At 60.7% G+C, this 111,470-nt stretch carries 122 protein-coding genes, 1 other RNA gene and 1 other annotated feature (2 of these 124 cut by a window edge); of the genes, 75 read left to right on the forward strand and 48 right to left on the reverse strand.

What is annotated here, in order from left to right:
- Nucleotides 1-114: the 5' portion of a ribonuclease J gene (locus B5G40_RS00555; RefSeq protein WP_164496938.1), read on the reverse strand. The gene continues 1,545 nt to the left of window position 1, outside the view; the window shows 114 of its 1,659 coding nt (coding positions 1-114); its start codon is at nt 112-114; its stop codon lies off the left edge, out of view.
- 344 nt (nt 115-458) lie between these two features.
- Between B5G40_RS00555 and B5G40_RS00560 the strand changes: the two genes are divergently transcribed.
- Nucleotides 459-680 carry a DUF1653 domain-containing protein gene (locus B5G40_RS00560; protein WP_087398424.1) on the forward strand — a complete coding sequence of 74 codons (222 nt, stop codon included), beginning with the start codon at nt 459-461 and terminating at the stop codon, nt 678-680.
- Nucleotides 681-683: 3 nt separating this feature from the next.
- Entirely contained in the window at nt 684-1,016 is a 333-nt protein-coding gene (locus B5G40_RS00565; protein ID WP_087398425.1) for an arsenate reductase family protein, read from the forward strand.
- 1 nt (nt 1,017) lies between these two features.
- On the opposite strand, the gene B5G40_RS00570 is transcribed toward B5G40_RS00565, so the two are convergent.
- On the reverse strand, nt 1,018-2,001 hold the full coding sequence (locus tag B5G40_RS00570; protein WP_087398426.1) for a helix-turn-helix transcriptional regulator: 984 nt from the start codon (nt 1,999-2,001) through the stop codon (nt 1,018-1,020).
- A gap of 106 nt (nt 2,002-2,107) precedes the next feature.
- Between B5G40_RS00570 and B5G40_RS00575 the strand changes: the two genes are divergently transcribed.
- Together B5G40_RS00575 and B5G40_RS00580 are read left to right on the forward strand one after the other, a co-directional pair.
- The gene (locus B5G40_RS00575) at nt 2,108-2,941 is read left to right on the forward strand and encodes a C40 family peptidase (protein WP_087398427.1); all 834 of its coding nucleotides are present in this window, start codon (nt 2,108-2,110) and stop codon (nt 2,939-2,941) included.
- A 177-nt stretch (nt 2,942-3,118) separates the two neighbouring features.
- On the forward strand, nt 3,119-4,069 hold the full coding sequence (locus B5G40_RS00580) for an LCP family protein (protein WP_087329357.1): 951 nt from the start codon (nt 3,119-3,121) through the stop codon (nt 4,067-4,069).
- A gap of 37 nt (nt 4,070-4,106) precedes the next feature.
- Here the strand turns inward: B5G40_RS00580 and B5G40_RS00585 are convergent, their stop codons facing one another.
- Nucleotides 4,107-4,967 (reverse strand): prephenate dehydrogenase, encoded by an 861-nt coding sequence (locus B5G40_RS00585; RefSeq protein WP_087269328.1) that lies wholly within the window; start codon nt 4,965-4,967, stop codon nt 4,107-4,109.
- A gap of 16 nt (nt 4,968-4,983) precedes the next feature.
- Nucleotides 4,984-6,000 (reverse strand): 3-deoxy-7-phosphoheptulonate synthase, encoded by a 1,017-nt coding sequence (aroF, locus tag B5G40_RS00590; RefSeq protein WP_087398428.1) that lies wholly within the window; start codon nt 5,998-6,000, stop codon nt 4,984-4,986.
- Between the two features lie 294 nt (nt 6,001-6,294).
- Here aroF and B5G40_RS00595 point away from each other — a divergent pair, with 294 nt between their 5' ends.
- Complete coding sequence (locus tag B5G40_RS00595; protein ID WP_087189295.1) at nt 6,295-6,741, forward strand: RrF2 family transcriptional regulator; 447 nt, start codon at nt 6,295-6,297, stop codon at nt 6,739-6,741.
- Between the two features lie 72 nt (nt 6,742-6,813).
- Nucleotides 6,814-7,524: a helix-turn-helix domain-containing protein gene (locus B5G40_RS00600; RefSeq protein ID WP_087398429.1), complete on the forward strand. Its 711-nt coding sequence runs from the start codon at nt 6,814-6,816 to the stop codon at nt 7,522-7,524.
- A gap of 42 nt (nt 7,525-7,566) precedes the next feature.
- Here B5G40_RS00600 and cysK read toward each other — a convergent pair whose 3' ends face one another.
- The 7 genes from cysK to rpsF form a co-directional block, all read right to left on the reverse strand.
- Nucleotides 7,567-8,481, reverse strand: a complete 915-nt coding sequence (gene cysK / locus B5G40_RS00605; RefSeq protein ID WP_087398430.1) for a cysteine synthase A — start codon at nt 8,479-8,481, stop codon at nt 7,567-7,569.
- 130 nt (nt 8,482-8,611) lie between these two features.
- Nucleotides 8,612-9,505 (reverse strand): MetQ/NlpA family ABC transporter substrate-binding protein, encoded by an 894-nt coding sequence (locus tag B5G40_RS00610; RefSeq protein WP_087269342.1) that lies wholly within the window; start codon nt 9,503-9,505, stop codon nt 8,612-8,614.
- 71 nt (nt 9,506-9,576) lie between these two features.
- Nucleotides 9,577-9,820, reverse strand: a binding site (T-box leader).
- A 131-nt stretch (nt 9,821-9,951) separates the two neighbouring features.
- On the reverse strand, nt 9,952-10,707 hold the full coding sequence (locus B5G40_RS00615; RefSeq protein ID WP_087269345.1) for a methionine ABC transporter permease: 756 nt from the start codon (nt 10,705-10,707) through the stop codon (nt 9,952-9,954).
- Entirely contained in the window at nt 10,700-11,704 is a 1,005-nt protein-coding gene (locus B5G40_RS00620) for a methionine ABC transporter ATP-binding protein (protein WP_087189290.1), read from the reverse strand. The genes B5G40_RS00615 and B5G40_RS00620 overlap by 8 nt, the downstream gene beginning before the upstream one ends.
- Nucleotides 11,705-11,928: 224 nt before the next feature.
- Complete coding sequence (gene rpsR / locus B5G40_RS00625) at nt 11,929-12,168, reverse strand: 30S ribosomal protein S18 (RefSeq protein ID WP_007490771.1); 240 nt, start codon at nt 12,166-12,168, stop codon at nt 11,929-11,931.
- Nucleotides 12,169-12,243: 75 nt separating this feature from the next.
- Nucleotides 12,244-12,726: a single-stranded DNA-binding protein gene (ssb, locus tag B5G40_RS00630; RefSeq protein ID WP_087269348.1), complete on the reverse strand. Its 483-nt coding sequence runs from the start codon at nt 12,724-12,726 to the stop codon at nt 12,244-12,246.
- Nucleotides 12,727-12,741: 15 nt separating this feature from the next.
- Nucleotides 12,742-13,038 (reverse strand): 30S ribosomal protein S6, encoded by a 297-nt coding sequence (rpsF, locus tag B5G40_RS00635; protein ID WP_087189288.1) that lies wholly within the window; start codon nt 13,036-13,038, stop codon nt 12,742-12,744.
- Between the two features lie 247 nt (nt 13,039-13,285).
- On the opposite strand from rpsF, the gene B5G40_RS00640 reads away from it, so the two are divergent.
- The 21 genes from B5G40_RS00640 to B5G40_RS00740 all read left to right on the forward strand — a co-directional run bounded on the left by B5G40_RS00640 (nt 13,286) and on the right by B5G40_RS00740 (nt 27,011).
- Nucleotides 13,286-14,062, forward strand: a complete 777-nt coding sequence (locus B5G40_RS00640; protein WP_087398431.1) for a PepSY domain-containing protein — start codon at nt 13,286-13,288, stop codon at nt 14,060-14,062.
- Nucleotides 14,063-14,215: 153 nt separating this feature from the next.
- Complete coding sequence (locus B5G40_RS00645; protein WP_087398432.1) at nt 14,216-14,506, forward strand: XRE family transcriptional regulator; 291 nt, start codon at nt 14,216-14,218, stop codon at nt 14,504-14,506.
- Nucleotides 14,503-15,756 carry a PBSX family phage terminase large subunit gene (locus tag B5G40_RS00650; RefSeq protein ID WP_087398433.1) on the forward strand — a complete coding sequence of 418 codons (1,254 nt, stop codon included), beginning with the start codon at nt 14,503-14,505 and terminating at the stop codon, nt 15,754-15,756. Before B5G40_RS00645 ends, B5G40_RS00650 begins: the two co-directional genes overlap by 4 nt.
- 17 nt (nt 15,757-15,773) lie before the next feature.
- Nucleotides 15,774-16,949, forward strand: coding sequence for a phage portal protein (locus tag B5G40_RS00655; RefSeq protein ID WP_087398434.1), 1,176 nt, complete (start codon nt 15,774-15,776; stop codon nt 16,947-16,949).
- Nucleotides 16,946-17,833 carry a hypothetical protein gene (locus B5G40_RS00660; protein ID WP_087398435.1) on the forward strand — a complete coding sequence of 296 codons (888 nt, stop codon included), beginning with the start codon at nt 16,946-16,948 and terminating at the stop codon, nt 17,831-17,833. Before B5G40_RS00655 ends, B5G40_RS00660 begins: the two co-directional genes overlap by 4 nt.
- An 87-nt stretch (nt 17,834-17,920) precedes the next feature.
- Nucleotides 17,921-18,265 carry a hypothetical protein gene (locus B5G40_RS00665; RefSeq protein ID WP_087269363.1) on the forward strand — a complete coding sequence of 115 codons (345 nt, stop codon included), beginning with the start codon at nt 17,921-17,923 and terminating at the stop codon, nt 18,263-18,265.
- Nucleotides 18,266-18,283: 18 nt separating this feature from the next.
- Nucleotides 18,284-19,318 (forward strand): phage major capsid protein, encoded by a 1,035-nt coding sequence (locus tag B5G40_RS00670; protein ID WP_087269366.1) that lies wholly within the window; start codon nt 18,284-18,286, stop codon nt 19,316-19,318.
- Nucleotides 19,315-19,677: a hypothetical protein gene (locus tag B5G40_RS00675; RefSeq protein ID WP_087269369.1), complete on the forward strand. Its 363-nt coding sequence runs from the start codon at nt 19,315-19,317 to the stop codon at nt 19,675-19,677. Before B5G40_RS00670 ends, B5G40_RS00675 begins: the two co-directional genes overlap by 4 nt.
- A complete protein-coding gene (locus B5G40_RS00680) occupies nt 19,674-20,003 on the forward strand; it encodes a hypothetical protein (RefSeq protein WP_087398436.1) in 330 nt (109 codons plus the stop codon). Before B5G40_RS00675 ends, B5G40_RS00680 begins: the two co-directional genes overlap by 4 nt.
- Nucleotides 20,004-20,058: 55 nt before the next feature.
- Nucleotides 20,059-20,556 carry a hypothetical protein gene (locus B5G40_RS00685; RefSeq protein ID WP_087398437.1) on the forward strand — a complete coding sequence of 166 codons (498 nt, stop codon included), beginning with the start codon at nt 20,059-20,061 and terminating at the stop codon, nt 20,554-20,556.
- A gap of 2 nt (nt 20,557-20,558) precedes the next feature.
- On the forward strand, nt 20,559-21,581 hold the full coding sequence (locus B5G40_RS00690; RefSeq protein ID WP_242959116.1) for a phage tail sheath C-terminal domain-containing protein: 1,023 nt from the start codon (nt 20,559-20,561) through the stop codon (nt 21,579-21,581).
- A 12-nt stretch (nt 21,582-21,593) separates the two neighbouring features.
- Entirely contained in the window at nt 21,594-21,983 is a 390-nt protein-coding gene (locus B5G40_RS00695) for a hypothetical protein (protein WP_087329283.1), read from the forward strand.
- A gap of 17 nt (nt 21,984-22,000) precedes the next feature.
- A complete protein-coding gene (locus tag B5G40_RS00700; RefSeq protein ID WP_242959096.1) occupies nt 22,001-22,420 on the forward strand; it encodes a hypothetical protein in 420 nt (139 codons plus the stop codon).
- Complete coding sequence (locus B5G40_RS00705) at nt 22,417-22,626, forward strand: molybdopterin oxidoreductase (protein WP_087269384.1); 210 nt, start codon at nt 22,417-22,419, stop codon at nt 22,624-22,626. The genes B5G40_RS00700 and B5G40_RS00705 overlap by 4 nt, the downstream gene beginning before the upstream one ends.
- The gene (locus B5G40_RS00710; RefSeq protein WP_087398439.1) at nt 22,623-23,135 is read left to right on the forward strand and encodes a hypothetical protein; all 513 of its coding nucleotides are present in this window, start codon (nt 22,623-22,625) and stop codon (nt 23,133-23,135) included. Before B5G40_RS00705 ends, B5G40_RS00710 begins: the two co-directional genes overlap by 4 nt.
- Complete coding sequence (safA, locus tag B5G40_RS00715) at nt 23,132-23,707, forward strand: SafA/ExsA family spore coat assembly protein (protein WP_343286715.1); 576 nt, start codon at nt 23,132-23,134, stop codon at nt 23,705-23,707. Before B5G40_RS00710 ends, safA begins: the two co-directional genes overlap by 4 nt.
- Nucleotides 23,707-24,654 carry a hypothetical protein gene (locus tag B5G40_RS00720; RefSeq protein WP_087398441.1) on the forward strand — a complete coding sequence of 316 codons (948 nt, stop codon included), beginning with the start codon at nt 23,707-23,709 and terminating at the stop codon, nt 24,652-24,654. The genes safA and B5G40_RS00720 overlap by 1 nt, the downstream gene beginning before the upstream one ends.
- Before the next feature lie 12 nt (nt 24,655-24,666).
- Entirely contained in the window at nt 24,667-25,032 is a 366-nt protein-coding gene (locus B5G40_RS00725; RefSeq protein WP_087398442.1) for a hypothetical protein, read from the forward strand.
- Nucleotides 25,033-25,036: 4 nt separating this feature from the next.
- On the forward strand, nt 25,037-25,384 hold the full coding sequence (locus tag B5G40_RS00730) for a hypothetical protein (RefSeq protein ID WP_087269399.1): 348 nt from the start codon (nt 25,037-25,039) through the stop codon (nt 25,382-25,384).
- Nucleotides 25,381-26,445, forward strand: coding sequence for a baseplate J/gp47 family protein (locus B5G40_RS00735; RefSeq protein WP_242959097.1), 1,065 nt, complete (start codon nt 25,381-25,383; stop codon nt 26,443-26,445). Before B5G40_RS00730 ends, B5G40_RS00735 begins: the two co-directional genes overlap by 4 nt.
- Nucleotides 26,442-27,011, forward strand: coding sequence for a DUF2313 domain-containing protein (locus tag B5G40_RS00740; RefSeq protein ID WP_087329275.1), 570 nt, complete (start codon nt 26,442-26,444; stop codon nt 27,009-27,011). Before B5G40_RS00735 ends, B5G40_RS00740 begins: the two co-directional genes overlap by 4 nt.
- Before the next feature lie 78 nt (nt 27,012-27,089).
- Here B5G40_RS00740 and B5G40_RS00745 read toward each other — a convergent pair whose 3' ends face one another.
- The 12 genes from B5G40_RS00745 to B5G40_RS00800 all read right to left on the reverse strand — a co-directional run bounded on the left by B5G40_RS00745 (nt 27,090) and on the right by B5G40_RS00800 (nt 38,823).
- Entirely contained in the window at nt 27,090-27,953 is an 864-nt protein-coding gene (locus B5G40_RS00745; RefSeq protein WP_087398443.1) for a DMT family transporter, read from the reverse strand.
- A 117-nt stretch (nt 27,954-28,070) separates the two neighbouring features.
- Complete coding sequence (locus B5G40_RS00750; RefSeq protein WP_087398444.1) at nt 28,071-28,754, reverse strand: hypothetical protein; 684 nt, start codon at nt 28,752-28,754, stop codon at nt 28,071-28,073.
- Nucleotides 28,751-29,509, reverse strand: coding sequence for a permease prefix domain 1-containing protein (locus B5G40_RS00755; protein ID WP_087398445.1), 759 nt, complete (start codon nt 29,507-29,509; stop codon nt 28,751-28,753). Before B5G40_RS00755 ends, B5G40_RS00750 begins: the two co-directional genes overlap by 4 nt.
- A 12-nt stretch (nt 29,510-29,521) precedes the next feature.
- Nucleotides 29,522-30,253, reverse strand: coding sequence for a hypothetical protein (locus B5G40_RS00760; protein WP_087398446.1), 732 nt, complete (start codon nt 30,251-30,253; stop codon nt 29,522-29,524).
- On the reverse strand, nt 30,250-31,008 hold the full coding sequence (locus B5G40_RS00765; protein ID WP_087398447.1) for a permease prefix domain 1-containing protein: 759 nt from the start codon (nt 31,006-31,008) through the stop codon (nt 30,250-30,252). The genes B5G40_RS00760 and B5G40_RS00765 overlap by 4 nt, the downstream gene beginning before the upstream one ends.
- Nucleotides 31,009-31,012: 4 nt before the next feature.
- Nucleotides 31,013-31,639, reverse strand: a complete 627-nt coding sequence (locus B5G40_RS00770) for a DUF5044 domain-containing protein (protein ID WP_087398448.1) — start codon at nt 31,637-31,639, stop codon at nt 31,013-31,015.
- Nucleotides 31,632-32,450 (reverse strand): permease prefix domain 1-containing protein, encoded by an 819-nt coding sequence (locus tag B5G40_RS00775; RefSeq protein WP_087398449.1) that lies wholly within the window; start codon nt 32,448-32,450, stop codon nt 31,632-31,634. The genes B5G40_RS00770 and B5G40_RS00775 overlap by 8 nt, the downstream gene beginning before the upstream one ends.
- A gap of 4 nt (nt 32,451-32,454) precedes the next feature.
- Nucleotides 32,455-33,099 (reverse strand): DUF5044 domain-containing protein, encoded by a 645-nt coding sequence (locus B5G40_RS00780; RefSeq protein WP_087398450.1) that lies wholly within the window; start codon nt 33,097-33,099, stop codon nt 32,455-32,457.
- A gap of 1 nt (nt 33,100) precedes the next feature.
- Nucleotides 33,101-34,003 carry a permease prefix domain 1-containing protein gene (locus B5G40_RS00785; RefSeq protein ID WP_242959098.1) on the reverse strand — a complete coding sequence of 301 codons (903 nt, stop codon included), beginning with the start codon at nt 34,001-34,003 and terminating at the stop codon, nt 33,101-33,103.
- The gene (locus B5G40_RS00790) at nt 33,940-34,284 is read right to left on the reverse strand and encodes a PadR family transcriptional regulator (protein ID WP_087398452.1); all 345 of its coding nucleotides are present in this window, start codon (nt 34,282-34,284) and stop codon (nt 33,940-33,942) included. The genes B5G40_RS00785 and B5G40_RS00790 overlap by 64 nt, the downstream gene beginning before the upstream one ends.
- Nucleotides 34,285-34,369: 85 nt before the next feature.
- Nucleotides 34,370-35,326: a D-2-hydroxyacid dehydrogenase gene (locus tag B5G40_RS00795; protein WP_087330745.1), complete on the reverse strand. Its 957-nt coding sequence runs from the start codon at nt 35,324-35,326 to the stop codon at nt 34,370-34,372.
- 68 nt (nt 35,327-35,394) lie between these two features.
- On the reverse strand, nt 35,395-38,823 hold the full coding sequence (locus tag B5G40_RS00800) for a pyruvate carboxylase (RefSeq protein ID WP_087398453.1): 3,429 nt from the start codon (nt 38,821-38,823) through the stop codon (nt 35,395-35,397).
- A 431-nt stretch (nt 38,824-39,254) separates the two neighbouring features.
- Here B5G40_RS00800 and recG point away from each other — a divergent pair, with 431 nt between their 5' ends.
- Together recG and B5G40_RS00810 are read left to right on the forward strand one after the other, a co-directional pair.
- Nucleotides 39,255-41,342 (forward strand): ATP-dependent DNA helicase RecG, encoded by a 2,088-nt coding sequence (gene recG, locus B5G40_RS00805; RefSeq protein WP_087398454.1) that lies wholly within the window; start codon nt 39,255-39,257, stop codon nt 41,340-41,342.
- Nucleotides 41,343-41,374: 32 nt separating this feature from the next.
- The gene (locus B5G40_RS00810; protein ID WP_242959099.1) at nt 41,375-41,752 is read left to right on the forward strand and encodes a C-GCAxxG-C-C family protein; all 378 of its coding nucleotides are present in this window, start codon (nt 41,375-41,377) and stop codon (nt 41,750-41,752) included.
- Here the strand turns inward: B5G40_RS00810 and B5G40_RS00815 are convergent.
- The 3 genes from B5G40_RS00815 to B5G40_RS00825 form a co-directional block, all read right to left on the reverse strand.
- Nucleotides 41,643-43,112, reverse strand: a complete 1,470-nt coding sequence (locus tag B5G40_RS00815; RefSeq protein WP_087398456.1) for a DUF4179 domain-containing protein — start codon at nt 43,110-43,112, stop codon at nt 41,643-41,645. The two genes, B5G40_RS00810 and B5G40_RS00815, sit on opposite strands and share 110 nt — an antisense overlap.
- Nucleotides 43,113-43,115: 3 nt before the next feature.
- Complete coding sequence (locus B5G40_RS00820) at nt 43,116-43,580, reverse strand: sigma-70 family RNA polymerase sigma factor (RefSeq protein WP_087269443.1); 465 nt, start codon at nt 43,578-43,580, stop codon at nt 43,116-43,118.
- A gap of 107 nt (nt 43,581-43,687) precedes the next feature.
- Nucleotides 43,688-45,598, reverse strand: coding sequence for an FUSC family protein (locus B5G40_RS00825; RefSeq protein WP_242959100.1), 1,911 nt, complete (start codon nt 45,596-45,598; stop codon nt 43,688-43,690).
- A gap of 165 nt (nt 45,599-45,763) precedes the next feature.
- Between B5G40_RS00825 and mutY the strand changes: the two genes are divergently transcribed.
- The 32 genes from mutY to ftsZ all read left to right on the forward strand — a co-directional run bounded on the left by mutY (nt 45,764) and on the right by ftsZ (nt 77,346).
- Nucleotides 45,764-46,834 (forward strand): A/G-specific adenine glycosylase, encoded by a 1,071-nt coding sequence (gene mutY, locus B5G40_RS00830; RefSeq protein WP_087398457.1) that lies wholly within the window; start codon nt 45,764-45,766, stop codon nt 46,832-46,834.
- Nucleotides 46,804-47,379, forward strand: a complete 576-nt coding sequence (locus B5G40_RS00835) for a thymidine kinase (RefSeq protein WP_087398458.1) — start codon at nt 46,804-46,806, stop codon at nt 47,377-47,379. Before mutY ends, B5G40_RS00835 begins: the two co-directional genes overlap by 31 nt.
- Nucleotides 47,380-47,409: 30 nt before the next feature.
- Nucleotides 47,410-48,282 carry a radical SAM protein gene (locus B5G40_RS00840; protein WP_087398459.1) on the forward strand — a complete coding sequence of 291 codons (873 nt, stop codon included), beginning with the start codon at nt 47,410-47,412 and terminating at the stop codon, nt 48,280-48,282.
- A gap of 100 nt (nt 48,283-48,382) precedes the next feature.
- Nucleotides 48,383-48,664, forward strand: a complete 282-nt coding sequence (locus tag B5G40_RS00845) for a YabP/YqfC family sporulation protein (protein ID WP_087188098.1) — start codon at nt 48,383-48,385, stop codon at nt 48,662-48,664.
- Nucleotides 48,665-48,680: 16 nt separating this feature from the next.
- A complete protein-coding gene (locus B5G40_RS00850) occupies nt 48,681-49,910 on the forward strand; it encodes a sporulation protein YqfD (protein WP_087398460.1) in 1,230 nt (409 codons plus the stop codon).
- On the forward strand, nt 49,907-50,887 hold the full coding sequence (locus B5G40_RS00855; RefSeq protein WP_087389214.1) for a PhoH family protein: 981 nt from the start codon (nt 49,907-49,909) through the stop codon (nt 50,885-50,887). Before B5G40_RS00850 ends, B5G40_RS00855 begins: the two co-directional genes overlap by 4 nt.
- Complete coding sequence (gene ybeY / locus B5G40_RS00860) at nt 50,884-51,381, forward strand: rRNA maturation RNase YbeY (RefSeq protein ID WP_087398461.1); 498 nt, start codon at nt 50,884-50,886, stop codon at nt 51,379-51,381. The genes B5G40_RS00855 and ybeY overlap by 4 nt, the downstream gene beginning before the upstream one ends.
- Nucleotides 51,374-51,589: a hypothetical protein gene (locus tag B5G40_RS00865; protein ID WP_087269465.1), complete on the forward strand. Its 216-nt coding sequence runs from the start codon at nt 51,374-51,376 to the stop codon at nt 51,587-51,589. The genes ybeY and B5G40_RS00865 overlap by 8 nt, the downstream gene beginning before the upstream one ends.
- 25 nt (nt 51,590-51,614) lie before the next feature.
- Nucleotides 51,615-52,508 (forward strand): GTPase Era, encoded by an 894-nt coding sequence (era, locus tag B5G40_RS00870; RefSeq protein WP_087334516.1) that lies wholly within the window; start codon nt 51,615-51,617, stop codon nt 52,506-52,508.
- 292 nt (nt 52,509-52,800) lie between these two features.
- A complete protein-coding gene (locus tag B5G40_RS00875; protein ID WP_087398462.1) occupies nt 52,801-53,325 on the forward strand; it encodes a S41 family peptidase in 525 nt (174 codons plus the stop codon).
- Nucleotides 53,326-53,556: 231 nt separating this feature from the next.
- On the forward strand, nt 53,557-54,312 hold the full coding sequence (gene recO, locus B5G40_RS00880) for a DNA repair protein RecO (protein WP_087398463.1): 756 nt from the start codon (nt 53,557-53,559) through the stop codon (nt 54,310-54,312).
- A gap of 1 nt (nt 54,313) precedes the next feature.
- The gene (locus B5G40_RS00885) at nt 54,314-55,177 is read left to right on the forward strand and encodes a PhzF family phenazine biosynthesis protein (RefSeq protein ID WP_087398464.1); all 864 of its coding nucleotides are present in this window, start codon (nt 54,314-54,316) and stop codon (nt 55,175-55,177) included.
- 57 nt (nt 55,178-55,234) lie between these two features.
- Complete coding sequence (locus tag B5G40_RS00890) at nt 55,235-57,607, forward strand: endonuclease MutS2 (RefSeq protein ID WP_087398465.1); 2,373 nt, start codon at nt 55,235-55,237, stop codon at nt 57,605-57,607.
- 305 nt (nt 57,608-57,912) lie between these two features.
- Nucleotides 57,913-58,176 carry an HPr family phosphocarrier protein gene (locus B5G40_RS00895; protein ID WP_007495691.1) on the forward strand — a complete coding sequence of 88 codons (264 nt, stop codon included), beginning with the start codon at nt 57,913-57,915 and terminating at the stop codon, nt 58,174-58,176.
- A 65-nt stretch (nt 58,177-58,241) separates the two neighbouring features.
- Entirely contained in the window at nt 58,242-59,090 is an 849-nt protein-coding gene (locus B5G40_RS00900) for a VanW family protein (protein WP_087398466.1), read from the forward strand.
- Between the two features lie 242 nt (nt 59,091-59,332).
- Nucleotides 59,333-61,171, forward strand: a complete 1,839-nt coding sequence (gene uvrC, locus B5G40_RS00905) for an excinuclease ABC subunit UvrC (RefSeq protein WP_087398467.1) — start codon at nt 59,333-59,335, stop codon at nt 61,169-61,171.
- Entirely contained in the window at nt 61,168-61,725 is a 558-nt protein-coding gene (gene rsmD, locus B5G40_RS00910) for a 16S rRNA (guanine(966)-N(2))-methyltransferase RsmD (RefSeq protein WP_087188109.1), read from the forward strand. Before uvrC ends, rsmD begins: the two co-directional genes overlap by 4 nt.
- A gap of 7 nt (nt 61,726-61,732) precedes the next feature.
- The gene (gene coaD / locus B5G40_RS00915) at nt 61,733-62,230 is read left to right on the forward strand and encodes a pantetheine-phosphate adenylyltransferase (RefSeq protein ID WP_087272105.1); all 498 of its coding nucleotides are present in this window, start codon (nt 61,733-61,735) and stop codon (nt 62,228-62,230) included.
- Complete coding sequence (locus B5G40_RS00920) at nt 62,230-62,739, forward strand: hypothetical protein (RefSeq protein ID WP_087188111.1); 510 nt, start codon at nt 62,230-62,232, stop codon at nt 62,737-62,739. The genes coaD and B5G40_RS00920 overlap by 1 nt, the downstream gene beginning before the upstream one ends.
- A 327-nt stretch (nt 62,740-63,066) precedes the next feature.
- Entirely contained in the window at nt 63,067-63,483 is a 417-nt protein-coding gene (gene mraZ / locus B5G40_RS00925; protein WP_087188155.1) for a division/cell wall cluster transcriptional repressor MraZ, read from the forward strand.
- A gap of 1 nt (nt 63,484) precedes the next feature.
- Nucleotides 63,485-64,435 carry a 16S rRNA (cytosine(1402)-N(4))-methyltransferase RsmH gene (gene rsmH, locus B5G40_RS00930; protein ID WP_087398468.1) on the forward strand — a complete coding sequence of 317 codons (951 nt, stop codon included), beginning with the start codon at nt 63,485-63,487 and terminating at the stop codon, nt 64,433-64,435.
- A gap of 48 nt (nt 64,436-64,483) precedes the next feature.
- Nucleotides 64,484-65,023 (forward strand): hypothetical protein, encoded by a 540-nt coding sequence (locus B5G40_RS00935; protein ID WP_242959101.1) that lies wholly within the window; start codon nt 64,484-64,486, stop codon nt 65,021-65,023.
- Between the two features lie 194 nt (nt 65,024-65,217).
- Nucleotides 65,218-67,653: a penicillin-binding transpeptidase domain-containing protein gene (locus tag B5G40_RS00940; RefSeq protein ID WP_087398556.1), complete on the forward strand. Its 2,436-nt coding sequence runs from the start codon at nt 65,218-65,220 to the stop codon at nt 67,651-67,653.
- Between the two features lie 36 nt (nt 67,654-67,689).
- Complete coding sequence (locus tag B5G40_RS00945; RefSeq protein ID WP_087398557.1) at nt 67,690-69,153, forward strand: UDP-N-acetylmuramoyl-L-alanyl-D-glutamate--2,6-diaminopimelate ligase; 1,464 nt, start codon at nt 67,690-67,692, stop codon at nt 69,151-69,153.
- A 97-nt stretch (nt 69,154-69,250) separates the two neighbouring features.
- Nucleotides 69,251-70,231, forward strand: a complete 981-nt coding sequence (gene mraY / locus B5G40_RS00950; protein ID WP_087398469.1) for a phospho-N-acetylmuramoyl-pentapeptide-transferase — start codon at nt 69,251-69,253, stop codon at nt 70,229-70,231.
- 34 nt (nt 70,232-70,265) lie between these two features.
- Nucleotides 70,266-71,477 carry an FtsW/RodA/SpoVE family cell cycle protein gene (locus tag B5G40_RS00955; RefSeq protein WP_242958822.1) on the forward strand — a complete coding sequence of 404 codons (1,212 nt, stop codon included), beginning with the start codon at nt 70,266-70,268 and terminating at the stop codon, nt 71,475-71,477.
- 25 nt (nt 71,478-71,502) lie between these two features.
- A complete protein-coding gene (murG, locus tag B5G40_RS00960) occupies nt 71,503-72,636 on the forward strand; it encodes an undecaprenyldiphospho-muramoylpentapeptide beta-N-acetylglucosaminyltransferase (RefSeq protein WP_087389204.1) in 1,134 nt (377 codons plus the stop codon).
- A gap of 63 nt (nt 72,637-72,699) precedes the next feature.
- On the forward strand, nt 72,700-73,947 hold the full coding sequence (gene murA / locus B5G40_RS00965) for a UDP-N-acetylglucosamine 1-carboxyvinyltransferase (RefSeq protein ID WP_087398470.1): 1,248 nt from the start codon (nt 72,700-72,702) through the stop codon (nt 73,945-73,947).
- An 89-nt stretch (nt 73,948-74,036) separates the two neighbouring features.
- Entirely contained in the window at nt 74,037-75,011 is a 975-nt protein-coding gene (locus B5G40_RS00970; RefSeq protein ID WP_087389203.1) for a cell division protein FtsQ/DivIB, read from the forward strand.
- Between the two features lie 16 nt (nt 75,012-75,027).
- Nucleotides 75,028-75,780, forward strand: a complete 753-nt coding sequence (locus B5G40_RS00975; protein ID WP_087188119.1) for a DUF881 domain-containing protein — start codon at nt 75,028-75,030, stop codon at nt 75,778-75,780.
- Nucleotides 75,781-76,170: a small basic family protein gene (locus B5G40_RS00980; protein WP_087389201.1), complete on the forward strand. Its 390-nt coding sequence runs from the start codon at nt 75,781-75,783 to the stop codon at nt 76,168-76,170.
- A gap of 60 nt (nt 76,171-76,230) precedes the next feature.
- Nucleotides 76,231-77,346 carry a cell division protein FtsZ gene (gene ftsZ, locus B5G40_RS00985; protein WP_087328301.1) on the forward strand — a complete coding sequence of 372 codons (1,116 nt, stop codon included), beginning with the start codon at nt 76,231-76,233 and terminating at the stop codon, nt 77,344-77,346.
- A 75-nt stretch (nt 77,347-77,421) separates the two neighbouring features.
- On the opposite strand, the gene B5G40_RS00990 is transcribed toward ftsZ, so the two are convergent.
- Nucleotides 77,422-78,591, reverse strand: a complete 1,170-nt coding sequence (locus B5G40_RS00990) for an NAD(P)-dependent malic enzyme (RefSeq protein ID WP_087398471.1) — start codon at nt 78,589-78,591, stop codon at nt 77,422-77,424.
- 16 nt (nt 78,592-78,607) lie between these two features.
- The gene (fumC, locus tag B5G40_RS00995) at nt 78,608-79,972 is read right to left on the reverse strand and encodes a class II fumarate hydratase (protein ID WP_087398472.1); all 1,365 of its coding nucleotides are present in this window, start codon (nt 79,970-79,972) and stop codon (nt 78,608-78,610) included.
- Nucleotides 79,973-80,301: 329 nt separating this feature from the next.
- Between fumC and glnA the strand changes: the two genes are divergently transcribed.
- From glnA to B5G40_RS01015, 4 genes are all read left to right on the forward strand, one after another.
- On the forward strand, nt 80,302-81,633 hold the full coding sequence (gene glnA / locus B5G40_RS01000) for a type I glutamate--ammonia ligase (protein ID WP_087398473.1): 1,332 nt from the start codon (nt 80,302-80,304) through the stop codon (nt 81,631-81,633).
- Nucleotides 81,634-81,665: 32 nt separating this feature from the next.
- Nucleotides 81,666-82,184, forward strand: a complete 519-nt coding sequence (locus B5G40_RS01005) for an ANTAR domain-containing response regulator (protein ID WP_087398474.1) — start codon at nt 81,666-81,668, stop codon at nt 82,182-82,184.
- A gap of 93 nt (nt 82,185-82,277) precedes the next feature.
- Nucleotides 82,278-83,072 (forward strand): diaminopimelate epimerase, encoded by a 795-nt coding sequence (gene dapF, locus B5G40_RS01010; protein ID WP_087398475.1) that lies wholly within the window; start codon nt 82,278-82,280, stop codon nt 83,070-83,072.
- A gap of 18 nt (nt 83,073-83,090) precedes the next feature.
- Nucleotides 83,091-84,308 carry an LL-diaminopimelate aminotransferase gene (locus B5G40_RS01015; RefSeq protein ID WP_087398476.1) on the forward strand — a complete coding sequence of 406 codons (1,218 nt, stop codon included), beginning with the start codon at nt 83,091-83,093 and terminating at the stop codon, nt 84,306-84,308.
- 51 nt (nt 84,309-84,359) lie between these two features.
- On the opposite strand, the gene B5G40_RS01020 is transcribed toward B5G40_RS01015, so the two are convergent.
- The 3 genes from B5G40_RS01020 to B5G40_RS01030 form a co-directional block, all read right to left on the reverse strand.
- Entirely contained in the window at nt 84,360-84,929 is a 570-nt protein-coding gene (locus B5G40_RS01020) for an ECF transporter S component (protein ID WP_087398477.1), read from the reverse strand.
- A gap of 138 nt (nt 84,930-85,067) precedes the next feature.
- Nucleotides 85,068-85,595 (reverse strand): helix-turn-helix domain-containing protein, encoded by a 528-nt coding sequence (locus B5G40_RS01025; RefSeq protein ID WP_087398478.1) that lies wholly within the window; start codon nt 85,593-85,595, stop codon nt 85,068-85,070.
- A gap of 99 nt (nt 85,596-85,694) precedes the next feature.
- Nucleotides 85,695-87,095 (reverse strand): uracil-xanthine permease family protein, encoded by a 1,401-nt coding sequence (locus B5G40_RS01030; protein ID WP_087389195.1) that lies wholly within the window; start codon nt 87,093-87,095, stop codon nt 85,695-85,697.
- Between the two features lie 316 nt (nt 87,096-87,411).
- On the opposite strand from B5G40_RS01030, the gene B5G40_RS01035 reads away from it, so the two are divergent.
- A complete protein-coding gene (locus tag B5G40_RS01035) occupies nt 87,412-88,671 on the forward strand; it encodes a diaminopimelate decarboxylase (protein ID WP_087398479.1) in 1,260 nt (419 codons plus the stop codon).
- 89 nt (nt 88,672-88,760) lie between these two features.
- On the opposite strand, the gene rplL is transcribed toward B5G40_RS01035, so the two are convergent.
- The 7 genes from rplL to rpmG form a co-directional block, all read right to left on the reverse strand.
- A complete protein-coding gene (gene rplL / locus B5G40_RS01040) occupies nt 88,761-89,135 on the reverse strand; it encodes a 50S ribosomal protein L7/L12 (RefSeq protein ID WP_087188131.1) in 375 nt (124 codons plus the stop codon).
- Between the two features lie 51 nt (nt 89,136-89,186).
- Nucleotides 89,187-89,729, reverse strand: a complete 543-nt coding sequence (gene rplJ / locus B5G40_RS01045; RefSeq protein WP_087272719.1) for a 50S ribosomal protein L10 — start codon at nt 89,727-89,729, stop codon at nt 89,187-89,189.
- A gap of 296 nt (nt 89,730-90,025) precedes the next feature.
- Nucleotides 90,026-90,718: a 50S ribosomal protein L1 gene (rplA, locus tag B5G40_RS01050; RefSeq protein ID WP_087188133.1), complete on the reverse strand. Its 693-nt coding sequence runs from the start codon at nt 90,716-90,718 to the stop codon at nt 90,026-90,028.
- Between the two features lie 21 nt (nt 90,719-90,739).
- A complete protein-coding gene (rplK, locus tag B5G40_RS01055; protein WP_087188134.1) occupies nt 90,740-91,165 on the reverse strand; it encodes a 50S ribosomal protein L11 in 426 nt (141 codons plus the stop codon).
- 93 nt (nt 91,166-91,258) lie between these two features.
- Entirely contained in the window at nt 91,259-91,780 is a 522-nt protein-coding gene (gene nusG / locus B5G40_RS01060; RefSeq protein ID WP_087328325.1) for a transcription termination/antitermination protein NusG, read from the reverse strand.
- A 10-nt stretch (nt 91,781-91,790) separates the two neighbouring features.
- Nucleotides 91,791-92,075, reverse strand: a complete 285-nt coding sequence (secE, locus tag B5G40_RS01065) for a preprotein translocase subunit SecE (RefSeq protein ID WP_087188136.1) — start codon at nt 92,073-92,075, stop codon at nt 91,791-91,793.
- Between the two features lie 43 nt (nt 92,076-92,118).
- Nucleotides 92,119-92,283 (reverse strand): 50S ribosomal protein L33, encoded by a 165-nt coding sequence (rpmG, locus tag B5G40_RS01070; RefSeq protein ID WP_087188137.1) that lies wholly within the window; start codon nt 92,281-92,283, stop codon nt 92,119-92,121.
- A 321-nt stretch (nt 92,284-92,604) separates the two neighbouring features.
- Between rpmG and ruvX the strand changes: the two genes are divergently transcribed.
- Nucleotides 92,605-93,024: a Holliday junction resolvase RuvX gene (gene ruvX / locus B5G40_RS01075; RefSeq protein ID WP_087188158.1), complete on the forward strand. Its 420-nt coding sequence runs from the start codon at nt 92,605-92,607 to the stop codon at nt 93,022-93,024.
- 7 nt (nt 93,025-93,031) lie between these two features.
- On the opposite strand, the gene B5G40_RS17125 is transcribed toward ruvX, so the two are convergent.
- From B5G40_RS17125 to B5G40_RS01100, 6 genes are all read right to left on the reverse strand, one after another.
- Entirely contained in the window at nt 93,032-93,388 is a 357-nt protein-coding gene (locus B5G40_RS17125) for a TSUP family transporter (RefSeq protein ID WP_206407196.1), read from the reverse strand.
- On the reverse strand, nt 93,388-93,756 hold the full coding sequence (locus tag B5G40_RS17130) for a TSUP family transporter (RefSeq protein ID WP_191433693.1): 369 nt from the start codon (nt 93,754-93,756) through the stop codon (nt 93,388-93,390). Before B5G40_RS17130 ends, B5G40_RS17125 begins: the two co-directional genes overlap by 1 nt.
- A 45-nt stretch (nt 93,757-93,801) precedes the next feature.
- Nucleotides 93,802-94,521: a tRNA threonylcarbamoyladenosine dehydratase gene (locus B5G40_RS01085; protein WP_087398481.1), complete on the reverse strand. Its 720-nt coding sequence runs from the start codon at nt 94,519-94,521 to the stop codon at nt 93,802-93,804.
- A gap of 52 nt (nt 94,522-94,573) precedes the next feature.
- Nucleotides 94,574-96,172: a peptidylprolyl isomerase gene (locus B5G40_RS01090; protein ID WP_087398482.1), complete on the reverse strand. Its 1,599-nt coding sequence runs from the start codon at nt 96,170-96,172 to the stop codon at nt 94,574-94,576.
- Nucleotides 96,173-96,352: 180 nt separating this feature from the next.
- Nucleotides 96,353-96,554: non-coding RNA, 6S RNA (gene ssrS, locus B5G40_RS01095), on the reverse strand.
- A 3-nt stretch (nt 96,555-96,557) separates the two neighbouring features.
- On the reverse strand, nt 96,558-96,878 hold the full coding sequence (locus B5G40_RS01100) for a DUF1292 domain-containing protein (RefSeq protein ID WP_242958817.1): 321 nt from the start codon (nt 96,876-96,878) through the stop codon (nt 96,558-96,560).
- A 297-nt stretch (nt 96,879-97,175) separates the two neighbouring features.
- Between B5G40_RS01100 and B5G40_RS01105 the strand changes: the two genes are divergently transcribed.
- From B5G40_RS01105 to B5G40_RS01115, 3 genes are all read left to right on the forward strand, one after another.
- Nucleotides 97,176-99,767, forward strand: a complete 2,592-nt coding sequence (locus B5G40_RS01105) for a transglycosylase domain-containing protein (protein WP_087398483.1) — start codon at nt 97,176-97,178, stop codon at nt 99,765-99,767.
- A 249-nt stretch (nt 99,768-100,016) separates the two neighbouring features.
- Nucleotides 100,017-101,315: an S-layer homology domain-containing protein gene (locus tag B5G40_RS01110; RefSeq protein WP_087398484.1), complete on the forward strand. Its 1,299-nt coding sequence runs from the start codon at nt 100,017-100,019 to the stop codon at nt 101,313-101,315.
- A 45-nt stretch (nt 101,316-101,360) separates the two neighbouring features.
- A complete protein-coding gene (locus tag B5G40_RS01115; protein WP_087328341.1) occupies nt 101,361-101,843 on the forward strand; it encodes a DUF4358 domain-containing protein in 483 nt (160 codons plus the stop codon).
- A 60-nt stretch (nt 101,844-101,903) separates the two neighbouring features.
- On the opposite strand, the gene B5G40_RS01120 is transcribed toward B5G40_RS01115, so the two are convergent.
- Complete coding sequence (locus tag B5G40_RS01120; protein WP_242959104.1) at nt 101,904-103,151, reverse strand: cation:proton antiporter; 1,248 nt, start codon at nt 103,149-103,151, stop codon at nt 101,904-101,906.
- Nucleotides 103,152-103,380: 229 nt separating this feature from the next.
- On the reverse strand, nt 103,381-103,941 hold the full coding sequence (locus B5G40_RS01125) for a TetR/AcrR family transcriptional regulator (protein WP_242959106.1): 561 nt from the start codon (nt 103,939-103,941) through the stop codon (nt 103,381-103,383).
- 200 nt (nt 103,942-104,141) lie between these two features.
- On the opposite strand from B5G40_RS01125, the gene B5G40_RS01130 reads away from it, so the two are divergent.
- Nucleotides 104,142-104,390, forward strand: coding sequence for a TIGR03905 family TSCPD domain-containing protein (locus B5G40_RS01130; RefSeq protein ID WP_087188146.1), 249 nt, complete (start codon nt 104,142-104,144; stop codon nt 104,388-104,390).
- A 64-nt stretch (nt 104,391-104,454) separates the two neighbouring features.
- On the opposite strand, the gene B5G40_RS01135 is transcribed toward B5G40_RS01130, so the two are convergent.
- Nucleotides 104,455-106,689: a bifunctional metallophosphatase/5'-nucleotidase gene (locus B5G40_RS01135; RefSeq protein WP_204220753.1), complete on the reverse strand. Its 2,235-nt coding sequence runs from the start codon at nt 106,687-106,689 to the stop codon at nt 104,455-104,457.
- A gap of 257 nt (nt 106,690-106,946) precedes the next feature.
- On the reverse strand, nt 106,947-107,096 hold the full coding sequence (locus tag B5G40_RS16805) for a hypothetical protein (RefSeq protein WP_158099462.1): 150 nt from the start codon (nt 107,094-107,096) through the stop codon (nt 106,947-106,949).
- 261 nt (nt 107,097-107,357) lie between these two features.
- On the opposite strand from B5G40_RS16805, the gene spoIVB reads away from it, so the two are divergent.
- From spoIVB to B5G40_RS01155, 4 genes are all read left to right on the forward strand, one after another.
- Nucleotides 107,358-108,413, forward strand: coding sequence for a SpoIVB peptidase (spoIVB, locus tag B5G40_RS01140; RefSeq protein ID WP_087398487.1), 1,056 nt, complete (start codon nt 107,358-107,360; stop codon nt 108,411-108,413).
- A gap of 250 nt (nt 108,414-108,663) precedes the next feature.
- A complete protein-coding gene (gene spo0A, locus B5G40_RS01145; RefSeq protein WP_343212787.1) occupies nt 108,664-109,437 on the forward strand; it encodes a sporulation transcription factor Spo0A in 774 nt (257 codons plus the stop codon).
- 143 nt (nt 109,438-109,580) lie between these two features.
- A complete protein-coding gene (locus B5G40_RS01150) occupies nt 109,581-110,183 on the forward strand; it encodes a pentapeptide repeat-containing protein (protein ID WP_087398488.1) in 603 nt (200 codons plus the stop codon).
- Nucleotides 110,184-110,258: 75 nt separating this feature from the next.
- Nucleotides 110,259-111,470 carry the 5' portion of an alanine/glycine:cation symporter family protein gene (locus B5G40_RS01155; RefSeq protein WP_087398489.1) on the forward strand. It continues 168 nt past the right edge of the window, so only the first 1,212 of its 1,380 coding nucleotides appear in the window; the start codon lies at nt 110,259-110,261; its stop codon lies off the right edge, out of view.

Raw genomic sequence — 111,470 nt, forward strand, 5'->3', positions numbered from 1 at the left:
GAAGCCCATACCTACGTCCACGATGATCATATCCCCGCCGTATTCATAGACGGTCAGGTTTTTGCCGATCTCGTTCAGACCACCCAGAGAAATGATTTTCAGTTTTTCAGCCATAAAAGTCTTACTACACTCCTTTACAATCAATCCGTTTTTCGTATTTATCAGTGGGCACGGTCCGGATCTGAGCGCACAAAAAGAAAAGCGGTGGTATTCCGCTCTTTCCGGCCCTGCCTCGCCGGAAAAAGGGAACGGCCATGCACCGCCTGGCGCCTCTATCCATGCTGTGTCCTTGCCTTATTCAAAGCGCAATATTGCGCATAAAGCCATAATTAGCATCTGTATTATACCACGCAAACCGGGGAAAGTATACCATTATTTTGCGACAGGGTTTCCCTTGGTTGTTCTGGAGGTGCAGATATGATACAATACCGAAGAAAATGGAAAGGAGCGTGGAATGAATGGAAGAGGCGCAACTGCGGCCTGGCCGTTACCGCCACTTTAAGGGCAACGAATATCAGTTGCTCTATGTGGCCCGCCATTCGGAGACTCTGGAGCCCATGGTGGTCTATCAGGCCCTCTATGGGGAGCGGGGCATCTGGGTGCGGCCGGCGGCCATGTGGAATGAGATTTTGGAGCGGGACGGCTATCAGGGCCCCCGGTTCACCTATATAGGAGAGTAAGCCATGAACATTCAGATTTTTGGAAAGAACAAATGCTTTGACACGAAAAAAGCGGAGCGCTGGTTCAAGGAGCGACGCATCAAGTTCCAGGCGGTGGATCTGGGTAAGTACGGTATGAGCGCCGGGGAGCTGAAAAGCGTGGTCAATGCGGTGGGACTGAATAACCTCATTGATCAGAAGCATCCGGACGCCGCCCTGCTCAACTATCTGGCCTATGACGCCGACAAGGTGGACAAGCTGCTGGACAACCCCAAGCTGCTCAAGACCCCCATCGTGCGCAACGGCAAGCAGGCCACCGTGGGTTACTGCCCGGAGGTATGGGAGAGCTGGAGCTGAGTCAGCTCTGGTACAGTCCGGTTACCGCAGAAAGCTGCTGCTGAAGGGCCTCCACCGCCCACTGGGGCCGGAGCAGCTGCACCCCATCCCCCAGGCCGAAGAGCCAGCCTAAAAACTGGGGGCTGACCACAGCAGAGACGGTAACGGTAAAATGATCCTCTCCGTCAGGCACCAGAATGGCATCCAGGCCGAAGCGGTCCAGCACCACGCCCACCAGGCTGGAGCGGCAGCGCAGGGTGACCTGTCCCTCCCGGCCGGAGAACATACCGAAGTGTTTTCCCGCATAGGCTGCCATATCAAAGTGTTCCGGCACCCCGGTGAGGGGCAGGCAGGTGACGGCCAGATCGGCCATTTTGTCCACCCGATAGTGGCGCAGTTCCTTGGAGCGGTGGTCATAGCCGGCCAGATAGTAATTCTCGTTGTCCCAGATCAGACCGGCAGGGGAGACGGTGTATCGGCGGCCATCATGGCGGAACACCTTTTCCTTGCGGACGTTATACTCAAAGTAGAGAAAAGTCACAGTTTTCCGGTTTGCAATGGCGGTATGGAGCTTGTCGATGGTGTAATAGATGCTCTCGTTCATGGTCTTTACCCGACGGTCCACATAGACCTGGCGCTGGAGCTGACGGGCATGGTGGATGCTGGCCTGGGACTCCAGCTTGTGGATCAGCTGGCTGCTCTTCCGCTGGGTGATGAAGCGGGAGGATTGGACCGCGTCCACCAGCAGCTTCAGCTCCGCCAGCTGGAAGGGGCGCTCCCCCAAAAACCAGCCCGGCGAGCGGCCCTTCCGGCACTGCACATCCAGCCCAAACTGGCGCAGGGCTTCCATATCGGAGTAGATGCTCTTCCGTTCGGCCTTGATGTCCCACTCCTCCAGACGGGAGATGATTTCAGGGACGGTAAGGGTGTGCTCCTCGTCGGTGCTCTCCCACAACAGCTTGCACAGACAGAGCAGTTTCAACTTTTGATTGGCGCTTTTCGGCATGGAAGCGACCCCCTTTATTGCCGTGTTACCGGTTAGACTATCACATTTACTGTCCCATAAACCGTACATTCAGCATACCACAAATGGGTGGAGATTGCGAGGGCCTATGATATATGTTGCAGCAGTTCCCCTCTGCCCCCTTCATGCGGGACCGGGTGGGGAGAAAGAGCGGGTAGATGAGATCCTGATGGGTTGGCCGGTCTATGGACCGGAGGAAGCCCAGGGGGATTGGTGGCGGGTCCGTACCCACTACGGCTATTCCGGCTGGGTGCGGCGGGAGCAGCTGGCCCCGGCGGGGGAATGGCCCCTTCAGGGGAAGATGGTGGTGACCGCGCCCTTTGCCGATGTACTGGCCGGGCCGGAAGTGGAGCGGCCGGTGCTGACTACCCTGCCCCGGGGCAGTCTGACCGCTGCCATAGAGGAAGCTGTTCCCGAGGGCTGGCGGCTGATTGAACTGCCAGATGGACGCAAAGGCTATACAAAAGGTAGTTTCCTGGAGGAATATTGCGCTAAACCCTGTGATTTGCCGGAGGAACAGCTCCGGGCCAGGGTGGTGGAGCGGGCCAGGAGCTATCTGGGCACCCAGTACCGCTGGGGCGGAAAGTCCCCCATGGGAATCGACTGTTCGGGGCTTACTTTTATGTCCTGGTTTTTCAGTGGAGTGCTCCTCTACCGGGATGCTCGCATTGTGCCGGGGTACCCGGTCCGGCCCATTCCTCTGGAGGCCTGCCGGCCTGCCGATCTGCTCTATTTTCCGGGGCACATCGCCCTCTATCTGGGGGAGGGAAGGTATATCCACTCCACTGCCCGAGCGGGCAGCGACGGGGTGGTGATCAACAGCCTGGACCCGGCACAGCCTGACTACCGGGCGGATCTGCGGGAAAAGCTGCTGACGGCGGGCACTGTCTTTCCACTGGGAGGGGAGAATCTGACAACTTGATAAAAATTTGCGGCAAACACTTGCCAGATGGGCCATTCTCCTCTATACTGATACTGTTTGTTGACATAATGCGATTGGAGAAAGGGGCGCGCCTCAGTGGCCCAGACACACCGAAAGAAACGTCGCCGCCGGACTTCCCCGGCACGGCGGGCGGCGAAGATTTTTTATGGAATCCTTGTGGTCATCTCAGCTTTGATCGTGACGCTGTTCTGCGTCTACAAGCTGCTGGCCAAGGAGCCGGAAATGGCGGCGGAGCCCACGCCGGAACCTGCTCAGCCGGGGACCAGTGCTGAGCCCACCACAGGCCGGCAGAGGAAACCTTATACCTATACCTTTCTGCTGGTGGCCAAGGACCAGGTGGGCAGCAATGCCGATACTATGATCGTCTGTACCTACGATACGGTGGCGCAGACGGTGGGCATGGTATCCATCCCCAGAGATACCCTGGTGGAGAGCGGCAAGCTGAACGCGGTCTACCAGCAGGGGATCGAGGTTCTGCGGGATACCATTTCCGATATGCTGGGTATCCCCATTGACTTCTATGTGGGAGTCAACATGGATGGATTCAAGGAGCTGGTGGATGAGTTGGGGGGTATTGAGTTCAACGTGCCCGTCCACATGGCCTACGACGATCCCACCCAGGATCTGCACATCCACTATGAGCCGGGCCTCCAGCATCTGGACGGGCAGGACGTGCTTAACGTGGCCCGGTGCCGGAAAAACTCCGATGGTCCTGGCACCTATCCCAACAACATCTACTCCGCCTATCCGGACAACGACATTGGGCGTACCAGGACCCAGCAGCAGCTGATCGGCACCATTCTGAAAAAAGCGCTGTCTAACCCCCAGAAGATTAACCGCTATATCGAGATCTTCCTGGAGTATGTGAACACCAACCTGGAGTTTGGTGAGATGCTATGGTTTGCGGAGCCTGCTCTGGGCTTTGACTTTGAGAACGGCATGACCAGTGCTACCCTCACTGGAGACGGAAATACCTACTATCCCGGCTGGGGCCAATACTGCTATCAGCTCTACCCGGAGGAGACGCTGGAGACCGTCAACCAGCTCATCAATCCCTACGACCAGGATCTGACTCTGGAGGATATGAATATCTTTCAATATCAATAATCAAAAAGGACGTGCCTCAAAGGCACGTCCTTTTGATTTACTCCAGCAGATCAGGACCGGGCAGGTCCATCTGCCGCTTGCGGGCGGCGGAGAAGGCCAGCTTCTCTGCCAGGGCCTTCCGGTCGCCGGTGGCCAGCACCTCCCGGTAGGACTGAAGATTGCCGATGAGCCGGTCCAGTACCTCCAGCAGAGCGGGCTGGTTGAGGGAGAAAAGCTGGGTCCACAGTCCCACATCCAGAGCGGCCACCCGGGTACAGCCACGAAAGGAGGAGCCTTCGTAGCCCTTGCAGTCAAAGAGGGTGGGGTCATCACACACCGCCACGGCGATAATGTGCATCACCTGGCTGGTATAGGCGATGAGGGCATCGTGAGCCTGGGCGGTGGTGCGATGGACGTCCTTGCAGCCCATATAGGCGGCCAGACGTTCCAACAGGGCCAGGTGCTCCGGCTGGCTGGTTTCCCGGGGGATCAGCAGGAAGTGAGAGCCCTGAAACAGCTCGGCAAAGGCGTGTTCCACGCCGGAGAACTCAGTACCAGCCATAGGATGGCAGCCAATGAAGTCCACCGTGTCGGGCAGACAGTTTGCTCCCTCCAGAATGGCCGACTTAACGCCGCATACGTCCCACACCAGTGCGCCGGGCTTGAACTGGTCTTTGTAGGTGTGCAGAAAGTCCAGGATGCCCTGGGGATGAAGGGCCAGAGCCACCACATCGGCCTGGGGGATCACATCGGCGGCGTACTCGGTGACCCGGTCGCCCACGCCGTGTTCGCTGGCGTAGCGCAGGGTGGGCTGAGACACGTCCACGCCTACGATCTCATAGTCCTCAAAGCCCTTCAGGGCCAGAGCCATGGAGCCGCCGATTAAACCGAGACCCACGATAACAAGTGTTTTTTTCATACCGGGACTCTCCTTTTTACAGGGTACGGCCCACGCAGGGGGCCAGGGTACGCAGCTTGTCCATCAGAGCGTCAAACTGGGCGGGGGTGATGGACTGGGCCCCGTCACAGAGGGCATGGGGAGGATCGTTATGGACCTCCACAATGAGGCCGTCGGCCCCGGCAGCCAGGGCCGCCATACTCATCCGCTCCACCATCCAGGCTTTGCCGCAGGCGTGGGAGGGGTCCACCACCACCGGCAGGTGGGACAGCTGCTTCACCGCCAGCACTGCCGACAGATCCAGAGTATTGCGGGTGAAGGTCTCGAAGGTGCGGATGCCCCGCTCACACAGGATGACCTTTTCGTTGCCGCCGGCCATGATGTACTCGGCGGACATGAGCCACTCCTCGATGGTGGAGGAGAGACCGCGCTTGAGCAGAATGGGCTTGGTGGTCTTGCCCAGCTGCTTCAGAAGGTCGAAGTTCTGCATATTCCGGGCACCCACCTGGATCACGTCCACACACATCTCGAACATCTCCACGTTGTCGGTGGACATGATCTCGGTGACGATGGGCAGGCCGGTGACTGCGCGGGCCTCCTGAAGCAGCCGGATGCCGTCATTGCCCATGCCCTGGAAGGAGTAGGGGGAGGTGCGGGGCTTGAAGGCGCCTCCACGCAGGGCGGCGGCTCCGGCGGCCTGGACGGCCTGGGCCACGCCCACGATCTGCTCCTCACTCTCCACCGAGCAGGGACCGGCAATGACGGCCAGCTTCTCGCCGCCCACCAGAGCGCCGCCCACCAGGTCGATGATCGTATCCTCCGGGTGGTACTTCCGGTTGGCCTTCTTATAGGGCTCGGTGACCCGCATCACCCGGTCCACGCCGGGCAGCAGGGACAGCTTCTCCTGGTCAATGCCGTCGGCATTGCCTTCGGCACCCAAAATGGTGGTCTCAGCGCCTTTGGACACCATGACCTTGACGCCGCCCTCCTCCATGGTGAGGATGGCTTTTTCCAGTTCCTCGGGGGTAAAGCCCCGCTTCATAATAACGACCATATGTGTTCTCCTTTCCAAATACAAAAGATCCGCAGCCGCCCAAAGGCAGCTGCGGATCTTTTCCGTCCGTTATCAGAACGAAACCCGGTCAGCCGGTTATGGGCAGGCAGAAACACCGCTGGCAAAATAGCAGCGGTAATAGCCGTATCCATAACCGGTACGCTTCAGCATGACGGGCACGCTCCTTCCTTTGAAAGAGACTTTAGCACTTTTTGGTGCGAAAGTCAAGGGGAAATTTTGCTTGAAATCCTACCAGTATTATGGTATTATATTTGAAAAGTCAGGAGGGATCGTATGAAAATTTCTACCAAGGGACGATATGCCCTGCGGCTGATGCTGGACGTGGCGCTCCATAGCCACGGTACTGCGGTGCCTCTGCGGGATGTGGCCCAGCGGCAGGATATTTCCGACAAATATTTGGAGCAGATTGTGACCCAGCTCTCTCGGGCTGGTCTGGTGCGCTCGGTGCGGGGCGCCGGCGGCGGCTACCTGTTGACCCGGGAGCCGGAGGAATACACGGTAGGCGAGATCCTGCGGGTGCTGGAGGGTAATCTGGCTCCGGTGAGTTGTGCCGATGCCGACGATGTGTGCCGGTGCGGACGGGCAGACAGGTGCGTTACCGTGGAGATTTGGAGGGAGATCCAGGCTGCGGTATCCGGGGTGGTGGATCATGTGACCCTGGCCGATCTGGTCCGCCGGCATCAGGAGAAGTGTCCGGAGAGTTGCGAAAACGCCGACTGAGTTCCTATGTAAAAGGTTCTTTGCGTGACAAATCCGAAGGTCCGGCTTATCCTGTAGACGAGGTGAGCGGATATGCGGGATATTGGAAAGAACATCAGGACGCTGCGGGAGAAAAAGGGCATGACCCAGGAGGAACTGGCGCAAGCTCTATTTGTTACCCGACAGACGGTGTCTAACTACGAGACGGGCAGGAGCGGGCCGGACATTGAGATGCTGGTCAGGATCGCCCAGGCGCTGGAGACTGATGTAAATCAGGTGCTGTACGGCCTGCCTGTGGAGCAGGACAAGCAGCGGGAGGCCAAGCGGCTGGCAGTGGGCTGTCTGACCCTGGCGGCGATTTTTCTGCTGCTGACGCTTCCTGCACCGTGGCTGAATGAGATGCTAAAGCGTGGCAATGTAGGGGCGGTGCTGGTGACCGCCCTTACCAACGGTTTGCTGAGGCCCGCCTTATGGCTGATATTGGGCTGGTGCGCTCTTCAGGGGCTGTGGCTGCTGCGGGTGATCCGGCCGCCGGAAGAGCGGACGTGGATGGCCTGGGCCCGGCGGGGTGTGTTGCTTCTGATGGCGGTATATGTGGTGCTGCTGCTTCCGCCGCTGGTGGTGGGACTGATCCAGGTGATCCAGACCGCATTGGGCGTGCCCTATGATGCGCTGGTAGAAGTTCCTCAGATCCCGGCGTATATATGGCTCATGAATCGCCAGTTGGTATTCCTTGTGCTCCGCCTTCAGATATGCGCCATCCCTGGCGCAGCCCTGTGGCTGCTGGGGGTTCCAAAACGCTGAGGAAAGAAAAAAGGACGCTGCGTGAGCAGCGTCCTTTCTTTTTTATGCGTAGATGCCGGTGGAGAGGTAGCGCTCGCCGGTGTCGGGCAGAACGGCTACGATGGTCTTGCCCTGGAAGTCGGGCCGCTTGGACAGCTCCCGGGCCGCCCAGGCGGCAGCACCGGAGGAGATGCCCACCAGAATACCCTCGGCCCGGGCAAGTTCCTTGGCGGAGGCAATGGCCTCTGCGCCGGGGACGGGGAGGACCTCGTCTATCACCCCCATATCCAGGGTACCAGGGACGAAGCCGGCACCGATGCCCTGGATCTTGTGGGGGCCGGGCTGGCCGCCGGACAGAACGGCGGACTCGGCGGGTTCCACCGCCACGACCTTGATGTTGGGATTCTGCTCCTTCAGGAAACGGCCCGCGCCGGTGATGGTGCCGCCGGAACCTACGCCGGCCACCAACACGTCCACCGTGCCATCGGTATCCCGCCAGATCTCAGGGCCGGTGGTCTCATAATGGGCCTTGGCGTTGGCGGGGTTGTTAAACTGGTCGGGCATCCAGGCGGAGGGGTCGGCCTCCAGCAGCTCCTTGGCCTTGGCAATGGCACCGCTCATGCCCTTAGCACCCTCCGTGAGTACCAGCTCTGCCCCCAGAGCGGACAGCAGGGAGCGGCGCTCCTGGCTCATGGTCTCAGGCATGGTGAGCACCACCTGATAGCCCCGCTGGCGGCCGATATAGGCCAGGGCCACGCCGGTATTGCCGCTGGTGGGCTCCACGATGGTGGCACCCGGCTTCAGCAGGCCGGCTTCCTCAGCGGCCCGGATCATATACAGTCCCGCACGGTCCTTGGCGGAGGACAGGGGATTAAAGCTCTCCAGCTTGCCCAGGATACCGCCGCCGGGGGCAAAGCGCTCCAGACGGAGCAGGGGGGTATTGCCAATCAATTCAGGAATGGAATGGGCGATTTTCATGGTAGATTGCCTCCCATCATTTTTCTCAGGTTGCTATCAGCATACCACATAAATCCCACGAATTCAATAGGAATTTTGGACAATAAGCAAGGCCCGCCATCCGGCGGGCCTTGCTTAGATGCTGGAAAGATTAGAACATGGGGACAACGGCGCCCTCGTAGGTCTCATCCATAAAGGTCTTGACCTCGTCGCTCTTGAGGGCCTCCACCAGAGCCTGGATGGCGGGATCGTTCTCGTGGCCCTCCTTGACGGCCAGCACGTTGACGTAAGCCTGGGCGGCCTCGCCGTCGGCGGACTCAACGGCCAGAGCATCGGAAACCTTCAGGCCGGCGTCGATGGCATAGTTGCCGTTGATGACGGCCATATCCACATCGCCCAGACGGACGGGCAGCTGGCTGGCTTCCAGCTCCACGATGTCCAGATTCTTGGGGTTCTCGGCGATGTCGGCCTTGGTGGCGGTGATGCCGGCACCCTCCTTCAGGGTGATCAGGCCCTCCTGCTGGAGCAGGAGCAGGGCGCGGGCCTCGTTGGTGGTGTCGTTGGGCACGGCGATCTGAGCGCCGTCAGCCAGTTCGTCGATGCTGGCGGTCTTGCCGGCATACAGGCCGAAGGGCTCGTAGTGGATCTCGGCGGCGCTGACCAGGTGGGTGCCGTCACTGACGTTGAACTCGTTCATGTAGGTGATGTGCTGGAAGTAGTTGGCGTCCAGCTCACCGCTCTCCACCGCCAGGTTGGGCTGGATGTAGTCGTTGAACTCCACGATCTCCAGGGTGATGCCCTGCTCAGCCAGGATGCCCTTGGCTATCTCCAGGATCTCAGCGTGGGGGGCGGGAGTGGCGCCGACCTTGATGGTGGTGCCCTCCAGAGAGGCGGTGTTCTCCACAGCGGGGGTCTCGGAGTTGCCGGAGGGGGTCTCGGAATTACCGGCGGGGGTGTTGGCGGAGCCGGAGTTGCCGCCGCCGCAGCCGGCCAGCAGGCCGAAAGACAGAGCGCCGGTCAGGAGCAGAGAGACAAGCTTCTTCATGGTACATTTCTCCTTTTCATGTTCACAGGTGTTACCCAAATCAGAGTACAAAAAAACGCCCTTGAAGAATGTTCAAGGACGAGAGCTTTCCGCTTCGTGGTACCACCTTGTTTCACCTCTGCCTCACGACAGGGGCCTTATGGAGTACAGTCATACTCCTGCGCGCTGACGGGCGCTCCCGTCGCAGCCTATACCAAACGGTAGTCGGTGCGCCGCTCCAAGACCATCTTCACCAAAACCTTCCGTACCCGTTCCCACCATACCGGGCTCTCTGTGCCGTATCTTTCTGGTTACTCTTCTCTTCATTGCGTTTGAGGGGCGTTATTCAGTTCCCTTTGGGTTGCATTTAGTATATGCCTCCCTCACTCATTCGTCAAGTAGACAGTTTCGACAAAAGAACGGGGTGCGCATACCAAAAAGTTTGCGCACCCCGTCCAAACAGATGATTATTGGATTCCGGACTTTTCCGCCCGGTTGGTCTTGAGCTTCTTCTTCCGGTCTGTGCTGCGGATACGCTTATCCAGCCGGACAGAGGCCCGGGTACCGATGGACTGGAAGATCTGCACCAGAATGACCAGCACCACCACAGACACCCACAGGATGATATTCATCCGGCGCTGGTAGCCCAGATTCAGGGCCATGGAGCCCAGACCGCCGCCGCCGATGGCGCCCGCCATGGCGCCGTAGCTGAGGATGGTGATGAAGGCGGTGGTGAAGCCGGAGATCAGGGAGGGACGGCTCTCAGGCAGGATCACCTTGGTGATGATCTGGAAGGGAGAGCAGCCCATGGACTGGGCGGCCTCCACCACGCCGCTGTCCACCTCACGGAGAGAGGCCTCCACCAGTCGGGCCACAAAGGGGAAGGCAGCCACGATTAGAGGCACAATGGTGGCCACCGTGCCGATAGAGGTGCCCAGGATCAGCCGGGACAGGGGAATAACCACCACCATCAGGATGAGGAAGGGCACCGAACGCAGAATGTTGATCACAAAATTCAGCACCGCCATCACCGGACGGGGCAGGGGCAGCACGCCATTGGGCTCACCCACCACGGCGATGACACCCAGGGGCAGACCGATGACATAGGCAAAGAAGGTGGAGATCACCGTTACATACAGAGTCTCCCAAATGGCAAAGAGCAGGCCGTTTTTGCTCAGCTCCAGCAGACGGAGGACCTCTTCATTTTGCAGCAGATCAGCCATGGTAATCAGGCACCTCCTCCACAGTCACGTCCTTCTGGGCGCGCAGATAGTTCATGGCCTTAGCGGCCTCGGTTTTGTCCTCAGGCAGGCCAAGCAGCATGGAGCCGAAGGCCTTGCCGTTCACGTTGCGGGTATCGGCACCCAGAATGTTGACCTTGACCCCACAGTCGATGGCCAGAGAGGCGATGAGAGGCTCATAGGAGGAGCCGCCGTTGAACACCACCCGCACCACGCTGGCCACGGGGAACTGGTCGATATGGGCGCCCTCGGGGAACACCAGCTTGCGGCCGGCCTCGGTCTTGGGGTTGGAGAAGACCTCCTCCACGGTGCCGGTCTCCACCATATGGCCGTGGTCCAGAATGGCCACATGGGTGCAGATCTCCTCCACCACCGCCATTTCGTGGGTGATGACCACCACAGTGATGCCAAGGCGCTTATTGATATCCTGGATCAGCTTCAGGATGGAGCGGGTGGTGGTGGGGTCCAGAGCGGAGGTGGCCTCATCGCACAGCAGCATCTTGGGGTTGGAAGCCAGAGCGCGGGCAATGGCAATGCGCTGCTTCTGGCCGCCGGACAGCTGAGCGGGGTAGGCATTGGCCTTGTCAGGCAGGCCCACGATATCCAGGTACTCCAGGGCTCGCTTTTTGGCCTCCGCCGCCGGAACACCGGCGATCTCCATGGGGAAGCAGATGTTCTTCAGGCAGGTCCGCTGCATCAGCAGGTTAAACTGCTGGAAGATCATGCTGATGGACCGGCGGGTCTGGCGCAGACGGGCAGGGGAGAGTTCCATCAGGTTCTCTCCGTCGATGAGGACCTCTCCCTGGGTGGGTCGCTCCAGCAGGTTGATGCAGCGCACCAGGGTGGATTTACCCGCGCCGCTCATGCCGACGATACCAAAGATATCCCCGTCCCCAATGGTCAGGTTGATATCCGACAGGGCCTCAAAGTCCCCGTCCGCCGTGGGAAAGACCTTGGATAAGTGTTTCAGTTCGATCACAGGTCTGTTCTCCTTCGTCTGATTTGTATGTAATACCTCCGGTTTTGACAAAACACCGGGATGTTTGCATCGGGAATATTCTATGACAACCGGGACGGGCTGTCAAGGTGTTTCGGGAGGGAAGAGACGGGCCGATGTGGGCATCGGCCCCTGCAGAGGTACTGGAGGATGGTCAGAGCAAAAAGAAACAGCCGGGCCATTGGCCCGGCTGTTCAATGACGCTATTAGTCGGTCACGAAGGGCAGCAGCGCGATCTGACGAGCACGCTTGATGGCCTCAGTGAGCTGACGCTGATGCATGGCGCAGGTGCCGGTGGTGCGGCGGGGCAGGATCTTGCTCCGCTCGGACAGGAACCGACGCAGCTTCACGGCGTCCTTATAGTCGATGTGCTCCACCTTGTCCACACAGAAGGTGCAGACCTTGCGGCGCTTGCGGCCGCGGGGGCGCTCTCTATCCATAGCCATAACTGGAAAACCTCCCTTGTTCCGGGCCTATAGTCCGGCTTGTTTAATGATGCGGCATCCGCCGCTGTGTTCGGTTTAGAAGGGCAATTCGCCGTCATCCTCAGTGAGTTCGGCAAACTGGTCGCCGCCGGCAGGGGCGGAATAGCCGCCGCCAACAGGGGCCGCGGGGGGCGCATAGCCGCCGGGCGTGCCGTAGCCGCCGGAGGGTGCGCTGTATCCGCCGCCCTCGGCGTCCCGCTTGGAGTCGCCAAAATACACGTTGTCGGCCACCACCTCGGCAGTGCGGCGCTTGTTGCCGTCCCGGTCGGTCCAGTCACGCAGCTGGAGCCGGCCCTCTACCACGGCCATACGGCCCTTGGTGAGAAAACGGGAGACAAATTCCGCCGTCTGACGCCAAGCCACGATATCAATGAAATCGGTGGCCTTTTCGCCGGTGGTCTTGTCCTTAAAGTCCCGGTCCACAGCCAGAGAGAAGGAGGCCACAGCCGTCCCGGTCTGAGTGTGCCGGAGTTCAGGGTCACGGGTCAGACGACCCATGAGAATAATACGGTTCAGCATGAAGCCTCTCCTCTCTTACTCGTCCTTGCAGACGATCAGGGAGCGCATCACGCCGTCAGTGATCCGCAGGATACGATCCAGCTCGCGGGGGAACTCGGGCTTGGACTCGAAAGTCATCAGCACGTAGTAGCCCTCAGTCAGGTCATTGATGGGATAGGCCAGGTGGCGCTTGCCCCACTCGTCGACCTCAGCCAGGGTGCCGTTCTGCTCCACCAGAGTCTTGAACTTCTCCACCATGGCAGCAGTGGCCTCCTCACCCAGGTTGGGATTGAGGATGTAGACCACCTCGTAGTTACCGCTGAGTTTTGCCATTTTCTTTGCACCTCCTTATGGACATATGGCCCCCGCTCTTTGCGGGAGCAAGGATGGCTTGTCACAAACAAGCCCTATTATTATATAAGATATTTGGAAAAAGTCAAGATTTTTTCGCGGGAAAATAAAAAATAAAAAACTTTCAGATTCTGTGCAATATTTGGGCGGGCTGCACCATTGTATAGGCAGAAGGGCCGGTGAGGCCCATGAAGTAAATCATAAATTTCATTGTAAAGGAGTTTTTCAGATGAAAAGAGGTTTTGGAAAAGGTTTTGTGTCCGGTATGTTGGTTGTGTCTCTGGCAGTGGGATTGGGAGTTACCGCCATGGCGGCTACCAGAACCATCAAGGTTGAGGACGATATTCAGGTGACCCTGAACGGCGCACGGTTCCAGCCCAAGGACGCCGATGGAAATGAGGTACCCCTCTTCTCCTATAACGGTACTACCTACGCCCCCGTTCGGGCCATCTGCGAGGCCGCCGGTCTGAAGGTGGATTACGATTCCGCCACCTATACTGCTGTGCTTACCACACAGGACCAGTATATTGCATCCACTCCCGGCGCCTCCAACTATATTACCGTGGGACAGGCCAAGAATGCGGCCCTCAATCATGCGGGCGTGAAGGCCAGCGACGCCATCTTCGTGAAGGCCGGTCTGGATTGGGATGACGGTCGGGTACACTATGAGGTGGAGTTCTACGCCGGCAACACGGAGTACGACTACGATATCGACGCCACCAGCGGCGCGGTGCTCTCCTATGACCGGGAGTGGGATGACTTTTCCCTGAAGGGCAGCGGCAGCAGCACCGCCACCCAGGACGACCTCATCACTGAGGCCAAGGCCAAGGAGATCGCCCTGGCCAAGGCTCCTGCCGGCACCACCGTGGTCAAGTGCGAACTGGACCGGGACGACGGCCGGTATGTGTACGAAGTGGAGATGCGCAACGGCAACATGGAGTACGACTGCGACATCAACGCGGTTACCGGTGTAATCATCGACTGGGATGCCGACCGGGACGACTGATCCGGTAACACAGACAAGTAAATAAACCAAAATTTGGGGCTGCTCCGGGATGACCGGAGCGGTTCCAAATTTTTTTTTGACTTTTTTTCTCCTTCGGTGTACGCAAACATCCAACTTTTGGCCCTGGGACGCCAAGGGTGAGGAGTGAGTGCGGTGGACAGTGAGAGGGGCAGGCTGTTGGAACTGATGGAGAAACTGGCCAAGTGCAAGGCCAACGATGCGGTCAAGCTGGCCTTTTTGGAAGAAGGAGAAGTGGAGGAAATCGACAGCCTGGATTTGACGGCGCTCACTGGATTCAAACGCACCGACAAAGGAGCTGTGGAAATTCAGTTGGTGGATCGGCTGACGGTACTCAAACTGCTGGTGGAGCTTTCTGACGGACAGGAGGACAAGCAGGCGGAGTTCTTTCAGGCATGGGAACGGAAGGCTGAGGAGGATAGATGAAATTTCGGACGTTTTCCCCCAAGCAGAAGCAGGTGCTCACCTGGTGGTGCGACCCGGAAGTGCGGGACAGGGAAGCATTGATTTGCGACGGGGCGGTACGCAGCGGCAAGACCATGTGTATGGGTCTGTCCTTCTTCTGTTGGGCCATGCGGACCTTCCATGGTCAGGCCTTCGGCCTGTGCGGCAAGACGGTCACCGGTCTGCGGCGCAATCTGCTGGGTGGGCTGCTACCGGTACTCAGGGAGCTGGGCTTTCAGTGGGAGGAGAAGGTGTCCAAAAATCTGATTACCGTCCGCTTCGGCGGGCGGGAGAATACCTTCTACCTCTTCGGTGGAAAGGACGAGGGAAGTGCCGCCCTCATCCAGGGCATCACCCTGGCGGGGGTGCTGCTGGACGAGGTGGCCCTGATGCCCCGGTCCTTTGTGGAGCAGGCCTGCGCCCGGTGCTCGGTAGAGGGGAGCCGGATGTGGTTTTCCTGCAACCCGGAGGGGCCGGAGCACTGGTTCTACAAGGAGTGGATCCAGAAGAAGGAGGAACACAATGCCCTCTACCTCCACTTTACCATGCAGGACAACCCAGCCCTCTCCCCCAGAGTCATCCGGCGGTATACCCGCAACTTCAGCGGGACCTTCTACCGGCGGTTCGTGCTGGGAGAGTGGGCGGCGGCAGAGGGGCGGGTATACGACTTTTTTGATGAGAGCTATGTGAAGCCTGTGCCCCAGGGGGAGATGGAACAGTGGTGCATCTCCTGCGACTACGGGACGGTGAATCCCTCTTCCTTCGGCCTGTGGGGTCTGCGGGATGGCGTGTGGTACCGGGTCAAGGAGTTTTACTACGACTCCCGGCGGGAGGGCAGGCAGAAAACCGACGGAGAGTACGCCCGGGATCTGGAGCAGCTGGCAGGAGGGCGGACCATCCGGCGGGTGGTGATCGACCCCTCCGCCGCCAGTTTTATCGAGCTGCTGCGGCGGCAGGGCTGGCGGGTAGAAAAGGCCAATAACGACGTGCTGGCCGGTATCCGCGTGACCGCCGATCTGTTACGGCAGGGCAAGTTGGTGATCTGCACGCCCTGCGCCGACGCCATCCGGGAATTTTCCCTCTATTGCTGGGATGAGAAGGCTGTGGGGGACCGGGTACAAAAGGTTCACGACCACGCCATGGACGACATCCGGTATTTCGCCGCCTCGGTGGCGGCGGGAGGCGAGGGCGGATTTTTCGGAGGGCTGTGCGTGGAGCGGGAGCGGTTTTGAGAAAAAGGAGTGTGGTTATGGGACTGTTCCATAAGAAAAGTGGGCCGGAGGGCGGCGGACTGGCGGTCCAGATCCGGGAGGGCGGCAGGCATCCCTTTGGCGTATTGGACGGCTATGTGCCCCTGCAGCAGGGAGAGATTGCCCTCTACCGCAGTATTCGGGAGGCGGTGCCCATTGTGGATGCCGCCATCTGGAAACTGATCCGGCTGGCAGGCGGGGTGATTGTGCAGTGCGGAGACAAACGGGCCCAGGAGGAGCTGGATTGGTTTCTCCAGCACGTGAACACAGGCCGGGGCCAGCGGGGCATCCAGTCCTTCCTGGACTGCTATCTGGACTCCATGCTCACCTGCGGCCGGGCGGTAGGGGAGATCGTGCCCGACCGCAGGCGGAGAGACATTGCCGCTCTGCTCTGCGGCAATGTGGCGGACATTGAAATCAAGGAGGGGGCCACCCCCATGGAGTTTGCCATCTGGGGCCGGGGGACCGACGGTACCATGCGGGAACTACCCCGGCAGGAGCTGCTCCTCTTCACCCCCTTTCAGCCTGAGACGGACAGCCCCTATGGGGTGAGTCTGCTGCGGTCCATGCCCTTCCTGACTGAAATTTTGCTCAAAATTTATCAGGCCATGGGCATGAACTGGGAGCGGATGGGCAATGTCCGTTTTGCGGTGGTATACAAACCGGGGGACAATCCCCTGGATCAGAGCATGGTGCAGGAGCGCAGCCGCCAGATCGCCCGGGAGTGGTCCGCTGCCATGCAGGCGGGTAAGCACGGCAGCGTCCGGGATTTTGTGGCGGTGGGAGATGTGGACATCAAGGTCATCGGCGCCGACAACCAGGTGTTGGACAGCGAGGTGCCGGTGCGGCAGATCCTGGAACAGCTGGTGTCCCGCACCGGCATCCCTCCCTTCCTCCTGGGATTGTCCTGGTCCTCCACCGAGCGGATGAGTACCCAGCAGGCCGATATGATGACCAGTGAGATCACCGCCATCCGCCGGGGACTGGAGCCGGTGGTGGAGCGGATCTGTGAATTATGGCTCACCCTCCACGGCTATCGGCCTCAGGTAAGCGTGGAGTGGGAGGATGTGAACCTCCAGGATCTGGTGGAGGAGGCTCGGGCAGAGCTTTACCGCCAGCAGGCCAGGACCGTGGAGATGGACAACGAGGCCAGAGAGAAGGGAGAGACGGTATGAACATCAACAAGCAGGCGGGGGTGGATCAGGGTACCGCCCTGGATCAGACTGAACTGGGGCTCATCAACGCCATGAGCCGCAAAAAGCTGACAGAGGAGGAGGTATACACCTTCGCCGTGCGGCTGTGCGACAATGAGGTGGATCGGGACGGGGAGCGGTTCCCGGCGGAGACTCTGGAGGAGCTGGCCCCCCTCTTTGTGGGTAAGAGCGGTATTTTCGACCACCAGTGGAGCGCCGCCGGACAGACCGCCCGCATCTACCGCACCGAACTGGTGCGGGATGAGAGCGTCCTCACGGCGGCGGGGGACGCTCTGTGTTACCTGAAGGGCTACGCCTATATGCTGCGGACCGAGAGCAACAAGGACCTGATTGCTGAGATCGAGGGCGGCATCAAGAAGGAAGTGAGCGTGGGCTGCGCGGTGGAGGAGGCCAGATGCTCCATCTGCGGGGAGAACATTCATGACAGAAGCCGGTGCGCCCATGAGAAGGGCAGGGAGTACGGCGGCAAGCTGTGCTGGGCCGATCTGGTCCACGCCACCGACGCCTACGAGTGGTCCTTTGTGGCGGTGCCGGCCCAGAAAAACGCGGGGGTGATGAAGAGCATGAGACAGGATATGGAACAGCTGGAGCGGGAGGCCGCCCTGGGGCGCAAGTACCTCCAGCAGCTCAAGGATGAGGTGGTGCGCCTGGGCGGCGTGGCCGGGCTGGCCCTGGAGCAGGAGACGCTGAAGGGCATTGTCCGGAAGCTGGAGGAGCCGGAACTGGACGCGCTGAAGAAGGCCTTTGAGGTCCAGGTGGACAAGGCCTGGGGCGTGGAGACCCAGCTGCCCGCCTGGGAGCGGCAGATCCCGGCGGAGGGACGGGACGGGGCATTTTTGATCTGAAACCGACGATAACGGATTGCCGCGCCAGTGTGCGCACTGGCGCGCAATGACGGGGATTGGCCCCGACAAAAAGAAAGGAGTAGAAACATGAGCAGCAAGATTTCCTTTGAAGGTATCGGCGAAGTGGTGGCTACCTTTGCCTGCGGCGAGGGTGTGGCCGCCGGTCAGGTGGTCAAGGTAACGGAGGACGGCACGGTGGGTGCCTGCTCCGCAAGCGAGAAGTTCTGCGGCGTGGCCCTGTCTGCCGAGGACGGATATGCTGCCATCCAGCTGGGCGGACTGGTAAAGGTGCCTGCCAGCGGCGGCAGCATTACCGCCGGCTGGTGCAAGCTGTCCGCGGACGGTTCCGGCGGCGTGAAGCTGGACACCTCTACCGGGACCGAGTATCTGGTGGTGCGGGTGGAGACTGACGCGGCCGTGATCTGTCTGTAAGAAAGGGAGGATGGGAATATGAGCTATCGGTTTGATAATCTGAGACTGGAAAAGGGTATGTACAACGAGGCGGGCCGCACCTTTACCCAGGTGCTGGAGCGGGAGGATCCCTCGGAGCAGTACAAGGGCACTCCTCTGGAAGGCCTGGACGCCTATCAGCGTCAGCTCAAGCGCTTTGACATCAAGGTGAAGGGCGCGGGCAGTGACGTGGTGGAAAAGTTCTTCTCCACCAGCCAGTCCGCCGTCCTCTTCCCCGAGTACATCGCCCGGTCGGTGCGCCAGGGTATGGAGGAGGCCGACCTGCTGCCCCACATCACCGCAGCCGTCACCCGCTTCGATGGCATGGACTACCGCTCCATTGCCTCTGTGCCCGAGGATGACCAGAAGGCCCTGCGCCATGTGGAGGAGGGCGCCACCATCCCCCAGACCCAGGTCAAGACCCAGGAGAACCTGGTCAAGCTCCACAAGCGGGGCCGGATGCTGGTGGCCTCCTACGAGGCCATCCGCTATCAGAAGCTGGACCTGTTCTCCGTCACCCTGCGGCAGATCGGCGCCCACATCAACCGGATGCACCTGGAGGATGCCATTGATGTGCTTCTCCACGGCGACGGCAACGAGAACCCCGCCAAGGAGTATACTGTGGGCTCCGACCCCATTGGCGGCTCCTCCGGTACCCTGACCTACGACGATCTGGTGGACTTCTGGGCCCAGTTTGACCCCTACGAGATGAACACCCTGCTGGTGTCCGGCGACATGATGCGCCAGCTGCTTAAGATGGACGAGTTCCAGAACCCCCTTACCGGCCTCAACTTCCAGGGTACCGGCAAGCTGGCCACCCCCCTGGGGGCCACCCTGCTGCGCACCTCCGCTCTGGAGAGTGGTAAGCTCATTGGCCTGGACAAGAACTACGCTCTGGAGATGGTACAGGGCTCCGACGTGATGGTGGAGTATGACAAGCTCATTGACCGCCAGCTGGAGCGGGCCGCTATCACCTCCATCTCCGGCTTTGCCAAGTTGTTTACCGATGCCGCCAAGGTGCTGAAGCTGAAATGATTGAGGAGATTATGGCCATGGCCCAGAGTCTGGGTCATGTAGACGACGGCCAGCAGGCGGCCCTGGAGGCCCTGTGCCGGGCGGCGGAGACTGAGATGACCGGACGGCTCCGGGATGGGGTAAGTCCGGAGGACTGCGGCCCGGCCTTCGTGCTGGGGTGCGCCTGGGTGGCGTTGGCAGGGCTGGCCGGAGGCCAGTACGGCGGCGGGACCGAGTTTACTGCCGGAAGCGTTACCATCCGGGAGGCAGACTGCGTCCAGGATCGGGAGCGCTCCGCCGCCCTCCGGCTCCAGGGCGAGACGGTGCTGGGGCCCTATCTGAAAGACCGGGGGTTCCTGTTCCAGGGGGTGGAGGGATGACCGGACGCTGGGAACGGATTTTATCCAGATATGGTCAGACCATCACCCTCTACCGGCAGGGACAGGAGGAGGGCACGGCGTGCCGGGCCTTCCTCCAGCCCGTCCTGGAGAAGGGGGCGGATTTTTTCCAGCGGCAGCCCACCCCTCTGGGACTGGTGCGGCAGGACCGGTGGATCTGCCTGGGCGGGCCGGACATGGCCCTGGATGAGCTGGACGGCGGGTACATCGCCTGGGGAAATCAGATCTTTACGGTGCGCAGCGCCCAGCCGGTTTATCTGGGGGATAGGCTGGTGTATTGGTGGGGGCTGCTGGCGGTCAGGGACTGAGCGGAACCTTGAGTGTTTTGACGGGTGGAAAGACTGTGGGAAGCGGGGGAGAGCAATGGAGTTTGGAACGATCCGGGAGCGGATGGCGGACTATCTGCAGGGGCAGGGCATCGAGGCCCAATGCGCCTACCCGGAGATGAGGCGGGCTCGGAGAGATGGAGTGGTAACCGCCGTTTCCCTCCGGGCCTGCCAGGGGGGACCGGAGGGGTTCCGGGACTACCTGGGAGAGCGGTACGACCAGGAGAGCGGCCAGTGGCAGGAGCTGTACGGGAGGAAGATCGTCCTCACCTTTGGGCTGGACCTGTACGCCCCCCAGGGCTGCGGCGCGGCGGGCATCCAGGAGACCTTCGACCGGATGGCTGAGGCCTTGCAGCGGGAGGGACCGCCCGGCCTCACCCTACAGGAGCTCTCCTGCGGAGAGACGGAATTTGACCATGGGGCTGGCCTCTACCACCGGACGGTGGAGGCGGTATGCCGGGGCTACCTGTACGCGGTGGCTCAGGAGGGCGGCACCTTCCTGGACTTTATTGTGAGAGGAGAGAGCCGGATTTGAGTATGACGATCCATGAACGGCCTGGAGTATACTCCAGCTACGACGCCTCCACCGTGATCAGCGGCAGCGGTGGCGGCCGTACGGTGGGCCTGGTGGGCCTGGTCAGCGAGGGGGAGAGTGGCAAGCTGTATACCCTCAACCGCTATGAGGACGCGGTCACCCAGTTTGGTCAGGAGGAGAACCTGACCAAACTGGTGCAGGTGTTGTTCCGCAACGGCGCGGCCAAGGTGGTGGCGGCCCCGGTGAGCGGCCAGGAAAACTATCAGGTAGCCTTTGACCTGCTGGCGGCAGAGGAGGATATCTCTGTGGTAGTGTGCGACAGCACGGAATTGACCGTCCAGCAGGCTCTGCGGCAGAGCGTCTGCGACGCGTCCCAGGCCCGACGGGAGCGCATCGCCGTGGTGGGCGGCGCTCAGAGCGAGAATGTGGAGGCCCTGGTCCAGCGGGCGGAAGGGCTTAACAGCGAGCGGGTGGTGCTGGTGGCCCCCGGCGATGACACCGGCCTGGCCGCTGCTGCCGTGGCAGGGGCCATTGCCGGAGAGAGTGACCCCGCCATCCCTCTGGGCGGCGCGGAATTGAAGGGCCTGGAGGGGATGGAGGCCCGGTACGCTGACACCGAGATCGACACACTGGTGCAGGGCGGCGTTACCCCCCTGGAAAATGTGAGCGGCGTGGTCAGCGTGGTGCGGGGCGTCACCACCCGCACCAAGACCGGAGAGGCGGAGGACGCCACCTGGCGGGAACTGACCACCATCCGCATTGTGGACGACGTGATTCCCACCATCCGTAACTCCCTGCGGGCCAAGTTCCGCAGGACCAAGAACACGGAGCAGACACGGGGAGCTATCCGCTCCCAGGTGGTGCTGGAACTGGAGAACAAGCTGGCCAGGGAGATCATCACCGGCTACGATCAGGTGACGGTGGAGGCGGACACGGAAAATCCCACCGTCTGTCTGGTGGACTTTACCTTTACGGTGGCCCACGGCCTCAACCAGATCTGGCTCACTGCCCACATCACGGTATAAGGAGGGAAGCACATGAAAATTTCAGGTTTTCCCACCAGCAGCGACATCTACCTGGAGATCGACGGGAAAAAGGTGGCGGTGGTCCAGAGCTACACTGCCAAGACCACCCGCTCCAGCCAGAGCGTGGAGGCCTTCGGCGAGGAGGAGCCGGTGGCCACCATCCCCGGCCCGCGCAGCCACGTGCTGGAGCTGACCCGGCTATACGCCACCGATGAGGCCATCCGGGACGGCATCAACTTCCACGACCTGGAGGATTTCAGCCTGGTGATCTGCAAGCCTGACCGGAAGATCATCTACTCCGGCTGCCAGTGGAGCGCCATCGGCGAGACCGGTGCTCTGGGGGCTATGGTAGTGGAAAAGATCACGGTGGTGGCGGCCAAGCGGATCGAGACGGCGGTATGAGTGGGGGAGACTGCAAGATGGAGTCCCTGCTGAATCGAAAAGACCGGCTGACCCTGGAGGACGGCACCCAGCTGCGGCTGCTCTCCGCCCTGGAGGTGCTGGAGGCACGCCGGGAGGGGGAGGAACTGGCTCAGGGCGAAGGGGAGCGGGCTCTGTGCGCCAATGCCTGCCTGCTGGCCCGCGCCCTGGAGGAGAACGGCAAGCCCCTGTTCTCCTCCGGCCGGGCGGTGCTGGAACATCTCAGCGCCCGGGAGGTGGCAAACCTGGCCCGGCTGTGGGATGAGCTGGATCGGGCGGAAAATCCCTCCCCTGAGGATGGGGAGGAGGAGACTCAACCCATAAAAAAAGCCTGGAGCATACGCCTTATGAGCGCCTTCGCTGGCGTGTGCTCAAGACGTTTGGGGCTCTTCCAACGGAGGAACGGGCCCAAAAAATGAAGGCCAGAGACTACCTGTGGTGCGCCCTCAACCTGATGCTGGACCGGGAGGAAGTGCTGGAGCAGCTCTGTCCCTCCTGCCGACAGAAGGCGGAGGAGGTGTGCTGCCCGGTATGCGGACAGCCGGCGGGGACCACCATGGGTGGACAGAACGCCTCCTTCGATCAGGAGCGGTTTGAACGGCTGATGCGGGGGGAGCAGGCATGATCGACTATATTGGACAGCTGCTGGAGCAGCAGCTGGAGCGGGAGGAAAGGGACGGGGTCTGGAAGACCGGCCCGGTGCGGGTCCCCCTCCCTGCTGTGGGAGAAGAAGAGGCCGGACAGAGCGGAGAGAACACGGAAGAAGCTGTCCTGTCCAGTCTGGAGGGCAGGGACGGGGCAGGTTTGGCTCTGACGGCGGGCGGTTCCGGAACTGTCACCGGCGGAGATATCCGCCGGTGGGCGGCGGGGTCAGACGTACTGGGTCAGGCCGGGGAGCGCCGGACGAATGGCGGGCCGGAGACTGACCGGGCCTGGACGGAGGCTGTCCGGGAGCTGGATCAGGCGGTACGGATCAGCCTGGCGGGCCTTCCGGTGGCGGAGCGGCAGACCCAAGTGGTGACATTGGAGCCGCCGGGCAGAGAACAGAACGGCGGTCAGGATGGGCTGCGGCGGCTGGACCGGCTGGTGCGGCGGGACGCACGAAGATTTGACGGGGGGTTTCAACTGCTGTGAGACTGGCGGCAATGCGCTATAAAAACTATGTATGGCCCCACAATCCCAGGGTGTATTCCATCTCCTTCAAGCGGAAGGTGGGGGCCAGGGAGGTGCCCTTCGGCCACTATGCCCTGCAGGATCTGGGACCCTCTTACCGCATCATGCGGGGAGAAGGAGAGTTTGTGGGGGAGGGGGCCTACGATGAGTTTAAGAAGCTGGCCACCGTCTTTTACAACGAGGGGCCGGGTATCCTGGTCCACCCGGTGTGGCAGACGGCCAACGCCTACTTTGTGGAGCTCTCCCTCAGTCAGGAGCCCAGAGCCGACTATGTGAAGTACACCTTCACCTTCTGGGAGGAATTTGGTGGGCACAGCACAGGTACCCGAGTGACCACCACCTCTGGCGGAACGACGGGAGGGACTGCCCAGACTGGTTCCACCGGAGAGCAGTGGTACACCGTGGTACGGGGGGACACCATGTGGGGGATTGCCCGGCGGTATGGAGTGAGTCTGACAGACCTTATCGCCCTCAATCCCCAGATCAAAAATCCCAACCTGATCTACCCGGGGCAGAAAGTGCGGGTGGCGTGATGGAGGCCGTACTGCATTGCTGGGACGGAAGTCAGATTGCGCTGCCCCAGATAACGGAATGGAAGTTTCAGTATGGGCTGGGCACCCCCTGCGACAGCTTCGAGGTGCGCTGCCTGTGGGAGCCGGAGGAGGATCTGCTGGCGGAGACAGTCAGCTTTACCGCCGACGAGGGAGGTCAGCGGGTATTCACCGGCCTGGTGGACGAGTGTGAGCGGGGTTGGGATGAACAGGGCGGTTTTTTGACCATATCCGGTCGAGGTATGGCGGCCCGGCTGCTGGACAACGAGGCTCTGGGTATGGACTACCAGGTGGCCACCTGGCAGGACATCCTGCGGGACCATGTGACGCCCTACGGGCTGGAGGCGGCGCCGGGTGCCAAGCTTACCGCCGTGCCCGGCTTTTCCGTGGCGGTGGGAAGCAGCGAGTGGCAGGTGGTCTATGAGTTCTGCCGGTATTACGGCGGGATTACCCCCCGGTTCGATCGGCTGGGGAGGCTGGTGGTCACCCCCTGGGAGACAGGGGAGAAGCTGGTGCTGTCCGAGGACACGGGAGTGACCGCCCTTACCCTGCGGGATCAGCGGTACGGTGTTCTGTCCCAGATCCTGGTGCGGGACAGAACCACCGGAGCGGTGCAGACAGTGGAGAACCAGGACTTCGCCCGGCGGGGCGGCCGGTGCCGGAGGGTGCTCACCATGCCGGGAAAGAGCAGCTATCAGACCATGCGCTATTCCGGCAGCTACCAGTTGGAGCGGTCGGCGGAGGAGCTGCGGCAGCTGGAGCTGGAATTGCCCGGGGCCTTTGTGACCTGGCCGGGGGAGTTGGTAGAGGTCCACCTGAACAAACCGGTGGGTCGGGGTACCTGGCGGGTAGCGGAAATGGTGAGCGGAATGGACGAGAAGGGAACCTACACCCGGCTGGTGCTGGGGGACCCGGCGGCATTGAAGTAGGAGGGAGACAAGATGTGGCTGGCACAGCAGCAGCGGCGTAGAAGAAAAGATGGAGGTTCTCAGGTGGGCACCGTTACCCTGGGGGGCGACCCGGCAGGGGTATGCCTGGACGGCGAGCGGCGTGACCTGCCGGTATTTGCCCCCGGCGGCTATGTATGGCGGCCAGCCCGAGGTGACCAGGTGCTGGTCCTCAAGACCGGCGCCGACGGTGAGGCCCCCTGCGTAGCGGGGGCACGGTGTGCCGAGGAGTACGGCGTGGCGGAGGGTGAGGTGCTGCTCTACAGCGGAGGCACCTCCATTCGCCTGGGCATGGACGGCACGGTGTCCGTGACCGGCAAACTGCTGGTGGACGGCAAGGAGGTCATGACAAGGGAGTGAGCAGATGGAACTGATGGTAAGGGACGGCGACTATGTGCCCGACGAGGGGGGCGGCTACCGGCGGGCGGAGGGCAGCCAGGAGCTGCTCCAGCGGGTGCTGTGGAAGCTATCCATCCCGCGGGGCAGCTTCCCCTTTCTGCCCAACCTGGGCAGCCAGCTCTACCAGCTGGGCCGCTGCAAGCCCGCCCAGCGACAGAACCTGGCCCAGCAATATGTGGCCCAGGCCCTGGAGGACGAGCCTGACCTGACGGTGACTGCCGTGAGCCTGAAGGAGGACGGCACCATGGAGGTGGCGCTGACCTGGCAGGGGGAGGAGCTGAAGCTGACGGTTGAGACGGGAGGGATTTGGTGAGATCCATTGACGAGATCTATGGAGAGATGACGGCCATCTTTGAGAAAGAGACGGGGATTGCTCTGGCCGGAGACGGAGATATGGCGGTACGGCTGTACGCCGTGGCTGCCCAGATCTACGCCCTGTACATCCAGGCCGACTGGGTGAATCGCCAGTGTTTTCCCCAGAGTGCGGAGGGGGAATATCTGGACAAGCACGCCCAGCTGCGGGGCCTGGAACGCCGTGAGGCCGTGGCGGCGGAGGGGACCATTCGTTTCCAGACGGACAGCGCCGCCCAGGCCGATCTGACCATCCCGGCGGGGACGGTGTGTATGACGGCGGGGTTGATCCGCTTTGAGACCACCCAGGAGGTTACCCTCCAGGCTGGTGAAACCCAGGTGGATGCCCCGGCGGTAGCCCTGGAGCCCGGGACGGCGGGCAATGTGGCGGCGGGTACCATCCGGGCCATGGCGGTGGCCCCGGTGGGGATCGGCCGGTGCACCAACCCGGACGGCTTCTCCGGCGGCCTGGACGAGGAGGACGACGAGACCCTGCGGGCCAGAGTGATGGAGACCTTCCAACGGATGCCCAACGGCGCCAACGCCGCCTACTATGAGCAGAGCGCCATGTCCTTTCCTCAGGTGGCGGCTGCGGCGGTGGTATCCCGGCCCAGAGGGGTAGGCTCGGTGGACGTGGTGGTGGCTACCGCCGCCGGAGTGCCCGATGAGGAACTGCTGGGGGAATTGCAGGCCTATTTTGAGGAGCGGCGGGAGATCGCCGTGGATGTGCAGGTGCGTGCCCCGGAAGTACAGAATGTGGATGTGACCGCTCAGATCCAGACAGCGGCCAACCGGGACGGGGAGACGGTGCGGCAGAATGTGGAGCAGGCCATCCGGAGCTGGTTCAACGGCCAGAGGCTGGGCCAGAACATCCTGCGGGCTAAGCTGGGCCAGCTGATCTATGAGGTGGACGGAGTGGAAAACTACACCCTTACCGCCCCCGCCGCCGATGTGACGGTGGAGCACGATGTACTGCCCCAACTGAACACTGTCTCGGTCACCCGGACGGAGGGAACGGCATGAGCGGCTACGCGGAATATTTGAAGGACCTGCTGCGGCCCCTGCGGGTCTACGAACTGGAGGGCACTGCCAACGGCGGGGAGCTGGAGGCCCAGGGTCAGGCGCTGGACGGTGTGGAAGCTGGTCTGGAGGAGATCCAGCGGGAGATGCTGCTCTCCACGGCGGAGGACCGGGGGCTGGAGGCTGTGGAGAGCCTGCTGACCCGGCGGCCGGTGACCGCCGATCTGGAAATGCGGCGGGCGGCTTTGGCTGCCCTGCTCCGCATCGGCGGGGACAGCTTCACTCTGGCGGCCATCAATGACAACCTGAAAGGCTGCGGCATCAATGCCCAGGCCAGAGAGACCGGAAAGGCGGGGACGGTAGAGGTTTACTTCCCTGATGTGCCCGGAATTCCCGATGGGTTTGAAGAATTGCGGGAGATCATTGAGAGCATTCTGCCCGCCCATTTGGGCGTAGAATATGTGTACTGGTATATCACCTGGGCACTGATGGAACAGAAGTTTTCCACTTGGGGCGAGATCGAGACTTTGGGACCCACCTGGGAGGAACTGGAGAAGATGGTGGAGTAACAGCCGGTGGGGAGAACAAGCAAAGAGAAGCACAGACTGGCCTGTTTGACCGTCTGTGCTTCTTGTTGGTTATGTAGTTTAAAGCGTGCCCAGGACCATGCCGGCAATCACCAGGAAAATGCCGATCACGCCGGTGACGGTGATGGTCTCATGGATGGCCACGGCGCTGACCACCAGGGTAACCAGGGGGACCATGTAGATGTACAGGCTGGCTTTCAGCACGCTGATCTTCTGAGTGGCCTTATTCCAGAACAGGTAGCATAGAGCGCTGCCCACAAAGCCCAGATACATCAGCTTCAGCCCATTTTCCCAGGTGAACACCGATTCAAAGGGAATGGGATGACCGTCCAGCAGGACCAGAGGAAGTACCGTCAGGATGCCGTAGAACATCAGCTTTCTGGTGATGAGCAGGCCGTCGTACAGCGGGGACCACCGGCGCAGCAGCAGGCAGTAGACCGACCACGAGGCGGCGGCAGACAGGGCCAGCAGGTCTCCCAGAGGCCGCAGATGGAGGGCGGTCATACCGTTGAGGACCACCAGCACCACGCCCACGAAGGCCACGGCGTAGCCGGTGATCTGGCCCCGTTTCAGGTGCTCCTCTTTTCGGATGACCGCCAGAAGCAGCGCCATCAAGATGGGGGACGTGGAGACCAGGATGCTCACGTTGGAGGTCTGGGTCAGGGTGATGGCGTTGGTTTCCGCCAGACAGTAGAGGGTGTTGGAAAACAGGGCCAACAGGAGGAAACGCCACTCCTCCCGCCAGCGGAAATACCACTTGGGATGGAGGACCCACAGTAGAAGATAGGCCAGAATGAAGCGGAGCAGCATCAACTGGACGGGCTGAAGAAAGGTCATCAGGCCCTTGCTCACCATAAAGGTGGAGCCCCAGACCACAACGCAGATCAGGGCCATCCCGTGGCCCATCCACTGGCTTTTCTTCAACGTGACCGCCCTCCTGTTTCATCTCATCTTGGGTAGTTGGACAGAGGGACCAACCACCCAAGGCAATGTTAGCATCAAGAGGGCTTCAAGTCAATCATTGGAAGAGCTTCCAGCAGGTCAGGAAATGGGAGAACTCTGGCAGACCAGATTGCCGTCGGCGTCATAGCCCTGGCACCAGGCCAGCCAGACCGCACCGCTGTCATCGGATGGGCCGGGGGCCAGGGTGGAGGGAGCGGCCCACACGCCGTCGGCCACCTGGGTAAAGGTGGGAGAGACGCCGCGGCTGTCTATGGCGGCCTGGGGATCGGCCCGCTCACTGGTACCCAGAGAGATCAGCTGGGCTTCCACCCGCACCACCCTGGGGTCGGTGCAGATCACCACAGGGGTGGCCTCAAAGGCAAGGTCAAAACCGGGCCAAGAGCCGAACAGATTGCAATAAATGGGATCTTCCAGCTGGGTGAGATCCAGCTGCCAAAAGGGAAGGGTATCCGCAGGCCGCCACAGGAAACCGACCAGCTGGTCCAGGGTATAAAACTGCACGGTGTCCCCCTGACGGCCCACAAACCACCAGGTGTTTTTTGGTACATAGTCACCCTGGATCTCCTGGTATTGGATGGGGCCGGAGGCCAGGATGGTGTTATCTATCACATAGTGTTCCCGGTTCAGGCGCTCACACGCGGCGGCGGAGGAGGGGAGGGGAGTATCCAGGGCTACCCAGGCGGAGAGCAGTCCTAGGCACAGCAGCAGGATGCTCAAGGCCCAGCGGATGCGGGGTAGGGTATAGTAGCGAAAATGGGTCATGAAAACGGCACCTCCTCCTCCAGCTCAATGCGGAGTATGATCTGGTCGCCGGGTTTGCCCAGGGTGACGGTGAACCATTGGGCGCCGGGGGTGGGATCGGCGATGGCGAGATACCCGCTGGCGGCCAGAGGCGAGGTAGATAAGGTAAAGCAATAGGCCTCCCCGGTGGCGCCGGTGGAATCGATCCAGGTATACGGTACCTCGTACAGTTCCAGATTGTCCAGCCACAGCTGCCAGTGGGAGACTGAGAGGGAGGCCTGGACCTCCAGCCGGGAGGGGAAATTCGGGTAGTCCGGTGTGCGAACCAGGGCTGCGTTGTGGGCGGAGATGGTGTAACCGCCTACCGTTCCGCCGCCGGAGGCGGAGCCGGAGACCACCAGGGTCTCATTGACTTGAGCGGGAAGGGTACAGGAAGGTGGGAGCAGGGAGTCATGGGCAAAGAGACCGGTCTGATGCAGGCCGCTGGCCACGGTGCTGACCAGAATGAGCATGATGCCCAGCACGGTGAACAGGGCGGTCAGGCCGGGAAACAGGGGGCTGTGGCAGCGGTCTAGCTCATGGCCAATCTGGTAGGGATCTCCCATAGCTTCCACCGCCCGGCGGGCGGCCACCTTAGGTTCGATGCCCTGTTCCTCCAGCACGGCGGCGTGGTCCTCCAGGTGGGCGGTCAGCTCTTCCCGGGCCAGACGCTTGGCCAGCGGCAGCCGGATGACAGAACACACCTGGTCGCAGAATTGTTCAAATGGCTGGCACAAGGCGGATTCACCTCATTCCCTGTCTTCGGTGGGATCATAGGAGCAGACCAGATTGCCGTCGGCATCATAGCCCTGGCAGAAGGCCACCAGATGGCCGCTGTTGTCAGAGGATGCCCAGGGGATCAGAACATAGGGGGAGGGACCTACCCATACTCCGTCTCCCGCCTTGGTGAAGGTGGGGGAGACTCCGCGCTGAGCGATGGCGGCCTGTGGATTGGCCCAGTCCTCCTCTGACAGGGCAACCAGTTGGGCCTCCACCCGCACCACAGCGGGGTCCGCACAGAGGAGGATGGGAATGACCTTTGAGGCATCCATACCAGAGAAGCCATCCAGGGAGGTCAGCTGAAAGACATCAAAGGTACATCCGATGGGCTGATCCTGGAGGGAGAGCTGATAGGAACGGCCACGGGTAGCGCGGTCCAATGGGCGCCACAGGAACCCGGCCAGCCGCTCCAGCACCTGGAGCTGAAAGCGATTGCCGCTGCGGCGTATGAACCACCAGCAGTCCCGGTCGGTATAATCACTTTTGATGATGATCCCTTCCTCCGTCATATCGATGGGGCCGGAGGCCACGATCTCGCCGCCGGAGCTGTAGTTTTCCCGATCTATCCGGGCGCAGATGGCGGCCGGGGAGGGGAGCGGGGCATCCAGTGAAAGCCACAGGAAGAAGAGACAGAACAGAGCGGCTATGATACTCAGAACCAGCAGGAGGCGGGGCAGGATGTAATAGCGAAAGTGTTTCATGCCGGAGGCACCTCCTCATCCAGAGTGATTTCCAGGGTGCATTGATCGCCGGGCCTACCCAGAGTGACGGAGAACCAGCTGCAGCCGGGGGTGGGGTCCTCCAGAACCAGATACCAGTTTTGAGCCAGAAGGGTGGAGGCCATGGGGCAACAGGAGACCGTACCGGAGGCGCCGTCGGAGTCGGTCCAGACGGCGGGGATGGAGGGGGTCAGGTGGTCCAGCCAGGGCTGCCAGTGGGAGACGGTGACGGCGGCCTGGATTTCCAGCATGGAGGGGCGGAATTTGGTGCTGGGGCGGTAGACCAGAGCGGCGTCTTTGGCCTGGATGGTATAGCCCCCCACATGGCCGCTGCCCCGGGCTTCTCCCTCGCAGAGCAGGTCTCCATCGTCCCAGCCGGGCAGGGTGGGGGCGGGCAGCAGCACCGTTTCATAGCGGAAGAAACCAGTCTGATGCAGAACGCTGGCGCAGAAGCCGATGAGAAAGAGGGCGCAGGCGCACAGGGCAAAGATTTTGGACAGCCGGGGGAGCAGAGGGCTGTGACAGCGGTCCAGCTGGCGGCCGATCTCCTGTGGGTCTCCCATGGCTTGCACTGCCTGGACTGCGGCCTCCTCAGCAGAGATCCCTTTTTCCTCCAGAGCAGCGGCGTGGTCCTCCAGGTGGGCGGTCAGTTCCTCACGGGCCAGACGCTGGGCGGGGGGCCAGCGGATAGATGCACACACCTGATCGCAGAAACTATCAAAGGTTTTGGAGGACATACACTCACCTCAGTTCATAACGAGTCGTCCAGGATTCCGGTTCAGGGGACTGGTAGATCAGCCTTCCGTCGGCGTCGTAGCCACGGAGGCGGATACGGTCCATATAATAGGCGGGGAGCAGGTTCCCGGTAAGCTGAAACCAGAAGCAGCCATCTGCCGCCGGGCCCTGGCGGAGGGTATTCAGGCCATAGACCATGCCGGCGTCCGACTCAGAGACCAACACCGGGTATTCCACCTCCACCTGGACAATGTCCGGGTCACCGGCCAACACCAGAACAACCCCCAGATTGTGGGGCGTGACGGCACTCAGCGGTTGTTCCGAGTCCCGGTAAAGGGACACAAGCGTGCCGGAATCCCAGAGCAGCCCTTCTCGGGACAGACCACACCAGGCGTACCAGTTTCCCATGCGCAGCAGGTACTGGCGGTCATAGAGAGGACCGGACCCCAGATCGGCCACCACCTGGCTGTCCTCCCAGTAATACCGGGTCTGAGTGGCCCGCAGGGCCTGTCTGGCGGTAAACATGGGGAAATCCAGGGTGACAGCCAGGAAAACCAGAGTAAGCAGCAGGATCACGGCGTCCCTCAGGAGGCGCCATTTGCGGCCCCGCTGGGAGATGGGACGTTCAGCCATCTGCTTCGCCTCCCTTCAGCGGAACGGTGAGGGAGAGGCGGACCTCTCCATAGCGGTCGAAGCGGAAGGTCAATTGGGTGGCTGCCGGGTCCACGTTGGTGACGGTGAGGCAGTAGTGAGTGGCAAAGGGGAAATCACCCATGGGGGTGCTGACCTGCACTCTGGAAAAGACGGTTTCGTCCAGAGCCTGCCACTCCCGGGTGGAGGAATAGCGGTTGCCCACATCGTCCTCCGCCCACAAGTCATAGCCAAAGGCGGGACAGCGCAGCCAGGGATTGGATTGCGTTACCTGGAGGATACACTCCACATAGCGGGCGCCGGAGTAGTTCTCAATACCGACCTGTTTTATGGTGTAGGTATAGGGCGGGTCCTGATAGACAGCATTGGTCTCATACTGAGCCACCAAATTGTCTGGGTGGACATTCCGCTCAAAGTAGAGGGCGGGATCGCTGCTGACAGAATCGGGCTTTCCGGTCAGGTTCTCCAAGGTGCCGGGCAGGTGGAACAGGCAAAATATTATAATGATGGCCGACAAGAGCCACACCACCGCTTGAAACCAGATCTGGAACCACCCCAGCAGGGGACTGTGGCTCTCATTCAGAGCCCGGCCCAGCTCCTCCGGGTCACCCATAGCCAGAACGGCTGCCTCTTCGGCCTCCTCCGGGGTCAGGTCGGGGTGAAGTTCCAGCAGGGCGTCCTGGTGGTCCTCCAGGTGGGCGGTGAGTTCGGCGGTGATGGCGTCGTGGTCGGGAGAGAAGCGGACAAAGGCGCACACCTGCCTGCAAAATGTCTCGCAGCGATTGGAGGACATACACTCACCTCAATTCATAACGGGTGGCCCAGGATTCCGGTTTGGGTGACTGGTAGAGCAGGGCTCCGGCGGCGTCGTAGCCCTTGACCTGGAGGTCCTCCGGAAAGACGAAGCCGGGACCTGATGTATAGAGGATCAGGAAGCAGTTCTCTGTACTCTCGGTCTGGCTGGCGGAGAGCAGGGTGTAGCCCTGCTTTGTTTCAGCAGAAATGGGGAACGTGATCTCCACCTGGGTGATCTCTGGGTCGTTGGAGATCACCAGCACAGCTCCGCTGTTCCAGTCGCTGACCACCAGAGGTACCAGAGGCAGGTCCGGATCGTTCTCCACAGCGTCCAGGCCGCCGGTCTGCCAGAACAGGCCGTAGTGGTTGACGCCGCACCAGGCGTACCAGTCCCCGTGGCGGAGAATGTAGTAGCGGTCGTACTGGCCGATCTTGACTTTGTTGGCCTCCCGGGAATAGTCCAGGGTAGTGATGACCTCCCCGGGGCCGAAGAAATAGCGGTCCTGGGTGGCCTCCAGGGCCTGTTCGGCGGTGAGGATGGGAAAGTCCAGCCGGAGTATCAGCACCACCAGGACAACGGCCAGCAGCAGAATGTCCCGGAAGATGCGGCGCTTGCGCTGGGCGGGGGTGACAAAGGATCTGGCCATGTCAAGTCCCTCCTTTCAGCGGCAGGGTCAGAGAGATGGCGTTCTCCCCGAACCGGTCAAAGTGGAGGGTGATGGAGGTTGCCTCTGGATGGATACCGCCCACCCACAGATCATAGTAGGAGGCGAAGGGATAGACGGCGGATGGATTGCCGGAGGAATCCCCGGCGGAGGTGGGCAGCTGGTACAGCATCTGCTCACCTCTGGAGGGGTAGCGGTTGCCCAGATCGTCCTCCGCCCACAGCCATTCCCGGAATTCCGGCCCCCGCTGCCAGGGGTTGGAGTGGGTCACCTTCAGCAGATAGCTCAGATGCAGGGCCTCGTCACGGTATACGCTGGTCTCCGAGTGTGTGACAACCGCCCGCTGGATGGAAAAGGTGTAGCCCTCATACTGCCAGACAGCCCCGGGGGTGAAATCGGCCACCACGTCGTACTGGTCGTAATGCTCCAGCAGATAGCCCATCCCCACGCCGTCGTAACTGGGGGGCGCGGTCAGGTTGGTAACCGTCTCCTTTGCTTGGGGCAGAGTAAAGAGCAGAATGAGGGCCGCCAGAGTCCACACCACCCGGCGGAACCAGACCTGAAACCAGCCAAGCCGGGGGTTGTGGATCTGGTTCAGCCAGTGGCCCAGTTCTTCCGGGTCCCCCATGCCCCGGACGGCCTCCGACTCGGCGTCCCACAGAGTCATGCCGGGGTTGGCCTCCAGCAGGGCGTCCCGGTGGTCCTCCAGGTGGGCGGTCAGTTCTGCGGAAATGGCGGCGTGGTCGGGGGAGAAGCGGACAAAGGAGCATACCTTGCCGCAGAACTGCTCGATGGTGGGCCGGGCCGCTGCGGGGGCGTCCATCAGGCCATGGCCGGGGCAGACCCGGCCAGCACCGCGTTCACCGCCTGGGAGAAGGTGGTCCACTCCTTCTTCTTCTCATCCAGCAGCCGAAAGCCCTTTTTTGTAATGTGATAATACTTTCGGGTGCGGCCGGTGGGGGCCTCCTTCTCGTAGGACTGCACCGCTCCATCCTTCTCCAGGGTGTGGAGAATGGGGTAGAGGGTGCCCTCCTTCATGGAGAAGGTGTTGTCGCTCTTGGCCTCCAGCTCGGCGATCATCTGGTAGCCGTACTTGTCCTCTCCGGACAGGAGAGAGAGTACCAGCAGGGTGGTGCTGCCAGACAGCAGGGATTTATCCGCTTTCATGGGAAACCTCCTTTCAGATCAAAAACAATACCTCGGGTTTCTAGGTATATTATACCTAGAAACCCGAGGTATGTCAACAGAGGTTTTATTTCATGCGGCTGCGAAGGGGCCGGCCAGACAAAAAGCGGTCCAGATTGTCCAAAAACAGGGCCTGAAGCTGATCCAGGGTGACCTGCATATGGTTGTAGCCTCCGGCGGTGTGGGGGGTGATGAGGGCCCGGGGAGCGCTCCAGAGAGGGTGGTCCGGAGGAAGAGGTTCCGGGTCGGTGACGTCCAGTCCCGCCCCCAGCAGATGCTCCTGGGACAGGACTTCCGCCAGGGCGGCACAGTCGATGGCAGAGCCCCGGCCGGCGTTGAGAAGCACGGCATCGGACTTCATCAGCAGCAGACGGCGACGGTCCATGAGTCCGGCGGTATCCCCGTTGTGGGGGAGGACCAGGGCCACCACATCGGCCTGGGGAAGCAGGCAGTCGATGGCGGACAGGGGGAAAGTCTGGTCGAAGTCCTCCACGGAAGCGTCGGAGCGGTGGAGGCCCATGACGGTTTTGGCCCCGAAAGCCCGGCACAGACGGGCAAAGTGGCGGCCAATGTCGCCGGTACCCCCCACCAGAACGGTCTGCCCCCGCGGGGAGTGGACGTGGCCTAAATCGGCCCAGGTGCGGGTGTTTTGCTGATCCCGGTAGGCGGGCAGCCTCTTGTAGATGGCCAGCAGCATGGCCAGCAGATGCTCGGAGACGGCGGGGCCGTAGGCTCCGGCGGCGCAGGTGAGCACCACCCCCTCGGGCAGGACGCCGGGGACCAGATAGGGGTCCACACCAGCGTTCCAGCTCTGGACCCATTTCAGCCGGGGGAAGGTTTTGAGATCTGCCGGGGGAACGAAACCCATAAGGATGGTGGTGCGTTCCCGCCAGTCCTGGGGGATGGCTGCCGCCCCCCGGCGGTCACTGGTGGGGAGAAAGAGGTGCTCCTCGTTGGGAGCGGCGGTACGGAAGCGGTCCTGATCTTCCGGGGTGAGGGGGAGCAGGTGGAGAATGGTTTCCATAGGATAAGCCTCCAGATATGGATAATGTAGAAAAGAGGGCTGGTTGGAAAACCAGCCCTCTTAAGCAATTACTTAATGGTAATGAGCAGCTCGCCGGCCTTGACGGAGCCGCCTTCCTTGATGAGTACCTCGTCCACGGTACCCGCCATGCGGGCCACCACGGAGGTCTCCATCTTCATGGCCTCAATGACGGCCAGGACCTGGTTCTCCTCCACCTTGTCGCCGGGTTTGACGTTTACCTTGGACACCATGCCGGGGATAGAGGCGCCCACCTGGCTCTTGTCGGAGGGATCGGCCAGATTGACCTTGCGGGCCTGGGCGGTGGCGCTCTTGTCGGGCACGGCCACCTCGCGGCGCATACCGTTGAGCTCGAACTGCACGTTGCGGGTGCCGTCCTCGTTCAGGTCGCCCAGACCCATATACTTGATGACCAGGGTCTTGCCGTCCTCGATGTTGATCTTGTTGGTCTCGCCCAGGGCCATGCCGTTGAAGAACACATGGCTGCCCATGCGCATGATATAACCGTACTCCTGACGGTGACGGTAGAAGTCCTCCACCACCTTGGGATAGAGGCACCAGGAGATGACGTTGTGGTCGGAAGCGTCGGGATAGAACTTGCGGACCTCTTCCCGGGCCTTCTCAAAGTCGATGGGCTCCAGCAGCTCGCCGGGGCGGCAGGTGATGGGCTTCTCGCCCTTGAGGACCACCTTCTGCAGATCCTCGGGGAAGCCCCAGGCGGGCTGACCCATCATGCCCTTGAAGTAGCTGACCACGGAGTCGGGGAAGGTGAGGGCCTCGCCCCGCTCCACGATATTCTCGGGAGTTAGGTCGTTCTGCACCATAAAGATGGCCAGGTCGCCCACCATCTTGGAGGAGGGGGTCACCTTCACGATGTCGCCCAGCATATGGTTGACGGTCTTGTACATCTCCTTGACCGCCTCGAACTGGTGGCCCAGACCAATGCTCTCCACCTGGCTCTTCAGGTTGGTGTACTGGCCGCCAGGCATCTCGTAGCGGTAGATGTCGGTGGAGGGGTTCTTGATGCCCGCCTCAAACTTGCTGTAGCGCAGGCGCACGTCGGCCCAGTAGTCGGACAGCTTCTGCAGCTTGTCGCTGTCCAGGCCGGTGTCCCGCTCCTGGCCGTGGAGGGCGGCCACCACCGCGTTCATGGAGGGCTGGCTGGTCATGGAGGACATGGAGTCGATGGCGCAGTCCACAATGTCCACGCCGGCCTCGGCGGCCATCAGATAGGCGGCCACCTGGTTGCCGGAGGTGTCATGAGTGTGCAGGTGGATGGGCAGGCCGATCTCCTGCTTCAGGGTGGACACCAGCTTCTTGGCGGCGTAGGGTTTCAGCAGGCCGGACATATCCTTGATGCACAGCAGGTGTGCACCACGCTTCTCCAGCTCCTTGGCCATGTTGACGTAGTACTCCAGGGTGTACTTATCCCGTTTGGGATCCAGGATGTCGCCGGTGTAGCAGATGGTGGCCTCGCACAGCTTGCCCTGCTTGAGGACCTCGTCCATGGCCACTTCCATGCCGGGGATCCAGTTCAGGGAGTCAAAGATGCGGAACACATCAATGCCGCCGATGGCGGCCTCCTTGATAAAGGCGCGGATCAGGTTGTCGGGGTAGTTGGTGTAACCCACGGCGTTGGCGCCCCGCAGCAGCATCTGGAAGGGGATGTTGGGGATCTTCTCCCGCAGCAGCCGCAGACGCTCCCAGGGAGACTCGTGAAGGAACCGGTAGGCCACGTCGAAGGTGGCGCCGCCCCACATCTCCAGGGAGAAGCAATCGTTGAGGATTTCGGCGGTGCCCTCGGAGGCCTTCAGCATATCCCGGGTACGCACCCGGGTGGACAGCAGGGACTGATGGGCGTCCCGCATGGTGGTGTCGGTGATGAGCAGCTTCTTCTGGTCCAGCACCCAGTCCCGCACCGCCTCGGGGCCCTTGCTGTCCAGCAGCTGCTTCAGGCCGGTACACTTGGGCGGGGTGTTCTCGTAGGGCGGGAAACGGGGAATGTCATGCTGAGGACGCTCGGCAGAGGGGGAGTCCACCTGGATCTGGGCGATATATTTGAGGATCTTGGTGGCACGGTCCCGTCCGGTGTCGATATCGAAGAGCTCGGGGGTCTCATCGATGAACTTGGTATGGCACTGGCCGGCCCGGAAGGTGGGATGGGCCAGGATGTTGGTGACGAAGGGGATGTTGGTTTTGACGCCGCGGACGTGCTCCTCGCTGATGGCACGCATGGCCTTGCGGCACACACCCTCAAAGGTGTTGTCCCAGGAGGTGACCTTTACCAGCAGAGAGTCATAGTAGGGAGAGATCTCAGCGCCGGTGTAGGCGTTGCCGCCGTCCAGACGGACGCCGAAGCCGCCGCCGGAGCGGTAGGCGGTGATCTTGCCGGTGTCGGGGGCGAAGTTGTTGGCCGGGTCCTCGGTGGTCACCCGGCACTGAAGGGCATAGCCGTTCATGTGGACGGCATCCTGAGAGGGGATGCCGATCTCCGGGGTAGACAGGGGGTGACCCTCGGCAATGAGGATCTGGGCCCGCACCAGGTCTACGCCGGTGACCATCTCGGTGACGGTGTGCTCCACCTGGATACGGGGGTTCATCTCGATGAAATAGTGGTTGCCCTCTTTATCTACCAGGAACTCCACGGTGCCGGCGGAGACATAGCCCACGTGCTTGGCCACCTTGACGGCATCCTCATACAGCTTCTGGCGGGTAGCTTCGGGCACGCTGAAGGCGGGGGCGAACTCCACCACCTTCTGATAGCGGCGCTGGAGGGAACAGTCGCGCTCACCCAGGTGTACCACATTGCCGTGCTTGTCGCCCAGGATCTGTACCTCGATGTGCTTGGGCTCCACCAGGTACTTCTCAATGAAGATGTCCTCGTTGCCGAAAGCCTTCTTGGCCTCGCTCTTCACCAGATTGAAGGCAGGGATGACCTCCTCCGGTTTGTCGCAGCGGCGCATACCGCGGCCGCCACCGCCGCCGGCTGCCTTCAGAATGATGGGGAAACCGTAGGAGATGGCCTTCTCCAGGGCCTCTTCTCCGCTTTTCAGAGGTTCAGAGGAGCCGGGGATGGTGGGCACATTGCAGGCCTTGGCAATGGCCTTGGCAGTCAGTTTGTCGCCCATCTGAGCCAGAATCTTGGAGGAGGGGCCGATGAAGGTGATGCCGGCATCCTCGCAGGCCTTGGCAAAGTCGGCATTCTCACTCAGGAAGCCGTAGCCGGGGTGGATGGCGTCCACGTTGCGGCGCTTGGCCAGGTCAATGATGGAGGGGATGTCCAGATAGGCCCCCAGGGGGGACTTGTTTTCGCCGATGAGATAGGCCTCGTCCGCCTTGGTGCGGAAAAGGGCGAAGGTGTCCTCGTTGGAATACATGGCCACCGTGTGCAGGCCCAGATCGTAGCAGGCCCGGAATACCCGGATGGCGATTTCGCCCCGGTTTGCCACCAGGACCTTGTTGAACTTACATTCCGCCATGCTGTCCGTCCTTTCTAACAAAAATCTCTTACTGTGCAAGCAATCCCCGGTCACTCCTTCGTGCCCGGGGCTGAGGGCCCGGTCCTTTCCGGGCATATTCCCTATGATATTATACCAGTAGTGACATTATATCTTATACGCTAAAGTATTTGCAATCATTTTTCTTTAAAATTGCAAATCTTGGCGGGAACTACAGGAATCTTCCCGGCCGCTTGTCGGGAAATAGGAAATATGCTACACTCAGTTTGTCGAAAAGCGGTTTCGACAAACTGAGTGCCTTTTTAAAACTTCTGAGAAGTTTTAAAAAGTTTTGACTGGACGCGAAAGGACACCCTGATGGTTTCCTTTCACACTATCTTTCCTTCCGAAAATGGAAGCCTGGAAACTTTTTATGCAAAAATGGTATAGAATGATGCAAAAGAGGTGAGATCATGTCGCTGACATTAAAGACCGGCGTGGAGGCCCTGCCTGGGGTGGGACCAGCCCGGGCCAAAGCTCTGGCACGTCTGGGGCTGACTACCGTGGGTGATTTGCTGGGCTACTATCCCCGGGACTATGAGGACCGGCGGAAGAGCGCCTCCATTGCCTCGGTGCCGGCGGATGTGCCGGTATGCCTCACTCTGATGGTGGCCGAGCCGCCTCGGCTCTCCCGTATCCGAAAGGGACTGGAGCTGGTGAAGGTGCGCCTGGTGGACGACACCGGCAGCCTCACTGCCACCTTTTTTAACCAGGCCTATTTGAAGGATGCCCTGCGGACGGGGGAAACTTACGTCTGTTTCGGCAAGGTGGAAGGTGAGGGCGCCCGGCGGCAGATGACCAACCCGGTGTGCGAGCGGGTGGATCGGGTGCGCTTCACCGGCCGCATTTTGCCGGTATATTCCCTGACCCACGGGGTGTCCAACAACCTGCTGGCGGGGCTCACCCTCCGGTGTGTGGAGGAGTGTGCCGCCCAGGTGGAGGAGAGTCTGCCCCACAATCTGCGGCAGGCCCACCAGCTGGCCGAGGCCGAGTTTGCCGTCCGCAATGTCCACTTCCCTGCCGATGAGGATGCCCTGGCGGTGGCCCGACGGCGGCTCATTTTCGAGGAGCTGTTCTATCTCACCTGCGGCATGGCTCTGCTGCGTACCCGCCGGGACAAGGCGGCAGGGCTGCCCTTTGAACAGTTCCCAGAGGAGGATTTTCTAAATCTGCTCCCCTTCTCTCTCACCGGGGCACAGCGGCGGGTGATTGGGGAGATGACTGCGGATCTCACCTCCGGCGCTCCCATGAACCGGCTGGTCCAGGGCGACGTGGGCTCGGGTAAGACCATGCTGGCGGCCTACGGGGCCTGGCTGGCGGCAAAAAACGGGTATCAGTGTGCCCTGATGGCTCCCACCGAGCTGTTAGCCGAGCAGCACTATCGCTCCCTGGCCCCTTTGCTGGAGCAGGCCGGGTTGCGGGTGGGGCTGCTCACCGGCGCGGTGAAGGGTAAGGCCCGCAAGACGGTGTATGCCGCCCTGGAGAGCGGCGAGCTGGATCTGGCCATCGGCACCCACGCTCTTTTGAGCGAGGGAGTGACCTTTGCAAAGCTGGGGCTGGTGGTCACCGACGAGCAGCACCGCTTTGGCGTAGGCCAGCGGGCAGCCCTGGCGGCCAAGGCTAACGGCACGCCCCACGTGCTGGTCATGTCGGCCACCCCCATTCCCCGCACCCTGGCCCTCATCATCTACGGCGATCTGGATGTGTCGGTGGTGGATGAATTGCCCCCCGGTCGTTCCCCGGTGGAGACCTATGTGGTGGGGGAGGACAAGCGGCAGCGGATGTACAATTTTGTCCGCAAGCTGGTGGGAGAGGGCCGTCAGGTCTATATGGTCTGCCCTGCTGTAGAGGAAGGAGAGGCTGACGGAGAGGAGCCGGGTCCCGGCGGCCCGGCGGCTGACCTGAAGGCCGCCGTTACCTATGCCCAGACCCTCCAGACCCAGGTCTTTCCCGACCTGCGGGTGGGGCTGGTCCACGGCAAGATGAAGAGCAAGGAGAAGGACGCGGTTATGACTGCTTTTGCCGCCGGGAAACTGGATGTGCTGGTATCCACCACCGTCATCGAGGTGGGGGTGGACGTGCCTAACGCCGCCCTGATGATCGTGGAGAACGCCGACCGCTTCGGCCTTTCCCAGCTCCACCAGCTGCGGGGCCGGGTGGGCCGTGGCAAGCACCAGTCCTACTGCGTGCTGGTGACCTCCACCCGCAGCCAGGACAGCCGGGAGCGGCTGAGGGTCTTGTCAAAAACCAACGATGGGTTTAAAATCGCGGAGGAGGATCTGCGCCTCCGTGGCCCCGGCGACTTTTTCGGCTCCCGGCAGCACGGCTTGCCTCAGCTGGGTATTGCCGATCTGGCGGGGGATATGCGGGTGCTGAAGGAGGCACAGACTGCCGCCGAGGAACTGCTCCGCTCCGATCCCGGCCTGACTCTGCCGGAGCACGCCGGACTGCTGGGGCGGGTGAAACGTCTTTTTGCCGAGCAGGGGGACGTATTTAACTAAGAGAAAAGGACAGAAACTGTTTTATGGACCGTATGGAAGAGACCAAGGGCCTGCGGGCCCGAACCGATATCCACTTCAACTGCTGCCAGTCGGTGCTGGTGCCCTTTGCCGACCAGTGCGGACTGACCAAGGAGGCAGCCTACCAACTGGGAGCCCACTTTGGTGCCGGTATGAAGCACGGCGCCACCTGCGGCGCGGTAACCGGGGCCCTGATGGCCCTGGGTATGGCGGGGGCCGACAGCAACGCCGCCCTGGACCTGATGCGCCGGTTCCGGGAGCATAACCAGGCCCTGGACTGTGCTACTCTACTGCGCCTGGCGGAGGAGCGGGGCGAAGAGCGCAAGTGCCACTGCGACCGGATGGTGTATGAGGCGGTGGAACTGCTGGAGGAGCAGCTGGAGCGGAAGTAAGCGTGATGGGAGTGTCCAAAGTGGAGGTGTGGTAATCCAGGATCTCCAGTTCCACCTGGTCAAAGAGATAATCTTTCAGGGGAACAGACTCTTCAAAAATGCCCTCCAGCTCCGTCCCGTCCTCATCTCTGGCGATGGTATGGGATGCCATACTGAAGTGGTGCTCGCTTCCGTCGGGAGCGCGGTAGATGGGGCCTACCACCTGGCGGAACACCATACCGTCTGCCAGGGTAGGAGCCCGGAAGGTGAGGGTGGGGATGTCGTCGATTTCCTCAATTCGAGCCAGAGTGATGCCGTCGGGCAGAGGATCAGTCCGGCCAGTGGTCAGATCTACCGTGACCCAGTGTTCCTCTTTGTCCTGCCAGATGGCTCCTTCGATGTGAAGGGTCAGGTGCTGGGCATCCTCAAAATAGCTGCTCTCAAAGCGGTAGGAGGTGACCCGGGGGGTGCCGCCATCGCCGTGGGCGATCAGCCCCTGAGGCCGGTCATAGCGCACGCCCTTGTCGTCCTCCAGCCAGCAGGTCAGGCTGTTGATTTGAACGGTGTTGGCCTCGTCCTCCTGGATGTCCACCCGGACGTGGGTGGGGTAGATCTCCAGCCCCACTACTTTCAGCTGTTGGCCGTCCAGGGTAAAGGGTTGGTCCAGGGTGATCTGACTGCCCTGGCTGGTAAAGTTGGGGTCGAACTGCAGGGTGAAGGAGAAGTTGGCCACCGCATCGGGATCACCGGGCGGATCGTTCCACAGGCCGGAATCTTCCGACGGAACAGCAGCTTCGGTGTCGTCCGCCGCCCACACCTTATAGTCCAGGATCAGGGTATCGGGTACGTCCTCCTCCTGAAAGTCGATGGAGATCCGTCGCAGCTCCTTCGGATCGCTGGGGGTCTGGGGGAAGGAGAGGCTGGCATGGGCTTGCTGGCCGTCGGCCATTCGGATATCCCCGGAGCCGTCCAGCTGGGAATAGCGGTCACTGCTCAGGGAGAAGAAGACATTGACCTGCTTTTGGTCCACAATAAGATATTCCACCTTCATGGTCACGTCGCCGTCGGTCTGGCTCTGCACCACCCGCTGGACATATTCGTGCTCAATGGCGGCCTTCAGGCTGGGAGAAAAGGCCACGGCGGCGGTAAGCTCCTTCAGGATGGGGATGTTGGAGCAGGCCAGGGCGAAGGGGGTTACCAGGTTGACCAGCAGCACAAAGACGGCGAACATGGCGGCCACACTGCCGGCGGGGGCAGCGATCCAGCGGCTCAGCCGGCGCCGCCGGCATCTGGCTCTGGCCCGGGGCAGAGCGGACTCCAGCCCGGAGGGCGTCTGCTCCAGCTCATCCAGGAGCAGACGGTATTCTTCCATACGGTCCATGGTTCAAGCCTCCTCGCTTAATTCCAGTTTCAGCAGGGACAGGGCTTTGCGCTGCCGGGTGGAGACGGTGCCGGTTGGGATCTCCAGGGCCTCCGCTGTCTCCGCCAGGGTGAGACCCTGGAAGTAGCGCAGGATGATGACTGCCCGCAAATCCCGAGGCAGGCGGCGGATGGCCTCCTTCAGCGGCAGATTGTCATAGGTCTCCGCTGCGGTCTCGGGCAGCTCCTCCACCGCCAGCTCCCGCTTGCGGCGTCGGAGTTCAGCGTTGCAGGCGTTGATGAGAATGCGGGTGAGCCAGGTATTGAAGTGTTCCGGCTGGCGCAGCCGCTTATGATGCAGCAGCCCCAGATAGATGGCCTCGTCTACCGCGTCCAGGGCATAGGCCTCGCTGCCCAGATAGAGATAGGCGGTGCGGTACAGTCTGGCCTTAAGTGCCTCGGTACGGGTCGCAAATTCCTGTTCGGTCAAGGGTGGCGCCCCCCTTTCTGCCTATTAGAGTATTTGGCGGGCCCTTTTCATTGCGTGGTGCGAAAAAATCAGCCGCGCCGCAAATTGTTTCTGCGGCGCGGCTGTTGTTATGCGTTTGCAAGGGTCTGGACGTTTTCCATATAGCGGCGGACCACATAGCACAATTCCCCTTGGGGCAGCGTCTCCACCGGGACGCCGTTCAGATCGGTGAGGGGACAGATCCGGGCGCCAAGGGCGGCGGCTACGCTGTCCAGGGCGGTCTGCTCCTCCGGAGTGACGGCCCCTGACTGGATGAGGCCTTCTGTCTGCTCCAGCTCGGAGAACATATTCCACAGGATCACCAGCCGTTTCCGGTGGTATTCGGCCTCCTCCGGGGGCTGACGGTCAGTGTACTGGGCAGCTTCATGATAGACCATATGGAACTGGGAGAGCAGCTCGCTGAACAGGGCGGGGTCCACCGGTTGGCGGAGGCTGCGGCGGATGACCTCCCAGTAGTAGGCCTGGAGTCGGTAGAGCTCCTGGAAGTTCCGGCGGAACTGGGGTTCCTTCCGGTTGGGCAGCAGGAAGGTGTTGACCACCAGCACCAGCGCCACTGCCATACCCAGATACATGAGCCGCAGGCCGATGGCTTCGGTCTCCTGTACCGTTAAAGTGGCCATGGTGAGAGCAAAGGAGGTGGAGAAAATGGGATGGACCCAGGTGCCTGGGGTACAGCAGTACATCAGGGAGATCATAATGAGGGAGAACACAAAGATACCTGGTAGGCCGGGCAGCCAGGGATACACCAGATGGACAATGACACAGCCGATGGCTGTGCCCACGGGGCGGGTGACCATCCGGTGGGCGCTCTCCTCATAGCTGGGCTGGAGGAGCAGGAAGGCATGGAGAGGGAACCAGTAGGTGTGCTCAAACTCCCACAGGAAGCTGACGGTGGTGCTGATGGTCATAACCACCGCAAGACGCAGAGCGAAGCGAAACTCAAACCGGGCGGGGGAGAACCGCTGGCACAGGCTGCTCCAGGCCGCCCGCCAGGGCACCTTGCGGAAAAAGGGGTCGTGCTGGGCGTGGAAGGACTCCCGGCACAGGAGCAGCAGGGTGTGGAGTACGCTGCGGTAGAAGATGCGCAGGCGGCCCTGGGGCAGATTAGTATCGTCAAGCAGGGCCTGAATGCGGGCGGCCAGCCGCTGCCGGGCGGCGGGCTCCCAGGCGCTTTGCAGCTGCCGCACCACCTCTGCCAGGGTGTGCATGGTATGGGGGAAAGCCGGGGTGTTCTTGGCGTCCTGCCAGGAGGGACCGTCGGTGACCAGATAGGAGGCCCGCTGAAACAGCAGGGCCAGCAGATGATAGCACCGCTTCTGCCGGTCAGGCAGGTGGAGCAGGTGCCGCCGGTCATAGCCCTTCCGGTGGAAGCTGCGGGCCAGGTCGTAGAGTTCCTTGCCGGCGGCCTTGTCGTCGCCGCCGTCAGCCAGTCCGTCCAATAGATCGGCCAGCCGCAGCAGGCTGGCGGAAATCTGCCCCGCCGGGTCACTGGTGATGTGGGTCACCTTGGCGTTGATGAGCAGAGCGATCACCAGCAGTACGCAGCAGAAGCCCACCGCCTCCAGCTGAATGGGCAGCTGCTCCAGCGTGGGTGGACGCAGCTCCAGAAAGACGAAGGTCATGGCGTAGCCCATGTGTCCCTTGGGGGTGAACTGGCTGCACTTCCAGAACACCAGGAAGAAGGGTACGGCGAAATTCAGGATGGCGCACAGCCACACATTGAGGGCGGCGGCAAAGGCCAGCAGGCACAGCAGCAGGGACATGAGGCACATGGCCGCGTAGTCCTCCAGCCGGTTGGCCTCCTTCCGGCGGAGCTGAAACAGGGTGGTGGAGCAGGAGACCACCATGGCGTAGGTGCTGCCGAAGATCCAAGTTACCAGCAGGAACTGGACCACGTAGAACAAAATGGTGGAAAAGGCCCCCTTCCACCGGCGCCAGAACAGCGCCGGAAAGCCCCTGATGCCGGAACCCGCGGCCACAACAGATACCCCCAGTCGAGATTGATTGCTTATCTAACATTATAGAGGTAACCTGTCGGTAAGCGCAAGGGGGCGAAGAAAATTTTGTAGAACCGTGGGAATTGAAAAAGGAGGGCGGCCATTATATAATGAGCGGGATAACGATCAGACTTTGGAGGTATGCCTTTGGAACCCCTGGAACTGCTTCCCATCCCGCTGCTGCAATGGTATCGGGAAAATGCCCGGGTGCTGCCCTGGCGCAGCGACCCCACCCCCTACCATGTATGGATCAGCGAGATCATGCTCCAGCAGACCCGGGTGGCGGCGGTGCTGGACTACTACCGACGCTTTCTGGCGGAACTGCCCACTGTGGCGGATCTGGCGGCGGTGGAGGAGGATCGGCTCATGAAGCTGTGGCAGGGGCTGGGCTACTACAACCGGGCCCGCAACCTGCAAAAGGCGGCCCGCCAGATCATGGAGGATCACGGCGGCGTCTTTCCCGATACCTATGAGGCCATCCACGCCCTGGCGGGCATTGGGGACTACACCGCCGGGGCCATCTCCTCCATCGCCTTCGGCATCCCCGAACCGGCGGTGGACGGCAATGTGCTGCGGGTGGTAGCCCGCATCACCGGGGACGACGGGGACATCATGAAGCCGGACACCAAGGCCCGGATGGGAGCGGCTCTGAAGCGGGTCATGCCGGTGGATGCCCCCGGGGACTTTAACCAGGCCCTGATGGAGCTGGGTGCCACCGTGTGCCTGCCCAACGGCGCCCCCCTGTGCGACCAGTGCCCGGCCAAAGAGTTCTGCGTGGCCCGTTTGACGGAGCGCACCGGGGAACTGCCGGTGAAGGCGGCCAAGAAGGCCCGGCGAGTGGAGGAGCGGACGGTGTTCCTCATCTTCCGGGATGGGGCGGTGGCCCTTCGGCGGCGGAAGAGCCGGGGCCTGCTGGCGGGACTGTGGGAGTACCCCAACGAGCTCTCCCCCGCCCCCTGTCCGGTGGAGGCCCTCTCCCTGGAGCAGGGGCCGTCAGGCAAGCACATTTTTACCCATATCGAGTGGCATATGAAGGCCGTGCTGGTCCAGACGGCCGGCGATACCCTGCCTGAGGGCTGGGTGTGGGCCACTCTGGAGGAACTGGACCGGGATTATGCTGTGCCCAACGCCTTTCAGGCTTTCAAACCTGCGGTGGAGGGGCGGCTTAAAGGAGAAGGAGAGGAACCATGGCAAAGCTGTATTTCCGGTATGGAGTGATGGGCTCCAGCAAGACCGCCAACGCCCTGATGGTGCGCTACAACTATGAGGAGCGGGGCCAGGATGCCCTGCTGGTGAAGCCTGCCATCGATCAGCGGGACGGGGCCCGGTTCGTGGCCTCCCGGGCGGGCCTGAGCCACGACTGCATCTATTTTTCTGACCTGATGGAGATGACCCCCCGGGAGCTGAAGCCCTACGCCTGCATTATCGTGGATGAGGCCCAGTTCCTCAGCCGGGATGAGGTGCGCTACCTCACCGACCTGGTGGACGACTGGAATATCCCGGTGATCTGCTACGGCCTGCGTGCCGACTTCAAGGGGGACCTGTTCCCCGGCTCGGCGGAGCTGCTGGCCAGCGCCGACGTGATCGAGGAGGTTAAGACCATCTGCTGGTGCGGCAAGAAGGCCCTGTGCAACGCCCGTTTCGACGAGCATGGCAATGTGCTTAAGGAAGGCGAGCAGGTGGTGCTGGGGGCCAACGACCGGTACATCGGCCTGTGCCGCAAGCACTGGAAAGAGGGCAACCTGGGCCCCAAGCAGAAATAAGTCCCAGGAAAGCGGAAAGGAACCATTGAAATGATCTGTAATCTCTGCCCCCGGAAGTGCGGGGCGGTGCGTACGGCCGACCGGGGTGAGGGCCGCTGTCGGATGCCAGAAGCCCCGGTGGTGGCCCGGGCGGCCCTCCATATGTGGGAGGAGCCCCCCATCTCCGGTACAAAGGGGTCGGGCACCGTGTTTTTCTCCGGCTGCTCCCTGGGGTGCGTGTTCTGCCAGAATGAGCAGATCAGCCACCGGGACTTCGGAAAGCCTATCACGGTGGGCCGGCTGCGGGCTATCTTCTTTGAGCTCATCGATCAGGGGGCCCACAACATCAATCTGGTGAACCCCACCCACTACGCCCATGTGGTGCGCTCGGCGCTGGCCGAGCCTCTGCCGGTGCCAGTGGTGTGGAACTCCGGCGGCTACGACCGGGTGGAAACGCTGAAGGCCCTGGAGGGCAAGGTCCAGATCTACTTGCCCGACTATAAATACCGCACCGGCGACTATGCCGGACGCTACTCCGATGCCCCGGACTATCCAGAGGCGGCGGAGGCGGCCATCTTGGAGATGTTTCGCCAGACCGGCCCCGTTCGGTATGAGGACGGGCTGCTGAAGCAGGGGGTGGTCATCCGCCACCTGCTGCTGCCCGGCAAGCTGGCCGAGGCCAAGCGGGTGATGGACTGGGTGGCGGAGCATTTTGAGCCGGGAGAGGTACTCTTCTCCCTTATGAGCCAGTACATTCCCTGGGGCCGTGCGGCGGATTATCCGGAGATCAACCGCCGGGTGCGCCCCTCGGAGGTGCGGGCGGCGGAGGCCTACATGGCGGATCTGGGACTGGAGGGCTTTGCCCAGGGGGCGGAGGCCGCCCAGGCGGAATATATTCCGCCCTTTGACCTGACCGGCGTGTAAAAACTGCATATCCCATTCTGGGGCGGGCCGCTGGCCCGCCCTTTTCCTGTCAAATGGGACAACCACCCCGCATAAGCATAGGTCGGAGGGGGTGGAGGCCATGGAACGAGACCGAAAACGGCCCGGTCTGCTGGAAAAGACGGCAGAGGTGCTGGACCTGCCCGGGGACGTGGTGGCCGGCCTGCCCAGGGTGGAGCTCACCGGCAGCCGGGAGCTGCGGATGGAAAACCACAAGGGCATCCTGGCCTATGGCAGCCAGGAGATCCACATCTCCGGCGGCAAGCTGGTCATCAAGGTGCGGGGCAGCAATCTGGAACTGAAATCCATGAACGCCAGCCAGCTGCTCATCACCGGCGAGATCGACGGGGTGGATCTGACCTGAAAAAGGAGGTGGAAGGATGCTGCTGCGGCTGGTGAATGCCCTGCGGGGGAGTGTACGTCTGGAGGTGGAGGGGGCCTTTCCTGAACGGTTCCTCAACCTGTGCGCTCAGCGGGGTATTTTGTTCTGGAATGTGGAGTGGATGGAGACCACCCGCCTGCGGCTCACCGTCACCCGCCGGGGCAGCCGCCAGGCCGCCGCCCTGGGGGAACGGACGCTGTGTATCGTCACTCCCGCCGGGCGGAAGGGGATGCCCTACTTCCTGGCCCGGTTCAGGAAGCGCTATGCCTTCTGGGTGGGGATGGGCCTGTCCATGGCGGCGGTGTGCGTTCTGTCCTCCTTTGTGCTCACCATCGAGGTAAAGGGTAACACCAATGTGCCCACCGCCCAGATCCTCACCGAACTGAGGCGGCAGGGGTTGGGTATCGGTACCTTCGGCCCCGGTTTGGATGAGCGGACGGTGGGCAACAAGGTGCTGCTCCAGCTGCCCCAGCTGTCCTGGCTGTCCATCAATCTGTACGGCACCCGGGCGGAAGTGCTGGTGCGGGAGGCGGTGGAGGCGCCCGAACTGGTGGACGCCCAGGAGTATGGCAGTGTGGTGGCCCGGGCTTCCGGCATTGTAACCCGTGTGGAGGCCCTCACCGGCGAGGCGGTGGTGAAGGTGGGGGATACGGTGCTGGAGGGAGAGACCCTGATCTCAGGCACTGTCCACCTGGAAGGCCCGGCCTACAGCGATAAGCCGGAGATCGGGCAGATACAGGTGCGGGCTTCCGGTCGGGTGTACGCCCGGACCTGGCGCACCATGGCGGCCCAGCTGCCCCTGGAGGCTCAGGTGAAGCGGTACACCGGGGAGGAGGCCAACCGGTGGTCGGTCACCGCTCTGGGCCGCCGGACCGATTTTTTTGGAAAGGGTGGAATTTCTTTCGACAGGTATGATAAAATAAGCCATACCTGGACCCTGACCCTGCCCGGCGGCGAGGAGATGCCCCTGGCCGTCCAGCGGGAGACCTGCCGGGCCTATGAACTGGAGACGCTGGCCGTGGAGCCGGACGCGGCGGAGGCCATGCTGAAAGAGCGCCTGCTGGAGGCGCTGGAAGAGGCGGTGGGGGAGGGAGAGATCGTCAGCACGGAGTTTGCCGTGGAGACGGAGAACGGGATGCTGACCGTGACCCTCCAGGCAGAGTGCCGGGAAGAGATCGGGACATTTGTGCCCGATTCCACTACACAAGAAAACGAGGCCGATCCATGATAGAACAGACCATCAATATCGAGCGGATGGAGGACGTGGTAGACGTCTTTGGCTCTTTTGACGAGAATATCAAGCTGGTGGAGCACGAGCTAAATGTAACGGTGGTGAGCCGGGACGACCAGCTGAAGGTGTCCGGCGAGGCGGAAAATGTGATGCACGCCGTCAAGGCCATCGAGGGCCTGCTGGGCCTGGCCGGGCGGAAGGAGACCATCACCGAACAGAACGTGCGCTACATCATCAATCTGGTAAAGGCGGGCAATGAGTCCCACATCAACGACATCGCCCGGGACGTCCTGTGCGTCACCGCCAAGGGAAAGCCCATCAAGGCCAAGACCCTGGGCCAGAAGCGGTATGTGGATGCCATCAAGAAAAATACCATTACCCTGGGCATCGGCCCGGCGGGCACCGGCAAGACCTATCTGGCGGTGGCCGCCGCCGTAGCCGCCTTCCGGGACAAGCAGGTCAACCGCATCATCCTGACCCGGCCCGCCGTGGAGGCGGGCGAGCGGCTGGGCTTCCTGCCCGGCGATTTGCAGAGCAAGGTAGACCCCTACCTGCGGCCCCTATACGACGCCCTCTTTGAGATGCTGGGGCCCGAGACCTACCAGAAGTACCTGGAGCGGGGCAACATCGAGGTGGCTCCCCTGGCCTATATGAGAGGCCGCACCCTGGATGACTCCTTCATTATCCTGGACGAGGCCCAGAACACCAGCCGGGAGCAGATGAAGATGTTTTTGACCCGCCTGGGCTTCGGTTCCAAGATCGTCATCACCGGCGACATCACCCAAATCGACCTGCCCCGCGACACTGTGTCCGGCCTGAAGGAGGCCATGCGGGTGCTGGACGGGGTGGAGGATATCGCCATCTGCCGCCTGAACGAGTCCGACGTGGTGCGTCACGTCATTGTCCAGCGGATCATCAAGGCCTATGAGGCCGACGAGAACCGCCGGGCCAAAAAGGAGGGCCGGAAGGCATGAACCACGAGATCATCATTGAGACCGAGGTAGACGGGGCGGAGGAGTATGCCGACCTGCTGCGGCAGGTGATCCCCGCCGCTCTGGACGCCCAGAGGGTGGATGTGCCCTGCGAGGTGGACGTGCTGCTTACCAATGACGAGGGCATCCGCCAAATCAACCTGGAACAGCGGGAAGTGGACAGGCCCACCGACGTGCTCAGTTTTCCCATGTTCGATTTCCAACCCGGAGAAATTCCTGCCGGGGAGGACGCCGACCCCGGCAGCAATCTGGTGCCTCTGGGGGATATGGTGATCTCCCTGGAGCGGGCCCGCGCCCAGGGGGAGGAGTTCGGCCACGGTACCCGCCGGGAGGTGGCCTATCTGGCTGTCCACTCGGTGCTCCACCTGCTGGGGTACGACCATATGGATGAGGGCCCCATGAAGGCCCAAATGAGAGAGCGTGAGGAGATCATCCTGGGGCGGCTGGGCATTGGCCGGGAGGGACAGGATGGGTAAGGTTGGACGGTATGCCGCCGCCGGCGGGGCCATCTCCATCGGCATCTGCATCCTGCTGTGCATGGCGCTGGGCAGCATGGTGGAAAACGCCATAACGATTGTGGCCTGCGGAGTGCTCTTTGCGCTGCCGGGTATTGTGGCCGGCTGCGCCTGGGGGCTGTATGAGGCGCTGAAAGAGAGACGGAACGACTGGGAAAATACGAAATAACGCTCAAGAAAGTTGAGGATCACCTATGGAAATTAAAAAATCTGGAATGATCAGCATCGTGGGCCGGCCCAACGTGGGCAAGTCCACCCTGACCAACGCCCTGGTGGGTGAAAAGATCGCCATTGTCTCCAACAAGCCCCAGACCACCCGCAACCGCATCAGCGCCGTGGTCAACCGGGGAGAGTGCCAGTACGTTTTCCTGGACACTCCCGGCCTCCATAAGGCCCGTACCCGGCTGGGCGACTACATGGTGAAGGTAGTCAAGGAGAGCGTGGCCGACGTGGACGCCATCCTGCTGCTGGTGGAGCCCATCCCTCACATCGGTGGCCCCGAGGCCGAGCTCATCGCCCGCATCAAGCAGTTGGGCGTGCCCTCCATCCTGGTCATCAACAAGATGGACACCGTGGAGAAGGAGGCCCTGCTGGCCGTCATGCAGACCTACGGCCAGGCCCACGACTTCAACGCCATCCTGCCCATCTCCGCCAAGCAGAACGAGGGCGTAAACGAGCTGCTGGACCTGCTGGCAGAGTTCCTGCCTGAAGGCCCCCAGCTCTTCCCTGACGACATGGTCACCGACCAGCCCGAGCGGCAGGTGTGCGCCGAGATCATCCGGGAGAAGCTGCTGCTCTGCCTGGACAAGGAGATCCCCCACGGCACCGCCGTGGAGATCACCCGCTTCTCCGAGCGGGACAACGAGATCATCGACCTGGACGCCACCATCTACTGCGAGAAGGCCAGCCACAAGGGCATCATCATCGGCAAGGGAGGCGCCATGCTCAAGAAGATCTCCACCCTGGCCCGTACCGACATTGAGGCCTTTATGGGCACCAAGGTGTTCCTCCAGACCTGGGTGAAGGTCAAGGAGGGATGGCGGGACAACCTGAATCTCATCCATAATTTCGGCTACCGGGACGAGTAACGGCTGCCGCGTATGAAGAAGAGTGTTCCGGCTTGGACCGGAACACTCTTTTACCAACCGATAAAAAGAAGGCATCGCTTATGAAATGGATGCAGAGGGCGGGAGCGGCGTGTCTTGCCGCCGGACTGGCCTTTCTATCCGCCTGCGGCCCCTCGGAGACGGAACAGAAGCAGGGAGCGTGGGACGCTTTTCTCTCTCAGGTAGATGAGCAGCACAAAACCAGCGTGATCCAAGGGACGGCCCCCGATCTGACCGCCTATTCATATCCTGATGCGCTGACCGGGATTTACCGGTGTTTGTCATCGACCTGCGGGGCAACGTCGGAGGACAGCCCGCCTTTGCCCGGCGGTGGTTTGAGGGCTTTGCCGGAGCCGCTCCCAGCCCCTGCCAGAGCACTATTATCCGCTGGTCCCCCCTGAACGGCTATATGGAGGCCCTGGGCTATCCAGTGCCGGAGGAGCCGGGGGAACCTGTGATTCAGAAAACGGACGGGGCCTGGGTGGAGCAGGATAGTGTGATCTTCTGCCTGACCGATTATGCCACAGCTTCAGCGGGTGAATGGTTTGTGGGGGATCTGCGTACCCTGGAACACGTGGTCTTTGTGGGCAGCAACACCTGCGGGGCCACCCTGATGACCAACAACCAGACCTATTGTCTGCCCCATTCCGGCCTGAGCGTCTTCTTTGGCACCAGTCTGATGCTGACGCCTGACGGCAATAGGGAGGAGACCGGGTTTCAGCCCGACCTGTGGGTGCCGCCTCAGGAGGCCCTGGAGGCGGTATCCCGGCTGTGCGAGTATTACGGCCTGAACCCCTGACGGGGGCCGCTTGCGTCCGCCATCCCCCAATGGTATAATATCAACAGTTGCCGCACAGTGTGCGGCAGGATACCATCGTATCCAGGCATTTTGCGGGCAAAATGCCTGCTGTTGATGTTACACCATGGCCAAAACCGGCGGTGCCGGTTTTCCGCCGCTCTGCGGCGCACAAGCCGGAATGGCTTGTGGCCATGGTATAATGCAGCTACAAGCAACGGGGGAGGGACGGAGATGCACATTGCCACGCAGGGCCTGGTGCTGCGGGAGGTCAATTACAAGGAGTCCGACAAGATCCTTACCGTCCTTACCGCCGAGGGGGGCAAGCGCACTGTAAAGGCCAGAGGCTGCCGGAAGAAAAACAGTCCCCTGGCGGCTTCCGCCCAGCTGCTGGTCTACTCCGACATGACCCTCTTTGCCTATCAGGACCGGATTACCCTCAACGAGGCCGAGTCCATCCGGCAGTTTTGGCACGTCAAATCCGACGTGGAGCTGCTGGCTTTGGGCTCCTACTTTGCCGAGGTGATGGAGGCGGTGGCGGTGGAGGGACGGCCCGATCCGGCCGCCATGTCCCTCATTCTGAACAGCCTTCACGCTCTGGACAAGCTGAACAAGCCCCAGGCTCTGGTGAAGGCGGCCTATGAGATGAAGCTCATGGCCCTGGAGGGCTATGAGCCTCTTGTCGATGCCTGCGCGGTATGCGGCAGGCCTGACCCGGAAAAGCCCATGCTGAACCTGGCGGAGGGCGTGCTCCACTGTGCCTCCTGCAAAAGCGAGGTGGGGGAGGGCACTTCCCTGCCCCTGACGGAGGGAACCTTGTCCGCCCTGCGGCACATTCTCTACGGCGATCCCAAGCGGCTGTTCTCCTTTCAACTGGACCAAGGGGGGCTGGACTGCCTGGCCCGGGTGTGTGAGGGCTTCCTGCGCACCCAGCTGGACCGGGGATTCCGTACCCTGGATTTTTATCATGAACTGAAAGCGGGGATGTAACATGGAACTGTATGTGGCAGACGCCTTTACCACCGTGCGCTTTTCCGGCAACCAGGCCGGCGTGGCTCTCCTGGGGGAGGGAGACTTCCCGGAGGAATCCCTGATGCGTGCCCTGGCCGGGGAATTGAAGCATTCCGAGACAGCCTTTGTCCGCCGGACCGGGGACAAGGCCTTCCATATCCGCTACTTCACCCCCGCTGAGGAGGTGGACCTGTGCGGCCACGCCACCATCGCCGCTTTCACCGTCCTGCGGGATACCGGGGCCATTGTTCCCGGAGATTATGCCCTCCATACCCGCTCCGGTGACCTGGAGATCGGGGTGGGGGACGACGCGGTGTGGATGGATATGGCGCCCCCCACCGACGGTCCCACCTTCTCAGAGGAGGAGCAGGGGGCGCTGTATGCTGCCTATGGCCTGTCTTTGGCCGACCGGCCGGAGGGGCTGGAGCCCCAGGCAGTGAGTACAGGGCTGATGGATATCCTGCTGCCGGTGCGTGATCTGGCGACCCTAGATAAGGCGGTGCAGAATGAGGCGGAGGTCACCCGTCTGTCGGAGCACTACAACGTGGTGGGGGTGCATATGTTCTGCCCCCACACCCCGGACGCCGCCGCCCACTGCCGCAATTTCGCCCCCCTGTACGCCATCCCGGAGGAGGCGGCCACCGGCACCTCCAACGGAGCCCTGACCTACTACCTGTTCCGCCGGGGACTGATCCAGGCCGGGGCGGATAACCGTTTTGTGCAGGGAGAGAAGATGGGCAAGCCCTCTGAGATCCTGAGTCGCATCACCGAGGATAACGGTAGTGTGAAGGTGCGGGTGGGAGGACGGGCTCTCATTACCCTGAAATGTGAACTGATGGGATAACCCACAGGGGCGGGACACTGGCCCGCCTCTGGATATCATGCAATTTGGAGAACCTACATGACCGATTTATTTGAAAAATCCATTCAAACTCTGGAACTGCCCCGGGTGCTGGAGAAGCTGGCCGAGCAGGCGGTGACCGAGGAGGGCAAGGACCGCTGTCTGGCCCTGCGCCCCCTGACAGACGTGGACGACGTGCAGCGGGCCCTGGACGAGACCACCGCCGCAGTGAATATGACTGCTCTGCGGGGCTCGCCCTCCTTCTCCGGTGTGCGTCCGGTGGGGGCCTCCCTCCAGCGTGCCAACATGGGGGGCGCCCTCAACACCCGGGAGCTGCTGGACATCGCCGCCGTGCTGCGCTCCGCCCGCTCTGCCAAGGAGTATGGCGAAGGAGAGGGGGACCGGGCCAAGACCTGTATCGACCACCTGTTCCGCTCTCTCACCTCTAACCGGTTCCTGGAGGAGCGCATCACCGGGGCCATCGTGGGGGAGGACGAGATTGCCGATGCCGCCAGTCCTGAGCTGGCCTCCATCCGGCGGCACATCCGGGCTACCGCCTCCAAGGTGCGGGACATTCTGAACAAGCTGATCTCCTCCAACCAGTCCAAGTACCTCCAGGAGTCCATCATCACCCAGCGCAACGACCGCTATGTGGTGCCGGTGAAGTCGGAGCACAAGAACGACGTGCCCGGCCTGGTCCACGACGTGTCCTCCTCCGGCTCCACCTTCTTCATTGAGCCCATGGGAGTGGTGAAGGCCAACAACGAGCTGCGGGAATTGCAGGCCAAGGAGGAGAAGGAGATCGAGCGCATTCTGGCGGAGTTGTCTGCCCAGTGCGCCCAGTACAAAGAGGACATCAGCCAGGATTATGACCTGCTCATCATTCTGGACGTGATCTTTGCACGGGCCAAGCTGGCCTACCGGATGCGGGCGGGCGCGCCCCGGCTGTCCGACCAGGGCCTCTATCTGCGGAAGGCCCGCCACCCCCTGCTGGACCCCAACAAGGCGGTGGCCAACGACCTGATGCTGGGGGAGAACTTCGATACTCTGGTCATCACCGGCCCCAACACCGGCGGTAAGACGGTCACCCTCAAGACCATCGGCCTTTTGACCCTGATGGCCCAGTGCGGCCTCCACATCCCCGTGGGGGACGGCAGCTGTGTAAAAGTGTTTGACCGGGTGCTGTCCGATATTGGTGACGAGCAGTCCATTGCCCAGAATTTGTCCACATTTTCCTCCCATATGGTGAACATTGTGGGGATTTTGCAGGAGGCGGATGACCGCACCCTCATCCTCTTCGACGAGCTGGGTGCTGGTACCGACCCCATCGAGGGCGCCGCTCTGGCCGCCGCCATCATCGAGTCCGCCCGGGAGATGGGAGCCCTGGTGGCCGCCACCACCCACTATGCCGAGCTGAAGGTGTACGCCATGACCACCCCGGGAGTGGAGAACGCCTCCTGCGAGTTCGACGTGGACTCCCTGGCCCCCACCTACCGGCTGCTCATCGGCATCCCCGGTAAGTCCAACGCCTTTGCCATCTCTGAGCGGCTGGGCCTGCCCAAGCCCATCATCCAGAAGGCCGCCGCCCGCATTGACGCGGAGAACGTCCGCTTTGAGGATGTGCTCACCCAGCTGGACGAACAGCGCCAGGAGATGGAGAAGGAGAAGGAGGCCGCAGCCAAGCTCCGCCGGGAGATGGAGGAGACCGCCAAGGCCTCCCGGGAGTACAAGGCCCAGATGGATGCCCAGCGGCAGAAGGCGGTGGAGAAGGCCCAGGCGGAGGCCCGGGCTATTCTGGACGAGGCCAGGGACACCGCAGACCAGGTGTTCAAGGAACTTAATGAGATGCGCCGCCGCCAGCGGAAGGAAGAGGACTGGCAGAAGATCAACGACGAGCGGGCAGGTCTGCGCCACCGGCTCAACGAGGCCGAAGGCAAGCTGGGCCAGCGGCCTGAGGCCCCCGTGCCCCCACCCACCCGTCCGGCCCAGGCTGGCGATACAGTGGAGCTGGTGAAGATGGGCACCCAGGCTACCGTGCTCTCCGTCAACAAGGATGGCTCCCTCCAGCTTCAGGCCGGTATCCTGAAGATCACTGCCAAGCAGGACGAGGTCCGGGTTGTGGAAGGGGAGAGCATCAAGGCCGCCAAGAAGGTGGTGGCCCGGGCGGAGCACAAGCTGCGCTCCCTGGGAGCCTCTCCCGAGGTAGACCTACGGGGCATGATGACCGACGAGGCCATCGGTGCCTTGGACCTGTTCCTGGACAACGCGGTGCTGGGACGGCTCAACGAGGTGCGCATCATCCACGGCAAGGGTACCGGTGCGGTGCGCAAGGCGGTGCGGGAGCACCTCAAGCGCAGCCGCTATGTGAAGTCCTTCCGCCCCGGCCGCTACGGCGAAGGGGAGGATGGTGTAACCATTGCCGAACTGAGATAGAACAGCCCTACGTCCCCTCGGAGAGCGGAGGGGGGCACGCGGGGGGAACTGGTGCCCGCCCGCGAGGCGCGGCTTTGGAGCGAAGCGACAGGCTTTCCGCAGAAAGCCTCCGCGCCGTGAGGACGGTGTGACCATCGCCGAGCTGCGGTGATGGAGTTTTCGTTCTGATTCGGAAATAAAACCAGAGGGTTCGTCATTCAAAACAGATTCTTGCACGGATTTTGTGCATTTTGTCATTGACGGTTTGGGATAAATTTGCTATCCTATTATACGAAGTATGCGAATGCATCTTGGGGGGAAACGCTATGTATATGAAAGAGGCAGTTGTGAACAACCAGGTCGGCCTGCACGCCAGACCGGCTACGTTCTTCATCCAGAAGGCCAATGAGTTCAAGAGCTCTATTTGGGTGGAGAAGGACGAGCGGAGAGTCAATGCCAAGAGCCTGCTGGGTGTGCTTTCTCTGGGAATCGTCAAGGGGACTTCCATTAACCTCATTGCAGACGGCCCCGACGAGAAGGAAGCTGTGGAGGCTCTCATCGAGCTGATCTCCTCCAACTTCTCTGAGTAAGCGACCAAAGCGAGAGAAAAAAGCGCCGCATCTGCGGCGCTTTTTTTGATAGTGGGGGTGGAGTCATGAAACTGTCCGTAACGCCCAGGCCCCGGAGCAGAAGCGGCTGGCGCTTGCGCCTGGGTGTGACCCTGTTCTGCTTGCGGCGTCGTGCCTTCTGGCATACCGGCAGGCTGCGCTTTGCCCGTTTCAGGCCGGAACTGGACCTGCCCCACCTGTGGATGGAACACAGTACGCCCCTGTTCCGTCCGCTGCGGGGGGAGGAGATGGCGCTCCAGCGCAATAAGATCACCAATCTCCGATTGGCGCTGGTCAAGCTGGATGGGCTGACCCTCCTGCCTGGGGAGACTCTGTCCTTCTGGCGGGCGGTGGGGAAGCCCACCCGACGAAAGGGCTATGTGGAGGGGATGGTCCTGCGTAACGGCCAGGTGGCCGCCGGCGTGGGGGGCGGTATGTGTCAGATGACCAATCTGCTCTACTGGATGACCCTCCATACGCCCCTGACGGTGACGGAGCGGTGGCGGCATGGCTACGATGTCTTTCCCGATTGCAGCCGTACCCAGCCCTTCGGCAGCGGAGCCACCTGCTTTTATAATTACATGGACCTGATGGTGCGCAATGATACAGAGCACACCTGGCGGCTTATCCTACGCCTCACTGATACCCACCTGGAGGGGGAGTGGCGGGCCGATGTTCCCTGTGACCGCAGGTATGAGGTATACGAAAGGGAGCACTATATCCAGGGTGAGTATTGGGGCGGCTTTACCCGGCACAATACCCTGTACCGCCGGTGCTTCTCTAAGGACGGGGAGCTGTTGGCGGATGATTTCCTTGTGGAAAACCATGCCATGATGATGTATGACCCCATGCTGCCCGGCAACACCCCGGAGACCACGGCAGAAAGGAGGGCATGACGCACCTCTATGACCCTGGATGAACGGAAAGAAAAGGCCCATGCCCCATTCCCCCAAAATCGCAGAGCCCTTTTGGGGACCCCCCAGGGGATGATTTCACATCCTCGGGGCAAGTGAATTGCCCCTGCAGCGAGGTTTGGTCTGTGGCCAAACGCTCGAACGGCGCAGAGCGCCGGGTCGCTGATGCTCCCGGCGGCAGGGCATCATAAGTCTGGCAGAGAGGAGGGTCTGTAGCTTCTAGTATGACCTTTGACGAGTTAAAAGAAAAAGCCCATGCCCTGCCGCTGAAGCCGGGCGTGTATATCATGCAGGACGCCAAAAATGTGGTCATCTACGTGGGCAAGGCCAAGGCCTTGAAGAACCGGGTGAGCCAATACTTTGCCAACCTGGCCTCCCACACCGAAAAAACCCGGGCCATGGTGAGCCAGATCGACCACTTTGACGTCATTGTGGCTGACTCCGAGTTTGAGGCTCTGGTGCTGGAAAATTCCCTCATCAAGCGCCACCAGCCTCGGTACAACATCCTGCTCAAGGACGACAAGGGCTACCCCTACATCCGGCTGACGGTGAAGGAGGAGTACCCCAAGTTCTCCCTGGCCAACAGGGCGGCGGAGGATGGGGCCCGGTACTTCGGTCCCTACGGCAGCCGGGGCAACACCCAGAACATCATCGACGCCCTGCGGGTGGCCTTGCGCCTGCCCTCCTGTAACAAAAAGTTTCCCAGGGACATCGGCAAGGAGCGGCCCTGCCTCAACTACCACATGGGCCAGTGCGACGGCTACTGCCGGAAGGACATGGATCAGAGCCGCTACCGGGAGGCCATCGACCAGGCCGTCCGCCTGCTGGAGGGCAAGTTTCAGGAGGTAGGGGACGAGCTGAAGGCGGAGATGGAACTGGCCGCCGAGGAGCTGCGCTTTGAAAAGGCCGCCGAGCTGCGGGACCGCTATAAGGCCATCGAGCTGCTGGGCAAGCGGCAGAAGGTGGTGGCCGGTTCCCTGGCCGACACCGACGTGGTGGGCTTCCACAAGGGAGAGGCCACCAAGAGCTGCTTTGTGGTGCTCCACTTTGTGGAGGGCGAGCTGGCCGCCAAGGATTGGGACCTGATCGATACCCCCCTGGAGGAGGAAACAGCGGACATTTTGTCCGCCCTGGTGCGGCAATACTATGGAGGCCGGGGAAACCTGCCCCGGCAGATCCTGCTGCCCTGTGAGCTGGAGGACGAAGTGCCTCTGATGCGGATGCTGTCCGAGGACGCAGGCCGCAAGGTGGAGTTGGTGACCCCCCAGCGGGGCGCCAAGATGGACCTGATCCGTCTGGCCAACAAGAACGCGGTGGAGGAAGTGGAGCGCTGGACCACTCGGGAGGAGCGGCAGAGCAAGCTGATGGAGCTGCTGGGGAAGATGCTGGACCTGGAGGCTCCGCCCCGGCGCATCGAGTCCTACGATATCTCCAACCAGGGCGCCGACGATATCGTGGCCTCCATGGTGGTGTATGTGAACGCCCGGCCCTTAAAGCGGGATTACCGCCATTTCAAGCTGAAGGATATGGATGGCCCCGACGACTACGCCTCCATGGAGCAGGTGCTGACAAGGCGGTTCAAGCGCTACCTGGAAGGGGACGAGAAATTTGCGGACAAGCCTGACCTGCTGCTCATCGACGGCGGCGTCAATCACGCCAATGTGGCGGTGAAGGTGCTGGAGATGTTGGGACTGTCCATCCCCATCTTTGGCATGGTGAAGGACGACCGCCACCGTACCCGGGCCCTGGTGACGCCGGAGGGAAGGGAGATCGGTATCCAGGGCAATCAGGCCATTTTCTCCCTCATCGGCCAGATCCAGGAGGAGACCCACCGCTTTGCCATCGAGTTCCACCGCCAGCAGCAGAACCAGCGGGTGAAGGGCTCGGTGCTGGATCAGATCCCCGGCGTGGGGGAGAAGCGGCGGAGCGACCTGCTTAAGCATTTCAAGAGCATCAAGAAGATCCGGGAAGCCACCCAGGCCCAGCTGGCGGAGGTGGTGCCCAAAAACACCGCTCAAGCGGTATTTGACTATTTTCATCCGAAAGGGGAAGGACCCACATGAGAGTGATCACCGGAATTGCCCGGGGTCGTAAGCTGAAAGAGCTGCCCGGCCTGGAGACCCGGCCCACCACCGACAAGGTGAAGGAATCGGTTTTCAATATCGTTCAGTTCGACATTGAGGGCCGGCAGGTGCTGGACCTGTTTGCCGGCACCGGCCAGATGGGCATCGAGGCTCTGTCCCGGGGGGCGGCCTTCTGCACCTTCGTGGATCTGCGGCGGGAGGCCGCTGCGGTGGTGCGGGAGAATTTGGCCCACACCAAGCTGGCGGACAGTGCCAAGGTGATCCAGGGGGATTATCTGGCCTTTCTCACCGGCTGCCGGGAGAAATTTGACCTGGTATTCCTGGACCCGCCTTACGGCACCGGTATGCTGGAAAAGGCCCTGGAGACCATCGCCAAGATTGACATCATGACGGAAAATGGTATAATAGTTTGCGAAAGCGCCGCTGAGTCGGTGCTGCCGGAGCTGGAAGGCCCCTACGAGAAGGGCCGGGAGTACCGCTACGGCAAGATCAAACTCACCCTCTATCACCGTACCGTCGGCAACAGGATGTGAAGCCCTTATGAAGACAGCCATCTACCCCGGCAGCTTTGATCCCATCACGCTGGGGCATCTCAATATTATCAAGCGGGCAGCCGTCTGCTTTGACCGGCTCATCGTCTGCGTGCTGGTGAACTCGGAGAAGGTGAACCGGGGCCTCTTCACCCCGGAGGAGCGCACGGAACTCATCCGCAAGGTGGTGACTAAGCTGCCCAATGTGGAGGTGGATTGCTCCTCCACTCTGCTGGCGGAGTACGCCCGGCAGAAGAAGGCCTGTACTCTGGTGAAGGGTCTGCGGGCGGTGTCCGATTATGAGAATGAGCTGCAGATGGCCCTCATCAATCGAAAACTCAATCCCAGGCTGGAGACCATGTTTTTGCCGTCCAGCGCCAAGTACACCTATGTCAGCTCCAGCGTGGTCAAGGAAATGGCCCGTTACGGAGCGGATCTGTCGGACTTTCTCCCCCGTGAGATCATCGAGGATGTCCGGCAAAAAATCGAAAGCGGGAGGGATCGCTGATGGCCACCGGTGTGGAAGAATTACTGGATATGCTCTATGAGATGATTGAAGACGCCAAAAATATGCCCCTGAGCAGCGATAAGTGCATTCTGGAGCGGGACAAGGCTCTGGATCTGCTGGATGAAGTGCGGGGTCAGTTCCCCATGGAGCTCAGCGAGGCCAAGAAGCTGATCGCCGCCCGTACCGACTATATCAATTCCGCCAAGCGGGAGGCCGAGCTCATCCGCAAGCAGGCCGAGGAGCAGGCCCGCCAGATGGTGTCTGAGAACGAACTGCTGGCCCAGACCAAGCAGAAGGCCAACGAGATGATGCGTACCGCCGAAGAGCGCAGCCGGGACCTGCGGAAGGCGGCCAACGACTACTGTGAGGACGCCCTCCGCCGCACCGAGGAGGCGGTGGCCGAGGCCTATGATGAGATCAAGAAGTCCCGTGCCCGGTTCCGGGCGGTGGCCGGCGGCAGCAGCCCCCAGAACAGCCGTCAGCCCTACGATGCTGAGGCCGACGAATAACAGCAAAACGGCTCCCTGCCCCACTGCGGCGGGGAGCCGTTTTTTTCCATTATCCTATTTACATAATGCGATAAAATTGTGATTTTTTTTGCACCATACCACCAGGTATGGTGCTTTTTGCTGCCGATTGGAAACGAAAAGGAATCGAACGTATGTTTTTGATGCGGAAAAGCACGACTTTCGTATAAAAAACAGGGAGTTTTGGGGTTAAAAAAGAGTAAAAAACTATTGCAATTCCGTTACAGAACCTTTATACTGAAGGGGACGGTGGAGCGAAATGGGGGAAAACCCCGCTCAAAAACACCAAAGTGGAGGGAAGTGAAGGGCGTGACCGGTACCTACGAGCATAGCATCGACGGCAAGGGACGCCTGTTCATTCCCGCCAAACTCCGGGAGGAACTGGGGGTCACCTTTTATCTGGCTATGGGCGTGGACGCCTGTCTGGCCATCTATCCCCAGTCCACCTGGGACCGGTTTACAGAAAAATTTTCTTCCCTTCCCATGAGCCAGTCTAAGGCTATGCGTCCCCTCTTTGCCAATGCCGCTAAGTGCGAGCTGGACAGTCAGGGCCGCATTGTCATTCCCCAGAAGCTGCGGAAGTATGCCGGACTGGACAAGGACGTGGTCATCATCGGCGTCAATGATCGGGCCGAGATCTGGAGTGCCGATGCCTGGCAGGCCCAGGAAGAGGAAGAAATGACGCCGGAGAAGATGTCCGCCTGTATGGAGATGCTGGGGTTCTGAGATGAGTGAAACGGGATTTTCTCACAAGCCGGTACTGCTGGCGGAATGTATTGAAGCGCTGAATATCAAGCCGGATGGCATTTATCTGGACGGCACCCTGGGCCGGGCAGGCCACAGCCGGGAGATTGTCAAGCAGCTGACCAGCGGCAGGTTGATCTGCGTGGACCGGGACCAGGCGGCCCTGGACGCGGCGGAAGAGCGGCTGGCCCAATGGCGGGACAAGGTTACCCTGGTCCACAGCAACTTCTGCGAGCTGGACGCCATTCTGGGCGGGCTGGGTCTGGAGGGTGTGGACGGAATGCTCTTCGACCTGGGTGTGTCCTCTCCCCAGCTGGACGACGGCTCCAGAGGCTTCTCCTATATGGCGGACGCGCCGCTGGATATGCGGATGGACCAGTCCGACGGACTGACCGCCCGCATCGTGGTGAATGAGTGGCCTCAGGAGGAACTGCGGCGCATTCTGTGGCAGTACGGCGAGGAGCGCTATTCCTCCGCCATTGCGGGAGCCATTGTGCGTGCCCGGGAGAAAAAGCCGGTGGAGACCACCCTGGAACTGGTGGACATCATCAAGGGGGCTATGCCCGCCTCCGCCCTGCGGGAGAAGCAGCACCCTGCCAAGCGGTCTTTTCAGGCTATCCGCATCGCGGTCAACGACGAGCTGGGCTCGGTGGACAAAATGGTACGCTCCGCAGTGCCCCGCCTCAACCCCGGCGGCCGGCTGGCGGTAATCTCATTCCACTCTCTGGAGGACCGGATCGTGAAGAACGGCCTGGCGGAGTATGCAAAAGGATGCACCTGTCCCCCCGATTTCCCGGTTTGTGTGTGCGGGAAAAAGCCTCAGATTAAATTGATTACCCGGAAGCCCATTGTATCCGTTCCGGAAGAACTGGAAGAGAATCCCCGTGCCCGCAGCGCCAAATTGCGGGTGGCGGAGAAGCTGAGAGAGAGATAACGGCAGATTTACAAATGAGAATGGAGTGGAGCAGCCATGGCAACTGCCGTGAAGCGCAGAAAATATTCCAAATATGATACCATCCCTTTCCCCATGTATGACGGCTCCGCAGCCCGGCAGCTGGAGCAGGAAGAGGTCCTGCGTCCCCGTCCGCTGGTCCGGCCCCGGGAACGTGCGGTGGTCCGTCCCAAGGTTCGGGTACGGGAGGCGGGTATCGTCTCTCCCTTTGCCGTGGTGGGTTTCCTGGCGGTACTGGTTTTCGCGGTGCTGCTGCTGTTCAGCTATGTACAGCTGGCGGTGATCTCCGATCAGGTGGTAAGCCTGCGGTCTGATCTGACCGGCCTGAAGACGGAGGAGGCCAAGCTGCGGGCCCAGTATGAGCTGGCCTACGATCTGGAGAGCATCGAGCAGAACCTGACCGACAGCGGCGCCATGGTCAAGCCCCAGAATGGTCAGATCATCTACGTGGACCTGTCCGAGCCTGACTCGGTGACCTACTTCCAGCAGGAAGAGGAGGCCACCGGTGTGGAGGGGGCCGTGGAGAGTATGCATTCCATCTTTACGGAGATTGTGGAATATTTCAGTTGATCAGCGCCATATACTGCATCAGCGGGCAGAAAAGAGAGCGGGCGTTCCTGAGACGTCGGCAAGAACAAGTCAGCAAGCAAGTGTAAGTGAGAGAGAGGGCGTAAGAAAAGAAATTTTCTTACGCCCTCCTGCGGTATTTCAAGCCGTGGAGCAGCATACAAGTGCTGTATGATCCCAAGCGAGGTGAGCCGGAAATGGCAGAAAAAAGAAAGAAAGGCACTCGAATCATCCGGCAGAAGCCGGACCGGCGGGCCAACCGCACCATTCTGATCCGCAGCCTGTTCCTGATGGTGCTGTTTGGACTGGTGGCATTTATCCCGCTGTTCTTCAAGCTGTGGCAAATCCAGATCAGTCAGCATGATTACTATCAGGAACTGGCGGTGCAGCAGCAAACCAGAGACAGCACCGTTACCGCCAACCGGGGCACCATCTATGACAGCCAGGGGGCCGTGCTGGCCATGAGCGCCACGGTGTACAATGTGCAGCTCTCCCCCAAGGATCTGCTGGAGACCCAGGAGACCTATCGGGAGAAGGTGGAGGACGCTCAGGAGAATGGCGGCACGCTGCCCGACTATCCGGAGCCTACCGACCAGTTTGTGGCGGAGAACCTGGCGTCCATCCTGAACCTGGAAGTTGAGGATGTGATGAAGCATCTGGAGAACAAGAACTCCCAGTATGAGATCATCAAATACCGGGTGGAGCCAGAGGAATCGGAGGCGGTACAGGAGTTTATCACCGAGAACCACCTGTCCCATGGCATCTACCTGATGCCCACCAGCAAGCGTTACTACCCCAAGGGAAGCCTGGCAGCCCATGTGGTGGGCTGGGTCAACCCCAATACCGACAATGTGGGCGCCTACGGCCTGGAGGCCCAGTTCGAAGAGGAACTGTCCGGTCAGACCGGCCGGGTGGTCACCGCCAAGGACGGTGTGGGCACCGAGCTGCTCTACCGCTTTGAGGACTACTACGACGCCACCGACGGCAACAATCTGACCCTCACCATCGACGCCACCATTCAGTCCTACTGTGAGAGTATCCTCCAGGAGGGTGTGGAGCAGTTCGATATACAAGACGGTGCCTTCTGCCTGGTAATGGACCCCAACACTGGGGCCATCCTGGGTTGGGCCAACTCCCCCACCTTTGATCTGAACGATCCCTGGACTGTCAGCGACCCGGTGCTTCTCCAGTATCTGGAGGACATCAAGAGCGGCGGATACACCAAGGAGGAGGCCTATACGAAGGCGCTGGCTGAGGGCGCCACCGCTCAGGAGGCCTACGACGCGGCCGTCCAGGAGGCGGAGAAGGAGGTCCTTTACAGCCAGTGGGCCAACAAGGCGGTAACCAGCTCCTATGAGCCCGGTTCCACCTTCAAGTCCATCGTGCTGGCTGCCGCCCTGGAGGAGGGCGTGATCAGTGAGAGCGACCACTTCTACTGCAGCGGTGTGGCCCAGGTAGATGGGTGGAACGGTGACCCCATCCGCTGTTCCAAGCGCGATGGCCACGGTGACCAGGACCTGGCCCAAGCGGTGGCCAACTCCTGTAACCCTGCCTTTATCGAGATCGGCAAGCGGCTGGGAGCGGAGAAGTTCTACGACTATCTGGAGGACTTCGGCTTCCTGGAAAAGACCGGAATCGATATGCAGGGTGAGACCACCGGCGTGATTTGGAGCCGGGACGATTTTACCAATGTAGACCTGGCAGTGGCCTCTTTCGGCCAGCGTTTCCAGGTTACCCCCCTGCAGCTCATCACCGCCGCCTCTGCCGTGGTCAACGGCGGCCACCTGATGCAGCCCTATGTGGTGAGCCAGATCACCGACGCCGACGGCAACGTACTCCAGCACACCGAGCCCACCGAAGTGCGGCAGGTCATCAGCGAGCAGACCAGCGAGCGGTGCCGGGCCATCCTGGAAAAGGTGGTGGACGGCGGTACCGGTAAGAACGCCGCCGTGGAGGGCTACCGCATCGGCGGTAAGACCGGTTCCTCTCAGACCCTGAAGGGCGACGACCACACCATCGTCTCCTTCCTGGGCTTCGCCCCGGCGGACGATCCCCAGGTGGTCATCCTGCTGGCTTACGACAGCCCCAAGCCGGTGAGCCCCGGCTCCAACTATACGGCGGACAACTGGTACATCAGCGGCGGTAATATGGCTGCCCTCAAGGCTGGCGAGCTGATGGAAAAGATTCTGGACTATCTGGGTGTGGAGAAGAGCTACTCTGCCACCGCCGATGTGATGGTACCCAACCTGACCGGCCTGAATCTGGCCGACGCCACCACATCCCTGAAGAAGAATAATCTGTCCATCCGGGTGGTGGGCGACGGCGACACCGTCACCGGCCAGATCCCGGCCAAGGGAGCCTCCATCCCCGGCGGCAGCGAAGTGGTGGTCTATATGGGCGCCGAAGTTCCCACCGACCAGGTCCAGGTGCCCAGCGTCATCGGCCTGAACGTAGAGCAGGCCAAGGCGAAGCTGTCCGCCCAGGGCCTCTACCTGAAGGCCAGCGGCGCCTCTGAGTTCGGTTCCACTGTGGTGGCCTATGAGCAGTCCGTCCAGGCGGGCACCAGCGTGGACCGGGGCACCACCATTGAGGTGCGCTTTACCGACTCCACGGCCAGCGGCGCGGGCCTGTAATTACCTTCCCCTGTGGGGAGAAAGCGGGGTGTGAGCATGAAACTGAATGAAGTGTTGGCGGGTGTGAAACTAACGGCCCGTCACATCCAGGATGTGGAAATTTCAGGCATCTGCTATGACACCCGAGATATGATTTCCGGCTGCCTCTTCGTGGCCCTGCCGGGCTACAAGACCGACGGCCACAAGTACATCCAGCAGGCGCTGGATCAGGGGGCGGCGGCCATCTTGTGCCGCCGCCCGCCGGCGGAAGAGGGCCCGTGGCTGGTAACGGAGAACCCACGGGCGGCCCTGGCCGCGGTGTCCGCCAACTGGTTTGGACATCCTGCGGAGGAACTGACGGTGCTGGCTGTTACCGGTACCAACGGCAAGACCACCACCACCTATCTGCTGAAAGCCATGCTGGAGGGGGTGCTGGGGGCGAAAGTCGGCCTTATCGGCACCAACCAGAATATGATTGGCCAGGAGGCTTTGCCTGCCCACCACACCACCCCGGAGTCCTGGGAGGTACAGAAGCTGCTGCGGGAGATGGCGGATGCCGGATGCAGCCATGTGGTGATGGAGGCCTCCTCCCACGCCCTGGTGCTTCATCGTCTGGACGGCATCTCCTTTCGGGCTGGTATCTTCACCAATCTGACTCAGGATCATCTGGACTTCCACAAAACCATGGAGGCCTACCGGCAGGCCAAGGGCCTGCTGTTTCACCAGTGCGGTACAGCGGTACTTAACCTAGACGATGAGGCCGGGCGGTACTATGCAGGGAATGTTCCCTGTCCTGCCTTTACCTATTCCGAGAGCCGGGATGAGGCCGATCTCACCGCCAAGAATCTGCGGCTTTTCCCAGACCGGGTGGAGTTTGAGGCAGTGACCATGGACGCCATTGCCCGGGTCCGCCTGCCTATTCCCGGCGGCTTTACCATCTACAACGCCCTGGGCGTCATTGCCTGTGGCCTGACCCTGGGTCTGCCTCTGGGTCAGATTGCCTCCTCTCTGGCCAATGCCAAGGGAGTAAAGGGCCGCATTGAGGTGGTGCCGGTACCGGCGGACTACACAGTGCTCATTGACTATGCCCATACCCCGGATGCTCTGGAGAACATTCTTACCACCGTCCGAGACTTTACCAAAGGCCGGGTGATCTGTCTGTTTGGCTGCGGCGGTGACCGGGACCGGTCCAAGCGTCCCCAGATGGGAGCCATCGCCGGGCAGCTGGCCGATGTAGCAGTGGTTACCTCCGATAACCCCCGCACCGAGGAGCCCCAGGCCATTATTCAGGACATCCTGAAGGGGATGGAGGGCACCGGAGCCCAGCGCCATGTGGAACCAGACCGGCGGCGGGCCATTGCCCTGGCCCTCTCCCTTGCCCAGGCTGGGGATACGGTGGTACTGGCGGGTAAAGGACATGAGACCTACCAGGAGATCGACGGCGTGCAGCACCATCTGGATGAGCGGGAGGAAGTGGCTGCCTTTTTTGCCGGAGAGAAGCAGAACTTTGTTGCATTTTAGAGTGGAAACCAGGGACAGTCTGTGATAGAATACCACGTTGGTCCATTTGGAACGGACAAAATTTGAGCTTTAAGAGGCTTTGGAGGTTGCAAAAGAGATGTTGAGGATCGTCATCAGCTGCCTGATCGGGTTTGTGGTGGCCGCTCTGGCGGGCCGGGTGCTCATTCCCGTGCTGCGGCGCATGAAGGCTGGCCAGTCCATCAAGGAGATTGGCCCCACCTGGCATATGTCCAAACAGGGTACCCCCACCATGGGCGGACTCATGTTTATCATCGCCGCCATCGTGGCGGCGGCCGCTCTGAGCTGGCAGGATTTTGCCGCTGGGAAGTTCGGCGGCGGATTTGTTCTGCTCTTTGCCCTGGTGTTTGGCATCATCGGCTATATCGACGACTATTTTAAGGTAAAGAAGCATGAGAACACCGGCCTGACCGCCCCCCAGAAGTTCATTCTGCAGCTGGCGGCAGCCATCCTGTTCACTGTGCTCATGCGCAACTTCGGCTATCTGACCCCCGACCTGTATATCCCCTTCTTCAACGTGACCCTGTCGGTGCCCTGGCCGGTATATATGGTGTTTGCCGCCTTTGTCATGGTGGGCTGCGTCAATGCCGTCAACATCACCGACGGCATCGACGGTCTGGCCAGCGGCGTTACCATGCCGGTGATGCTCTTCTTCACCGCCGTGGCCTGTTGGTGGGGCCGCGACGAACTGGGGATCTTCTCTGCCGCTCTGCTGGGCGGCCTGGCCGGTTTCCTGATCTACAATTTCCATCCTGCTAAGGTATTCATGGGCGACACCGGCTCCCTCTTCCTGGGCGGCGCGGTGTGCGGCCTGGCCTTTGCGCTGGATATCCCCCTGGTGCTCATCCTGGTGGGCATCATCTACATTGCGGAGACCCTGTCCGACATTATACAGGTTGGATACTTTAAGCTGACCCACGGTAAGCGGATCTTCCGCATGGCCCCCCTCCACCACCATCTGGAGATGGGCGGCTGGAGTGAGGTCAAACTGTTCTGCGTGTTTACCGGGATTACCCTGGTGATGTGCGCACTGGCTTTCTGGGGGGTCATGTACCGCTGACCCATTGGCATCGTGATACGGGAGGTGACAGACCATGGTAAAACGCAGACGAGACCTGACGGTGATGCAGCAGCTGGCCCGGGGGCCTATCGATATCCCGTTTCTGATGCTGGTGGTGATCCTTACCGCCATTGGCGTGATTGCGGTGTTTTCTGCGTCTTATCCCACCGCCATGCAGGAGGGGCTGGATCCGGCCAACTATTTTATCAAGCAGGCCGGGTTTGGCGTGGTGGGCCTGATCGCCATGTTCCTGATCTCCAAGATCAACTATCAGACCTTCCGTGGCCTGTCCATTTTCGTGCTGGGCATCTCCATTATCCTGCTGGTGCTGGTCATTCCCTTCGGTTACGGCAAGAGCACCGTGGGTGCCCAGCGGTGGATCAGTCTGCCCATCATCGGCGGTTTCCAGCCCTCTGAGATCGCCAAGGTGGGCGTCATCATGTACTTCGCGGCCCGCCTGTCCAAGCGCAATACGGAGAAGCACAAGCGGCTGCCGCCCCGCCACCCCCTCAGCGGCCTCTATGCCTGGCTGGATGAGAAGGGGGTCCTGGAACCCATCCCCTATTTCCTCATCCTGGGTCTGGTGGCCATTCTGATGCTGATGGAGCCCCATATGTCGGGTACCATCCTGGTGCTGGTGGGGGGGGCGTCGGTGCTCTTTGCCGCCGGTATCAAGCTGTACTGGTTCATCGGCGGCGGAGCGGCGGCAGCGGCCGGCCTCTTCTTCATCATGACCCAGACCAGCTACATGGCCACCCGTCTGGCCATCTGGAAAGACCCGTGGAACGACGGAATGAATGGCCGTGACAAGGGCTTCCAGATCATCCAGTCCCTCTATGCCATTGGCTCCGGTGGCCTGCTGGGTGTAGGCTTCGGCAAGAGCCGCCAGAAGTTCCTCTACCTGCCTGAGTCGGAAAACGACTATATTTTCTCCATCTGGTGTGAGGAGATGGGCTTTGTGGGGGCCGCCATCGTTATTTTGCTGTTCATCCTGCTGGTGATCCGGGGGTACTGGATCGCCGTCCATGCCCGGGACCGCTTCGGCGCCCTGCTGGTGGTGGGTATCACCACGCTGACGGCGGTGCAGGTGTTCCTGAATATCGCCGTGGTTACCAACCTCATCCCCTCCACCGGTATCTCCCTGCCCTTCTTCAGTTACGGAGGTACGGCATTGATGATCCAGTTGGCGGAGATGGGTATGGTATTGTCAGTGTCACGACAAATACCGGCGCCCAAACAAGAATAGAACAGTGCAGGAGGGAAATGGGTAAATGAAAATCCTCTTTACCTGCGGCGGGACCGCGGGTCATGTGAATCCCGCGGTGGCCCTGGCCCAGATGTTTCAGGCCCGCAATCCGGGCTGTCAGGTGCTTTTTGTGGGAGCCGACGGCGGTATGGAGACCCGGCTGGTGCCCAAGGAGGGCTATGAGATCCAGACGGTGACCATCACCAACTTCCAGCGGTCCATCACCCCGGCGGCTATCGGCCACAACATCAAGACCCTGCTGAATATGAATAAGTCCAAGAAGCAGGCCAATGCCATTCTGGACCGGTTCCGGCCCGACCTGGTGGTGGGTACCGGCGGCTACGCCTCCTACCCCGTGGTCAATGCGGCGGCAGCCCGTGGGATTCCCACCGCCGTCCACGAATCCAACGCTGTTCCCGGCCTTACCACCAAGACCCTGTCCAAGGTGGTGGACGCGGTAATGGTGGGCTTTGAGGAGAGCCGCAGCCACTATGAGGACCCCTCCAAGGTGGTGGTGACTGGCACCCCGGTCCGGGAGGACTTCTTCCGCTACAACCGGAAGGAAGCCCGGGAAAAGCTGGGCTTTACCGATGACCGGCCCCTGGTGGTGTCGGTGTGGGGCAGCCTGGGCGCCAAGGTGATGAACGAGCAGATCACCGACTGTATCGTCCGGGAATGCCGGGCGGGCGCGCCCTGGCGGCACATCCACGGCGCAGGCCGCAACTATGAGCAGGTCCTGGCCGGTTTGAAAGAGCAGGGCATTGACCTGGCTCAGTATCCCGGCGTGGAGGTGCGGCAGTACATCTATGATATGCCTCTGGTGATGGCGGCGGCCGACCTGGTGCTCTGCCGGGCCGGTGCCTCCACCATCGCGGAGCTTACCGCCATCGCCCGGCCGGCGGTGCTGGTACCATCCCCCAATGTGGTAGCCGACCATCAGACCAAGAACGCCCGGGTGCTGGCCAACGCCGGTGGGGCGGTGCTGCTGCCCGAGAGCGAGTCCAGCGGCGAAAAGCTCCATGAGCTGGTGGGTCAGCTGCTGGCTGACCCGGACCGCCGGGAAAAGATGAGCCGGGCTTTGCGGGAGATGGGTTCTCCCGACGCGGCGGAAAAAATCTATCAGACACTGAAGGAATTGCTGGAAAAGCGGGCAAAATGAACCGGCCTTCCATCGGACGCATAGGATGGCGTACATAAATCCTGAATGCGGAGGATGGAAGCTATGAGTGCATACGTGATAGAAGGGGGCCGGCCGCTGGAGGGTTCCGTGATGGTCCACGGGGCAAAGAACAGTGTGCTGCCCATCCTGGCCGCCTGTCTGTTGGCTCCGGGGGCCTGTGTGATCCAAAATTGTCCCCGCCTTTCCGATGTGGAGGCCTCTCTGGCCATCCTGCGCCATCTGGGCTGCAGGGCAGAATGGCAGGGGGACGGCGTGGTGGTGGACGCCTCCGCCCCCAGCCGCTGGGACGTGCCCGATGCTCTGATGCGGGAGATGCGTTCCTCCGTCATCTTCCTGGGGGCCATCCTGGGGCGGATGGGACAGGCGCGGCTGTGCGCGCCCGGCGGATGTGAGCTGGGACCCCGCCCCATTGACCTGCATCTGGCTGCCATCCGTGCCCTGGGGGGCAGGGTGGAGGACCGGGAGGGGGGACTTTCCTGTTCCGGCAGGCTGCGGGGCGCGGACATCGTCCTCTCTCTGCCCAGCGTGGGGGCCACCGAGAACGCCATGCTGGCAGCGGTGTGCGCTCAAGGTACCACTACCATCACCAACGCCGCCCGGGAACCGGAGATTGTGGACCTCCAGGGCTTTTTGCAGGCTTTGGGCGCCCAGGTCCGGGGGGCGGGCAGCTCGGTCATTACGGTGGAAGGGGGCATCCCCCTCCACGGCGGAGCCTATCGGGTGATGGGTGACCGGATCGTGGCTGCCACCTACCTGGCGGCAGCTGCCGCCGCGGGAGGCGACGTAGAGGTAACCGGCGTAGACTGGCGCACCCTGTCCACGGTGACGGCAGTGCTGAAGGAGGCCGGCTGCCAGGTACACAGTGAGGTGGACCGGATCTGCCTTGGAAGTGGCGGTGTGCTGAAGGGAGTGCGTCCGGTGCGGACGGCCCCCTATCCCGGCTTTCCCACCGATGCCCAGGCCCCTCTGATGGCGGCCCTGGCAGGAGGGACCGGCTGCACGGTCTTTGTGGAGAATATGTTTGAAAGCCGCTACCGCCATGTGGATGAGCTCATCCGTATGGGGGCGGACATCCGGGTGGAAGGCCGGGTGGCTGTGGTGTACGGGGTGTCCCGGCTCCACGGCGCCACGGTCATGGCCTCCGACCTGCGGGGCGGAGCCGCTCTGGTGGTGGCCGCTCTGGGAGCGGAGGGGATCACCACCGTCACCGGTTTGCACCATATTGACCGGGGCTATCAGTCTCTGGAATACGATTTGCAGCGGCTGGGGGCTCAGATCCGGCGGGTGTGAGATAAGTTTGAGGAAATCGTAAGAATTTCTTAGCAAAGAATCAACCATTCTGTGCGAGGATGGAGAAAAAAGAACAGGAGAACGGCACAATGGCGGCAAGACGGAACAGAAAAAGACGGCGGCGGAATCGGGGGCGCTTTGGCGTCCTCTATAAGCTGCTGTCCATTCTGCTCATCTTTGCCGCCATTTTGGTAGGCTGCATCATCTTTTTCCGGGTGAACACCATGGTGGTAACGGGCAATTCCCGCTATACCCAGGAGGAGGTGCTGGCGGCCGCCGGCGTGGAAAAAGGGGACAACCTGTTCACGCTGAACAAGTATCAGATCGCCGACCGGATCTTGACCCAGCTGCCCTATGTGGATGACGTGGCCATCAGCCGAAAATTGCCTGACACCCTGATTTTTGAGGTGACGGAGAGCACCGGCGTAGCCTGGGTGGAGAGCGGCGGCAGTTACTGGCTGCTGGACGACAAGTGCAAGCTGCTGGAGGTAGGAGATGCCGCTCTGGTCCAGGGCAAGCCCCAGGTGTTGGGCCTGGACCCGGTCAACCCAACGGTGGGCAATGTGCTCACCGTGGCCCCTGAGCAGCAGGATAAGCTGGAGCGGCTCCAAGCCTTTTTGAAGGCTATTCGGGGCCGGGTGATGACAGGAAGCCTGAAGAGTTTTATCGATCTGTCCTCCGGCAATGAGATCCGCTTCGGCTACGGCGAAAATCTGACGGTGATCTTCCCTATGAACGGCGACTTTGACGAGGAGACCTACGAGCTGAAGCTGGCCCTGGAGACCATGGATGAGCGGGGCCTGCCACGGACGGGTACTCTGGACCAGAATTATGATGAGCGGGAGATCCATCTGCTGCCGGAGCGGTGGCTGCCGGAGGGTTGGAGTCCCCTGGAGGTTCCCACGGAGCCCACGCAGCAGCCGGAGAGCTCTGGCGGAGAGACTCAGACGGAGACCACAACTCCGCCGGAGGAATCCGTGCAACCGGAGGAATCGGTCCAGCCGGAGGCGCCGGCCCAGCCGTCCCATACGCCCACGGTACCGGAACAGGCGCCGGAGCAATAAGAGCAAGGAGTATTTCATGGCAGAAAAGAAACGACGCAACAAAGGCGAGTTTGCTGTGGTGGTGGTGTGCATCATCGTGGGCTATCTGTTGGCAGCACAGCTGCGGACGGTCCAGCTCACCGGTGCGGCGGACGCCACCAATGCCAGCCGCCTGGAGACCCTGCAGGAGCTGTATAACGAGCAGAGCAAGCAGAACGACGCCCTGGAGGATCAGGTGGCCCAGCTGCAAGGCGAACTGGCGATTTATCGGGATCAGGCGGCCTCCGGCGACGAGGGCAGCGAGGCCCTGCGGAAGGAAGTGGAGCAGCTGGAGATCACCGCCGGCCGCACCGATGTGGAGGGGCCGGGAGTCACTGTAATCCTGGAGGACTCCACCCAGAGCAATGTGACCGGTGAAGAGGCGGACTATCTCATTCACGACAACGATCTGCTGTCGGTGGTCAACGAGCTGCGCTCCGCCGGGGCGGAGGCCATCTCCCTCAACGGGGAGCGGTTGCTGGCCAACAGTGAGATCCGCTGTACCGGCGCGGTGGTGACGGTGAATGGCCGTCGGTATGCCGCCCCCTATGTGATCTTTGCCATCGGCGACCCGGATACCCTGTACAGCGCGCTTACCATGCGCAACGGCGTGGTGGATGTGCTGAGCCAGTGGGGGATTTCGGTGAAGGTGACAGCCAGCGATCTGCTGCTCATCCCCAAGTACAACGGCACGGTGGAGTATCAATATGCCCACACTGTGGTGCCGGAGAGCGAAGAGGGGGGCGAGTAAATGCTGGAATTGATCGGTTTGCTGGTGGGTGTGCTGGTGGGCATTCTGGTGCCCTGGACCATTCCCAGTCAATATTCCCTCTATGTGGCCGCCGGACTGCTGGCGGCGCTGGACTCCGCCCTGGGCGGCTACTGCGCCCGGCTGGAAAAACAGTTCCGGCTGTCGGTGTTCCTGTCGGGCACCATCGGAAACGCCGCCATCGCCGCTTTTCTCACCTGGCTGGGGCAGAAATTGGGTATCCCTCTGTACCTGGCGGCAGTGGTGGTCTTCGGCACCCGTATGTTCCAAAACTTTGCTAAAATCCGGCGGGAACTATTGACCTCGAAGCAAAAGAGAGATACAATAAATCAACTAGATATAGTATCTTCCCAGGAGGAGGACCAAAGATAACAGGTCCTGCCTCTTCTACGTGTGTTTTTCACGAATACGTTCTACATAGGAGGAGCAGTTATGGCGTTTGGACTGGACACCGGGCCGGATAATGTGGTCACGATCAAGGTGATCGGTGTCGGCGGCGGCGGCAACAACGTAGTCAACCGGATGGTGAAATCCGGAACCAAGGGTGTTGATTTTATCGCTGTGAATACGGACAAGCAGGCGCTTGCCGTTTCCAGCGCGACCTTTAAGATTCAGATCGGTGAAAAGCTCACCGGCGGTCAGGGCGCGGGCAGCGACCCCGAGGTGGGCCGTAAGTCCGCCGAGGAGAGCCGCAACGCGGTTTCCAAGGCCCTGGAGGACGCCGACATGGTGTTCATCACCGCCGGTATGGGCGGCGGCACCGGCACCGGTGCGGCTCCCATCGTGGCCGATATCGCCAAGGAGATGGGCATCCTCACCGTGGGCGTGGTCACCAAGCCCTTCAACTTTGAGGGCCGCCGGCGTATGATGCAGGCGGAAAAGGGCATTGAGGAGCTGCGTACCCGAGTGGACAGCCTGGTGATCATCCCAAACGAGCGGCTGAAGTTCGCCACCGACCAGAAGATCACCTTTCAGAATGCCTTCGAGATCGCCGATGATGTGCTGCGCCAGGCGGTGCAGTCCATCTCTGACCTGATCAAGAATACCGGCTTCATCAACCTGGACTTCGCCGACGTGACCGCCGTCATGCAGAATGCCGGCATGGCTCACATGGGCGTTGGCCGGGCCGCTGGCAAGAACAAGGCCGAGGAGGCCGCCAAGATGGCCATTTCCAGCCCCCTGCTGGAGACCTCCATCAACGGCGCCAAGGGTGTGCTGGTCAATGTTACCGGCTCCGTGGACATCGGCCTGGAGGAAGTGGAGACCGCTGCCAACCTGGTGCAGCAGGCCGCCCATCCCGACGCCCTCATCATCTTCGGTGCCGCCTTCGACGACACCCTGGAGGACGAGATCCGGGTTACCGTTATTGCTACCGGCTTTGAGGAGCTGGAGGGCGCCATGCCCAACAAGCCCTTTACCGCCGCTGCGGAGAAGAAGGCCGTGGCCCAGCCTGCCCAGCAGCCCGCTGCCGGTCAGGAAGCCCCCGCCGCTCCCGCGGAAGACGATCCCTTCGACGATATCTTCAAGATCTTCAACCGCAACCGCTGAGAGAGTGGCTGACGAACAGACAAAACAACCCCCGTTCCGCTTTGGCGGAACGGGGGTTTTCTGTTTGGAAAGTGCTCAGATGCGGGCGATGCCCTGCTCTCTGGCCTCCTGAGCCACGGCGTCGGCCACAGCGTCGGCCACGCTCTTGTCCAGGGCGGAGGGCAGGATGTACGCGGCGGTGAGCTGATCGTCGGCCACCAGGGCGGCCAGGGCCTTGGCGGCCCGGATCTTCATGCCCTCAGTGATCTCCTTGGCCCGGACGGCCAGGGCGCCCTTGAAGATGCCGGGGAATACCAGAACGTTGTTGATCTGGTTGGGGAAGTCGGAGCGGCCGGTGCCGATGACGACGGCGCCGCCTTTCCTGGCCTCATCGGGCATGATCTCGGGGGTGGGATTGGCCATGGCAAAGACGATGCCCTGGTTCATGGTAGACACCATCTCGGCGGTGACCAGGTTGGGCCGGGACACGCCTACGAAAGCGTCGGCTCCCTTGAGGGCATCGGCCAGGGTGCCGTGCTCACGGTTCAGGTTGGAGATGTGGGAGATCTCCTCCTGGCCGGCGTTGAGGCCTTCGTCTCCCTCGCAGATGATGCCGTTAATATCGCACATGACAATGTTGCCGAAGCCCATGGAGATGAGCAGCCTGCCGATGGCAATGCCGGCGGCTCCGGCGCCGTTGATGACGATCTTCATCTGGCCCAGGGCCTTGCCGGTGACTTTGGCGGCGTTGAGCATGGCGGCGGCCACCACGATAGCGGTGCCGTGCTGGTCGTCGTGGAACACGGGGATGTCGCAAACCTCTTTCAGGCGGCGCTCCACCTCAAAGCAGCGGGGAGCGGCGATGTCCTCCAGATTGATGCCGCCGAAGCTCTTGGAGATGAGGGCGATGGTCTCCACCAGCTTATCCACATCTTTGGTGTCCACACAGATGGGGAAGGCATCCACCCCGCCGAACTCCTTGAACAGGGCGCACTTGCCCTCCATCACCGGCATACCGGCAGCGGGGCCGATGTCTCCCAGCCCCAGCACGGCGGAGCCGTCGGTGATGACGGCCACCAGATTGCTCCGGCGGGTGAGGCGGAAGGACTGCTCGTAGTCCTTGGCGATGACCCGGCAGGGCTCGGCTACGCCGGGGGTATACATCAGGGACAGGTCCTCACGGGTCTGGATGGGTTTGCGGGAGATCACTTCGATCTTGCCCTGGAGCTGATAGTGGAGGTCCAGAGCCTGCTGATTGATATCCATGAAAAAGCCTTCTTTCTTAAACCATTTCTTCCGGATGGAATACTTCGTCAAACCGCTCCGCCGTCAGGAAGCCCAGGCTGACGCAGGCCTCCTTCAGGGAGATCCCCTCGGCGTGGGCCTTCTTGGCGGTCTTGGCGGCGTTGTCATAGCCGATGTAGGGGTTGAGGGCGGTGACCAGCATGAGGGAGTTGTGCAGGTTGTGGCGGCACTTGTCCCGGTTGGCGGTGATGCCCACGGCGCAGTTGCGGTTGAAGGAGTCCATAGCGTCGGCCAGCAGCCGCACCGACTGGAGGAAGTTGTAGATGCACACCGGCATAAAGACGTTGAGCTCAAAGTTGCCCTGGGAGGCGGCCATACCCACTGCCACATCGTTGGCCATGACCTGAACGGCCACCATGGTCACCGCCTCGCACTGGGTGGGGTTGACCTTGCCGGGCATGATGGAGGAGCCGGGCTCATTCTCGGGAATATGGAGCTCGCCCAGGCCGCACCGGGGGCCGGAGGACAGCCAGCGCACGTCGTTGGCGATCTTCATCAGGTCGGCGGCCAGAGCCTTCAGGCCGCCATGGGCAAAGACCAGCTCGTCCTTGCTGGTGAGGGCGTGGAACTTGTTAGGAGCGGTGACAAAGGGCTTGCCGGTGAGCTGACTCACCGCCTGAGCCACGGCGGTGTCGAAACCCTTGGGGGCGTTGAGGCCAGTTCCTACAGCGGTGCCGCCCAGGGCCAGCTGGTGGAGTGCGGGAAGGGCCAGCTCCAGCAGGGCCTTGTCCTTCTCCAGGCTGGAGCGCCAGCCGCTGATCTCCTGGGCCACGGTGATGGGCACCGCGTCCTGGAGATGGGTGCGGCCGCTCTTCACCACGTCCTGATTTTCCCCCTCCAAGCGCTTAAAGGTGGAGATAAGGGCGTCCAGAGCGGGGAAGAGCTTGTCCTCCAGCTCCACCGCAGCGGCAATGTGCATGGCGGTGGGGAAGGTGTCGTTGGAGGACTGGGACATATTGACGTGGTCGTTGGGGTGGAGCAGCTTTTTGCCCGCCAGCTCATTGCCCCGGTTGGCCACCACCTCGTTGACGTTCATGTTGGACTGGGTGCCGCTGCCGGTCTGCCATACCACCAGGGGGAAGTGGCCGTCCAGCTGGCCGGCGATCACCTCGTCACAGGCCTGGGAGATCACATTCAGCTTTTCCTCATCCAGCTTGCCCAGGCTGTGGTTGGCCATGGCGGCGGCCTTTTTCAGAATACCAAAGGCACGGATAATCTCCTGGGGCATCCGCTCCGTGCCGATCTTGAAGTTCTGGTAGCTGCGCTGGGTCTGAGCGCCCCAGTAGCGGTCGGCGGGCACCTGCATCTTGCCCATGCTGTCCCGTTCGATCCGATATTCCATGTGTAGACCATCCCTTTCTCCGTCTGCGGACGGCGCCATTCTAATGTCTGCATTTTAGCACAGTTTCTGTCGGGATAAAAGTCTGACACCTGGAAAGAGCGCCCTTTTGTGTCGGATTTGTGCTGTCCGCACAAGGAAGAGGGGGGCGAAAGCAGGCCCCCCTGCTTGTTGCCACAAAAATCTTTTTCTGGTAGGCTACTCCCTTGACAGGAGCGGAGCAAGCACTTATACTAATTTCAGTTGTGAACAAAGGCGTTCCGGCCCGGGGGGCGGAGCGCCTTCTTTGCTATCTGAATCTATGATTTTGATGAGAGAAAGGGGCCCCTGTCATGCCGCATACCAAAGAAGATATCATCCGCATGGTACGGGAAGACGACGTGAAATTCATCCGTCTGCAATTCACCGACATTTTCGGCCAGCTGAAGAACGTGGCTATTACCGCCTCCCAGATCGAGAAGGCTGTGAACAATCAGTGTATGTTTGACGGCTCCTCTATTGAGGGCTTTGTCCGCATCGACGAGTCCGACCAGTACCTCTATCCGGATCTGAAATCCTACCGGGTATTCCCCTGGCAGCCCCACCACGGCAAGGTGGCCCGGCTGATCTGCGACGTGCATAATACCGACGGCAGCCCCTTCGCCGGCGATCCCCGCTATGTACTGAAGCGGGCCCTGCAGAAAGCCAAGGATATGGGCTTTGACGCCTTCAACGTGGGTCCCGAGGCCGAGTTCTTCCTGTTCCAGACCGACGACGAGGGTAAGCCCACCACCAAGACCAACGACGAGGCCGGTTACTTTGATCTGGGTCCCCTGGACCACGGCGAGTCCACCCGCCGGGAGATCTGCATGGCTCTGGAGGCCATGAAGTTTGAGATTGAGGCCTCCCACCACGAGTGTGCCCAGGGCCAGCATGAGATCGACTTCAAGTATGAAGAGGCCCTCCACGCCGCCGACAATATCATGACCTTCAAGCTGGCGGTCAAGACCCTGGCCCAGAAGAACGGTCTCCACGCCACCTTTATGCCCAAGCCCATCTACGGCGTGGCCGGCTCCGGTATGCACACCAATATGTCCCTCTTCCGCAACGGTAAGAACGTGTTCTATGATCCCAACGGCGAGCGGGGTCTGTCCAAGGAGGCCTACGCCTTCATCGCCGGCCTGCTGGCCCATGTGAAGGGTATGGCCGCCATCACCAATCCCCTGGTCAACTCCTACAAGCGTCTGGTGCCCGGCTACGAGGCCCCCTGCTACCTGGCTTGGTCCGCCTCCAACCGCTCCGCCCTCATCCGCATCCCTGCCTCCCGGGGCCAGTCTACCCGTGTGGAGCTGCGCTCCCCCGATCCGGCCTGCAACCCCTATCTATCCTTTGCCGTGTGCCTGGCTGCCGGCCTGGACGGCATCGAGAAGGGTCTCACGCCTCCCGCCGAGATCACCGAGAACATCTATGCCATGGACAACGCCGCCCGGAAGGCCCACGGCATCGACTCCCTGCCCGGTTCTCTGGAGGAGGCCATCCGTGCCCTGGAGGCCGATCAGCTCATCCTGGATACCCTGGGCGACCACGTGGCCCAGAACTACCTGGAGGGCAAAAAGAAGGAGTGGGAGGAGTACCGCACCCGTGTGTCCTCCTGGGAGCGGGAAAGATACATCATCAACTATTGATCGCCTGTCCACCCCAGCGGAATTGACCGGATATGGAAAAGGTGATTGTAGCTTTTGCCGGCCTGCAAAACGGCAAGCGCATCCGGGAGATCTTGGAGCGGTCGGGTACCGCAGCCTGTCTGCTGTGTACCTCCGCCGACCAGGTGCGCCGCACCGTCCACGAGCAGCAGGTGCCCGCCGTGGTATGCGGCTACAAATTTGCCGATGGCCCGGCGGAGCTTCTGTATGAGGATCTGCCCTCCTTCTGCCATATGTTGATGGTGGCATCCCAGAGTCAGCTGGACCTGGTGCAGAATCCGGAGATCCTGCGGTTGAGCGCTCCGGCATCCCGCAGTGAGCTGTTGAGCGCGGTGGAGGGATTGCTGGCGCAGGTCCATGCCCAGCCCTTTGGGCGCAGTCAGGAAGAACGGGACTGCATCGCCCAGGCCAAGGCCAAGCTGATGACCGAGGGTCTCAGCGAGGAGGAGGCCCACCGCGCGCTCCAGAAGAAGAGTATGACGGCCGGCGTCAAGCTGGCTCAGGCGGCCCGGATGATTCTGGACCGGTGGTAAGAAGCATAGGATAGCAGGAGACGAAGCAGTCTCGCGGCGGCGGTCCGGGACAGGACCGCCGCTGCTGCATATTCCGGTGACAGGAGGGACCATATGCACTTTACTAAGATGGAGGGTCTGGGCAACGACTATATCTACCTGAACGGTTTGGAAAACCTGCCGGAGGACCTGCCTGCTCTGGCCCGGCGGATGAGCGACCGCCACTTCGGCGTGGGCAGTGACGGCATCATCTGTATCTGTCCCTCGGACCGGGCCGACTTCCGAATGAGAATGTTCAACGCCGACGGCTCGGAGGGGGAGATGTGCGGCAACGGCATCCGATGCCTGGGCAAGTATGTCTATAACAAGAGGCTGACCAATAAAAAGAAACTGACCATCGAGACCGGCGGCGGCCTGCGTACTTTGGAGCTGCTGACCCAGGACGGTCTGGTGAAGGCGGTCCGGGTGAATATGGGCCGCCCTCAGGTGGAGGCAGCCATGGAGCTGGCAGCGGGAGGGCGTATGTGGCAGATTACCCCGGTATCCATGGGCAACCCACACGCCGTCCTCTTTGTGGACCGCCCGGAGGAGCTGGATCTGGAACAGTTGGGTCCCTGTTTTGAGCACCATGCTGCCTTTCCTCAGGGCGTCAACACGGAGTTTGTCCGCTGTGTTGCCCCGGACCGGCTGGTCATGCGGGTGTGGGAGCGGGGCAGCGGTGAAACGCTGGCCTGCGGCACCGGGGCCTGTGCCGCTCTGGCGGCAGCGGTGGTCCAGGGCAAGTGCGGCAGACGAGCCGCTGTGGAATTGCCCGGCGGCGTGCTGGAACTGGAGTGGCCGGACGACGAGACGGAAATGATTATGACAGGACCGGCCAATACGGTCTTTGAAGGAGAATACCCTGTTTAACGCAAAGGAGAGAGCACAATGGCAAACATCAATGCAAATTTCAACAAGCTGCCCGGCAGCTATCTGTTTTCTGAAATTGCCCGCCGGGTGGCGGCCTACAGTGAGGCCAATCCGGACCGGACCCTGATCCGGCTGGGCATCGGCGACGTGACCCGGCCCCTGCCTGCCGCCGTTACCGCCGCCATGCACAAGGCGGTGGACGAGATGGCCACCGCCCAGGGCTTCCACGGCTACGGCCCGGAGCAGGGCTACGATTTCCTGCGGCAGGCCATCGCGGAGCACGACTACAAGGCCCGGGGCGTGGATATCCAGCCCGATGAGATCTTTGTGTCCGACGGCGCCAAGAGCGACTGCGGCAACATCGGCGATATCTTCGGCATTGACAACGTGGTGGCGGTGTGCGACCCGGTGTACCCCGTCTATGTGGACACCAATGCCATGGCTGGCCGGGCCGGGGACTACGATGCCGCCACTGGCCGGTGGAGCAACCTGGTCTATATGCCCTGCGTGGCGGAGAACGGCTTCTCTCCCGCCATTCCGGAGCAGAAGGTGGATCTGATCTACCTGTGCTTCCCCAACAATCCCACCGGTGCTGTGGCCACCCGGGAGCAGCTGAAAGCCTGGGTGGACCACGCCAATGCCACCGGTGCCGTCATCCTCTTTGACAGCGCCTACGAGGCCTTCATCACCGATCCCGCCATTCCTCACTCCATCTTTGAGATCGAGGGGGCCCGTACCTGTGCCATCGAGTTCCGCTCCTTCTCCAAGACTGCCGGCTTCACCGGCACCCGCTGCGCCTATACCGTGATCCCCAAGGACCTGGAGCGCAACGGCACCGCCCTCAACGGCCTGTGGAACCGCCGTCAGTGCACCAAGTTCAACGGGGTGCCCTATGTGGTCCAGCGGGGCGCTGAGGCCGTGTACAGCCCTGAGGGCCGCGCTCAGGTGAAGGAAACCATCGACTACTACCTGAATAACGCCAAGGTCATCCGGGAAGGCCTGGCTGCTGCCGGTCTTACTGTGTCCGGCGGAGAGAATTCCCCCTATATCTGGGCCCGCACCCCCGACGGCATGGGCTCCTGGGACTTCTTCGACAAGCTGCTGCGGGAGGCCAACGTGGTCACTACCCCCGGCGCTGGCTTCGGTCCCAGCGGCGAGGGCTACATTCGTCTCACCGCCTTTGGCGAGGCTGAGGCCACCCGGCAGGCTGTGGAGCGCATTAAGGCTGTGCTGTAAGGAATACAAAAATGCCCGCTGCCTTTGCAGCGGGCATTTTTCATAGGTTTGTCAGGCCAGCTTCAGGTGGGAACGCTTGAGGGCGGTACGGATGAGTACGCACAGCAGGGGAGCGGCCACCAGGGCCAGTACCGCATTGAAGATGGAGGCGGGTACCTTCAGCGGCAAGGTGGCCAGCGCCACAGTGGGGGTCAGACCGTCCACCAGCAGGCCGTTGTAGAAGTAGCTCTTGGCAAAATAGAGGATGTAGTAGATCACGCAGCCCAGGGCCGCACCGGACAGGCAGCGGGGATAGGTAGGTTCCTCCCGGTGGGAGGCCTTCCACATCACCAGACCGGCACCTAGGCCCATGGCACCCTTGGTCAGGAAGGTGAGCCAGCACTCGGAGACAAACAGGGGATTGGTCAGGTCATACAGAGCGGAGCCCAGACCGGAGGCCAGACCGCCGATGGGGCCCAGCAGCAGGCCGGACAAACAGCACATGATGTTGGCCAGGGTAAAGGAGGTATTGCCTCCGATGGCGATGGGCATGGTGATGCGAAGGTAGTTGCTGGCAAACACCAGAGCGGCCATCATGGCCAAAACGGCGATTTTCAGCGTAGAATTGGAACGGGATCGCATGGAGAACACTTCCTTTGTTCTTTCTCTTTGCCTTGATTATAGCGCTGGACTGACCTTTATTCAAACGTCAGATATAGAAAATATAATAAGGTCAGATGGGCTAAAAAATGCCGCGGCATTTGCCGCGGCATTTTTCTGTCAGTCAAACAGCTTGGAGCGGACCGGGGGCCAGGAGACCAGAACAAGGGCCACCCCTCCCACCAGCAGAAAACAGAGCAGAGCGGTAAGTACCTCCAGATCATAGACCTGGATGAAATACTTCCAGCTGTGGATGGTTTCATTGCTTTGATAGGACTGCTGAATTTGATCGATGTGATAGGTGGTGGTGACCGTGACCGCTATGATCCGGGAGAGAATATAGATCACCAGATTTCCCAGCAGTCCGACGGCGGCCAGCAGCAGTCCGGCCAGCCGGCGCTTTTTCAGAGGATCGGCTGAGGTGGATGGGGCAGGTTGAACGGGGTGGTCCATGGTATCATCCAGAAGATAGTCGGCGGAGACCTGGAACAGGCGGCTGAGCTGAAACAGGTTGCCAGCATCGGGCTGTGCAGAGCCCTGTTCCCAGCGGGAGATGGCCTGACGGGACACCCCAAGCTGCTCCGCCATAGACTCCTGGGATAGGCCCCGCTGCTTGCGCAGCGTTACAAGTTTCTCTGGCAGTTTCATGGAAACACCTCCTGACTTTCTGGTCTCATCTTACCAGAAGGCCGGGGGCAAAGCCACCGCAAAAAGATGTCACTTCCGCAACAAGTGGTTCCATTGGCCTTAATACCGGCCGAAGTCGCCGGAACGGCCCTCGGTGACGTCGGAGCCGAACTCATAGTCCTTGCCGGGCAGGATGGCGTTGAGAGCGATGCCGGCAATGGCGGCGATGGCCAGGTTGGTGAGGGTAACATGGGCCTCACCGATGGAGAAGGTGATGCCGTTGGAGAAGCCCAGACCGCACACCAGAATGACGGCGGCGATAATCAGGTTCCGGGAGTTGGTAAAGTCCACCCGGTTTTCCACCACGTTGCGTACGCCGATGGCGGAGATCATGCCGTAGAGGATGAAGGACACGCCGCCGATGATAGCGGTGGGGATGGAGTTGACGATGGCGGCAAAGGCGGGGGAGAAGGACAGAATCACCGCGTAGATAGCGGCCAGACGGACCACCTTGGGGTCATACACACGGGAGAGCACCAGCACGCCGGTGTTCTCGCCGTAAGTGGTGTTGGCGGGGCCGCCGAACAGACCGGCCAGAGAGGTGGCGATGCCGTCGCCGATGAGGGTGCGGTGGAGGCCGGGGTTCTCCAGGAAGTTCTCGCCCACAGTGGCGGAGATGGCGGACATATCGCCGATGTGTTCCATCATGGCGGCGATGGCGATGGGAGCCATAACCAGGATGGAGGTCAGGTCAAACTTGGCAATGGAGCCGGTGAAATCCGTGAAGAAGGGCTGCAGGCCCACAGGGGCGGAGGCAGCCACGCCGGAGAAATCGATCAGAGGCACCACATTGCCGGCGGTGTCCAGAGCAGTGGCGCCCATGGCGTTGGCAATGACGGCGATGACATAGGAGCCCACCACACCCAGCAGGATGGGGATGATCTTGATCATGCCCTTGCCCCAGATGTTGGCCACGATGATGATGGCCATGGCCACGATGGCCAGCCACCAGCAGGAGGAGGCGTTGGAGACGGCGGAGGGGGCCAGGTTCAGGCCGATCAGAATGATGATGGGGCCGGTGACCACGGGGGGCAGGAAGCGCATGACCTTCTTCACGCCCACCAGCTTGATGATGGCGGCCAGTACCACATAGAGCAGACCGGCCACCACGATGCCGCCGCAGGCATATTGGAGCTTGACGGCCGGATCCATGCCGGCGTATTTACCGGCGTCCAGAGCAGCCACGGCAGAGAAGCCGCCCAGATAGGCAAAGGAAGAACCCAGGAAAGCAGGTACCTTCAAACGGGTGCAGATGTGGAAGAACAGGGTGCCGATACCGGCGAAGAACAGGGTGGTCTGGATGGACAGGGGCAGGCCGTAGCCCTGAACCAGGATGGGGACCAGCACAGTGGCGCCAAACATGGCGAACATATGCTGCAGGCCCAGGATGAGCATCTTGGGCAGACCCAGGGTGCGTGCATCCCGGATGGGCTCACTGCCGGGGGTGCGGTTGTCGTTCATTCAACATTCCTCTCTTTCCACGCGGGCAGAAAAAAAGCAACTGCTTTTTCAAAGAAAAAACAATTGCCTCCTAGCCATAGCGTCTGTCTGCTGCAATACCTTCCCTTTCAAAACAAACGCCTCCTGTCCGCATTCTAAATTCATAATATTATATCAGAACGGCGTTATATATGCAAGGAGGACCGGTGATATTTTGCGCATTTGGGCATAATTCTAAAGATGGAATTTTGAAATTGGGAAACAAAGGATGATCTGTACATTGACAGATGGCCGAAACTTTACTATAGTAAATAGCAAAAGATAAGAAGGTGAACCCATGAAACGACCCTTTGTGACAGCGGAGCAGCTGCGCTCCATCACCCAGCAGTACCCCACGCCCTTCCACCTGTATGACGAGAAAGGCATCCGGGAAAACGCCCGGCGGTTGAAAGCTGCCTTTGCCTGGAATCCGGGCTTTAAAGAATATTTTGCCGTGAAAGCCACCCCCAATCCTGCCATTTTGAAGATCCTGCGGGAGGAGGGCTGCGGCGCCGACTGCTCCTCCCTCACCGAGCTGATGCTCTCCCAGCGCTGCGGTCTCACCGGGCCGGAGATCATGTTCTCCTCCAACGATACCCCGGCGGAGGATTTCAAGCTGGCCGCTCAGCTGGGGGCTACCATCAATCTGGATGACTTCACCCACATTGACTTTCTCAAAGAGACCATCGGATATATCCCCGAGACCATCTCCTGCCGCTTTAACCCCGGCGGTACCTTCACCATCGGCGCATCTACCGAGGGCTTCCAGGTGATGGACACCCCCGGTGACTCCAAGTACGGCTTCACCCGGGAGCAGCTCTTTGAGGGCTTCAAAAAGTTAAAGGCCATGGGAGCCAAGCGGTTCGGCATCCACGCCTTCCTGGCGTCCAACACCCTGTCTAATGAGTACTATCCCACCCTGGCGGGCATCCTGTTCCAACTGGCGGTGGAGCTGGAGCAGGAGACGGGCTGTGATATCTGCTTCATCAACCTGTCAGGCGGCGTGGGCATCCCCTACAAGCCTGATCAGCCTGCCAACGACATTGCCGCCATTGGTGAGGGGGTGCGCAAGCAGTTTGAGCAGATCCTGGTGCCCGTGGGCATGGGAGATGTGGCCATCTACACCGAGCTGGGTCGCTTTATGCTGGGGCCCAACGGCTGCCTGGTCACCAAGGTACTCCACTTCAAGCACACCTACAAGGAATATGTAGGCGTGGACGCCTGTGCCGCCAACCTGATGCGCCCTGCCATGTACGGCGCCTACCACCATATCACCGTCATGGGCAAGGAGGACGCCCCCTGCGACCACAAGTATGATGTCACCGGCGGCCTGTGCGAGAACAACGACAAGTTTGCCATCGACCGGATGCTGCCGGAGGTGGAGCGGGGAGACCTGCTGGTGATCCATGACACCGGCGCCCACGGCTTCTCTATGGGCTACAACTATAACGGCAAGCTGCGCTCCGCCGAGGTGCTCCTGCAAGAGGACGGCTCCACCAGGCTGATCCGCCGGGCGGAGACCCCGGAGGATTACTTCGCTACGCTGATTTTTGATTAAAACAAAACCGGGCCGGGAAATTCCCGGCCCGGTAAAAAAAGACCTGCTGCAAATGCAGCAGGTCTTTTTCATCCGATTGGAAAGCGGAATTACTTCAGCTCCACCTTGGCGCCGACCTCTTCCAGCTTCTTCTTCAGCTCCTCGGCCTCGTCCTTGGAGACACCCTCCTTGATAGCCTTGGGGGCAGCCTCGACAGCAGCCTTGGCCTCAGCCAGGCCCAGGCCGGTGATCTCACGGACAGCCTTGATGACCTTGATCTTCTCGGCGCCGACCTCAGCCAGCACCACGTCGAACTCGGTCTTCTCCTCAGCAGCGGGAGCAGCAGCGCCGCCAGCGGCGGGAGCAGCCATAGCAGCGGCGGAAACGCCGAACTCGTCCTCCAGAGCGTGCACGAGCTCGGAGAGCTCCAGAACAGTCAGACCCTTAACCTCTTCAATGAGGGCAGTGATTTTCTCAGAAGCCATGATAGGTAACCTCCTAAATAAATTATAATTGATACAGAATGGTGCGGGGAATTACTCGGCGGCAGCTTCGGCGGGCTCGGCAGCCTCGACAGAGCCGCCCTTCTGCTCGCAGATGGCCTTGATGACGATGGCCAGGCTGGTGATGGGAGCCAGCATGGTGCCTAGGACCTGAGCCTGCAGGACCTCCTTGGAGGGCAGCTCGGCCAGAGCCATGATCTCGTCCATGGACAGGACCTTGCCGTCCATAAAGCCGGCCTTGATGGTGAACTTAGCACCGTTGAACTGCTTGGCGAACTTGTTGATCACACGCATGGGAGCGATGGGATCGCCGTGGGACAGAGCCAGAGAAGTGGTGCCGTTGAGCACGTCATCCATCTCGTTCAGACCCACGTTGTTGATGGCGAAACGCACCAGGGTGTTCTTCACCACGGCGTAGTCCAGCTCGTTCTTGCGGCACTCGGCGCGCAGAGCGGTGTCCTCGGCCACGGTGATGCCCTTGTAGTCCACGAGCACGCCGCTGGCGGCGGTCTGCAGCTTCTCGGTCAGCTCAGCCACGATGGCCTGCTTCTCACTGAGAACCTTTGCGTTAGGCATTTGGATTCACCTCCGTTGAATTTGAGTTCAACTTTTCCGATGCAGTCACGCAACAAAAAAGCTGTTTTCGCATTCAAAGCAGCGAAAACAGCACAAAGAAATTCATTCCGTTGTGGCTGCATTCTCGGCAGGACTTACGACTTGCGCCGCCTGCTGTCTTTGAACACGACTGATAGTATACAATAGAATCCCAAGGATGTCAAGTGCTTTTTTGAAAAATGATCACTTTTTTGTAAGTATCCTGGGGAAAAGAGTGAGAAAAACGGGGAGCAGGAAAACCTGCTCCCCATTTTACATTACATCAGCTTAGCGCCGTTGATCTTCACGCCGGGGCCCATGGTGGAAGCACACACGCAGGAGCGAATGTACTGACCCTTGGCAGCGGAGGGCTTAGCCTTGATGATGGCGCCCATCAGAGCGTTGAAGTTCTCGGTCAGCTTCTCAGCGCCGAAGGAGACCTTGCCGATGGGGCAGTGGATGATGTTGGTCTTGTCCAGACGGTACTCAACCTTACCGGCCTTGATCTCGGTAACAGCCTTGGCCACGTCGGGGGTGACGGTGCCGGCCTTGGGGGAGGGCATCAGGCCCTTGGGGCCCAGGACCTTACCCAGACGGCCCACAACACCCATCATGTCGGGAGAAGCCACGACCACATCGTAGTCGAACCAGTTCTCCTTCTGGATCTTCTCAACCATGTCCATCTCGCCCACGAAGTCGGCGCCGGCAGCCTTAGCAGCCTCAGCCTTGTCGCCCTTGGCGAAGACCAGCACGCGCTGGGTCTTGCCGGTGCCGTGGGGGAGAACGATGGCGCCGCGGACCTGCTGGTCGGCGTGACGGGAGTCAACGCCCAGCTTCACGTGCAGCTCAACGGTCTCGTCGAACTTGGCGGGAGCGGTCTTGACCACCAGCTCCATGGCCTCAGCGGTATCGTACAGAGCGCCCTTGTCGATGAGCTTGGCGCTCTCCTGATATTTCTTGCCTCTAAACATTGCTCTATTCCCTCCTTCGGCTTAGTCGCCCACCACGATGCCCATGGAGCGGGCAGTGCCGGCGATCATGCTCATAGCCGCGTCGATGCTGGCCGCGTTCAGGTCAGGCATCTTGGTCTCGGCGATCTTGCGCACATCTTCCTTGCTGATGGTGGCCACCTTGGTCTTGTTGGGCACACCGGAGCCGGACTCGATGTTGCAGGCCTTCTTGATGAGGACGGCGGCGGGAGGAGTCTTGGTGATAAAGGTGAAAGAACGGTCGGCGTAAACGGTGATCACCACGGGGATGATCAGGCCCACATCGTTCTTAGTGCGCTCGTTGAACTCCTTGGTGAAGGCGGCAATGTTGATGCCGTGCTGACCAAGGGCAGGACCGACGGGGGGCGCGGGAGTCGCCTTGCCGGCGGGAATCTGAAGTTTCACATAACCAGTAATTTTCTGTGCCATTTGAAACAGCACCTCCTACGATAAATGTGGTTGGAAGCGGAACTGCTGTGCAGTCCCTCCCACGTGCGGGGGAAAGGGGCCGTGCCCGGAGGCTTACTCGACTGGCTCGATCTCGTCCAGTTCCAGCTCCACGGGAGTTTCACGACCGAACATGGAGACTACCACCCGGACCTTGCTGCGGTCCAGATCGATCTCCTCCACGGTACCCAGGAAGGATTCCAGGGCGCCATTGATGATCTTGACGTTGTCGCCTACCTGGTAGTTCACCACTACCTCGCGCTTTTCCACGCCCAGAGCGGCGATCTCTTCGTCAGAGAGGGGGATGGCCTTGTTGCCGGAGCCCACAAATCCGGTGACGCCGCGCACGTTGCGCACCAGATGCCAGGTCTCGTCGGTCAGGACCATTTTGACCAGCACATAGCCGGGGAATACCTTGCGCTCTACAGTCTTGGGGCCGTTGTCCGTAATTTCAGTAACGGTCTCCAGAGGGATACTGACCTCAAAAATGAGGTCCCGCAGGCCACGGTTCTCCACTGCCTTTTCGATGCTGGCGGCCACGGTGTTTTCATAGCCGGAATAGGTATGCACCACATACCATTTCGCGTTCTCAGCCATCTTCTACACCTTAACCCTTGCCAAACAGATCCAACAGGGCACGAATCACGGAGCCGGCGAGGGCGTCGAACACCCAGATGCAGATCCCAACGACGATACAGCAGAGAATGACGATCACGGTGTTGTTAATGGTCTGTTTCTTGGTGGGCCACTGGACCTTCTTCAGCTCGCTCTTGAGTTCCTTGAACCACTTGCCGATGCGGGCGAAGAAGCCGGGCTTTTTGTCCGCCTTGGCGTCCTTCTTCTTCTCGGACTTGGCGGGCTTGGTCTGCTCGAGCTTCTCGTTTTCAGACATTCCGTTTAACCCTTCTTTCTTCTGAGCCGTCTTGCAGCGCTCATTACTTGGTCTCGTTGTGGACCGTGTGCTTTCTGCAGAAGGGGCAGTACTTCTTCAATTCCAGACGGTCGGGAGTGTTCTTCTTGTTCTTGTTGGTGTTATAGTTCCGCTGCTTGCACTCGGAGCAGCGCAGGGTGATCTTCACCCGGTTGCCGGCCTTCGCCATGTTCGGCACCTCCTTCATTGTTTGACCGCATAACAGCAAAAATGCCGGATGCGGCCGCAGGCCGAATCCAGCACGTACCGGCGGCGAAACGCTGCCGGATGGAACGTCACGGTGCGGATTCGGCACATTTGCCTCCCTATGTCTCACGCGGAGGGAAGGGTTTCGCACGTCATCACACCGTAAAAATGCGCACAAAAAAAGAGCCCTTTTTCATAGGTAATTGAACTATACCACAGCATGAGACCAAAGTCAAGCAGTTTCCACTTGTTTTTTCTTCATTCCTTTTGTATAGTGTAGAAAGCAGAAAAAGGAGTGATGATCTTGCGTATCATGGCCATTGATTACGGCGACGCCCGGACGGGCGTTGCCATTTCTGATCCCACCGGCCTGCTGGCTGGTTACACCACCGTGATCCACAGCCGCAAGGCGGATGTGGTGGCGGAGGAGCTGGCCCGGCTGGTGAAGGAACACCAGGTAGACGAGCTGGTGATGGGGTTTCCCCGGAATATGGACGGCACCGAGGGCCCCCGGGCGGAGCTGTACAAGGCCTTTGCCGCCCAGGTGGAAGAGACCTGCGGCCTGAAGCCGGTGCTGTGGGATGAGCGGCGCACCACCGTGGAGGCTCACAACATCCTCCACGCCTCGGGCAAGAAGATGAAAAACCACAAGAAGACAGTGGATGCTGTTGCGGCCACCCTGATCCTGGAGGGCTACCTCACCTTCAAGCGGGCCAGAGGATAAGGAATACCTACCCTTTCCGGAACAGCTCCCGCAAGCCCACTATCAGAAGAAATCCTCCAAAGCAGCGGTGCAGCAGGGCAGTGTCCAGCCCGGTGGCCGCCCAGGCGGCCAAAGCTGCGCACACAAGGCCGGTGAGGATGGCGGGGAGCAGAACCGGCTTTTCCACATAACCGTTCCTAATGTGGGCGGGCAGAGCCGCGGCGGCCGAGGGTAGAAAGTAGAGCAGGTTGATGCCCTGAGCCTGGTTTTGGGCGATACCGGCAAAGGTGGTCAGATAGATGAGCAGCAGGGTGCCGCCTCCCACCCCAAAGCCGGACAGGATGCCGGTAAGAGCCCCTGCCAGAATGGCGGTCAGCCAGCCCATTAGAAGAACAGGGCCTTTACCCCGCCGTAGAGCAGCAGCAGGGCAAAGAGCCGTCGGAGCCACACCATATTCATGCGCCGAAACAGCCTCCCGCCCAGGAGACCGCCCAGCAAGCCCCCCACCAGATAGGGCAGTGCCATCCACAAATCCACGCCGCCCCGGAACAGATAGATGGCGGCGGACAGGGCGCACATGGGCAGAATGATGGCGACTGAGGTGGCGAAAGCCTTCCGCTGTCCCAGGCCGCACCAGCCTGCCAGCAGGGGGACCAGCACCATACCGCCCCCGCCCCCGAAAAAACCGTTGACTAAGCCCGCCGCCCCTCCTGCCAGAGCGGGGCGGAGCCATGTTCCATGATTCTGACGCAAAAAACATCCCTCCGTTGGCCTTAGTTTGCCGGCGGAGGGATGTTTTTATACGGTTTTCAGACCGGCCAGGGTGAGTACCACGTCGCCGGCCATCATGAGCCCGGCTACGGGCGGTACCCAGGCTACGCTGCCGGGGACGGAGCGGCGGCCGGGGGGAGGAGCCTCATGCTGGGTGGCTGCCTTGGGTTCCTCCGGGGACCACAGCACCCGGTGGTGGTGGATGCCTCTGGCCCGCAGCTCCTTGCGGACCACCCGAGCCAAGGGACAGCCCTCGGTTTTGGAGATGTCCCCGATGCGGAACAGGGAGGGGTCCAGCTTGTTGCCGGTCCCAAGGGCAGAGAGAATGGGGATCTTTCGGGTGATGGCGGTCTCGATCAGGTCCAGTTTGCAGGACACCAGGTCGATACAATCCACAATGTAGTCGTACTTTGTGGAAAAGAAGGACTCCCGGTTCTGGGCCTCGTACTTTTCCACCCGGACCGTGGTGCGGCACTGGGGATTGATGTCGGCGATGCGGTCTGCCATGGCCTGGGCCTTGGGCACGCCCAGGGTGGACAGGGTGGCCTCCACCTGACGGTTCAGGTTGGTGAGTCCCACCTCGTCATGGTCGATGAGAGTGAGGGCCCCCACGCCGGAGCGGGCCAGGGCCTCGGCGCACCAGCTGCCCACGCCGCCCAGGCCGAATACCGCCACATGGGCGGCGGTCAAGCGCTCCATAGCCTGGTCGCCCAGCAGCATTTGGGTGCGTAAGAATTTTTCGTCCATAAAGCCTCCGAAAAAAGGCGGACGGGGCTGGGCTCCGTCCGCCTTTTGGTCGTTAGTCGTTTACATACTTGATGCCGTCGCCCTGGACCGCTTCCAGACCTTCGGTCAGGCCGGTGAGCCAGGTGTTCATGCCGTCCTGACGCAGGGCGCTGTCGGCGTCCAGCTTCCAGACGGGATCGTTGGCACCCTGGTAGTAGACCACACACCAGCCCTGCTGGCCGGAGTTGGTGTTCTCAATGAGGGTGGTGTCGCCGGGCTGGCGGGTCTCCTCGCCGAACAGCCAGCTGTCAAAGATGGTGAAGTAGCCCTTGTAGACTTTCTCGTACAGGCCGCCGTTGGTGTTGGAGCCGGGATCATCGGAGTTGGCCTCGGCCAGAGCGCCGAAGGACTCGGCGGTCTTGTCGCCGGCGTTCCACTCATCCAGCAGGGACTGGGCCTCGGCCTTGGCGGCGTCCAGAGCCTCCTGAGTGGGAACGGTGGACTCGTCCACATCCTCGGTGGCGGGATCATCCTCCTGGGTCAGCTCAGCCTTGATGAGGATGTGGCGGATGTCGGCAGTGGGAGTCTCGTCCAGGTAACGCTCCTGGAAGAGCACCACATAGTAGCCGGTATCATATTCCACCACGCCCACGTCGCCGGTGGTGCGGGAGGCATCCAGCATCCACTCGCCGTAGGTGCGGCTGGAGACGCTGGTGCCGGAGAGAGCGGTGGTCAGGGAGTAGTCAGGATCGCTCTCATACTTCTCCTTGCTGCTCTCAGACACATAGTTGGGAGCCAGCTCGGCAAAGGTGGCCTCCTTGTCCTCGGCAGCCTCCACGGCAGCGGCGAACTCGTCGGCCTTGGCCTTGGCGGCCTGCATGGCGGCGGCGGACTCCTCCTCGGTGGGCTCCACGGTGTTGCCCTCCTCGTCGGTGCCGCTGGGAGCGGTGCCGTCGATCTGGATGGAGCGGAAGGTGAAGCTGTCCAGATCATTCTTGTGCTCGTCATAGTAGGTCTGGATGGCGTCGTCGGTGATATCCAGACCGTCCATATAGGCGTTCTTATAGCTGGAAACCAGCACATCCCGACGGACACAGTCCTCATAGGCGCCCACGGTCATATACTTGCCATAGGTGCTTCTCAGGTAGCCTTCAAAGCTGCTGGCGCCCAGCTGGGCGGCATAGCTCTTCATATAGGCGATGGAATTGTCCACGGTGGCCTGATCCTCGTCGGTAAAGGTATACCCGGCCTCCTCAGCGGCATTCTCCACAGCGGCCACTTCGGTCAGGTCGGTAATGGCCTGCTCCAGGAAGTAGTCATAGTAGGTCTGGGTCTGCTCCTCGTCCACATACTGCTCACGCAGGTCGGTCTGAGGATCAAAGGAGGCGCCGTTGGAATAGGATTCAACCATGGCCGCGTAGAAATAGTATTCCACATCGTTGACATTATAATTCCGGCCGTCCACGGTGAGGGCGGTGGCGCCGCGCTGGAAAATACCGGAGTGCCACACCAGCAGAATGACTACCAGGATGGCGATGATCACGCCGATGGCGGTATACAATACCGTTTTCTGCTTGGCGGCCTTCTGCTCCCGGAGCTCAGCCCGCTGCTTTTGGGTCAAGCCCTGCTCGGGATCGCTCCGGCGCTGCTTTTTTTCTCTGGATGCGCTCATTTGTTGCTTCAGTCCTCTCGTCAATGTTCCTGCCGTCGGCAGGGGTGGCTGTACATCCAAATCTGTATAGACAAGCCTGTATTATACAGGAAAAGGGCCTGTCTTTCAAGCCTAAAAACCAGTTTTACACTTTGTTCAGATTTGCGGATATAAGAAAACCCCACGAAACCACAGTTTCGTGGGGGCCCCGCTCTGGCCGTGCGGATCCATTTAAAACCTGCACGAAATGGCAGGTGGGTCGCCTCCATGATGTTTCGTTGCTTCCAACTTCCAGCCGTCCCTCGAAGGGGCGCCGGGAGGCCTGCAGTCCGCACCATGAGGGGGCGTCCCGTTTAAGAGATGTGGGTTTAAATAAAACCCGTCACGCACCGAGCAGGAATCATGTTCAGGAATGTTCCTCGTCTTCGTCAGCGAAGAGAGCTTCCATAAACTGCTGATAGACCAGTTCCAGCTCCTCGTCGCTGTCCAGGGTGGAGAGCTGGTCCTCGCCGTCCACATGGACCACCTTCAGGATGATGAGGCCGTTTTCCTCGTCGTCCAGGTCCACCTCTTCCACGCCGTCCTCCTGTTCCTCGCCCTGAATGGCGGGGAAAAAGGCCATATAGGTCTGACCGTTGTAGTCCAGGGTATCAACGTGCTCCAGCTCAAACTCGTTGCCCTCTTCATCGGTAACGGTGATGAAATCAGGGCCAAATTCTTCACTCATAGATGGCACCATACCTTCCTTAGTGTCGTCTCTATTGTAGCTTGTAGTTGAGTAAAATGCAAGAGCAGGACGTGCTAAAATTTTTTTGAATCACGGAATGGATACAAAAAAGCCGGGAAAGAGGGTGGACAACAGGTGAGAACGTGATATAATAACATCGATTCTCTGTAAGCTTTAGTTTCAGATAGCAGTATCAAAAGCCTGCTTACCCAATACGGAGGTGTCATTTTGCCGTCAAGATCCAATCAAAGTCCCCGGCCGCCCAGGCGCCGGAGCGAAAAGACCTGCAGTCCCGCGATGCATATCCTGGGAATCGTGGGCAAGGTGGTGGGGACCTTCCTGCTGGTCATGCTGATCACCGGGATCATCCTCGTCTGCTTCGCCATGGTCTATATCAAAACAGTCATCCTGCCTCAGGCCCATCTGGACGCCAATTTTGATATGAACCTGACCAGCACCATCTATTATATGAACCAGGAGACGGGAGAATACGAGGAACATTTTTCCCTTCACGGTACAGAGAACCGTAAGAAAGTGACCTACGATCAGATCCCGGAAAATCTGGTCAACGCCACCATTGCCATTGAGGATGAGCGATTTTTGACCCACAATGGCGTGGACTGGAAGCGTACCCTCAACGGCGTGCTGCTCATGTTCACCGGAAAGGATATCCAGGGCGGCTCCACCATTACCCAGCAGCTCATTAAGAACGCCACTCAGTATGACGACGTTACCGTTAAGCGTAAGATCCTGGAGATCTTTACCGCCCTGGACTTTGACGCCACCTACTCCAAGGAGCAGATCATGGAGTGGTATCTGAATCTGATCTATCTGGGCGGCAACTGTTACGGTGTGGCAACCGCCGCCGAAAACTACTTTGGCAAGGACGTGTCCGAGCTGAGTCTGGCCGAGTGCGCCAGCCTCATCAGCATCACCAATAACCCCACCCTGTATGGCCCCAACTCCAACATTCGTATCACCAATGAGGAGACCGGCGAGGTCACCACCGGCCGGGAGCGCAATAAGCAGCGCCAGGAACTGGTGCTGTGGAAGATGCTGGACCTGGGCATGATCTCCCAGGAGGAGTACGATGAAGCTGTGGCGGAGGAACTGGTGTTCACCCGCAGCGAAGATGAAAAGAAGCCCAGTACCATTTACAACTGGTACGACGAGCAGGTCATCACCGATGTGATCAACGACCTGATGGAGGAATATGGCTACTCCGAGCAGCTGGCGGAGAACATGGTGTACTCCGGCGGCCTGAAGATCTACGCCTGTGTGGATACCCGCATCCAGTCCATTGTGGAATCGGTCTATTACGATCAGAACAGTCTGGTGCTTACCTCCTCCAAGGGACAGGATATCCAGTCCTCCATTGTCATCATTGACCCCGAGGGCAATGTGGTGGGCCTGGCGGGCGCCCTAGGCGAAAAGACGGCCAACCGGGTGCTCAATATGGCCAGCGGCACTGTCCGTCAGCCCGGTTCCTCCATCAAGCCCCTGTCGGTCTATGCGCCGGCCATTGAGCTGGGTATGATTACCCCGGCTTCGGTCTATGCCGATGAACCGGTGCGTGTGCTCAACGGAAAGAACTGGCCCCTGAACAATCCCCAGACCTACCGCGGTGATATTACGGTCAATACCGCTGTGGAGGTGTCCTCCAACCCTGTGGCGGTGCGTATTCTGGAGGAGATGGGGGCGGAAACTTCCTTTGACTTTGTGGAGCAGAATTTCCACATTGATCTGGAGGAGTCCTATCTGAGCAACGGCGAGGTCAAGAACGACTACGGTTCCAGCCAGTTGGCTCTGGGCGGTCTGACCCACGGTGTCAGCGTGATGGATATGGCGGCTGCCTACTCGGTGTTCCCCCGGGACGGTGTGTATATCGAGCCCCGGACCTACACCAAGGTTACCCGTGAGGTGGACGGTGTGGAAGAGGTGCTGCTGGATAACACGGAAACGGAAGAAGAAGTCATTCTCTCCACTAAAACCACCTATTATATGAATGAGATGCTCAAGAACGTGGTGAGCAATGGTACCGGTACTGCCGCCCGTATCTCGGGCATGACGGTGGCCGGTAAGACCGGTTCCACCACCGCCAACAACGACCGCTGGTTTGTGGGCTATACGCCCTATTATACTGCGGCTGTGTGGGTGGGCTATAAGACCCCCGAGCGGATCTATGCCAGCAACAACCCCGCCGCGGTACTGTGGCAGAAAGTGATGAGCCAGGTCCATGAGGGCCTGGAGAACAAGGACTTTACGCAGGCCAGCGGACTGACGCCGGTACAGCTGTGTAAGGACAGCGGACTGCGGGCCACCGAGGCCTGTCTCAGCGATCCCAGAGGGGACCGGGTCTACCAGATGTACCTCTTCTCGGACGATGTGCCGGTAGAGAACTGTGACCAGCACACCATGGTGGATGTCTGTACCGACTCCCCCATTCTGGATGCCGACGGCAATCCCATCGAGGGCCTGTATCATCTGGCCGGCGACTATTGTCCCAGAGAGGCCAACGAGGCGCTGGGGATCACCGCGGGTACGGTAAAGCCTATCGGTGTACTCATCAGCGATGACAGCAGCAACCAGTATACCAAGGCGTATCTGGAGTCCCAGGGCAGCTGTACTGTCCACACCGCGGAGCCGGAGCCGCCGGAGCCGGACGCGTATGATCCCTCTACCTTCCGGCTGGAGGACCAATCCACCTGGCCTACCCAGGAGCAGTGGCCTGGCTTTGATCCCACCAACCCGGCCACCTATCCCACCGTTCCGCCGGAGCCTACAGACTCGGGCGGGTCCGGGGGAGAGACGGCGGAGCCCAGTGTAACGCCGTCTCCCGCGCCTACGCCGGAGACACCGCCGGAGGAACCATACGTTCCCGCCGGATGAGCCAATCAGTATGAAAGCGGAGGAGCTGCCTTTGGGCGGCTCCTCCGCTTTTGGTATTGCGGGCCATCATAAAATCGTAAGAAGTAGGTCGGAAAAGGGCAAAGTCGTTGGGGCCCAACGATATTGAAGCATACTTCCGTATCATTGTGGGAAAAAAGGAAAATGGAGCAAAAAGAATCTTCCTGTTTCTCTGGACGGAACCTGAAAAATCTGATACACTGAATCCAAATCACAGCAGGAGGGAATATTATGCTGATCCAACAGGTGGTCGCATTTTTATTGGCTGGGGCACTGATGACCGGCGGCTCTTCCGGGGTCGCCATTCAGGATGTTTCACAGGATCATTGGTCCTACCCCTATGTATCCTATATGGTGGAACATGATGTGATGTACACCACCAAGACTGGAAACTTCCTGGGGGAGGTCCAGATCAATCGGGGTGACTTTGTGCTCAGCCTGTGGCGGGCGGCGGGAAGCCCGTCCGGAGCCACGCCCAACTTTACGGACGTGCGCCCGGAGGACGCCTGCTATCAGGCGGTGGGCTGGGCGGTAGAGCATGGGATCTCTCAGGGTACCTCTGAGACGAAATTCTCCCCGGCGGCCTCATTGGACCGGGAGCAGGCCTTTACCTTCCTGTGGAGGGCCCTGCCGGTATTCGGTGTGGAGCAGAAAGAGGGCTTGTCAGGCGGACTGGCTGATTTCCAGGACGTGGACACCGTGAGCGGCTGGGCCCTGGCGGCCATTGGTGATCTGTACGCCCGGGGGATCGTCAGCGGCACCGGGGACGGACTTCTGGCGCCCCACCAGCCGGTGACTCGCAGCGAGACCGCCACGCTCCTCTATAAGACACTGGATCTGGCCGGCAAGATCGAAGGGGGCGACACCCCCACGGTTTCCACGGCAGTACCTGAAGATGAGTGGGCCTGGTTTGACGACGTGGTCTTTGTAGGCGACTCGGTATCCCTGAAGCTGACCGGATATGTGACCAAGATGCGCCAGAGCGATCCGGACTATCTGGGCAAGGCCCAGTTCCTTACCGCCGGCAGCCTGGGCAGCGGAAATGCGCTGTGGGAGGTCAGCGACGAGTCGGTGCATCCCCTCTACCAGGGCACCAAGATGCGTCTGGAGGACTCGGTCCACGCCTGCGGCGCCAAGAAGCTCTATATCCTGCTGGGTATGAATGATGTGGGCCTGTATGGCGTGGACGGCTCGGTGGCCAATATGGAGACGCTGCTCAAGCTTATCAAGGAAAAGACCCCCGATCTGCAGATCTTTGTCCAGTCGGCCACTCCCATCCACAAGGGCAATGAGAAAAAGGTGCTTAACAACGCCAACCTGCGGCTGTACAATGAGAAGCTGAAGGAGATGTGTGACCGCAACGGCTACTACTATGTGGACATCGCCTCGGTGCTTACCGACGCGGAAGGCTATCTGCCCGATTCCTATTGCAGCGATGCCTCCGGTATGGGGATGCACTTCACCGATGAGGCCTGCCGGATCTGGGTGGATTATTTGAAGCAGGATGCAGCCGCCCGTCAGAACGGCTGACCGGATGGAAAAACAGTGCGGTAGAAACCGCGGAAAGGTGATCGTATGAAAAAGAAAGTACGCAGCGTACTGCTGCTGGCATTGGCTGTCATGATGGCGGTTAGCGCCGCTGGCTGCAGCGGCGGGACAAAGACCGCCGATATGGATGTGGCGAAAGTGATGGACGCCATGCTGGAGAAAGCCCCGATTGAGGGTGGCATTGAGCTGAGTCAGGACGATATGCTCAACTTCTACGGCATCCAGAGTGAGGATATGGAGGCTTTTGCCGCCAACCTTGCAGCAGATGGCATTACCGCCAAGGAGATCGTGCTGGTGAAGGCCAAGGACGAGGACAGCGCCAAGACGGTGGAGAGCAAGCTGCAGAGTCGGCTGGACGCCCGCCGCAACGAGTTCAACAACTATCTGCCCGATCAGTACGCCATCGTGGAAAAGAGCGAGGTCAAGCGGGACGGCGTGTATGTGCGGCTCATCATCTCTCCCCAGCAGGACGAGCTGGTGGAGCTGTACAACAGCTACCTGAACGGCTGATTTAGTTAGTAGTTAGAAAAACAAAAGCTCCGCTGCCATAGCAGCGGAGCTTTTGCGTTCTTATTTTTGATTGTGAGAACTATCGCGGAGTCGTTCGTGATCTTCCAGCAGGGCCTGAGCGGCCAAATCAAAGGCGGCAGCGTCTTCATAGCGGTTGACCAGCTCGCTCTCCTGCAGGTCGCTGTAGTCCTTTTCTTTGCCGCGGTAGACAAGCTTAAGCAAAATGGGGGTGAGGATGGTGGTTGCGATAACCATCAGCACCACGGGACCAAAGAAGTCGTCGTTCATCAGCCCCGCCGCAATGCCGTTGTTGGCCACGATTAAGGCAACCTCGCCCCGGGAGATCATGCCCACGCCGATGCGGAGGGAATCCTGATTGGAGTAGCGGCACAGTTTGGCGCCCAGCCCGCAGCCCACCACCTTGGAGACTACAGCCAAGAGGATCAGCAGGACGGAGAAAAGAACGATGGAGCCGCTCATATCCGGCAGTACCACTTTCAGGCCCAGGCTGGCGAAGAAGATGGGGGAGAGCAGCGTGTAAGACAGGGTATCGAAGCGATCCTGCAAGTAGGCCACCCGGGGAGTCTTGGCGAAGATCAGACCGGCGATATAGGCGCCGGTGATGTCGGCCACGCCGAATACCTCCTCAGCGAAGTAGGCGTACAGCAGGCAAAACGCAAAGGAAATCACAACAAACCGGCGTTTATCCCGGTCATATCGCTTGAACCACCACTCCACGATCCGGTGAAGCACGATCCATACCACCACGCTGATGGCGAAAAAGGCTGCGATCTTCAGCAGGACCATCAGCACATTGGCGCCGGTGCCCGACATACTGGTGATAATGGTGAGCGCCACGATGCCCAGCACATCGTCAATGATGGCGGCGCCCAGAATGGCGTTGCCCGAACGGGTGGACAGCTTCCCAATCTCCTTCAGAGTCTCTACCGTGATGCTGACGGAGGTGGCGGTCAGGATCACGCCGACAAAGACGTTTTGCAGGAAGGTGTCAGTTCCGGTATTGAAGAAGCAGGCCAGCGCAAAGCCGCCTACCAGCGGGACCAGAACACCGATGAGGGCGATGATGAAAGCGGATGCGCCTGCCTTCTTCAGTTCGCCCAGGTCAGTCTCCAGACCGGCGTTAAACATGAGGACAATAACACCCAATTCCGCCAGCTGGTCCATCAGTGTGGTTTCCTGAAGCACGCCCAGCATAGCGGGGCCCAACAGCAGTCCGGCCAACAGCGCGCCGACAACCTGGGGCAATGCAAAACGTTTGGTTACAATTCCCAGGACCTTGGTGCTCAACAGGATGACCGCGATTTCAAATAAAAAATGATAACTCGTAGCCCACACCCCTCTCTCTTATAGTAAAAATACACTAGAGATGGTAGTTTATTTTGGGCAAAAAGTCAATTGGCAACCTGGATAGAATTTTAGGCCGCCGCCATAATGCAACTCAAAAAAGTGACAAGAAAATTCCCCGGTAAGAACTGCCTGAAACAATTCTTACCGGGGAAATACATAGATGGATAAATCAGGATGGTTGAGAGGGGGCGGAGAAACGCTGCGCAACCCGCCGGAATTCGTCCTCTAATAAAAAACTGATGCGGGCGGCCAGCTCCGATGGTTCCTCCTTCATGTCGTCGGCCAGCCAGCCCAGCATGGTGCCGGCCAGGGCGTACATATAGAAATCAATGAGAAATTCCCGGTCTCTCTCCGCCAGGACAAGACCTTCGGCGGCAGTATCCAGCAGCTTGGCAGTCAAGGCGTGGGACATGGTGAAGAACTGGCAGTCCAGGTGCTCACGGCCGCTGGAGCGGTAGATGTGATAGATGATGACGTGGTTCTCCTGTATGTAGTGGAAGGAGGTCATCAAAGCATCCTGCCAGGAGGTGCAGGGCTGCAGGACCTCGGCGGTCTCATGCTCCAGAAACCAGTGGAGCAGATCATAGATATCCTGGAAATGATAATAGAAGGTCTGCCGGTTGACTTCGCAGTCCTCTACGATCTCCTTGACGGTAATATCGTCCAAGAACTTCTTCTGCAGCAGTCGCCGCAAAGAATTGGCAAGCGCCAGTTTGGTGCTGGGAGCCAATGGGCACACCTCCTCTCATTCAGACTGGTGTAACAGGCGCAGCCTGCCCTTTATAGCACAAAGGGCGGGTGTATAAATGTACAGCCGCGCATCTGCGGCTTTTGCGCTTATTATACCACAGTGGTATAAAGAATTGCAATCCTGTCCAAAGTATGGTATGATTTGCCCCGTTAAACGGGAACATCAAAGGAGAGAGAAAAATGACCATTGATTATCGTCCCAGGGGCGTCTGCTCCAACCGCATGGTGGTGGATGTGGAGAACGGCGTGATCCGCTCCCTGCAGGTCCAGGGCGGGTGCAACGGCAACCTTCAGGGAATCTCCCGTCTGGTGGAGGGTATGAAGGTGGATGAGGCCATCCGGCGGCTGGAAGGCATCCGCTGCGGCTTCAAAGCCACCTCCTGCCCGGACCAGCTGGCCCAGGCGCTGAAACAGGCGGTACAGGCCTAAACAGAAAAAAGCTGGGGCGTGCATATGCACGCCCCAGCTTTTTTTGTATACGCAGGAGTGAGCCTCAGGCAGCAGGCTTTTCGGCGGTCAGGGCGCCGAAGTTGGACAGAACCTGAGCAAACTCCACCCGGGTCAGCTGACCGGCGGGCATCAGCTGGCCGGCCTCGTTGCCGGTCATGATGCCGGCGTAGTAGCAGAAGGTCATGCCGTCCAGAGACTCAGCGGGGATGGAGGCATAGTCGGGAGCCTTCTCCATGGAGCCGTCGGCGGCAGGGGCCTGGATGCCCTTGTACTCGGCATAGGCGGCGATCAGATCGGCGATCTCAGCGCGGGTGATGGTCTGATCCTCGCCGAAGGTGGTGCCTTCAAACAGACCCACGGAAGCGGCCCAGTTGATGCAGTCGGAGTACCACTTGCCCTCGGTGTCGGTGACAGTGGTCTTCTCCACGGCGGGAGCACCCTCCATGTTGTACAGCACCTGATACACGGTGGCGCGGCTCACCTGGCCGAAGGGAGTGAAGCTGAAGCCGTTGGTGGTGCTCATCATATCATTGTTCACCACATAGCGGACAGCCTCGCCGTACCAGGCGGAGAAGTCAGCGTCGGCGTACAGAACGGTGATGCGGCCGTCGCCTCTGGGATTGGCGTACTGCTCGCCTACCACGCCGCCCAGCTCGTCCTTGATGTAGTTGATGAGGACCTCGTTGTCCACCATGACCTCATCCTTCAGGATCTTCACGTTGTCAGCGCCGAACATGGCATAGCCGTCGCCGCCGTCCTTGAGCATATAGTTGTGGGAGGCCAGGGTGTAGGTGGCCTCGGGGTCAATGGCGGTGTACTCGCCGGTCTCGCTGTCCAGAACCTGAACATCCTTGACCCGGCGGTCGCCGGCCACCTTCACGAAGTTACCAGCGTCGTCCAGCTCCACGGAGGTGGGGATGGAGGTGTCCACGGTGTACTTGATGCCGGAGACCTGCAGGAAGCCGCCGCTCTCAGACACGCCGGCCTGCATGGAGCCCAGCTCCAGAGCATCCAGGATCTGCTGGCCGGAGACCTCAACCAGGCAGGCCAGGTTGCCGAAGGGATGGACGGCGATGATGTTGCCGTAGGTGATGTCGCCGGCAGCGATGTTGTCGCGGACGCCGCCGCCGTTGACAAAGCCGATGTCAGCGCCCAGCAGCACGCGGTAGGCGTCGGCGCACAGGTCGCCCAGGTTGGTCTCGGCGGAGCGGACAGCACGCTCACCGGTGTAGGGATCGTTGATGGTCAGGTCCACGGAGGAAGTAGCCACCACTTCTTCGGACATGGCCTTGTACTCAGCCTGGATACCCTCGATGAAGGTCTTGGCGGTGGTGTAGGCCTGAGAGGTGGTATCCACGTCAGCCAGGGCAACCAGCTCGGTGGTCATAGTGCCGTCGGGAGCGATGACCAGCTTGCCCACGGACTCGGCCTTGGTGCCGGTCTGGCTCAGGAGCACGTCCTCACCGTCGGCGTTCTTCACGGTCTTGGAGGGCTCGGTGGTGTGGGAGTGGCCGTCCAGCACCACGTCGATGCCGGTGGTATTGGCAATGACTTCGGTGGACATCCAGGGAGAGCTCTGGGCGTCCTCACCCAGGTGAGCCAGGGCCACCACATAGTCAGCGCCGGCCTTGCGGGCGGCATCCACAGTATCCTGGACCTGGTCGTACAGGGCCTTGCCGTCCTTATCCTGGCAGAAGCCGTAGATGTACTCGCCCTTGTCGTTCTGGAAGTAGGCGGGGGCGGACTTGGTCAGGGTCTCGGGAGTGGAGATACCCACATAGGCCACGTCCACGTCGCCGTAGGTGACCATGGTGTAGGGCTCCAGCACGGCCTTGCCGTCGGCGTCCACGAAGTTGCAGCTGACATAGGTGTACTCAGCCTGGTTCTTGGCGATGTCCAGGAAGGTATCCATGCCGAAATCGAACTCATGGTTGCCGGGGATGGCAATGTCGTAGCCCACATTGTTCATGATGTCCACGATCCAGCTGCCCTTGGACAGGGAGCCCAGGATGCCGCCCTGGATGGCGTCGCCGTTGTCCACCAGGGTAACGTTGTCGGCGCCGTAGCTGGCTTCCATCTCGGCCTTATAGGCGGCGATGGCGGCATAGGACATACCGTCGTCGCTGGTGCAGTGGACGTCGTTGGTGTACAGCACCACAATACCGTCATCCGTAGCAGCGGTGGTGTCCCCCTCGGCAGCCATGGCGGGGATGCAGAAGCTGCTGGCCATGGACAGGGAGAGGAACAGGGACAGGAACTTGCGTGTGTGTTTTCTCATGAAACATTCCACCTTTCCTTCCGGGCCCTACCGGAGGGGACCTTTTCGGCTGGCTGGATGGAGCCTGAACGCATCCGCAGCACATAAAGATTTCCTCTGGATGTGGGCAAATCGGATATCATAATGGTAACAAAACGGAAACAAAAATACAAGGGGGCCCGGTGTAGAAAGTAGGTAAATTTTATGTGGTTTTGGTAAAACAGGCAGAAAGGCAGAAAAGACAACAAGTCCCCGGAGAAACGCTCCGGGGACTTGCTTCAGCAGGGCAGAGTGACCCAGGTGGGAGTGCCGGACAGATCGGTAAAGAGAAGGCCGTTGGGAGGCAGAAAGGTGAACAGATGCAGACAGGCGCCGGCCACTGTGGCGGCAACAAAAGCGATCCACTCGGTCTTGCTCAGGCGCGGCATGGCGGACACATCCTTTCGTCTTATATGCCGTAACATATGCAAACAAAAGAAAAAAATACCACAGAGCCTCCAGATAAAAAGCAGGAAACAGGGGGAGAAAAGAACAGGGACAAAGCGCCAACGATTTGCCGGGCGGCAGTTGGAAAGAAGCACCAAGCCAAAGGAACATTTCATTGCCAGCGTGGTTCGTCCATTTGAAAACCATATTAGTAACAGGCGTACAAAACGCCAATGATTTTGGGAAGGAGCGTGGACAGCGAAATGGGAAAAGAAGAACCAAAGATCAGGCCCTGGGTGGGCGCGGTGCTGACAGCAGTGCTGCTGCTTGCCTGGGCGGCCTGGTTCCAGCCCGTCAGGGCGGCGGAAAGCAGAGAAGTGATCCCCATGGGCCGTACCGTAGGGATCAAACTGTTTTCCGACGGCGTGATGGTGGTTGGTTTTGGTGAGGTGACAGCGGCTGACGGCAGTCACACCCCGGCCCGGGACTGTGGGCTGAAGGAAGGGGATATCATCACCCACATCAACCGGGAAGAAGTGGACAGCATTGAAGAGGTCCAGGCCGTGCTGCAGCAGGTGGGGGACCAGACCATGAGCATCCGTGCGGTGCGGGACGACAAAGAGGTCCAGTTTACTGCCCAGGCGGTCCAGTGCAGTGCCGACGGGCAGTATAAACTGGGCGCCTGGATCAGAGACTCCATGGCAGGTATCGGCACCATGACCTTCTGCGATCCCGAGACTGGTACTTTCGGCGCTCTGGGCCACGGCATCAACGATGTGGATACGGCAAAGCTGATGCCCATGCAGTCCGGGTCCATCCTCTATTCCGAAGTCACCGACGTGCAGAAGGGCGTGAAGGGAACGCCGGGGGAACTCCACGGAGCCTTTCAGACCGACCGTGATCTGGGGGTGCTGTGGTCCAACACCTGCAGCGGCGTCTTTGGCCAGATCAGTGATGAGACCATGACTGACGGCATGGAGCCGGTGCCGGTGGCGGAACGCAGCCAGGTCCAGGTGGGCCCGGCGGTCATTTTGTCCAATGTGGCCGGCGATCAGGTGGAGGAGTATGAGGTGGAGATCACCCGTATTTTTCCCGAAAAAGAGGGAGATACCCGCAATCTGATGCTGAAAGTCACCGACGCCCGACTGCTGGATACCACCGGCGGCATTGTGCAGGGAATGAGCGGCTCGCCCATCCTCCAGAACGGCAGACTGGTGGGAGCCGTGACCCATGTACTGGTCAATGATCCCACCCAGGGCTACGGCATCCTGGCAGAGCATATGCTGGAGCAGGCGGAAACTGGTAAAACAGAAGCCTAATAACCCGAAAACGCCGGGAGCGGTCCGCCGCTCCCGGCGTCTTTTTTGCAAGAACATTGGAAGATATGAGAGGGAAAAGAGGGCCTGCGTCGGAATTTCTGCGGAAAAGTCGAACGAAGTCGAAGAGAAATAACCATAAATTACCAGTAAAACCCTTGCGCTTGCTGTCTGATTATGGTAAATTATAGCCAACCGGTAATCAGCCTTGGCCAGGCGGCAAATGTGGAGCAGGAGGAGCCTGCTGGAAAGGGTGTCAATATTGGAACGGAGAATCAAAGTCCTGGTAGCGGATGCAAGCGAAGAATTTCGCCGTATTCTGGTGGAACAGCTGGAAGGGGAAGCGGGCATCCAGGTGGTGGGAGCCACAGGAGATGGAGAAGAGGCGCTTCAGCTTTCAGAGCGTCTGGCGCCGGATGTGCTGGTGATGGATCTGGTGCTGACCCAGATGGATGGGGTGGAGGTCTTGCAGGCGCTGTCCAAGGCCGAAGCCAGGCCCCGGGTGCTGGTGCTCTCCGGATTTGCCCGGGGCAGCGTGGCTGAGCTGGCTGCATCCACCGGCGCGGATTACTATATGCTCAAGCCCTGCCGACTGACGGCGGTGGCCGAGCGGGTCCGCCAGCTGGCCGCCCTTCAGGAGACGGAGGAAGGGGATGACGGCGAAGAGCGGGCCAGACGTCTGGAAAATGTGGTGACGGGAATCATCCATGAGATCGGTGTGCCCGCCCACATCAAGGGCTACCAGTATCTGCGGGAGGCTATTATCATCGCCGTGGGGGATATGGATGTGATCAACGCGGTCACCAAAATCCTCTACCCCGAGGTGGCCAAACGCTTTGGCACCACTGCCTCCCGGGTGGAGCGGGCCATCCGCCACGCCATCGAGGTGGCCTGGGACCGGGGCGATCTGGAGACGCTGCAAAAATACTTCGGCTACACGGTCTCCAACGCCAAGGGAAAGCCTACGAATTCGGAGTTTATTGCCATGATCGCCGATCGGCTCCAGCTGCAGCAGAAGGAGCGGTGAAGGCTGTGATGTGCCCGGCAGACGGGGAACGCCCCGGAGCCGGGCGCGTTTTTCTCTACACAGCCGGACAAAAAAGGAGTATAACATAAGCAGACAGGATGCGCCCCGCTGCCGGGGCGTATCCTCTAGGAGGCGTGACCATCATGCTGGTGCAGCAATTACATTGGGCCAGAACCGAGGAGCGGGACCTGGAGGATCTGGCCATTGAACAGGAACAGCTTGTGGGACTGGATCTGTCCCACTTGGAGTATACCCGGATCCGGTTCTATAAATGCCGTTTTGAGCGGTGCGATTTTTCCAAGGCGGCTTTTTATCAGTCGGAATTTGACGGCTGTGATTTTTCCAACTGCAGCTTTCTGGATACGGTGTGGAACAAGTGCCGGGTGTCCGGGTGCAAGGGAGACGGCGTGAAGATGATCTCCAGCCGCTGGAAGGACTGCTCGGTGACCGACAGCAGCTTTCGCTATGGGAATTTTTCCAAATCCCTGTGGAACCGGACCAGTCTGACCGGCTGCGATCTGCGGGAGGCCTCCATGGCGGAGGCCCGGGTGAGCGGCCTGGAGCCCCATGGGTCCAACTTTCAGGGGGTGGATTTTTTCCGTACACCGCTGAAGGGTCTGGACCTGTCCGACTGCCAGATCCAGGGCATTACCGTGTCGGAGAGCCTGCAGGAGCTGCGGGGGCTGAAAATCAACCCGGCACAGGCGGTGGATCTGGCCCCTCTGCTGGGGGTGCAGCTGCTCTGAGCATTCCGGCTTCGGACAAGATACAGGCATGGAACCGCCCCTGTCCGCATACCTCTGGGACAAGGGGGTGGGGCTATGACCGGATTAGAGCGGCTGGCCGATCTGATCTGGAATCCGTGGCTGCTGGGCCTGTTTCTGATCGCGGGCCTTTATTTGTCGGTGCGCAGCGGATTTTTTCAGGTAATACACTGTGGGTTGTGGCTCAGGACCACGGCGGGGGCACTGGGCAAAAGAACCGGAAAAGGTACCGGGCGGGGGCTGACTCAGCTTCAAGCCATGTCCACCGCTTTGGCGGCCACCATTGGCACAGGCTCCATCGCCGGGGTGGCCACTGCCATCTTTTACGGCGGGCCGGGGGCGGTATTTTGGATGTGGGTATCCGCCTTCCTGGGTATGATGACCGGCTGTGTGGAAAAGATCCTGGCGGTGCGCTACCGGGAAAAGGATGAGAAGGGCTGCTGGCAGGGTGGCCCCATGTGCTATATGGAAAAGGGGCTTGGGAGCCCCGCCTTGGCTACCCTGTTTGCCCTGTGCTGTGTGGCCGCCTCCCTGGGGGGCGGCAATATGGTGCAGGCCAACTCCATCTCAGCTGCCCTTCATGCCGGTTTTGGGCTGGACCCGCTGGCAGTGGGCATCGTGGTGGCCCTGCTCACCGGGGCGGTGGTGGTAGGGGGCATTGGCCGCATCGGCAAGGTGAGCGAGACCCTGGTGCCCTGTATGGCCCTCCTCTTTGTGGGCGGCGGGATGGTGGTACTCTGCTGCCATGCCCAGGCCCTGCCCGGGGCGCTGAGACAGATCGTGGAGGGGGCCTTTACCCCAAAGGCAGCCCTGGGGGGCGGCGCGGGCTACGGTATGGCGGCGGCGCTGCGGTACGGTGTGGCCCGAGGGGTATTTACCAATGAGGCGGGCATGGGCTCCTCTTCCATTGCCCACGCCGCCGCCGACACCAGAGAACCGGCGGAGCAGGGGATGTGGGGCATTTTTGAGGTGTTTGTGGCCACCATCGTGGTGTGTTCCATTACCGCGCTGGTGATCCTTACTACCGGAGTTTATCAACCGGAGGAGGCTTTGGCCGCCATCCAAAAGGGGCAGGTGACGCCGGAGATGCTGGGAGCCCCCCTGTCGGCGGCGGGGTTTTCCACCGTATTCGGTCCCTTTGGGGAAATTTTTGTGTCGGTATGCCTGCTGCTGTTCGCCTTCACCTCCCTCTTGGGGTGCTGCTACTATGGTGAGCGGGGGCTGGCCTACCTGAGCGGCTCCAACCGCTGGCGGTGGATCTACCGGCTG

The sequence above is a fragment of the Flavonifractor sp. An9 genome, assembly GCF_002161245.1.
In the GTDB taxonomy this organism is placed as follows: Bacteria; Bacillota; Clostridia; order Oscillospirales; family Oscillospiraceae; genus Flavonifractor; species Flavonifractor avicola.

Coding starts and splice junctions, on each gene's coding strand:
- dapF (WP_087398475.1), top strand. CDS start 82,278: ATGCACTTTACTAAGATGGAGGGTCTGGGCAACGACTATATCTACCTG.
- rplL (WP_087188131.1), bottom strand. CDS start 89,135: ATGGCTTCTGAGAAAATCACTGCCCTCATTGAAGAGGTTAAGGGTCTG.
- cysK (WP_087398430.1), bottom strand. CDS start 8,481: ATGAAAATCGCCCATTCCATTCCTGAATTGATTGGCAATACCCCCCTG.
- B5G40_RS00980 (WP_087389201.1), top strand. CDS start 75,781: ATGCTGGAATTGATCGGTTTGCTGGTGGGTGTGCTGGTGGGCATTCTG.
- B5G40_RS00705 (WP_087269384.1), top strand. CDS start 22,417: ATGAAGGCCAGAGACTACCTGTGGTGCGCCCTCAACCTGATGCTGGAC.
- B5G40_RS00970 (WP_087389203.1), top strand. CDS start 74,037: ATGGCGGCAAGACGGAACAGAAAAAGACGGCGGCGGAATCGGGGGCGC.
- spoIVB (WP_087398487.1), top strand. CDS start 107,358: ATGGGAAAAGAAGAACCAAAGATCAGGCCCTGGGTGGGCGCGGTGCTG.
- nusG (WP_087328325.1), bottom strand. CDS start 91,780: ATGGCTGAGAACGCGAAATGGTATGTGGTGCATACCTATTCCGGCTAT.
- B5G40_RS00855 (WP_087389214.1), top strand. CDS start 49,907: ATGATAGAACAGACCATCAATATCGAGCGGATGGAGGACGTGGTAGAC.
- B5G40_RS01110 (WP_087398484.1), top strand. CDS start 100,017: ATGCTGATCCAACAGGTGGTCGCATTTTTATTGGCTGGGGCACTGATG.
- B5G40_RS00800 (WP_087398453.1), bottom strand. CDS start 38,823: ATGGCGGAATGTAAGTTCAACAAGGTCCTGGTGGCAAACCGGGGCGAA.
- B5G40_RS01085 (WP_087398481.1), bottom strand. CDS start 94,521: ATGGACGAAAAATTCTTACGCACCCAAATGCTGCTGGGCGACCAGGCT.
- B5G40_RS00955 (WP_242958822.1), top strand. CDS start 70,266: ATGGTAAAACGCAGACGAGACCTGACGGTGATGCAGCAGCTGGCCCGG.
- B5G40_RS00710 (WP_087398439.1), top strand. CDS start 22,623: ATGATCGACTATATTGGACAGCTGCTGGAGCAGCAGCTGGAGCGGGAG.
- B5G40_RS01150 (WP_087398488.1), top strand. CDS start 109,581: ATGCTGGTGCAGCAATTACATTGGGCCAGAACCGAGGAGCGGGACCTG.
- B5G40_RS00750 (WP_087398444.1), bottom strand. CDS start 28,754: ATGACCCATTTTCGCTACTATACCCTACCCCGCATCCGCTGGGCCTTG.
- B5G40_RS00780 (WP_087398450.1), bottom strand. CDS start 33,099: ATGGCCAGATCCTTTGTCACCCCCGCCCAGCGCAAGCGCCGCATCTTC.
- B5G40_RS00690 (WP_242959116.1), top strand. CDS start 20,559: ATGACGATCCATGAACGGCCTGGAGTATACTCCAGCTACGACGCCTCC.
- B5G40_RS00695 (WP_087329283.1), top strand. CDS start 21,594: ATGAAAATTTCAGGTTTTCCCACCAGCAGCGACATCTACCTGGAGATC.
- rpsF (WP_087189288.1), bottom strand. CDS start 13,038: ATGGCAAAACTCAGCGGTAACTACGAGGTGGTCTACATCCTCAATCCC.
- B5G40_RS01035 (WP_087398479.1), top strand. CDS start 87,412: ATGAAACGACCCTTTGTGACAGCGGAGCAGCTGCGCTCCATCACCCAG.
- B5G40_RS00660 (WP_087398435.1), top strand. CDS start 16,946: ATGAACATCAACAAGCAGGCGGGGGTGGATCAGGGTACCGCCCTGGAT.
- fumC (WP_087398472.1), bottom strand. CDS start 79,972: ATGGAATATCGGATCGAACGGGACAGCATGGGCAAGATGCAGGTGCCC.
- rsmH (WP_087398468.1), top strand. CDS start 63,485: ATGAGTGAAACGGGATTTTCTCACAAGCCGGTACTGCTGGCGGAATGT.
- B5G40_RS00575 (WP_087398427.1), top strand. CDS start 2,108: ATGATATATGTTGCAGCAGTTCCCCTCTGCCCCCTTCATGCGGGACCG.
- rsmD (WP_087188109.1), top strand. CDS start 61,168: ATGAGAGTGATCACCGGAATTGCCCGGGGTCGTAAGCTGAAAGAGCTG.
- B5G40_RS01100 (WP_242958817.1), bottom strand. CDS start 96,878: ATGAGTGAAGAATTTGGCCCTGATTTCATCACCGTTACCGATGAAGAG.
- rplA (WP_087188133.1), bottom strand. CDS start 90,718: ATGTTTAGAGGCAAGAAATATCAGGAGAGCGCCAAGCTCATCGACAAG.
- ftsZ (WP_087328301.1), top strand. CDS start 76,231: ATGGCGTTTGGACTGGACACCGGGCCGGATAATGTGGTCACGATCAAG.
- ybeY (WP_087398461.1), top strand. CDS start 50,884: ATGAACCACGAGATCATCATTGAGACCGAGGTAGACGGGGCGGAGGAG.
- B5G40_RS00900 (WP_087398466.1), top strand. CDS start 58,242: ATGAAACTGTCCGTAACGCCCAGGCCCCGGAGCAGAAGCGGCTGGCGC.
- B5G40_RS00650 (WP_087398433.1), top strand. CDS start 14,503: ATGAAATTTCGGACGTTTTCCCCCAAGCAGAAGCAGGTGCTCACCTGG.
- B5G40_RS01105 (WP_087398483.1), top strand. CDS start 97,176: ATGCATATCCTGGGAATCGTGGGCAAGGTGGTGGGGACCTTCCTGCTG.
- B5G40_RS00775 (WP_087398449.1), bottom strand. CDS start 32,450: ATGTCCTCCAATCGCTGCGAGACATTTTGCAGGCAGGTGTGCGCCTTT.
- aroF (WP_087398428.1), bottom strand. CDS start 6,000: ATGGTCGTTATTATGAAGCGGGGCTTTACCCCCGAGGAACTGGAAAAA.
- B5G40_RS01025 (WP_087398478.1), bottom strand. CDS start 85,595: ATGAAACTGCCAGAGAAACTTGTAACGCTGCGCAAGCAGCGGGGCCTA.
- B5G40_RS00570 (WP_087398426.1), bottom strand. CDS start 2,001: ATGCCGAAAAGCGCCAATCAAAAGTTGAAACTGCTCTGTCTGTGCAAG.
- B5G40_RS00595 (WP_087189295.1), top strand. CDS start 6,295: ATGAAAATTTCTACCAAGGGACGATATGCCCTGCGGCTGATGCTGGAC.
- B5G40_RS00885 (WP_087398464.1), top strand. CDS start 54,314: ATGGAACTGTATGTGGCAGACGCCTTTACCACCGTGCGCTTTTCCGGC.
- ssb (WP_087269348.1), bottom strand. CDS start 12,726: ATGCTGAACCGTATTATTCTCATGGGTCGTCTGACCCGTGACCCTGAA.
- recG (WP_087398454.1), top strand. CDS start 39,255: ATGTCGCTGACATTAAAGACCGGCGTGGAGGCCCTGCCTGGGGTGGGA.
- B5G40_RS01090 (WP_087398482.1), bottom strand. CDS start 96,172: ATGAGCGCATCCAGAGAAAAAAAGCAGCGCCGGAGCGATCCCGAGCAG.
- uvrC (WP_087398467.1), top strand. CDS start 59,333: ATGACCTTTGACGAGTTAAAAGAAAAAGCCCATGCCCTGCCGCTGAAG.
- B5G40_RS00920 (WP_087188111.1), top strand. CDS start 62,230: ATGGCCACCGGTGTGGAAGAATTACTGGATATGCTCTATGAGATGATT.
- B5G40_RS01005 (WP_087398474.1), top strand. CDS start 81,666: ATGGAAAAGGTGATTGTAGCTTTTGCCGGCCTGCAAAACGGCAAGCGC.
- B5G40_RS00655 (WP_087398434.1), top strand. CDS start 15,774: ATGGGACTGTTCCATAAGAAAAGTGGGCCGGAGGGCGGCGGACTGGCG.
- B5G40_RS00730 (WP_087269399.1), top strand. CDS start 25,037: ATGGAACTGATGGTAAGGGACGGCGACTATGTGCCCGACGAGGGGGGC.
- B5G40_RS00895 (WP_007495691.1), top strand. CDS start 57,913: ATGTATATGAAAGAGGCAGTTGTGAACAACCAGGTCGGCCTGCACGCC.
- B5G40_RS00765 (WP_087398447.1), bottom strand. CDS start 31,008: ATGTCCTCCAAAACCTTTGATAGTTTCTGCGATCAGGTGTGTGCATCT.
- B5G40_RS00725 (WP_087398442.1), top strand. CDS start 24,667: ATGTGGCTGGCACAGCAGCAGCGGCGTAGAAGAAAAGATGGAGGTTCT.
- B5G40_RS00865 (WP_087269465.1), top strand. CDS start 51,374: ATGGGTAAGGTTGGACGGTATGCCGCCGCCGGCGGGGCCATCTCCATC.
- B5G40_RS00975 (WP_087188119.1), top strand. CDS start 75,028: ATGGCAGAAAAGAAACGACGCAACAAAGGCGAGTTTGCTGTGGTGGTG.
- coaD (WP_087272105.1), top strand. CDS start 61,733: ATGAAGACAGCCATCTACCCCGGCAGCTTTGATCCCATCACGCTGGGG.
- B5G40_RS16805 (WP_158099462.1), bottom strand. CDS start 107,096: ATGCCGCGCCTGAGCAAGACCGAGTGGATCGCTTTTGTTGCCGCCACA.
- recO (WP_087398463.1), top strand. CDS start 53,557: ATGCACATTGCCACGCAGGGCCTGGTGCTGCGGGAGGTCAATTACAAG.
- rplK (WP_087188134.1), bottom strand. CDS start 91,165: ATGGCACAGAAAATTACTGGTTATGTGAAACTTCAGATTCCCGCCGGC.
- B5G40_RS00610 (WP_087269342.1), bottom strand. CDS start 9,505: ATGAAGAAGCTTGTCTCTCTGCTCCTGACCGGCGCTCTGTCTTTCGGC.
- B5G40_RS00675 (WP_087269369.1), top strand. CDS start 19,315: ATGATTGAGGAGATTATGGCCATGGCCCAGAGTCTGGGTCATGTAGAC.
- B5G40_RS00815 (WP_087398456.1), bottom strand. CDS start 43,112: ATGGACCGTATGGAAGAATACCGTCTGCTCCTGGATGAGCTGGAGCAG.
- era (WP_087334516.1), top strand. CDS start 51,615: ATGGAAATTAAAAAATCTGGAATGATCAGCATCGTGGGCCGGCCCAAC.
- B5G40_RS00810 (WP_242959099.1), top strand. CDS start 41,375: ATGGAAGAGACCAAGGGCCTGCGGGCCCGAACCGATATCCACTTCAAC.
- B5G40_RS17125 (WP_206407196.1), bottom strand. CDS start 93,388: ATGGGCTGGCTGACCGCCATTCTGGCAGGGGCTCTTACCGGCATCCTG.
- B5G40_RS01020 (WP_087398477.1), bottom strand. CDS start 84,929: ATGCGATCCCGTTCCAATTCTACGCTGAAAATCGCCGTTTTGGCCATG.
- B5G40_RS00685 (WP_087398437.1), top strand. CDS start 20,059: ATGGAGTTTGGAACGATCCGGGAGCGGATGGCGGACTATCTGCAGGGG.
- B5G40_RS00585 (WP_087269328.1), bottom strand. CDS start 4,967: ATGAAAAAAACACTTGTTATCGTGGGTCTCGGTTTAATCGGCGGCTCC.
- B5G40_RS01130 (WP_087188146.1), top strand. CDS start 104,142: ATGACCATTGATTATCGTCCCAGGGGCGTCTGCTCCAACCGCATGGTG.
- B5G40_RS00890 (WP_087398465.1), top strand. CDS start 55,235: ATGACCGATTTATTTGAAAAATCCATTCAAACTCTGGAACTGCCCCGG.
- B5G40_RS00560 (WP_087398424.1), top strand. CDS start 459: ATGGAAGAGGCGCAACTGCGGCCTGGCCGTTACCGCCACTTTAAGGGC.
- B5G40_RS00640 (WP_087398431.1), top strand. CDS start 13,286: ATGAAAAGAGGTTTTGGAAAAGGTTTTGTGTCCGGTATGTTGGTTGTG.
- B5G40_RS00835 (WP_087398458.1), top strand. CDS start 46,804: ATGGCAAAGCTGTATTTCCGGTATGGAGTGATGGGCTCCAGCAAGACC.
- B5G40_RS00850 (WP_087398460.1), top strand. CDS start 48,681: ATGCTGCTGCGGCTGGTGAATGCCCTGCGGGGGAGTGTACGTCTGGAG.
- B5G40_RS01030 (WP_087389195.1), bottom strand. CDS start 87,095: ATGAACGACAACCGCACCCCCGGCAGTGAGCCCATCCGGGATGCACGC.
- B5G40_RS00720 (WP_087398441.1), top strand. CDS start 23,707: ATGGAGGCCGTACTGCATTGCTGGGACGGAAGTCAGATTGCGCTGCCC.
- B5G40_RS00770 (WP_087398448.1), bottom strand. CDS start 31,639: ATGGCTGAACGTCCCATCTCCCAGCGGGGCCGCAAATGGCGCCTCCTG.
- B5G40_RS01115 (WP_087328341.1), top strand. CDS start 101,361: ATGAAAAAGAAAGTACGCAGCGTACTGCTGCTGGCATTGGCTGTCATG.
- secE (WP_087188136.1), bottom strand. CDS start 92,075: ATGTCTGAAAACGAGAAGCTCGAGCAGACCAAGCCCGCCAAGTCCGAG.
- B5G40_RS00840 (WP_087398459.1), top strand. CDS start 47,410: ATGATCTGTAATCTCTGCCCCCGGAAGTGCGGGGCGGTGCGTACGGCC.
- B5G40_RS00600 (WP_087398429.1), top strand. CDS start 6,814: ATGCGGGATATTGGAAAGAACATCAGGACGCTGCGGGAGAAAAAGGGC.
- B5G40_RS01135 (WP_204220753.1), bottom strand. CDS start 106,689: ATGAGAAAACACACACGCAAGTTCCTGTCCCTGTTCCTCTCCCTGTCC.
- B5G40_RS00665 (WP_087269363.1), top strand. CDS start 17,921: ATGAGCAGCAAGATTTCCTTTGAAGGTATCGGCGAAGTGGTGGCTACC.
- rpmG (WP_087188137.1), bottom strand. CDS start 92,283: ATGGCGAAGGCCGGCAACCGGGTGAAGATCACCCTGCGCTGCTCCGAG.
- B5G40_RS00790 (WP_087398452.1), bottom strand. CDS start 34,284: ATGAAAGCGGATAAATCCCTGCTGTCTGGCAGCACCACCCTGCTGGTA.
- B5G40_RS00565 (WP_087398425.1), top strand. CDS start 684: ATGAACATTCAGATTTTTGGAAAGAACAAATGCTTTGACACGAAAAAA.
- B5G40_RS00845 (WP_087188098.1), top strand. CDS start 48,383: ATGGAACGAGACCGAAAACGGCCCGGTCTGCTGGAAAAGACGGCAGAG.
- B5G40_RS00615 (WP_087269345.1), bottom strand. CDS start 10,707: ATGGCTGATCTGCTGCAAAATGAAGAGGTCCTCCGTCTGCTGGAGCTG.
- B5G40_RS00680 (WP_087398436.1), top strand. CDS start 19,674: ATGACCGGACGCTGGGAACGGATTTTATCCAGATATGGTCAGACCATC.
- B5G40_RS00990 (WP_087398471.1), bottom strand. CDS start 78,591: ATGGATATCAATCAGCAGGCTCTGGACCTCCACTATCAGCTCCAGGGC.
- B5G40_RS00795 (WP_087330745.1), bottom strand. CDS start 35,326: ATGGAAACCATTCTCCACCTGCTCCCCCTCACCCCGGAAGATCAGGAC.
- B5G40_RS00670 (WP_087269366.1), top strand. CDS start 18,284: ATGAGCTATCGGTTTGATAATCTGAGACTGGAAAAGGGTATGTACAAC.
- rplJ (WP_087272719.1), bottom strand. CDS start 89,729: ATGCCTAACGCAAAGGTTCTCAGTGAGAAGCAGGCCATCGTGGCTGAG.
- mraY (WP_087398469.1), top strand. CDS start 69,251: ATGTTGAGGATCGTCATCAGCTGCCTGATCGGGTTTGTGGTGGCCGCT.
- murG (WP_087389204.1), top strand. CDS start 71,503: ATGAAAATCCTCTTTACCTGCGGCGGGACCGCGGGTCATGTGAATCCC.
- murA (WP_087398470.1), top strand. CDS start 72,700: ATGAGTGCATACGTGATAGAAGGGGGCCGGCCGCTGGAGGGTTCCGTG.
- B5G40_RS00760 (WP_087398446.1), bottom strand. CDS start 30,253: ATGAAACACTTTCGCTATTACATCCTGCCCCGCCTCCTGCTGGTTCTG.
- B5G40_RS01015 (WP_087398476.1), top strand. CDS start 83,091: ATGGCAAACATCAATGCAAATTTCAACAAGCTGCCCGGCAGCTATCTG.
- rpsR (WP_007490771.1), bottom strand. CDS start 12,168: ATGGCTATGGATAGAGAGCGCCCCCGCGGCCGCAAGCGCCGCAAGGTC.
- B5G40_RS00940 (WP_087398556.1), top strand. CDS start 65,218: ATGGCAGAAAAAAGAAAGAAAGGCACTCGAATCATCCGGCAGAAGCCG.
- B5G40_RS00700 (WP_242959096.1), top strand. CDS start 22,001: ATGGAGTCCCTGCTGAATCGAAAAGACCGGCTGACCCTGGAGGACGGC.
- B5G40_RS00740 (WP_087329275.1), top strand. CDS start 26,442: ATGAGCGGCTACGCGGAATATTTGAAGGACCTGCTGCGGCCCCTGCGG.
- B5G40_RS00945 (WP_087398557.1), top strand. CDS start 67,690: ATGAAACTGAATGAAGTGTTGGCGGGTGTGAAACTAACGGCCCGTCAC.
- glnA (WP_087398473.1), top strand. CDS start 80,302: ATGCCGCATACCAAAGAAGATATCATCCGCATGGTACGGGAAGACGAC.